The organism is Leclercia sp. 119287 (assembly GCF_009734485.1).
Taxonomy (GTDB): domain Bacteria; phylum Pseudomonadota; class Gammaproteobacteria; order Enterobacterales; family Enterobacteriaceae; genus Enterobacter; species Enterobacter adecarboxylatus_C.
In genome coordinates this window covers 1,552,273-1,667,615 of sequence record NZ_CP046445.1, presented here as the reverse complement: position 1 = coordinate 1,667,615, position 115,343 = coordinate 1,552,273, and the positions used below count along the sequence as shown (strand labels likewise).

The window sequence follows — 115,343 nt, the reverse complement described above, 5'->3', positions numbered from 1 at the left end:
CCGATGAAGATACCGAAGTCAGTGATAGACTTGATTTTACCTTCAACACGGTCGCCCTTGTTGTGGGTTTCCGCGAACTGCTGCCATGGGTTGTTTTTGCACTGCTTCAGGCCCAGGGAGATACGACGACGTTCTTCGTCGATATCCAGAACCATAACTTCCACTACATCACCAACGTTAACAACTTTGGATGGGTGGATGTTTTTGTTGGTCCAGTCCATTTCGGAAACGTGAACCAGGCCTTCAACGCCTTCTTCGATTTCAACGAAGCAGCCGTAGTCGGTCAGGTTGGTAACGCGACCAGTCAGTTTAGTACCTTCTGGGTAACGTTTAGCGATAGCAACCCATGGATCTTCGCCCAGCTGTTTCAGGCCGAGGGATACACGAGTACGCTCGCGGTCGAACTTCAGCACTTTAACAGTGATTTCGTCGCCCACGTTCACGATTTCGCTTGGGTGCTTAACGCGTTTCCACGCCATGTCGGTGATGTGCAGCAGGCCATCAACGCCGCCCAGGTCAACGAATGCGCCGTAGTCAGTGAGGTTCTTAACGATACCTTTGACTTCCATGCCTTCCTGCAGGTTTTCCAGCAGCTGATCGCGTTCTGCGCTGTTTTCGGATTCGATAACGGCACGACGGGAAACAACAACGTTGTTACGCTTCTGGTCAAGCTTGATTACTTTGAACTCAAGCTCTTTGCCTTCCAGGTGCAGGGTGTCACGAACTGGACGAACGTCTACCAGTGAACCTGGCAGGAACGCACGAATACCATTCAGCTCAACAGTGAAGCCGCCTTTAACTTTGCCGTTGATAACACCGACCACAGTTTCAGCTTCTTCGTAAGCTTTTTCCAGCGTGATCCAAGCTTCGTGACGTTTAGCTTTTTCACGGGACAGCAGGGTTTCACCGAAGCCGTCTTCCACTGCATCCAGAGCAACGTCAACTTCGTCACCAACCTGGATTTCCAGCTCGCCCTGGGCGTTTTTGAACTGCTCTGCCGGAATGGCAGACTCAGATTTCAGACCGGCGTCAACCAGTACGATATCTTTGTCGATAGCAACAACAACACCACGAACGATGGAACCCGGACGGGTTTCGATTTCTTTTAAGGATTCTTCAAACAGTTGAGCAAAAGATTCAGTCATGTTTAATCTTCAGGTTAATATTAACGTCCACCTGGCTCCGTGCCGGATGGGGTTGTTTCACATACCCGCCGTCAATCCATTGCAGCGGGGGTACTGCTAAATCGGTCGCGATTACGCGATTGCCAGTTTTTGGCGCGCATATTGTAGCGCTTTTTCAATCACTTGCTCAATAGTTAAACTGGTAGAATCCAGAACTAATGCATCATCTGCAGGAACAAGTGGTGCAACGGCGCGATTGCGGTCGCGATCGTCGCGCTCTTTTATCTCAGACAAAAGACGTTCAAAGTTAACACTAAAGCCCTTTTCCTGCAACTGCAGCATGCGGCGCTGCGCACGCTCTTCCGAGGAAGCGTCGAGGAAAATTTTGACCGGCGCATCAGGGAAAACCACGGTTCCCATGTCGCGTCCGTCGGCGATCAGGCCGGGAGCATCACGGAAGGCGCGCTGACGGCGTAAAAGCGCCTCGCGAACGCGCGGGAATGCAGCGACCTGAGAGGCGGCATTCGCTACGTCCTGGGTGCGGATCTCACCGCTCACGTCTTCCCCTTCCAGAATCACTTCCAGATTGCCGTTGGTGGAGACAAAACGCACGTCCAGATGGGCGGCCAGCGGCACCAGCGCCTCTTCAGAGGCCACATCAACATGGTGATGCAGAGCAGCCAGCGCCAGCACACGATAGATTGCGCCCGAATCTAAAAGATGCCATTGCAATGCTTCCGCCATCGCTTTGCACAGAGTACCTTTACCTGCGCCACTCGGCCCGTCAATGGTGATAACCGGGGCAATTGCCGTCATCTTTTTCTCCTTAAATTAGGCATACCGTTGTGTAAACGCCGCGCATTATACGCGTCAACGTGCACAACTGTTACCTTTGCGTGCAAATTACGGAATGATTGAAGCTGAGTGTAGAAGAATTGGACGATGACAGCGTCATGAAGTGTAAGTAATTAATTGCCGCACCGGGCGGTGCGGCAGAGAAGCGTCAGGCAAGCGTACTGATACGCGCCAGCTGGTCAAAATAGTCCGGGAAGGTTTTCGCGGTGCATTTCGGATCCAGAATGGTAACCGGCGTATCCGACAGCGCCACCAGCGAGAAGCACATCGCCATCCGGTGGTCGTTGTAGGTACCAATTTCCGCAGCCTGCAGCTGGGCCGGTGGCGTAACGCGGATGTAGTCCTCGCCCTCTTCCACCTCGGCACCTACTTTACGCAGCTCAGTGGCCATCGCAAACAGGCGATCGGTCTCTTTTACACGCCAGTTGTAGATGTTGCGCATTGTAGTCGTGCCTTTGGCGAACAGGGCCGCCGTGGCAATGGTCATCGCCGCATCGGGGATATGGTTCATGTCCATATCGATGGCGTTCAGTTCACCGCGCGTGCAGGAGATAAAGTCATCGCCCCAGGTGACCACCGCGCCCATCTTCTCCAGCACATCGGCAAAGCGAATGTCGCCCTGCACGCTGTTGCGGCCAATACCGGTCACTTTGACGGTGCCGCCTTTAATGGCGCCCGCAGCAAGGAAATAAGAGGCAGACGAGGCATCGCCTTCCACCAGGTAGTTACCCGGCGTCTGGTACTGCTGCCCACCGCGCACCACGAAACGCTGGTAGCTGTGGTTTTCAACCTCAACGCCAAAGGTCTTCATCAGGTGCAGGGTGATATCGATATAGGGTTTGGAAACCAGCTCACCTTTGATGGTGATAGTGGTGTTCTGTGGCGCCAGCGGTGCGGTCATCAGCAACGCGGTCAGGAACTGGCTGGAGACGCTGCCGTCCACCGCCACTTCGCCACCGGTAAAGCCCCCACGCAGACGCAGCGGCGGATAATTTTCCTGCTCCAGATAATCAATCTGCGCGCCGCCCTGACGCAGCGCATCCACCAGATGGCCAATCGGACGCTCTTTCATGCGCGGCTCGCCGGTCAGCACAATGTCGTTGCTGCCCAGGCACAGGGCCGCCGCCAGCGGGCGCATTGCCGTACCGGCATTGCCGAGGAACAGTTCCAGCGCGTCAGCAGAGTGCAACGCCCCGGCATTGCCCGTCACTTCGCAGCGGGTGCGATCGGCGGACAGGGTATAGTGGACTCCTAACGCTTTCAGCGCATTGAGCATATGGCGAACGTCATCGCTGTCCAGCAGGTTAGTAAGAACAGTGGTGCCGTTTGCCAGCGCTGCCAGCAGCAAAGCGCGGTTCGAGACACTTTTTGAACCAGGCAGATTAATGGTGCCATCTACCCGCGCGATAGGTTGTAACGTCAGGGATTCCATGAAACTTAACTCTCAATTCAACATAATAAAAACCCCGCAGCCAGGCCGCGGGGGAATAAACACGGGCGTGATTAACCGTGGCGACGTTCGAAGTCAGTCATGAAGTCGGTCAGTGCCTTAACGCCTTCGAGCGGCATAGCGTTATAAATAGACGCACGCATTCCGCCCACGACGCGGTGGCCTTTCAACGCGTGCAGACCTGCGGCGAAGGACTCTTCCAGGAACAGCTTATCGAGATTGCTGTCGGCCAGCTGGAACGGCACGTTCATGCGGGAACGGTTCGCTTTGGCAACGTCATTACGGTAGAAGTCGCTGCCGTCGATCACGCTGTACAGCAGCTCAGATTTCTGCTGATTGATCTTATCCATCTGCGCCACGCCGCCGTTGTTTCTCAGCCATTTAAAGACCAGGCCAGAGAGGTACCAGGCAAAGGTCGGCGGGGTGTTGAACATGGAGTCGTTGTCGTTCAGCACGGTGTAATCCAGAATCGACGGGCAGGATTTGTGGGCTTTACCCAGCAGATCTTCACGGACGATCACCAGGGTCAGACCGGCCGGGCCGATATTTTTCTGCGCGCCGGCGTAGATCACGCCATAGCGGCTGACATCCAGCGGCGCCGAGAGAATCGTGGAGGAGAAGTCCGCCGTAACGATCGCGTTCTCGCCAAAGTTCGGCTCTTCGTGAATGGCGATCCCGTCGATGGTCTCATTTGGGCAGTAGTGCAGGTAGGCCGCATCCGCGGAGAGCTGCCATTCGCTCATCGGCTTCACCGCGCGTAACCCGTCCACGGTGACTTTGGCATCAATCACGTTCGGGGAGCAGTATTTGTGCGCTTCTTTTACTGCGCTGGCCGCCCAGTAACCGGCATCAACGTAGTCCGCGGTGGTTTTGTCACCCAGCAGGTTCAGCGGGATGCCCGCGAACTGACCGCGTCCGCCGCCGTGGCAGAATAATACTTTGTAATTTGAGGGGATATTCAGCAGGAAACGAAAATCTGCTTCTGCCTCTTCTGCCACCTGAATAAACTCTTTACCACGGTGGCTGACTTCCATCACCGACGTGCCAAGACCGTTCCAGTCACACAGCTCCTGTTGAGCCTGTTTGAGCACATCCGCCGGTAACATTGCCGGACCTGAACTAAAATTAAAGACCTGAGCCATTTCCCCTCACCACGCTAAAAGCAATAAGTTATAACTGTGGATATCGGTTTTATCATTCAGTGACACGCGCCGCAATGTCTAAAACTTATGACCCGGAAAATGTGCCCGCCGTCACACAATACATTCTGCCAGCGGGCTGTCACAAAACCGACAAAATGGCTGTCAGGTGATGCGTTTGGCCCGGCTAACCTTCGTCCATTCCGGATTCGTGCAGCGTGGACATAATTGATGTGCCCCGGCCGATAGAGTCTCAACATGACCACAGCGTCGGCAGGCATACTCGCCGACTTCCGGTATGGTCATAAAACGTTCCACAAATTCATCCGGCAATATGCACAACCCGGGCTTAACCTGGTCGTCTTCGTAAAAGTAGACGCTTATCTGCCCGTTGGTCTCCATAATGGCAAGCTTAACCTGACCAAGCTGCTCGACGCTGCTCACCCGCAGCTCCATAAAGAACTCAAACTCGGTCATGTTGGCGCGCTGTACTTTTTCCCAGGCCAGCTTGCCCTCTTCGACAATGGCTACCGGTTTCCCCTCCAGCAGATCTTCCAGCTTTTCACTTTTCGACATCAGCCACATCACCAGCCGGTAGAGCAACGCCAGGGTGACAAACACGATAAAGACCGGGATCATCGGCACATCGTCATAAAACGCCACGTCACCCGCCGCCGACCCCAGCGTCAGAATGATTAACACTTCGAAGAGCGACATCTGGCGCACGCCGCGCCGCCCGGTAAGTTTAAGGAACAGGAAAACCAGCACAAAGGTATAGAGACTTCGCAGCGCGACCTCGCCTAAAAACTCAACGGGTACTTTATCAAAGGCCATTCGTTGAAGATCGAATGCTTCCATTTTTATATTCCTTTACAGTAGGTTACTCAATATAAGCATAGCCCAGCCTTTTATTTTCGCCGAAACCGCCGGGGAGATAGCGCCTGTCATGCAAAACCCGTATCATTGCGCGCTTTCCGTACGATATAAGTGATCGCCATGACTCAAACGTTTATCCCCGGCAAAGACGCCGCCCTGGAAGATTCCATCGCTCGCTTCCAGCAAAAACTGACCGACCTGGGTTTTAATATCGAAGAGGCCTCCTGGCTCAATCCGGTTCCCCACGTCTGGTCCGTGCATATTCGCGATAAAGAGTGCGCGCTGTGCTTTACCAATGGCAAAGGCGCGACCAAAAAAGCGGCGCTGGCCTCTGCGCTGGGTGAGTATTTTGAGCGTCTGTCCACCAACTATTTCTTTGCCGATTTCTGGCTGGGCGACACCGTGGCGAATGGCCCATTCGTTCACTACCCGAATGAAAAATGGTTCCCGCTGACCGACGATGACGAGCTGCCGGAAGGGATCCTCGACGATCGTCTGCGCGCGTTCTACGATCTGGAAAATCAGCTGACCGCCAGCATGCTGATCGATCTGCAATCAGGTAACGAGGATCGCGGTATCTGCGCCCTGCCGTTTACCCGTCAGTCTGACGAGCAAACCGTCTATATTCCGATGAACATCGTCGGCAACCTGTATGTCTCCAACGGCATGTCTGCAGGTAATACCCGCAACGAAGCGCGCGTTCAGGGCCTGTCCGAGGTGTTTGAGCGTCATATAAAGAACCGCATTATCGCGGAATCCATCAGCCTGCCGGAGATCCCGGCTGACGTGCTGGCCCGCTATCCGGGCGTGGTGGAGTCCATTGCCAAACTGGAAGCCGAAGGTTTCCCAATCTTTGCCTATGACGGCTCTCTGGGCGGCAAGTACCCGGTGATCTGCGTGGTGCTGTTCAACCCGGCGAACGGCACCTGCTTCGCCTCGTTCGGCGCGCACCCGGACTTCGGCGTGGCGCTGGAGCGTACCGTTACCGAGCTGCTGCAGGGTCGTAGCCTGAAAGATCTCGACGTGTTCACCCCGCCGACCTTCGATGACGAAGAAGTGGCTGAACACGCCAACCTGGAGACGCACTTCATCGACTCCAGCGGCTCTATCTCCTGGGATATGTTCAAGCAGGATGCGGATTATCCGTTCGTTGACTGGAGCTTCGCCGGCACCACGGAAGAAGAGTTTGCCACGCTGATGGCGATCTTCACTGCTGAAGACCAGGAAGTGTATATCGCCGATTACGAACACCTGGGCGTGTACGCCTGCCGTATTCTGGTTCCGGGCATGTCCGATATCTATCCGGTAGAAGATCTGTGGCTGGCGAACAACAGCATGGGTGCGCACCTGCGCGAAACCCTGCTGGCGCTGCCGGAGAGCGCGTGGGAGAAAGAGGACTACCTGAACCTCATCACCCAGCTGGACGACGAAGGCCACGACGACTTCACCCGCGTGCGCGAGCTGCTGGGCCTGGCGACGGGCAAAGACAACGGCTGGTACACCCTGCGTATCGGTGAGCTGAAGGCGATGCTGGCGCTGGCAGGCGGTGACCTGGAGCAGGCGCTGATCTGGACCGAGTGGACCATCGAGTTCAACGCCTCGGTCTTCAGCGCAGAGCGCGCGAACTACTACCGCTGCCTGCAGACGCTGCTGTTGCTGTCGCAGGAAGAGGATCGTGAGCCGCTGCAGTATCTTAACGCCTTTACCCGTATGTACGGCGCCGAAGCGGTAGAGAACGCCAGCGCAGCCCTGAGCGGCGAAGCGCCATTCCACGGCCTGCAGGCGGTGGACAGCGATCTGAAAGCCTTCCCTGCTCACCAGTCGTTGCTGAAGGCCTATGAGAAATTGCAGAAGGCCAAAAGCGCTTTCTGGGCTAAATAACGTTAAATAACATGACAAACAGTAGGCGTATACAATCGCCTACGTTATATTACGGGGCGATTTTTATTGCCCCGTTTTTTATTTCTGCGGCAATAAGTTTTAGTTGTAATAATAAAGTTAAATATTGGTAGCTATAATAATGGCGACCTGGCGGTTATTGTTACTTTTTATATGAAATACTCCATTCTAATTAACTGCCCGGGGGAAGGTCAGAAGAAAAAAATCAACTCATTTTGTAACTTTTAAAATTTATTTTTATACGGACAATCAAATACTTACACCGCATTCGCTGGAAAACCACGCGCTTTGCGGGCCTATAAGCCAGGCGAGATATGATCTACATCAATTTCTCTTCTATAATGCTTTGTTAGTATCTCGTCGCCGACTTAATAAAGAGAGAGTTAGTGTGAAAGCTGACAACCCTTTTGATCTTTTACTCCCAGCTGCAATGGCGAAAGTTGCCGAAGAAGCGGGTGTCTATAAAGCAACGAAACAACCGATGACGACGTTCTTCCTGGCCATCACTGCCGGGGTGTTCATCTCCATTGCCTTTGTTTTCTATATCACCGCCACCACCGGTACTGCCGGGATGCCTTTCGGTATCGCTAAGCTGATCGGCGGCATCTGTTTCTCACTGGGTCTGATCCTGTGCGTTATCTGCGGCGCTGACCTCTTTACCTCAACGGTTCTTATCGTCGTCGCGAAAGCCAGCGGTAAGATCACCTGGGGCCAACTGGCAAAAAACTGGCTCAACGTTTACGTTGGAAACCTGATTGGTTGCCTGCTGTTTGTCCTGTTGATGTGGTTGTCGGGTGAATATATGACCGCCAACGGCGCGTGGGGGCTTAACGTCCTGCAAACCGCCGACCACAAAGTACATCACACATTTATTGAAGCCGTTGCGCTTGGCATTCTCGCCAACCTGATGGTCTGCCTGGCCGTCTGGATGAGCTACTCCGGACGCAGCCTGATGGACAAAGCCATGATCATGGTTCTGCCAGTCGCCATGTTCGTTGCCAGCGGCTTTGAACACAGTATTGCAAACATGTTTATGATACCTCTGGGTATTGTAATCCGTGATTTTGCCAGCCCGGAGTTCTGGACCGCAGTAGGTTCCAGCCCGGAAAGTTTCTCTCATCTGACCGTTATGAACTTCATCACTGATAACCTGATCCCAGTCACAATCGGGAACATTATTGGCGGTGGTCTGTTGGTTGGGTTGACATACTGGGTCATTTACCTGCGTGGCGATAACCATCATTAATGGTTTTCTCAGGCAGTAAATAAAAAATCCACTTAAGAAGGTAGGTGTTACATGTCCGAACTTAATGAAAAGTTAGCCACAGCATGGGAAGGTTTTGCCAAAGGTGATTGGCAGAATGAAGTCAACGTTCGTGACTTCATCCAGAAAAACTACACCCCGTATGAAGGTGACGAATCCTTCCTGGCCGGTGCTACCGACGCAACCACTGCCCTGTGGGACAGCGTTATGGAAGGCGTTAAGCAGGAAAACCGCACTCACGCGCCTGTTGATTTCGACACCTCCGTTGCATCCACCATTACTTCTCACGATGCGGGTTATATCAATAAATCCCTCGAGAAGATTGTTGGTCTGCAAACTGAAGCACCACTGAAACGTGCGATTATCCCGTTCGGTGGTATCAAAATGGTTGAAGGCTCCTGCAAAGCGTACGATCGCGAGCTGGACCCAATGCTGAAGAAAATCTTCACCGAATACCGCAAAACCCACAACCAGGGCGTGTTTGACGTTTACACCAAAGACATCCTGAACTGCCGTAAATCAGGTGTTCTGACCGGTCTGCCAGATGCGTATGGCCGTGGCCGTATCATCGGTGACTACCGTCGCGTTGCCCTGTACGGTATCGACTTCCTGCTGAAAGACAAATACGCACAGTTCCTGTCCCTGCAATCCGATCTGGAAAACGGCGTAAACCTGGAAGCGACTATTCGTCTGCGTGAAGAGATCTCCGAACAGCACCGTGCGCTGGGTCAGATCAAAGAGATGGCCGCGAAATACGGTTGCGATATCTCCGGTCCTGCAACCAACGCTCAGGAAGCTATCCAGTGGACCTACTTCGGTTACCTGGCAGCGGTTAAATCTCAGAACGGCGCAGCAATGTCCTTCGGTCGTGTATCCACCTTCCTGGATGCTTACATCGAACGTGACCTGAAAGCAGGCAAAATCACCGAGCAAGACGCTCAGGAAATGATTGACCACCTGGTCATGAAACTGCGTATGGTTCGCTTCCTGCGTACCCCTGAGTATGATGAACTGTTCTCCGGTGACCCAATCTGGGCAACTGAATCTATCGCCGGTATGGGCGTGGATGGCCGTACTCTGGTCACCAAAAACAGCTTCCGCTTCCTGAACACCCTGTACACCATGGGGCCATCTCCGGAGCCGAACATCACCGTTCTGTGGTCTGAAAAACTGCCACTGAACTTCAAAAAATATGCCGCTAAAGTGTCCATCGACACCTCTTCTCTGCAGTATGAGAACGATGACCTGATGCGTCCTGACTTCAACAACGATGACTACGCGATCGCTTGCTGCGTAAGCCCAATGGTTGTTGGTAAGCAAATGCAGTTCTTCGGTGCGCGTGCTAACCTCGCGAAAACCATGCTGTATGCAATCAACGGCGGCGTTGATGAAAAACTGAAAATGCAGGTTGGTCCTAAGTCTGAGCCGATCAAAGGCGACGTCCTGAACTTCGACGAAGTCATGGATCGCATGGATCACTTCATGGACTGGCTGGCTAAACAGTACGTCACCGCGCTGAACATCATCCACTACATGCACGACAAGTACAGCTACGAAGCCTCTCTGATGGCGCTGCACGACCGTGACGTTGTTCGCACCATGGCATGTGGTATCGCAGGTCTGTCTGTTGCAGCTGACTCCCTGTCTGCTATCAAATATGCAAAAGTTAAACCGATTCGTGACGAAGACGGCCTGGCTGTAGACTTCGAAATCGAAGGTGAATACCCGCAGTTTGGTAACAACGACGCGCGCGTTGATGACATGGCGGTTGACCTGGTAGAACGTTTCATGAAGAAAATTCAGAAACTGACCACCTACCGTAACGCTATCCCGACTCAGTCTGTTCTGACCATCACCTCTAACGTGGTTTATGGTAAGAAAACCGGTAACACCCCAGACGGTCGTCGTGCTGGCGCGCCATTCGGACCAGGTGCTAACCCAATGCACGGCCGTGACCAGAAAGGTGCAGTTGCCTCTCTGACCTCCGTTGCGAAACTGCCGTTTGCTTACGCGAAAGATGGTATCTCTTACACCTTCTCTATCGTGCCAAATGCGCTGGGTAAAGACGACGAAGTACGTAAAACCAACCTCGCGGGTCTGATGGACGGTTACTTCCATCACGAAGCGTCCATCGAAGGTGGTCAGCACCTGAACGTGAACGTTATGAACCGTGAAATGCTGCTCGATGCGATGGAACATCCTGAGAAATATCCTCAGCTGACCATCCGCGTTTCTGGCTACGCAGTACGTTTCAACTCGCTGACTAAAGAACAGCAGAAAGACGTTATTACCCGTACTTTCACTCAGTCCATGTAAGTGGTTTTGACTGAAATCACGCCGTAAAACGCGTACAATAAAGGCTCCACGCAAGTGGGGCCTTTTTAACACCTCCCGCACCACAGTCTCTTTTGCCCGCTATCTATAATAAATGGATAACAGCCAAAACAGACTCGACACAGCCGCTTGAGTTGTGCGCATACACAGGCCCCGGACGGGCCGAATCTGGAGATATCACCGCAATGTCAACTATTGGTCGCATTCACTCCTTTGAGTCCTGTGGCACCGTCGATGGCCCAGGCATCCGCTTTATCACCTTCTTCCAGGGTTGCCTGATGCGCTGCCTGTACTGCCATAACCGTGATACCTGGGATACTCACGGCGGCAAAGAAGTCACCGTTGATGAATTAATGAAAGAGGTGGTGACCTATCGCCACTTTATGAACGCTTCCGGCGGCGGCGTGACCGCGTCCGGCGGGGAAGCGATCCTGCAGGCCGAGTTTGTCCGCGACTGGTTCCGCGCCTGCCATAAAGAGAGCATTCACACCTGTCTGGATACCAACGGCTTTGTCCGTCGTTACGATCCGGTGATTGATGAGCTGCTGGAAGTGACCGACCTGGTGATGCTGGATCTCAAGCAGATGAACGACGAAATCCACCAGAATCTGGTCGGCGTCTCTAACCATCGCACTTTAGAGTTCGCAAAATACATCTCAGCCAAAGGCATCAAAACCTGGATCCGTTATGTTGTGGTGCCGGGCTGGTCAGATGATGACGACTCTGCCCACCGTCTGGGTGAGTTCACGCGTGATATGGGCAACGTTGAGAAAATTGAGCTGCTGCCGTATCACGAGCTGGGCAAACATAAATGGGTGGCGATGGGTGAAGAGTACAAGCTGGATGGCGTTAAACCACCGAAAAAAGAGACCATGGAACGCGTAAAAGGCATTCTGGAGCAGTACGGTCACAAGGTCATGTATTAATAAAAAGCCCGGTTTTCACCGGGCTTTTTATTTATTAGTCAAAGACGCCATTAATAATGGTGGTCACAATCGCCGTACTCAACGCAATTAAGACCAGATCCCTCCCGACTACCCGCCATTCATAGCCAGGATAATAGGGTAATTGGCCTAACATTGACGCCGGTACGGTCTTTTTGGCGATACCCGGAGGCAGTGGTTTACCGCGCGCGAGGTTTTTCGCAATCCCCGGCGGCAGGGAATCATAACCCGTTAAACCATAATTCAACGCCAGATGCCGGGCATGGTCGTAACTGACGCGGGCATCGACGTCGTCTTTGACGCTTTTATTTGATTTGCCTTGATTCTGGTGACCGTTATTTTGTTTGTGGTCCTGGTTACCGGTATTCCCTTTACCGGAATTACCGTTGCCATGATTGCCGCTATTACCTTGCCCATTACCATGGCCATTTCCATTTCCATTTCCATTTCCATTTCCCGGATTGGCCATAGCAGGTGCAGTTGCAAAGGTTAAAGACAATACTACTGCCAGCGCTGTAGTGGTAAAACGACGAGTAGACATAATGGCTGCCTTTTAGTGGTAGAACGCCTCTGAATTATCGCCTCAGGCAATAAACAAACAATGCGTAAAACTCTTATATGTGACAGAGACAAAAAAGCCTGTCATCGACAGGCTTTTATTTACTCAGGCATGAGCCACCGGTGTAGGATGTTCGCCCGCTTTACGCAGCAGCATGAGCAGATAAATAAATGACACGCTGGCGATCATGATAAACAGCAGATTGTCGGAATAGTTCTGCATCAGCATGGCGGTAAAAGTCGGGCCCAGCAAACTGCCGATGGTATAGCTCAGCAGCAGCGCCTGGTTCATGGCCACCAGCTGATGATGTTCAACCTTCTCACAGGCCCAGGCCATCGCTACCGGATAGAGGGTGAAGCCCGCCGCGCCCAGAATAAACAGTGCCGGTGCCATAGCGGCATTACTCAGCATGGCAAGACAGCCCATGATCACCACAAAGACCTGAACGCGCAGCACCAGCAGGCGTCCAAAGCGGTCGGCAAGACGGCCAACCGGCCACTGCCCGATAATGCCGGCGCTGACCATCACCGCCATCCAGAAACCGATCCCGGAATCACTGACGCCCTGATGATTCAGATAGAGCGGCATCAGACCATACAGCGAGCCGAGCACAATCCCGGAGATAATGCAGCCGTTCACTCCGAGACGCGCATGACGCAGTCTCAGCATCGGCCAGATATGGGTCGCTTCCTGATGCTCACTGCTCTGGTTCACAATACGCGTAAAGAGCAGCGGCAGGATCGCGGCCAGCACCATGCCGGTTACCCACGGCAGGACGCTCATCAGGTCGGTTGGCAGTTTGCTGACCATCAGTTGCCCCAGCACGGTGCCGACATAATAGACCATCATATAGGCTGCCAGCAGACGGCCACGGTTGCGGGAAGTACCGCTGCACATCAGGGCGCTTTCCACTACCACCCAGATCATGGCGCAGCCGACGCCCGCAATAAAGCGCCAGACCATCCAGCTCCAGAAGCCGACCATCAGCCCTAACCCGGCACAGCCGACGGCAAAAATCAGCGACGCCAGATAATAGCTGCGGTTAAAACCAAAGCGTTTAATCAGGCTTCCCGTCATCAGGGTGCCCAGCAAATTACCGGTAAAAAAGGACGAGCTGACCATACCCACCTGCCAGGTCGGTAAGTTTTCATGGGCGAGCCACAGCGGGACGAGCGTGTTTAACACCGCGATCGCGAGGGTCAGCAAAAGCAGGCCACAGAGCAACAGGAGCACTGGCCGGGTATAGATCGACATGGATTAAAAACCGTGAGGAAGTTCAGATTTCGTGCGCATCATGCCACTGGCAAAAACAAAGTCAATCCACCCGATCGGGGCGCACGCACAATATGTTCTCTGTCGATTGAAAAAACTCATCCTGCTAATGCAAAGTCTGCTATCGATAATAATTATGTGTTTGTTTTTGTTTATTTAAGGCCAAAATTAAAACCAAACGACAGTTGAAAAATTTCATGATTGAAAAAAGAAAAGCCGGGCACTAAGTCCCGGCTTTATATAACAATAATCAGCGCTAACTGGCGATGGCCATTCCAACGGTCATATGCAGACCGTAAAACACTCCACGTCCAATCAATTCACCTGCCAGCAGCAGCACAAATGCCAGCGACAACAGCGGGAGCGCAGGCTGATAGCCTTTCAGCTGCGGCACGATCCAGCACACCAGCGCCGCCGCCAGCAGCACCACACGCCAGGCCATCAGCGAGCCGTAATCAGGCACCAGGGCCGAGGCCTGCTGAACGGCGCTGTGGATCGTCGCCAGCTCCGCGCCCTGCATCAGGGCCACCACCGTACTTACTGCCAGTGCCAGTAGCGACACGGCAGGCAGTAAACGCATCGCCCAGCCATCGACGCCCGACACCCGCAGGAGCAGGAAGCCCAGCAGCGGCCCGCCGATAAACATGGTCAGGAAGAAACTCATTGGCGTCCAGACGCTGTACCAGGTCGGCACCGTATCAATGGTGTTATAGACCCGCACCATCATCCAGACGAAGACCACGCCCAGCACCATAGTTGCGATCAGCCACAGATTGCGTAACGCTACCGGTAGTTTTTTCACGACTGCAAGCAGCCAGCCCAGCCCGCCGACAGCAAAGAAGAGCGCCCCGCTGGCGATCTCGTTGCTAAGTGAAGACGCGCCCACGCGGTTCAGGGAGTTGAACGCGCGCATGGGTGAACCGAGGTGCAGGGTGGAGGCGATAAACCCGATGCCCATCAGCACCCACAGACCAAACATACTCAGCACCAGCCGCTGCTGTTGCTCCCTGTTCAGATTGCCTTTTAACAACGCCAGGGCGAGGACGATAAAACCGCCCGCCACACACTGTCCGAAGACCGTAAAAATCATCAACGGCCATTCATGCCATCCGCTTCCCATCTCACACCTCCTTCGGATTGGCCAGGTAGCCGGTGGTATCACCCGTAGGTCGGCTGTTGGCATTGGGTTTTATGACGATACTCGGCTTCGTGAAGTGCGCCGACGGCAGCGGGGCAACGGCGGCCAGCTTGCCGTGTTTTTTGCGCAGCTCTTCTATCGGGCCAAAGTCCAGGGCCCGCAGCGGGCAGGATTCGACGCAGATCGGCTTGTGACCCTCCGCCACGCGCTCGTGGCAGCCGTCGCACTTGGTCATATGGCCTTTCGCGGCATTGTACTGCGGGGCGCCGTACGGGCAGGCCATATGGCAGTAGCGACACCCGATGCAGACATCTTCGTCCACCACCACAAAGCCGTCGTCGCGCTTGTGCATCGCCCCGCTGGGGCAGACTTTGGTGCAGGCCGGATCTTCGCAGTGGTTGCAGGCGATGGAGAGGTAGTAGGCAAACACGTTCTGATGCCAGACCCCGTTGTCCTCCTGCCAGTCGCCGCCCGCGTACTCGTAGATGCGGCGGAAGCTGACGTCCGGGGTCAGGTCCTTGTAATCCTTGCACGCCAGCTCACAGGTTTTGCACCCGGTGCAGCGGCTGGAATCAATAAAAAATCCATACTGAGTGGTCATCGGCTACTCCTTACGCCTTTTCAACCTGAACAAGGTTACTGTGAGACGGGTTGCCTTTCGCCAGCGGCGACGGGCGTTGGGTGGTCAGCACGTTAATGCAGCCCGCCTGATCGATACGGTTCGCATCGGGGTTGTACCAGGCTCCTTCGCCTAGCGCCACCACACCCGGCAGGATGCGCGGCGTGACTTTGGCTTCGATATGCACTTCACCGCGTCCGTTGAAGATCCGCACCCGGTCGCCGTTGGCAATTCCGCGCCGCTGTGCATCCAGCGGGTTGATCCAGATCTCCTGACGGCAGGCCGCTTTCAGGACATCAACGTTGCCGTAGGTGGAGTGCGTTCGCGCTTTGTAGTGGAAACCGGTCAGCTGCAGCGGGAAATCTTTGCTCTGCGGATCGTCGTAGTTCTCAAAGCCCGGGCTGTAAACCGGGAGCGGATGGATCACATCGCCCTGCTCCAGCTCCCAGGTCGCGGCAATCTGCGCCAGCTGGGCAGAGTAGATCTCGATTTTGCCTGACGGGGTAGTCAGCGGATTGGCGGCTGGATCGGCGCGGAAGGCTTTATAGGCCACGTGATGCCCTTCCGGGTCGCGCTGCTTGAACATGCCCTGCTGACGGAACGCATCAAACGGCGGCAACTCAGGAATGGCCTGGCGCGACTGCTCATACAGATGGCGCATCCACCCTTCCTGGGTGCGGCCTTCGGTGAACTGCTGCTCAACACCCATGCGTTTTGCCAGCGCGGTGGTCATCTCATAGATGGTTTTGCACTCAAAACGCGGTTTAATCGCCTGGTCGGCAAAAATCACGTACGACATGTTGCCGCATGAGGCATCCAGGGCGAAATCCATCTGCTCAGAGGCGGTGCAGTCAGGCAGCAGAATATCGGCGTACTTCGCCGACGAGGTCATATGACAATCCACCACCACAATCAGCTCGCATTTTTTGTCGTCCTGCAGAATGTCGTGGGTGCGGTTGATCTGGGAGTGCTGGTTGATCAGACAGTTGCCGGCATAGTTCCAGATCATCTTGATCGGCACGTCGAGCTTTTCTTTGCCGCGCACCCCGTCACGGGTGGCGGTCATCTCCGGGCCGCGCTCGATGGCGTCGGTCCACATAAACATCGAAATACTGGTCTGAACCGGATTTTCCAGGGTCGGCATGCGCACAAACGGCAGAGAGTACGAGCCTTCGCGCGCCCCGCTGTTGCCGCCATTGATACCCACGTTGCCGGTCAAAATCGCCAGCATGGCGATGGCACGGGATACCAGCTCGCCGTTGGCATGGCGCTGCGGGCCCCAGCCCTGGGAGATAAAGGCCGGTTTCGCCCCGGCGATTTCACGCGCCAGCTTAACAATACGCGCCTCGGGAATACCGGTAATGGCCGCAGCCCAGGCCGGAGTTTTGGCGATCCCGTCATTGCCCTGACCGAGAATATAAGCTTTATAGTGGCCGTTCGCCGGGGCGCCTTCCGGCAGCGTTTTTTCGTCGTAGCCAACGCAGTATTTATCGAGGAATGGCCGATCGACGAGGTCCTCGTTGATCATCACCCAGGCCAGGGCAGAGATCAGCGCCGCATCGGTTCCCGGGCGGATCGGGATCCACTCATCCTCGCGCCCTGCCCCGGTGTCGGTATAGCGTGGGTCGATGACGATCATCCGGGCGTTCGATTTTTGCCGCGCCTGTTCGATGTAGTAAGTCACCCCGCCGCCGCTCATGCGCGTTTCACCGGGGTTGTTGCCGAACAATACGACGAGCTGGCTGTTTTCGATATCCGACGGGCTGTTGCCATCGGCCCAGCCGCCGTAGGTGTAGTTGAGGCCTGCGGCAATCTGCGCGGTGGAGTAGTCACCGTAATGGTTGAGATAGCCTCCGCAGCAGTTCATCAGGCGGGCAATCAACGTTTTGCCCGGTGGCCAGGAGCGGGTCAGGGTCCCGCCGAGGGTGCCGGTGCCGTAGTTAAGGTAGATAGACTCGTTGCCGTAGTCTTTAATCAGGCGCTGCATATTACTGGCGATGGTGTCGAAGGCCTCGTCCCAGCTGATACGCTCGAATTTGCCTTCCCCGCGCTTGCCGACACGTTTCATCGGGTATTTCAGGCGGTCCGGGTTATAGACGCGGCGGCGCATGGAACGGCCACGCAGACAGGCGCGCACCTGGTGTAGCCCCTCGTAGTGATCATCCCCGGTATTGTCGGTCTCGACGTATTTGATCTCGCCGTCGATAACATGCATCCGCAGCGGACAGCGGCTACCGCAGTTCACCGTACAGGCGCTCCAGACCACCTTTTCATACGGCTTAACGGCGGCGATGGCTTCAGCCGCCGACGACAGGCGAGAAAAAGGCAAAGTAAAGGCGCTACTGGCAACCGCCAGGCCGCCAATCGCGGTGGTTTTCATCAGCCCGCGACGGCTCACCTCGGCAGCCAGTAAGGCATCAGGCGTTTTAATTTTCATAGACTCTCACTTTGATTGCTCACAAAGTTCCATGTGCGGCAGCACCGCTATATAGTTATTTATATAATGAGTGATTGCGTTAACAGAGGTTTATGCTAACTACCTGGAAAGTATTACTACTTTGGAAGGAGGGGATATTGCCTGATGTCAAAACCGGGGCATAAAAAAAGCGCCCGCAGGCGCTTTTTTACGTAAAAGCACATTAACCGATGTACTGCTGGCCTTTCATGTAAGGGCGCAGTACTTCAGGAATTTCGATACGTCCGTCAGCCTGCTGGTAGTTTTCCAGCACCGCCACCAGGGTACGACCCACTGCCAGGCCGGAGCCGTTCAGGGTGTGCACCAGACGGGTTTTCTTGTCGGATTTGCTGCGGCAGCGGGCCTGCATGCGACGAGCCTGGAAATCGCCAACGTTGGAGCAGGAGGAGATTTCGCGATAGGTACCCTGCGCTGGAACCCACACTTCCAGATCGAAGGTTTTGCAGGCGCCAAAGCCCATGTCACCGGTACAGAGCGCCATGCGACGGTACGGCAGACCTAACAGCTCGAGCACTTTTTCCGCGTGACCGGTCATCTCTTCCAGCGCATCCATGGACGTTTCCGGACGCACAATCTGCACCATCTCAACTTTGTCGAACTGGTGCATACGGATCAGACCACGGGTATCACGGCCATAAGAGCCTGCTTCAGAACGGAAGCACGGAGAGTGTGCAGTCAGTTTGATCGGCAGATCGTCTTCGTCGATGATCTCATCACGCACGAGGTTGGTCAGCGGCACTTCTGCGGTTGGGATCAGCGCGTAGTTGCTGCTGTCTGCTTCCTCATCCAGCGGACGGGTATGGAACAGATCGCCGGCAAATTTCGGCAGCTGGCCGGTACCGTACAGCGTATCGTGGTTGACCAGATACGGCACGTAGGTTTCGCTGTAGCCGTGCTGCTCGGTGTGCAGATCCAGCATGAACTGGGCCAAGGCACGGTGCAGATGGGCGATCTGGCCCTTCATGACCACGAATCGGGAACCGGTCAGCTTAACGGCAGCCGCAAAATCGAGCCCGGCGTGCATTTCGCCCAGCGTGACGTGATCGCGAACCTCGAAGTCAAACTCGCGTGGAGTGCCCCAGCGTTTTACTTCGACGTTGTCATTTTCGTCTTTACCGACAGGGACGCTGTCGTCAGGGGTGTTCGGGATCGCCAGGGCGATATCACGAATTTCGGCCTGAAGAACGTCCAGATCGGCTTTCGCCTGATCCAGCTCTTCACCGAGTTTGTTCACTTCCAGGCGTAATGGCTCAATATCTTCCCCGCGCGCTTTCGCCTGGCCGATGGATTTCGATCGAGAGTTACGCTCTGCCTGCAAGTTTTCGGTTTGTACCTGCAGAACTTTACGACGCTCTTCAAGAGCGCGCAGCTTATCTACATCCAGTTTAAAGCCCCGGCGTGCCAGTTTTTCAGCGACTGCGTCTGGCTCGTTACGCAGCAGATTGGGATCGAGCATGCTTATCCTGTGCTTATCGAATTAAAAAATAGGAGGAAATGACCGCAGCCTGCGGTCATCAGATACATTGCCAACATTACCGCAACGATAGCCCTAACGGTAGCGTTTTATAGGGCTATTTTGATCCTGTCCGGCAAGCCAGGTGAGCTTTTCGCCAATCTTGCCCTCAAGGCCTCTGTTTGTCGGGCGATAATAGCGAGTTTGTGCCATTTCCTGCGGGAAATACTCCTCCCCGGCGGCATAGGCGTTGGGCTCGTCGTGTGCGTAACGATATTGCTGACCATAGCCCATCTCTTTCATCAGCTTGGTCGGGGCATTACGTAAGTGGTCAGGAACATCGTAATCAGGGCGCTCACGGGCATCGGACATCGCCGCTTTAAATGCGGTATAGACCGCATTGCTTTTCGGGGCGCAGGCCAGATAGACAATCGCCTGGGCAATGGCGCGCTCGCCTTCGGCAGGCCCGACGCGGGTGAAGCAGTCCCAGGCGGAGATCGCCACCTGCATCGCGCGCGGATCGGCATTACCGACATCTTCAGAGGCAATCGCCAGACAGCGGCGAGCCACGTACAGCGGATCGCCCCCGGCGGTGATAATGCGCGCATACCAGTAGAGCGCGGCATCGGGCGCGCTGCCGCGCACCGATTTATGCAGCGCCGAGATCAGGTCGTAAAAGCGGTCGCCTTTGTTATCAAAGCGCGCGCTGCGTTCGCCGGCGATTTCGGTCAGCAGTGCCGGAAGCAGCACCCGCTTGCCGCTGTCGTGGGCTTCGGCCATATCGGCCATCATCTCCAGGGTATTCAGCGCCCGTCGCGCGTCCCCGTTAACCAGTTCTGCAATGGCTCGGCGGGTGTCGTCGGGCAGCACGATATCCTGGTTGCCGTAGCCGCGGGACTTATCGTTCATCGCCTGGGTCAGCACCAGCTCAATGTCTTCGGTGGTTAACGATTTCAGGAGATAGACGCGGGCGCGGGACAGCAGTGCGGAGTTGAGTTCAAACGAAGGGTTTTCAGTAGTGGCACCGATAAAGGTGATGGTGCCGTCTTCGATGTGCGGCAGAAAGGCATCCTGCTGGCTCTTGTTGAAACGGTGCACCTCATCGACGAACAGGATGGTGCGGCGACCGGCATTACGGTTCTGGCGGGCACGCTCGATGGCCTCACGGATCTCTTTCACTCCCGAGGTGACGGCGGAGATGCGCTCGACGTCGGCATCGGCGTAGCGGGCAATCACTTCCGCCAGCGTCGTTTTACCGGTGCCTGGCGGCCCCCACAGGATCATGGAGTGCAGATGCCCGGCCTCAATGGCGCGCGGCAAGGGTTTGCCCGCAGCCAGCAGATGCTGCTGGCCAATATACTGCGCTAAATTTTCTGGCCGCATACGGGCGGCCAGAGGTTGAAACGCATTATCTGAAAAATCGAGCGACAGGTTGCTCACGCACGCCTCTTACTTATTACGTTGGTCATCCACCGTCACGCCCTTCGGCGGGGTAAAGGTGAATTTCGATGCATCAACCGCCCCGTTCTGCTGGGATTTCAGCTGATAGCTGCTGCGCTGATCGTCCTGCTCAACAGCGCTGAACTGATTGATGGTACCGTTGCTGCTCACGTTAATGGTGAACTGCTTCAGGTTGCCGTTGCTGCCTTTCGGGGTCAGCACAAAATCATCGCCGTTCTGTTTAATGTTGTACTGCTGCCAGTCGCTGGTCTGGTTACGGGCGATCAGCATAAACGGCGTGTTGCTGGTGGCATCTTTCAGCCAGGTCGCCGTGGCCTGCTCAACAAACGGGTTGAAGAACCACAGGGTTTTCCCGTCGGAAACCAGGATGCTCTCATCCGGTTGCGTCATATGCCAGTTGAACAGATTTGGACGTTTCACCCACAGGTCACCCTGACCTTCCTGCACCGCATTGCCACTGCCGTCAGTCACTTTCTGGGTGAAGCTGGCGTGGAAACTGCTGACTTTGTCCAGACGGTTTTTGAGGTCGCCGGCGGCATCAGCCCAGACGCTGCTCGCTACAAAGCTGGTCAGTAATGCACAGGTGATTGCAATTTTTTTCATTGGTAGTCCTTACAAAGCGTCATCCCGAAATGGGGGTTTTCTGTCAACTATTCTGGACCTGCCCGCAGGCAGGCGACAGAAGAAAATGCTTAATTATTGCTGATTTACCCATCTTTGCAATCGAGGGGGGATCACTCAAACGGCGGCGGGGCAAGCACTTCACGGTTGCCGTTGTGCCCCTGCTCGCTGACGATGCCCTGCGCTTCCATCTGCTCGATGATACGCGCCGCGCGGTTATAGCCGATACGGAACTGGCGCTGAACCCCGGAGATGGAAGCTTTGCGTTTCTCGGTGACGAAGTTAACTGCCTGATCGAACAGCGGATCCAGCTCTTCGCCGCCATCTGCGCCGCCGCCACCGCCGCCTTCGCTTTCGCTGTCAGAGGTGATGCCTTCAACGTACTGCGGACGACCACGCGCCTTCCAGTCCTGCACCACGGCATGCACTTCCTGGTCACGCACAAAGGCACCATGGACACGCACCGGCGTGGTGGAGTTCGGGCCAGAGTAAAGCATATCCCCCATGCCCAGCAGCGATTCCGCGCCCCCCTGGTCGAGGATGGTGCGGGAGTCAATTTTGCTCGACACGGTAAAAGCGATACGGGTCGGGATGTTGGCTTTAATCAGGCCGGTGATCACATCCACCGACGGACGCTGGGTCGCCAGCACCAGGTGGATCCCCGCCGCACGCGCTTTTTGTGCCAGGCGGGCGATCAGCTCTTCCACCTTCTTACCGACGGTCATCATCAGGTCAGCAAACTCGTCCACCAACACCACGATGTACGGCAGTTTTTCCAGCACCGGATGCTCGGCATCCATGCTGTCGCCCGGTTTCCAGTACGGATCCGGGATCGGACGTCCCATCTTCGCCGCTTCGGCGATGATCTCGTTATAACCGGCAAGGTTACGTACCCCCAGCGCGGACATCAGCTTGTAGCGACGCTCCATCTCGTTGACGCTCCAGCGCAGGGCGTTGGCGGCATCTTTCATGTCGGTCACGACTTCGGTCAGCAGGTGCGGAATACCTTCGTATACCGACAGTTCCAGCATTTTCGGGTCGATCATGATGAAGCGCACATCTTCCGGCTGCGCCTTATACAGGATGCTGAGGATCATGGCGTTCACGCCGACAGACTTACCGGAACCCGTCGTACCCGCCACCAGTAGGTGCGGCATTTTCGCCAGATCGGCCACCACCGGCTCGCCAGCGATGTCTTTACCCAGCACCACGCTAAGCGGCGACGGGTTATCGCGGAATTTGGCGTTATCCAGCACTTCACGCAGGTAAACGGTCTGACGTTTTTTGTTCGGCAGCTCCAGGCCAACATAGGGTTTACCCGGAATAACCTCGACCACGCGCACGGCCACGGTAGAGAGGGAACGCGCCAGGTCGCGGGAGAGGTTGGAAATACGCGCGGCTTTCACACCCGGGGCCAGATTCAGCTCGAAACGGGTGATCACCGGACCAGGTGAATAATTCACCACATCCGCTTTAATCCGGAAGTCGGCCAGGCGGAGTTCAACCAGGCGCGCCATCTGATCGAGGGCGAAGGTATCAACCGGCTCGACTTCCGTTGGCGGCGGGGTTAACAGGTCAAATGACGGCAGCGGCGTGGTCGGTCTTTGCAGCGGGCGGCTGTCACCGTTACGCATCAGCAACGGATGGATCAGGCTCTGCTGAGCCGGTGGCTGCTGCGGCTGCGCAGGCTGTTGAGGCTGAGCGTACTGCTGAGCCTGTGCCGGTTGCTGAGGCTGAGCAAACTGCTGCGGCTGCGCAGGCTGCTGTGGCTGAGCATACTGCTGCGGCTGTACAGGCTGCTGAGGCTGGGCAAACTGTTGCGGCTGCGCAGGCTGCGGCGGCGTAAACGCCTGACGCGGCGGCTCGACCTCCGGCATCACACCCGGCGTGAACAGCGGTTCACTCGGCGTATCATCCACCAGATCTTTCATCGGTGAGAATTCAAAATCCGCCAGCGAGAACGGGTTCGCCCCTGTCGGCTGTTCACCAGCGTAACGCTGCTGCTGCGTGGCGGCAAACTGGCGAGCCAGCTCCGCTTCGGCGGCATCATCTTCGTCATCCTGGGTCTGATACTGCTGTGGCTCAGGCTGATATTCTTCGCCATAACGCTGCTGTTGCTGCTGGGCGAACTGGCGGGCCAGCTCGTCCTGCTGCATTTCGTCAGCGTCGTCTTCGTACTGGTCGTCATCGTACTGCTGACGCCCGGCTTTACGCGCTTCCTCTTCCGCCATTCGCTGCGAAGGCAGCTTGATGCCATACGAGGCCAGTTCACGGCGGGTAGGAACGCGCACGCGGTTCGGACGCGGCAGCTGCGGACCAATGCCCTCTTTCACCTGCGGACGCGGCGCGCCGCCGGTGGCCAGGCTGAATAACGGTGCAGCAGCGCCAGCCGCAGCGGTACCTGCGGCTGTTGCCTGCTGCACGCTCGCCGCAACCGGTGCCACGACGGAGGCAGGCTCAACGGCCGGAACCGGTACAGACGGGATTTCAGCTGCTTTTACCGGGGCAGGCTCTTGCACTGGCTCCGGTACAGGCTGATACCAGGCCGCGAGCTGTTCGCGCTCACGGGCACGTTTCTCTTCCACCTCTTCGAAGTAGTAAAGCGGCGGCCGGGACGGTTTCACCTCTTCAACCGGCGGCGCTTCGACGACCGGCGGAGTTACCACCGGCTCAGGCTGATACACGGCCTGCTGCGGTTCATACTGCTGCGGCTGCTCATACTGAGGTTGTTCGTACTGTGGCTGCTCGTACTGAGGTTGCTGATATTGCGGTTGTTCATACTGCGGCTGCGCGTATGCCGGTTCAGGCTGATAAGGCGGTTGCCACTGCTCCTGCGGCGCGGCGGCGGCATAAGGCTGTGGCTCTGGCGCATAGGCCGGTGCTGCTGGTGCAGTGGGTTCCCCATGCCATTCAACCGCAGGCGGCTGCAGATGGGTATCTGGCATCGAAGGAGTTGGCGGGATCACCGGATCGACAGGTGCAGCAAAGGCCTGAGTGGCGGTAGTCGCCGCGGCAGCGGCGGCAAGCGGCTCAGCCACCGAGTGGCCGTTGAGCAGCGGATCGTACTCATCATAGTCGGAGGCCAGCGCGCGATTGCCGGAGAACAGTACATCATCCGGATCGGCGGCTACGCCACGGGCGCTGTAAGCTACCTCTTCGTCGTCCATCCTTTTGCCAGAGAACAGGGCCGCATCCGTCTTGCGCCCCAACGGATTTGCGAACTTCTCTGCTACGCGCTTACGGCGCGCCAGCGCCCCGCGCATAATGCGCGCGCGGCGGGATTCACGACGCTCTACGGTCGGCTCAGCGTCATCGTAGTCGTCGTCTTCATACTCTTCATCGACCCAGGTATCATCGCGACGGGTACGGTTGCTGGCAAAGGTAAGAATGTTGAGGATCACGCTGCCGATTTTTTCAGCAATACTGACCCATGACCAGCCGGTAAAGAGCGTCAGCCCTGCGCCCCAGACGCAGAGCAGCGCAATGGTGCCGCCGCTACTGTGCAGCATCGGCTGCAGCGCGGTACTCAGCAGGCTGCCGATTACCCCACCGGAGGCAAAATACCAGATGTCATCGGCGTTAATCGCCGCCAGACCGCACGAGGTGAGGATCAGCGCCAGCGCACCAATCAGGCGCAGCGAGACGGCAAAATAGTCGATGTAATCATCGTTCTGACGATGACGCCAGGCAAACCAGCAGCCACCAATAATGATGACGGGAAGGGTGTAGGCCATCACGCCAAAGATAAAGAACAGCGTATCTGCCAGCCAGGCGCCCGGTACGCCGCCTAAATTATGAATAGGCTCGTGCCATGCGGTCTGTGACCAGCTGGGATCGGAGGGATTGAAACTGAGTAAGGCTGCCATCAACCAGACGACAAAAAGAGCAACAAGGATCAGTAACGCCTCAAGGAGTCGGCGCCCACTGCTGAGCTTGGTTAAATTGACTTCTTTGTCTTCGGTATATTCCTGGCTCAAAACAGGCTCTCCAGGTATCAGGCAATTCCTGCCCGAGTGCTAAACGGACAACAGTGCCGGGAGGCCCGACACTGTTGCTGTATGGATTACCAGGAGTGTAATCAAAGTACGCTGATAATGCACCTGTTCCGTGTTAGCGCGTCTTAATAACCAGACGATTGCTCTGTTTGACTTCTTCCATTACCACGTAGGTACGGGTGTCGTTCACACCAGGCAGTCGCAGCAGGGTTTCGCCCAGCAGCTTACGGTATGCAGACATATCAGGTACGCGGGTTTTCAACAGGTAGTCGAAATCACCGGAAACCAGATGACACTCTTGAATTTCTTCAAGTTTTTGCACGGCGGCATTGAACTGCTCAAACACATCCGGCGCACCACGATTCAGAGTAATCTCAACAAATACCAGAAGTGAGGCATCCAGGTAATGCGGGTTCAGCAGCGCTGTATAGCCCTGAATAAAACCCTGTCTTTCCAGTCGGCGCACACGCTCAAGGCATGGCGTCGGGGAAAGTCCCACACGTTTTGAAAGCTCGACGTTGGAAATACGCCCATCCTTTTGCAATTCATTAAGAATGTTACGATCGATACGGTCGAGATCTTTGCCAGGGCGCTTCTTGCTATCTACCATTATTATTGTCTCTCTGTATTCCTTCCCTAACTCCTGCCAGGACCCTGTGCACTTCACTGTTCAGAGTCTTTCCCCGCGGTTAATCGCATCGCCTGTTTTATAGTTTGCGCGATTCGATTGGGGTTATGTGGTATGAAGACCGTTGCCCAGAGGCGGCCATCAACATCACGAATGGCATCTGTCCACACCATGCGTAGATTTCGCTGACCCGGTAAAAATGGTGATTTTGTGCATGACTATGCGTTACACAAAGACCGTTTTTTTTCTTCCTTGAATGTTTTCGCAAAACAGCAGGGGATTGTCAAAGCAAAACATCGATTTTTAGTACAACATGCCGGATATTCATTACGACCGGCGATTAATCCTCATTTTATCGCCGTCGTTTCGAGCGATTTGCCATGATTATTGTTATAAAATCACCTTCCCTGCCCCGCCGTTGATTGGCGCTTTCTATTACACACATCGTTAACAAAATCGCTGCGCCCTTTTTTTACGGCAACAAATTCCCTACAATCCGGGGAAAATGTCTGCCAACAACAATGGGGATCTCATGGGCACGGCCAAACACAGTAAACTTCTCATCCTGGGTTCCGGACCTGCGGGATACACCGCAGCGGTCTACGCGGCACGCGCTAACCTGCAACCGGTACTGATTACGGGCATGGAAAAAGGCGGTCAGCTGACCACCACTACCGAAGTAGAAAACTGGCCAGGCGATCCTGAAGGCCTGACCGGGCCGCTGCTGATGGAGCGCATGCACGAGCATGCCGCCAAATTTGATACCGAAATCATTTTTGACCACATCAACAAGGTCGATCTGCAGAACCGTCCGTTCCGCCTGATCGGTGATAACGCAGAATACACCTGCGACGCGCTGATTATTGCAACCGGCGCTTCTGCCCGCTATCTGGGCCTGCCGTCTGAAGAAGCCTTTAAAGGCCGCGGCGTTTCCGCCTGCGCCACCTGCGACGGTTTCTTCTATCGCAACCAGAAGGTCGCGGTCATCGGCGGCGGCAACACCGCCGTGGAAGAAGCGCTGTACCTGGCGAACATCGCCTCTGAAGTGCATCTCATTCACCGCCGCGATACCTTCCGCGCGGAAAAAATCCTGATCAAGCGTCTGATGGACAAAGTGGCCAGCGGCAATATCGTGCTGCATACCCACCGCACGCTGGAAGAAGTGACTGGCGATCAGATGGGCGTGGCGGGCCTGCGCATCCGTGATACGCAGAACACCGACAACGTTGAAACGCTGGAAGTGGCGGGTCTGTTTGTTGCTATCGGCCACAGCCCGAACACCGCGATCTTCGACGGTCAGCTGGAGCTGGAGAACGGCTACATCAAAGTGCAGTCTGGGATCCATGGCAATGCCACCCAGACCAGCATCCCGGGCGTGTTCGCTGCGGGCGACGTGATGGACCACATTTATCGTCAGGCGATCACCTCTGCGGGCACCGGTTGTATGGCGGCGCTGGATGCAGAACGTTATCTCGACGGACTGGCCGATCAGAGTAAATAATTTTTACAAAACAGCAACAAACGTAAAAAAGGCGGCGATAAGTCGCCTTTATTGTCTCTGCGTTGTAACATTGCCGTGCCCAATACCTAATAACATCACCTGCAAAGCACGCAATGGAAAAAACCCGTCAACAAGAGTTAACACGCTGGCTTAAACAGCAAAGCGTACTTTCCCGCCGCTGGCTGAATATTTCCCGTCTTTTAGGGTTTATCAGCGGCGTGTTGATTGTAGGCCAGGCATGGCTGCTGGCCCGCATTCTTAACCATATGATCATGGAAAACATCCCACGCGAGGCCCTGTTACTGCCTTTCATTGTGTTGATTCTGGTCTTCATTCTGCGTGCCTGGGTGGTCTGGTTGCGTGAGCGCGTGGGTTTTCACGCCGGACAGAACATCCGCTACGAAATTCGCCGCCAGGTGCTCGACAGGCTACAGGAAGCCGGTCCCGCCTGGATCCAGGGCAAACCTGCCGGCAGTTGGGCGACGCTTATCCTCGAGCAAATCGACGATATGCATGACTACTACGCCCGCTATCTGCCGCAGATGGCGCTGGCCGTCTTCGTTCCCCTGCTGATTGTGCTGGCGATCTTCCCGTATAACTGGGTCGCGGCGCTGATCCTGCTGGGTACTGCCCCGCTGATCCCGCTGTTTATGGCGATGGTCGGCATGGGGGCCGCCGATGCCAACCGCCGCAACTTCCTCGCGCTGGGGCGCTTAAGCGGCCACTTCCTCGACCGCCTGCGCGGCATGGAGACGCTGCGCATTTTTGGTCGCGGTGAAGCCGAAACCGACAACATCCGCCACGCCTCCCAGGATTTCCGCCAGCGCACCATGGAGGTGTTACGCCTGGCGTTCTTATCCTCCGGGGTGCTGGAGTTCTTTACCTCCCTGTCGATTGCGCTGGTTGCCGTTTATTTTGGTTTCTCCTATCTGGGCGCCCTCGATTTTGGTCACTACGGCACCGCCGTGACCCTCTCGGCGGGCTTCCTGGCGCTGATTCTGGCCCCGGAGTTCTTCCAGCCGCTGCGCGATCTGGGCACCTTCTATCATGCTAAGGCCCAGGCCGTGGGCGCAGCCGACAGCCTGAAAACCTTCCTCGAAACGCCGCTGGCCCATCCGCAGCGCGGCGACGTGACCCTGAGCACCAGCAAACCGGTCAGCATTGAAGCAGAAAATTTCTGCGTGCTGTCGCCGGAGGGGAAAGTGCTGGCGGGGCCATTAAACTTCACCCTCGCTGCAGGTCAGCGCGTGGTGCTGGTCGGTACCAGCGGCTCGGGCAAAAGCTCGCTGCTAAATGCGTTATCCGGCTTTATGGCCTACAGCGGGTCGTTGCGCATCAACCAGGCCGAACTCTCTGCGCTCGATCCTGACGAATGGCGCACCCATTTAAGCTGGGTGGGTCAGAACCCACAGCTTCCGGCGGCCACGCTGCGTGAAAACGTGCTGCTGGCGCGCCCGGATGCCAGCGACGAAGAGCTGCAATCGGTGCTCGATCGCGCCTGGGTTAGCGAATTCCTGCCCCTGCTGCCGAACGGCGTGGATACGGTGGTGGGCGATCAGTCGGCGGGACTTTCCGTCGGACAGGCGCAGCGTATCGCCGTGGCCCGCGCCCTGCTTAACCCTTGCCAGCTTTTACTGCTGGATGAGCCCGCTGCCAGCCTGGATGCGCACAGCGAACAGCGCGTGATGATGGCCCTGGATGCCGCCTCGCAGCAGCAAACCACCCTGATGGTAACCCACCAGCTGGAGGGTATCTCCCAATGGGATCAGATCTGGGTCATGGACAACGGTCAGCTTGTTGAGCAGGGCGATTACGCCACGCTCGCAGCGGCGCAGGGGCCGTTCGCGGCTCTGCTGGCGAACCGTCAGGAGGACATCTGATGCGCGCTTTACTGCCTTATCTGGCGCTCTATATGCGCCACAAATGGATGCTGACCCTCGGCGTGGTGCTGGCAATCATCACCCTGCTGGCCAGTATCGGCCTGCTCACGCTTTCGGGCTGGTTCCTTTCGGCCTCTGCGGTGGCCGGGTTTGCCGGGCTGTACAGCTTCAACTATATGCTGCCTGCCGCAGGCGTACGTGGCACGGCTATTACCCGCACCGCCGGACGCTACTTCGAACGTCTGGTCAGCCATGACGCAACCTTCCGCGTGCTGCAACACCTGCGCGTCACTACCTTCAGCAAGCTGCTGCCCCTCTCCCCTGCCGGACTGGCGCGCTACCGCCAGGGTGAACTGCTGAACCGCGTTGTTGCGGATGTCGACACTCTCGACCACCTTTACCTTCGCGTCATCTCCCCGCTGGTGGGTGCGCTGGTGGTGATTGTGGTTGTTACCCTCGGGCTGTGCCTGCTGGACGTCAATATCGCGCTGGTCCTCGGCGGGATCATGCTCCTGACGCTGTTTTTACTGCCGCCGCTGTTTTACCGTGCCGGTAAACCCACCGGTGAAAATCTTACCCGTCTGCGCGGCGAGTATCGCCAGCAGCTGACGGGGTGGCTGCAGGGTCAGGCAGAGCTGACGATTTTTGGTGCCAGCCGTCGCTATCGCGCGCAGATGGAAAATACCGAGATGAACTGGCATGAAGCCCAGCGTAAACAGTCAGAGCTGACGGCCCTGTCTCAGGCGTTGATGCTGCTGATTGGCGGTATTGCCGTAATGACAATGCTGTGGCTGGCTTCCGGCGGCGTGGGCGGTAACACCCAGCCGGGGCCGCTCATTGCGCTGTTTGTCTTCTGTGCGCTGGCGGCGTTCGAGGCGCTGGCGCCGGTGACCGGGGCTTTCCAGCACCTGGGCCAGGTGGTGGCCTCCGCGCTGCGTATCACCCAGATCACCGGCCAGCAGCCGGAAGTACAGTTCAGTACCACCGCATCAGACGTGCCTGAGCAGCTGGCCCTCCGCCTGGCAGATGTCAGCTTTGCCTACGATGGCCAGGCACAACCGGCGCTGGACCATATAAACCTGACTATTCCTGCAGGCGCTCACGTTGCCGTGCTGGGTCGTACCGGCTGCGGGAAGTCGACGCTGCTGCAGCTGCTGACCCGGGCCTGGGATCCGGCCCAGGGCCTGATCCTCTTCAACGACACCCCTCTGACAGAGATGAGCGAACCTGCGCTGCGTAAAACGGTGAGCGTGGTGCCGCAGCGGGTTCATCTTTTCAGCGCTACCCTGCGGGATAACCTGCTGTTAGCCGTGCCTGGCGCCGCCGATGACGTGTTAAGCGCGATGCTGGAAAAGGTTGGTCTGCACAAGCTGCTGGAAGACGAAGGTCTGAACAGCTGGCTCGGTGAAGGGGGTCGTCAGCTTTCCGGCGGCGAGCTGCGTCGTCTGGCGATTGCGCGTGCGCTGCTGCACGATGCCCCGCTGATGCTGCTGGATGAACCTACCGAAGGGCTCGACGCAACCACAGAGCGGCAAATCCTTGATTTACTCGAAAAAGAGATGCAGGGCAAAACGGTGCTAATGGTGACGCACCGCCTGCGCGGGCTGGCGGATTTCGATCAAATTATTGTGATGGACAACGGACAAATTATTGAGCAAGGTAGTCACGCAGAGCTGTTAGCAAAACAGGGTCGCTACTACCAGTTTAAACAACGTCTGTAGTCTATATTTGAACCGATCCCCACTTCGCGTACTGGAGTTTTGTTGTCATGCGCCTGGTCCAGCTCTCTCGTCATTCTCTTGCGTTCCCTTCTCCGGAAGGGGCGCTGCGTGAACCTAATGGTTTGCTGGCCCTCGGCGGCGATCTGAGCCCGTCGCGTTTATTAATGGCGTACCAGCGCGGGATTTTTCCGTGGTTTTCCCCCGGCGATCCGATCTTATGGTGGTCGCCCGATCCTCGTGCCGTCCTGTGGCCCGCGCGGTTTCATATCAGCCGCAGCATGAAGCGCTTTCATAACCATTCCCCCTATCGCGTCACCCTTAATCACGCCTTTGGTCAGGTGATCGAGGGGTGCGCCAGCGATCGCTTTGAAGGAACCTGGATCACCCCGGAGGTGAGCGCTGCCTATCACCGCCTGCATGAGCTGGGTTACGCCCACTCGATTGAGGTGTGGGATAAGGACGAACTGGTGGGCGGGATGTACGGCGTGGCGCAGGGCACCTTGTTTTGCGGTGAGTCAATGTTCAGCCGGGCGGTGAATGCTTCCAAAACCGCCCTGCTGGTTTTCTGCGAACGCTTTACCCGCAGCGGCGGCCAGCTGATAGATTGCCAGGTGCTGAATGAGCATACCGCCTCGCTGGGTGCGGTTGAGATCTCCCGCCATGAATATCTGGATCAGCTGGCAACGCTGCGAATGCAGAAATTACCGCAGAATTTCTGGGTCCCCGGGACGTTATTTATGCCCCAAAGATAAATGTTTTCCGCATATTTTTCCTCAAGGTGCTATAATTCTGCCGCAGAGTAGGTTCTGCCTGTTGCCCCGCCGCCGTTTGGGAATAGTTCGCATCCGATAACGCCCTATCGTTTATCCTGCCACCTCCCCTTTACGTATGCGCTTTTCGTACGGTTCATCCGTGACGTCCGGGTAATACGCTGAAACTGCTTTGTTGCGTTTTAAACGCGCAAATCTTTACTTAATTGATGAATTTCGGCATTATCTTGCCGGTTCAAAACTTGGTAGTGATACCCCAGAGGATTAGATGGCCAAAGAAGACAATATTGAAATGCAGGGTACCGTTCTTGAAACGTTGCCTAACACCATGTTTCGCGTAGAACTGGAAAACGGTCACGTTGTTACCGCGCATATCTCCGGTAAAATGCGTAAGAACTATATCCGTATTCTGACGGGCGACAAAGTGACTGTTGAGCTGACCCCGTACGACCTGAGCAAAGGCCGCATTGTCTTCCGTAGTCGCTAAGAGTTTTTCGCCGCGAATGGCGTAGTGAGAATAATCAAGGCCGGGTAATCCCGGCCTTTTTGTTTTCTGTTACGCAGCGTTAAAACCAGATTTCGGTCTGCACGCCAAAGTTCCATGTCCCGCCCGCAGTGAACCCTGCACTGCCAAAGTCGTCGTTGATGGCATAGCGATCCAGCTCTCTGTCCCAGTTCATATAAGTGGCAAAAAGACGGATTTCCGGACGCGCTTTGATATCAAACACGTTGCCCACTTTGAACGTCGGGGCAAAGGTCAGCTTGTAAAAATCCCCTTTTACCGCCTGGTACTGGTTCATGTTACCGTCCGACCTGTAGGTGCGCCCGTTAGGATCCAGATCCATATACTGCCAGGATGCCTCATACAGCAGGGCAAAATGCGGAGTCAATGCCTGTGAGGCGCGAAGGTTAAAGGTCGCCCAGTCATAGCGGTCGCCGTCACGATAACGATCTTCGCTGTGCTGGGCGATCACCGACGGCGCAATTTCCCAGTTTTTCGCCACCGGCAAAATGCCGTAAGAGGCAAAGCGCAGAGAGGTGGCATTGTCCGTCAGATCGCCGTCGCTGCCCGGCTGACGCGCTTCGGCCCCCAGCCCGCCGCCAAATTGTAATGCGGTTTCCGATACTCCCTTCGTCAGGCCATAAAACTGCTGTTTATCATGATAAGCCAGCATCGCGTAGTAGCCGTTTTGCGCAGTGTTGTCGCTGCGCAGGGCATAGCTTCCGGTCGAGGAGGTATTGTCCTTAAGATCGTCATTGCCCTGGGCCGTCATCCCGGTCAGCATCAGCTGCCAGTTACCGTAGAAGTGGTTGGCGGTGAGCATCAGGTTCTGGATGTCGTTGTCTTCATAGTGCGAGCTGCCAAGATCGCCGAAATTGCGCCCATACAGGGAGTAGTCGCCTTTCAGGTTATTGGTCCACTGCACGTCGTAGATCCCGGCCCCGGTGCCGCCGAGGAACATGATGTCGCTGTCGGTAAAGTGAATATCAAAGTTATCGCGATCGAAACGTTTCCCGGCCCACAGATAAGCATTTTTCGCCGGGCCGGAAAACTCGGCGAAGTTGCCCATCTCGACGTACATCTGGCGCACGTTGATATGGTGGCTGTCGTTATCCTGCACCCAGGGATCGGGGTTGGTGGCGCCATCGGCAATCATGGTTTTGAAGTGCGCCCAGGAACCGTCATCGAAGGTCATGCGCTTGCCGAAGCTGAGCTCGATGTAGTTATCCTCTTCGTTACCCAGACGCCCGACGTGCGCGTCGCCATTCAGGGAACTGGCCGGTGAGACACCCGGACCGCCGCGCGCACCTTTGCCGTGGTTATTGATCAACAACCCTGAGCGAGCATAAGCATTAAATTCAAACCCGTCGCTGAGCGCGTTTTGCTTCTGCTTCTGGCTGACGGTCTCCACTTTCTTTTCGGTGGCCTGAGATTGCTGGCTCAGGGTGGCTAATTTTGCCTCCGCCTGCGAGGCGCGCCGTTCTGCCTCGGTAGTTCGTTGTTCCGCTGCGTTCAGCCGCTGCTCCAGCAGAGCCAGGCGTTGTTCCACGCTTTGCGCGTCGGCAAACACATATGAGGGCGAAAAAAGGGCGCAGCAAACCGCTGCGCTAATCACAGAGATACGCATAGATGTCCTGTTATCAGAAAGAGGTCAGATTAAATAGCGGCGGATTTTTTGAGTTCTGGTTGGTCGTCCGATGCGAAGATTCCGGCATCGAGATCGGCGCGGATCGCCCCGAAGCTGTCGTCGAGCCGGTAGAAGCGCCCGATCCAGATCATCGACGCCACGATTAACCCGGCGGGGATCCACAGGTAACAGGCCTGGATGGCCAGCAGGGCTGACGGGGTTTGCACCGCGTTTGCCACGTAACCGCCCGAGGAGAGCAGAAAACCGGTGATCGCCCCGGCCCCGGCCATTGCTACCTTACCGAGGAAACCGTTTATGGAGGTCAGAATACCTGCGGTATTAATCCCGGTTTTCCACACCCCGTAATCCACCGGATCGGCCTGCATCGAGAAGTAGATTGCGGTGCGCTGCCCCGCGCCAAGCGACAGAACAATTGCCCCGATGACCAGCCCCCAGTAGTTGACGCCGGCGACCATCATGATCCCCATGCCGGCAAGGTTAACCGTGCTGGCGACCAGGTAAACATGGCGTTTTTTCATTAAGCCCGCGAGGAACGGCACCGTCAGCGTCCCGAGCAGCGGCACAAAGGAGGAGATCCCGGCCACCAGGGCGGTCAGCTCGCTGCTGCCCACGTAATAGTGGAAGAAATAGACCAGCGCCCCCGTCTGGAAGAAGAAGGCCCCCCACATCAGGAAAATATTCAGTGCGAACACCTTCCACGGCGTGTTGGATTTCAGGCCGGTCCAGGCCCGTTTTAAGGTCATGCGCTCCTGAGTGATGCTGATTTTCTCCTCCACGTTGCGGAAGCTGATCAGCAGGAAGAAGGTGGCGATCACGCCGAACACCACCGCGGTATAGAGAAACCCCTGCGCCTGATTGCCCTGCCCTAACGCCCCCACCAGCGGCAGCGTGGCGACCGCCACAATGGTGGAGCCCAGCGAGCCGAGAAGAATGCGCACTGCGGATAAGGTGGTGCGCTCCTGGGAATCCGCCGTCAGGAACGGCAGCATCGCGCAGAAGGGAATATTGACGATGGTGTAGAGGAACGAGAGGCACAGGTAGGTGATAAAGGCATACACCAGCTTCCCGGTGGTGCCAAAATCGGGCACGTAAAACGCCAGTATACACATCAGACCGAAAGGTATCGCGCCAAACAGCAACCACGGACGGCATCGTCCCCAGCGGGTGGTCGTGTTGTCGATCATCAGTCCCATTAACACGTCCGCCACGCCGTCCACCAGCCGCGTGACCAGGAACATAATCCCCACCCAGTAGGCCGGGAGGTTCATCACATCGGTATAAAAGAACATCAGGTACAGCGAGATTAACTGCCAGACCAGGTTACAGGAGAGATCGGCAATCCCGTAACCTAACCGTTGCCGCCATAGGGTAAAGAAGGTTTTAGCCATTTTGTTCACTTTATTGTTGTGTTATCAGAGGCCGAACTGGCGGATAAACCAGGCCGGGGTACAGCTCCAGGCATGGCAGTAACTGTTGATGAGCTTACTGCCATACGGGGAGAAGTCAGGTCTTTGCGGATCAAATAGTTCCCAGAAGGTGTCCGCCCCGTCATCCACCATCGCTCCCCAGTAGGCTTTGATCTCGACCACGGCACGCTCGCGCAAGCCGCATTTCAGCAGCGCGGCGATAAAGTGGTGGCGCAGATAGGGAGTATTCATGCCGATGGACGGCGGCGACTGAAGTAAATTCGTCATGACCTGTTGCTGGTGTTCCGCATCGCCCACGTCGGCCAACACCAGCCAGATTTGCGAGGCGGCGCTGATCTGGCGCGCTGAGCCGCTGACGTAAAAGCCGCTCGCTTCATCCCAGAGCTGATGCGCGGCACGTTTTACCAGAACCCGCTTTTCGTTCAGGAATGCAATCTGTTCAGGAGCGCAGACTTCCGCCAGCCGCACGGCTTTGTCGATGCAGTAGATCAGCACGCCCTGGGAGGCCGCCTGCTTGTTGAGTTGATCGTGCCAGTCGATAAATGACCACCAGTCATCGCTGTCTGTGACCAGGCCAGCTTCACACCGCGCTAACGCCAGCTCGACCTGTCGGAAGGCAATCGGCCACAGCTCGCGAGCGGTGGTCCTGTCCCCGGTCGACTTCAGATAGTTGTGCAGCGTATCGACAAAAAAGAGCGAATAATCAAACAGGAAAGTGTCATCCGCCATCACCTCGGGGCGGACAAAGATATTGGCTGAGACCATTCCATCCTCCCGACGATGACCGGCGAACAGGTACAGACAGCGGCGCACCAGATCGTGATTCGCAAAGGTGACGTCATTCACCAGCGCCTGCAGCCGGAGGTCACCCAGCCATAACCGGCGATCCCGCTTCGGCCCGTCCTCAAACACCTCCTGCATGCAGTTGCGCAGGGTTCGGACCGCCACTTCATCAATCTTTCGCAGCTGCGGGTCGGTGGCGTTGCAGGGTGGATATTCGTCCGGCGCGGAACTGACGCTATTTAGCGTGATTTGCTTAAAGCGCAGCTGATATTTTGGCGAGAGCGCCACAACCCGTACCTTCAGATAACGAAAACAGTAGCGGCGAGCGAGGGTAATATCCGCAGGCAGGACGTCAATATACTCATGATGTTGTTGCAACCAACTGCTGCTTAACCATCCCTGATAATCGCTGAAAGGCTCTGCCATTTCGCACAACGTTTCGCCAAAAATAAACTCCAGATGAGCGGGGGCATCCGGCGGGCTGCCTGCGGCTTTGCAGCTAAAATTTAACCAGCCAACGCCGTGGGTGCCAAAGTCCAGAATAAATGAATCTCCCGGGGAGAAAGGTTGCTTGAGCCAGGCGCTGGCATCGGCCACCTTTTCCGCACGCCAGCCGTGCAGGGCGTGACTGTCGGGAACAGTATTGATCACGCTGACGGGAGAAATCGCCTGCGAATAGAGTGTTGGCATCAATGCGCTGGCGGTGGCCAGGAGATGCTCGTCGCGATACATGGTGAGATTGTGATGTTGCTGAAGTGCCTGAGACATACTGCGCCCTCTGTAAGATTTCAGGCAGAATAGAGCTGATGGGGAGTTGAGAGCCACTCTCAGATTGCCAACCCCCGACGCAGGTTGGCAGTGTCAGTGAGGTCGGCCTGAGGATGTTCACATTTTGAAAAACAGGGCTTCTTAAGCCGGGGTAAATCAATTATCGTGCTCGCAGCTTTTCACATTGCAGGATAATTTATGAACACCTTAACCGTTGCGCATTATTTCAAATCCACAGACGATAAACTCGCCCTTTATAAAAGCGACCCGGAAGATAACAGCTGCGAACATTGTCATGAATTTGATGAACTGGTTATTGTTGAGCAAGGTCATGGCCTGCACATTATTAACGGACGCCCTCTCTATATTCAGCAAGGGGATATTTTTTACGTCCAGCGTGGCGACCACCATTTTTATGATGAGCTGGGTACACTCAAGCTGATTAATATCCTGATAAATCCTGTGGCTGAATTTGTTTTTTTACAGCACACCGGCTCCCTGCTGCAACGCTTCTCGGTCCGGGATGCCAGCTGCTACACCTGGCTGGCACCGGAGATCCGCATGCAATGCAATTCCCTGATCGATAAAATATTCAGCGCCCAGCCGCTGCAGGTTGAACAACGGGAGTCGCTCTTTTTCCAACTGGTGAATACGTTGCTGCAGGCGCAGTCTGACGTGAACCACAACAATACCCGCTATAAGTTGCATAAGCTGCTCAATCATCTGCAGGAAAACTGTTTTGAAGAATAAGACTGGAACGATCTGGCTAAGCAGTTTCATTTAACCCCGCGCACGGCATTCCGCCATATTAAAGCCGCGACGGGCATGACGCCGGAAAATTATATTAAACACCTGCGGCTGGTCTCCGCCCGGGTTAAAGTCCGCGAAACCGATATGACTATTACCGAGATCGCCTTCCTGTGCGGTTTCGCCAACAGCAGCCATTTCAGTACCCTGTATAAAAAGGTCTTTTCAATTACCCCTAGCGAAGAGCGCAAACGGGCTGAAATGGCCGGTTAATGCGCCCGGATTCGCCAGGCGCAGGTGACGACTCAGTGAACATGCACCACGGTCAGATCGGCCAGCATCGCATGGCTGATCTCGTGCAGCAGACCGGTCAAATGCGGAAGCATATCGCGGTCAAAATGCGACACCAGCAGCACATGGTTTAACGCCCGGCAGTAATCGCACTGGGCTTCGGTGCTGTCCAGCAGCCACCCCTGTTTGTGTGCTGGCGGTATCTCATCCTCATCCAGCACGCGGAAATCGGTCATCGATTTTTCCAGCTCACTCCTGAATGCGTCCAGGTATGCAGCAAGACAGCGGCAGACGGGCTGCGTTTGCGGCAGCGAATTGCAATCGACCAGGATTTCGGTGAGCAGGTTGCAGCGCGCGGCAAGGGTGGAGAGATCGGGAGTGCTGAGTTCGAGTTCGCTATAAAGGTGAGCAATAGTTTGATTTTCCATATTCACAATTCCATATTAACACTGAAAAACTACCACCTGAAACGCCAACTTCGGGTGGCAGACTGAACCGGATTGGCGTACCGACAATATGGAAAATCGGCGCTTCAAAAGAAGCCCCGGTTCAGCCCACCATAATTGAAGAAGCCCATTATAATCGCTACTTACAAAAGTGTGAACGAAACCTGTGGTGCTGCCTTGGCAACATCATTTCCATATCTATGAGTCCAGGACGCCAATCCTGGCACCTGATTTTGCAGGTGCATCGCCATTTTATTACTGGGATTTTATCCAGCAATACCCTCGTTTAAATTCTGGATAACGCCTCGCAAAATTTTCATCTCCCCTACAGCAACACAAAAGTCAGAGGCAAACTTGCCACTCACAGCGGCACCCAGGTCCGGCTGAAAATCGCTGAGGCGTTGACCGCAGGCCGGGGCGAGGCGCATGGACGCGCCGAGAGGGCATAGCCTGCATGGATGCAGGCTGGTGCCCGACCCGAAAGCCGAAGGGAATAAGCCGAAGGGACCGCGAAGCGGCGATTTTCTTTGCCGGGAGCCGGGGTTGCCAGGGGGGAGGCGGCGAGCCCCCCTGGCACGTTCACGGGTGACGTGGTTTACAGAGAAGCAGCAAACGCAAGGTGAACGGAACCCCCACAGCCGCCACATGTTACCACCGTGCATTGCCCGGCGGCGCTGCGCTTGCACGGGCCTACAAAATGCACAATATAAAAGCCATAAAAAAACCGGGCTTTCGCCCGGTTTTTATCGTCACTCAACAAAACTAGTGAGCCGCTTCCGGCTTATGCTTCGCCGCACTCTGGAAGTCATACGTCAGCTCGTTCTTCGCCTGATCCAGCGCCACGGTGACCTGACCCCCATCCACCAGCGAACCAAACAGCAGTTCGTTAGCCAACGGTTTTTTCAGGTTGTCCTGGATGACACGCGCCATTGGACGCGCACCCATCGCACGGTCGTAGCCTTTCTCAGCCAGCCAGTCGCGGGCTTCCTGACTCACTTCCAGGGAAACCCCTTTCTGATCCAGCTGGACCTGCAGCTCGACGATGAACTTATCCACCACCTGATGAATCACCTCGGTAGACAGGTGATCGAACCAGATAATGTTGTCCAGACGGTTACGGAACTCCGGCGTAAAGACCTTCTTGATCTCTTCCATCGCATCGGTGCTGTTATCCTGGTGGATCAGGCCGATGGATTTACGCTCGGTCTCACGCACCCCGGCGTTGGTGGTCATCACCATCACCACGTTGCGGAAGTCCGCCTTGCGCCCGTTGTTGTCGGTCAGCGTCCCGTTATCCATTACCTGCAGCAGCAGGTTAAAGACGTCCGGATGCGCTTTCTCGATCTCATCGAGCAGAAGAACCGCGTGCGGATGCTTGATCACCGCGTCGGTGAGCAGGCCGCCCTGATCAAAGCCCACATAGCCCGGAGGCGCACCGATCAGTCGGCTGACGGTGTGACGCTCCATATACTCGGACATATCAAAGCGCAGCAGCTCAATACCCAGCGCTTTGGAGAGCTGAACCGTCACCTCGGTTTTCCCCACCCCGGTCGGGCCGGCGAACAGGAAGGAACCGACAGGCTTGTGCTCATGCCCCAGCCCGGCGCGGGCCATCTTGATGGCTTCGGTTAAGGCCTCAATGGCTTTATCCTGACCAAAGACCAGCATTTTCAGGCGATCGCCGAGGTTTTTCAGCGTATCGCGGTCGCTCTGAGAAACGCTCTTCTCAGGGATACGCGCGATGCGGGCCACCACGGATTCGATATCCGCCACGTTGACCGTTTTCTTGCGCTTGCTGACCGGCATCAGACGCGCACGCGCGCCCGCTTCGTCGATCACGTCAATCGCTTTATCCGGCAGATGACGGTCGTTGATGTATTTCACCGCCAGCTCCACCGCCGCACGCACCGCTTTGGCGGTATAACGCACGTCGTGGTGCGCCTCGTACTTCGGTTTCAGGCCGTTGATGATCTGCACCGTTTCTTCAACCGACGGTTCAGTAATGTCGATTTTCTGGAAGCGACGCGCCAGGGCGCGGTCTTTTTCGAAAATATTGCTGAATTCCTGGTAGGTGGTCGAGCCAATCACCCGGATTTTGCCGCTGGAGAGCAGCGGTTTAATCAGGTTGGCAGCATCCACCTGGCCACCCGATGCCGCACCGGCACCAATGATGGTATGGATCTCGTCGATAAACAGGATGCTGTTAGTATCCTGCTCCAGCTGTTTCAGCAGCGCTTTGAAACGTTTTTCAAAATCACCGCGGTATTTGGTCCCCGCCAGCAGGGAACCGATATCCAGCGAGTAGATGGTGCAATCGGCGATCACTTCCGGGACGTCGCCCTGCACAATGCGCCAGGCCAGCCCTTCGGCGATGGCGGTTTTACCGACGCCCGATTCCCCCACCAGCAGCGGGTTGTTCTTGCGGCGGCGGCACAGTACCTGAATCGCCCGTTCCAGCTCTTTTTCGCGGCCAATCAGCGGGTCAATACCGCCGACGCGGGCAAGCTGGTTAAGATTGGTGGTGAAGTTTTCCATACGTTCCTCCCCGCCTGCCTGCTCTTCGCTGTTGACCTGATGGCCGGAATCCGATGCCTGATTCGGCTCGTCTTTTCGCGTTCCGTGAGAGATGAAGTTCACCACATCAAGGCGGCTGACTTCGTGTTTGCGCAGCAGATAGGCGGCTTGCGACTCCTGCTCGCTGAAGATGGCAACCAGCACGTTGGCACCGGTGACTTCGCTACGTCCGGAGGACTGGACGTGAAATACCGCACGCTGGAGTACACGCTGGAAGCTGAGCGTCGGCTGCGTGTCGCGCTCCTCTTCACTGACGGGCAGTACAGGTGTGGTCTGTTCGATGAAGGCTTCAAGTTCCTGACGCAGCGCCACCAGGTCCACGGAGCAGGCTTCAAGCGCTTCGCGGGCGGATGGATTGCTGAGCAGTGCGAGCAGCAGGTGCTCGACCGTCATAAACTCATGTCGGTGCTCACGCGCTCTGGCGAAAGCCATGTTTAAACTGAGTTCCAGTTCTTGATTGAGCATAGGCACCTCCCCCAATTTTCATTGCCTTATTCAGGCTTTTTCCAGCGTACACAGCAACGGATGCTCGTTCTCCCTTGCATACTGGTTCACCATCGCCACCTTCGTCTCTGCGACTTCTGCAGTAAAAACACCGCAGATGGCTTTGCCATGATAGTGAACGGTAAGCATCAGTTGCGTTGCACGTTCTACATCATAAGAAAAGAACTTTTGTAGCACGTCAATAACAAATTCCATCGGCGTGTAGTCATCGTTCATTAACATAACTTTATACATAGATGGCGGTTTTAGCGCGTCGCGCACTTTATCTTCCGCCAGCTTGTCGAAATCGAGCCAGTCGTTCGTCTTACCCATTGTCTGTCGTCATCTTCGTTTACGGTCTCCGGTCGCGGTTCTGATGCTGACAGGAGGCTATACATAACCTGAATCTACCTCAGATGTCAGATAACTCACATCTATTATTGCCATCCGCGATGTCTGTCACAATACCCACCAATAGCGTTAACTGCTTCAAATTTTGACGCATTTTCCCCCTCCCATCCCCGGCAAATGCTTGACGCTGCCTTTGGTTTATCTAAATTGTACAGGCGTGAGTTGGCGAGGTTTTGAACAGCCCCCACTCCAGCACCGGTTCATTACATCTAACTCAATAAGATTTACGAAGGATGTCGAAGCATGGAAACGGGTACAGTTAAGTGGTTCAACAACGCCAAAGGGTTTGGTTTTATCTGCCCTGAAGGCGGCGGCGAAGACATCTTCGCGCATTACTCCACCATTCAGATGGATGGTTACAGAACGCTGAAGGCCGGACAAGCCGTCCGGTTCGATGTACACCTCGGGCCAAAAGGCAATCATGCCAGCGTTATTGTGCCCATCGAAGCAGAAGTGGTGGCATAGCCCTCTGTTTCATTGTGTACACCCCGCACTCAAAATGCCAGCCCGATGCGCTGGCATTTTTATTTGTGGGCTTCCGTGCGGTCTGGTGCCCGGCGGCGCTGCGCTTGCGCGGGCCTACGAATATTTGTAGGCCACCAGGCTCTACGAACTTTTGTAGGCCGGGTAAGGCGTAGCCGCCACCCGGCAACAGGCTCACTCCCGGGCTAGCGCATCCACCGGATCCAGCCGCGCCGCATTTCTTGCCGGCAGCCAGCCAAACAGCACCCCGGTAAAGGTAGAACAAAGAAAGGCCGTTAACAGCGCCATCGGTGAAAAACCAATTTCCCAGCCGGGTAAAAACAGCTGCAGCGTGAAGGCAATTAACAGGGAGAGCGAAATCCCCAGCGCGCCGCCTACCAGACAGACCAGCACCGCCTCAATTAAAAACTGCTGCAGCACATCGCTGGCCCGGGCGCCGACCGCCATGCGGATGCCGATTTCGCGCGTGCGCTCCGTCACCGACACCAGCATGATATTCATCACCCCAATTCCCCCGACCAGCAGAGAGATAATCGCCACCAGCGTGAGGAAGAGCTGAAGAGTACGTGTGGTCTTTTCCGCCGTTTTCAAGAGCCCGTCCATGTTCCAGGTGAAGAAATCCTTCTTCCCGTGGCGCAGGGTCAGCAGGCGCTCGAGCTGTTGTTCCGCCTGGGCGCTGTCGTAGCCCTCTTTCACCCGGACGGTGATCGAGTTCAGCCATGACTGTCCCATAATGCGTCCGGAGATGGTGGTATACGGCAGCCAGACGCGCAAAATCTTGCTGCTGCCAAACATCGACTGCTTCTCCTCCGCCACGCCGATCACCGTTGCAGGCATATTGCCCACCAGGATAATTTCGCCCACCACTTTCGCTTTATTGGGGAACAGCTGACGCCGGGAGTTGGCATCCAGCACCACCACCTGCGCCCGGCCCGCCAGCTGTTCCGCATTGAAGGTGCCCCCTTCGCTGAAGGTCATACCGTAGACGTTAAAGTAATCGCCGCTGACGCCGTTAGCGCTGGCGGCCACGTCGATGTTGGCGTAACGCAGACGCAGGTTCTGCGACACCGCCGGGGTGGCGGAGTTGACCCAGGGCTGCTTCTGGATAGCGGCCAGATCGTCATATTTCAGCGCCTGCTGATACTGCGGCTCATCGTCGCCAAAGTCTTTGCCGGGATAGACGTCGATGGTGTTGGTGCCGATGGAGCGTATGTCCGACAGCACCAGCTGTTTGGCGGCATCCCCCACTACCACAATCGATACCACCGAGGCGATACCGATAATGATCCCGAGCATGGTCAACAGGGTACGCATCTTGTTGGCGGCCATCGCCAGCCAGGCCATGGTCAGCGCTTCACGGAAACTGCTGGCAAACTGCCGCCAGCCGGACGGCGGCGGTAGCGCCACCTCCTGACGCCGGGTGGCGTTAAGGCCGGGCGGTGGATTGCTGACCAGCTCGCCGTCGTGGATCTCCACGATCCGCCCGGCCTGCGCGGCCACCTGCGGATCGTGGGTGACGATGATCACCGTATGCCCCTGATCCCGCAGCTGGTGCAGGATCGCCATGACCTCTTCCCCGGAGTGGCTGTCCAGCGCCCCGGTCGGTTCATCGGCAAGGATCACCTGCCCGCCGTTCATCAGCGCCCGGGCGATACTCACCCGCTGCTGCTGTCCCCCGGAGAGCTGCGAAGGCTGGTAATCGACCCGCTCCCCCAGCCCCAGCCGGGTAAGCAGCGCCTGCGCCCGCTCAAGCCGTTTTTTGCGCTCCACGCCGGCATAGACCGCCGGCACTTCGACGTTTTGCGCCGCGCTCAGGTGCGAGAGCAGGTGGTAACGCTGGAAGATAAAGCCGAAATGTTCCCGCCGCAGTTTGGCCAGCGCGTCGCTGTCGAGGGTGGCGACATCGGTCCCGGCCACCCGGTAGGTGCCGCTGGTGGGTTTATCCAGACAGCCAAGAATATTCATCAGGGTGGATTTACCGGAGCCCGAGGCCCCGACAATCGCTACCATCTCCCCGGCCTCGACCCGCAGGGTGATGCCTTTCAGCACCTCCACCGGCCCGTCGCCGGAGGGGTAGCTCCGGCGGATATCATTCAGCTCCAGCAGGGCCGTCATTTGGCCGCCCCAGGCTGGCTCTCGCTGATGACCACCTCTTCACCCTCTTCCAGCCCTTTCACCACCACCACGTCGGTGTCGTTGCGCGAGCCGAGGCTCACCTCACGCTCGCGCGTCTCGCCGCTACGCAGCACCTTCACGTTGTAGCGGTTGTCGCCTACGGGTTCACCCAGCGCCGCCAGCGGAATGGTCAGCACGTTTTTAACCCCGGCCAGCTGGATATGCACCTGAGCGGTCATGTCCAGACGCAGCACCCCCTGCGGATTAGGCACTTCAAAGCGGGCGTGATAGAAGATGGCGTCGTTGACCTTTTCCGGGGTCGGGAGAATGTCTTTCAGCACCCCTTCGTAGCGGGTTTGCGGATCTCCCAGCACGGTAAACCAGGCTTTTTGCCCTGGTTTAAGGTGAATGACATCCGCCTCGGAGACCTGGGCTTTCACCAGCATGGTGCCCATATCCGCCAGGGTCAGGATGTTCGGCGCCTGCTGGGCGGCAATCACCGTCTGCCCCTGCAGGGTGGTGATTTGCGTCACTTCCCCGGCCATCGGGGCGACAATACGGGTGTAATCAAGGTTGGTTTTGGCGCTGTCCAGTGAGGCCTGGTTGCGTTTGATCTGCGCATCGATGGTGCCAATCTGCGCCTGCTTGACCGCCAGCTCCGTAACCGAGGTATCCAGATCCTGCTGCGAGATCGCCTGGGTCGTAGCCAGCTGCCGCTGACGGTTCAGGGTCACCTGGGCCAGCTTACGCTCCGCTTCAGCCTGGCTGCGCTGGGCGCGCAGCTCCATCAGGGTCGCCTCCACCTCTTTAATCTGGTTTTCGGCCTGCTCCGGATCGATGACCCCCAGCAGCTGCCCTTTTTTTACTTTGTCGCCAATCTCCACCGACAGCGTTTTCAGCTGCCCGCTGACCTGCGCGCCCACGTCCACCTTGCGCAGCGCGTCCAGCTTGCCGGTGGCGAGCACGCTTTGCTGCAGCTCGCCCGGACGGACAATCAGCGTTTGATAGTGCGGCACCGGGGCGTTAAGCACCCGCCACAGCCAGAATCCAGCCACCAGTACAATCAGCACCAGCAGCAGAAACAGCTTCCTGCGTTTTCCCTTAAAGTTCATAAATATTCCAAATAGCTATTCTGGCTTACATAACTGTTGATTCTAACTAAACCGTTCCTCAACGAAACCCCTGCTTTCCAGGATGGTTGAAAATCGTTGAGGAGAGGTTGATAAAACCCCTGTTGAAATAAAGATCTGGCAACAAGACCGGAATTTATTATGTCATCCATCGCAGAGTCATCTTATACACACCAGCCACACCCCAAATCGGGCTGGCAACTGTTTCAACGTCTGGCATCCGGGACATTAACCCCCGGCCTTGCCTGGCGCAACCCGGCCTACCGCCGCAAGTTTATGCTGCGATCGCTGATGACGCCATTCAGCACCGCCCGCCTGCTGACTAACCTTGCAAAACAGCCGCAGTTACTGCAGCTGTTGCAGGTTCAGCCTGGGCTTCCCTGCCGCCTGCACCGCCCGTGGCTGTCCGTTGCCATCAACCGTCAGCAAACCCTGCAGGCGCTGAACTGGCACTATCAGACGATGCAGCGCCAGCTTCCGGCCGCGCTGATGAACGGCTATCTCTCCCGGGAAGGTGTGACGTTGCTGACCCTGACCGGCAAAGACGAGCAGCAGTTTACCCTGCGCCTGTGCGCCGATGCTTTTCTGGATAAAGAGGGCGAAGCCACGCTGGCGTTTTGCGACGCACAGCAGACGGTGCTGGCAGAGATGACCTTTACGCTGTGTCAGATTAACGGCACCGCGACGCTGTTTATCGGCGGGATGCAGGGGGCAAAAGCCTTTGTGCCGCACGAGGCGATCCAGAGCGCCACCAAAGCCTGTCACGGCCTGTTCCCGAAACGCCTGCTGGTGGAAGCCGCCATGACGCTGGGCAACGCCCTTGCCGTGGAGCAGATCGTTGCCGTCAGCAACAGCACCCATATTTACCGCAGCTGGCGCTATCGCAAGAAAAAAGAGGGCAAACTGCTGGCCGATTACGATAGCTTCTGGCTGTCGCTCGGTGGAGAGCGCGACGACGAGGGCAACTTCAGGCTGCCGCTCGCCATGCCGCGCAAACCGATGGAAGAGATTGCCAGCAAAAAGCGCGCCGAGTACCGCCGCCGCTTTGCCCTGCTGGACAGCCTGATCGATCAGGTCAACCAGGCAACCCGCCGTTAATCAGCTCTCCCGCGCGCCAGCCACAGCACGCGGGAGAACATTTTCCGCAACAGGGTTGGCACTGCCTCAACCCCGCGCCGCCCGGCCTCCATCGCCACTTCAATCGCCAGATCGGGTTTCGACGAACGGTGAATGGCCTTCACGATCACCCGCCGCATGTTCATCGGAACATCGTCGGGGATCATCGCCACCCGGTGAAAGACGTCCGAGAAGCCCTGGCGGTACATGAAGTGCTCCATGTCCATAGCGGGGAGCATCGTCAGGTGCTCCCGCTCCTCTTCCCGGTCGTTATTGATCAGCCCGCGCACGGTAGCGGCATATTTCTTACCCGCTTCGTCGCCGTCCACCAGCACGTGCCACTCGATGCCCATCCGCCGGGCAAATTTGATCAGGGGTTTTAAGCCCGACTGGGCAAACTCAATCACCTTGATCCCCTCGGCATCGAAGTGGTGGCCGCACTGGCGGGCAAGCTCGTTAATCACCCAGGTTTCCGTCTCCCCTTCCACCAGCAGCCAGCAGCGGGCGAACAGGGAGGAGGCGCGATTAAAGCGAATATGGAAGGCGATCCGCCGGTTGTCTTCGGCGTTCATCCCCCCGGGTCCCAGGCGGAAGGCGGAGACGCGCGACGATTCGCGTACCAGGCGACAGACGTGCTCGACCGGGGTTAACGACAGCAGCTCGCCGGAGTTGGTGGTGGTGATGCGCTGCAACGGCAGCAGGTTCAGCAGGTGCCACGCCACCGAGAGCATAATGGGGTGCAGGCGCGTTTCGGGATCTTCTACCAGCAGCAGCGGGCGGGCATCCCGGTCCAGCCGGACGGTGCCTTTGGCCTGCAATAGCGTCGAGAAGAGTCCCAGCAGGATCACCCGGTGCGAACGGCCGCCAGGCCTGTCAATCATCCGGTTGATGATATCGAGATAGCGCCAGCTACGCTGTTCGTCATGGGAGCGCCGCCGCATCAGCCGGTTGCGGACCGGCGAAGATCCCTGCTCGGAGAAGTAGTGCTCCAGCAGCTGCACCATCGCCGACAGCCCCTGACGGATCTGGCCATCGGTTAAATTTTGCGGGCGGGCCACCAGCTCCCGGGCCAGATAATCCAGCTCGCGAGCGGTCACTTCCACGTCGGGCATATTGGGCACTGCGCCGTTGCGGATCCGGCGCATAAAGCGGGCGTCCCGCAGGCGCAGCACCGGCATCAGACGCACCAGATGGCGCGCGAGCGCGTCGATATCCGCCAGCGGCAGAGCATTACCGTCGGTATCGAGAAAACCACGTAGGGTCAGCACGCTGTCGTCGTCCGCCAGCTCGCCCTCCAGACGGTAAAAAATGCGCTGATAGCCGTCCTCACAGGGCACCCAGCAGTCGGCAAGGGGGCGATAGCGACGGACGCGATGACGGCCCGGCTCGGATTCACGGAAGGTGAGAATGATATGCAGATGGTGTTCGCGCCCCAGCAGATCCCCGGGCGGGAACCAGAAGTCTTCCCGGACAAAATGGTACAGATCCGATTCCGGAGAGAGCAGCAGCGTCAGGGCATCCAGCAGGCTGGATTTACCCCAGGCGTTTTCCCCGATCAGCACGTTATTGTGCTCAAGCATCAACGACAATCTGTTGATGCCGCGAAACCCTACAATTTCCACACGTTCCAGCAACATATACCCTCCGGGAAATTCCTGGTTTTTCCTTTAAGTTATCCGGAGTATAGCTTTCTGGGTGCGCTGAGAATACGGGCAAACAAAAATGGGGGAGCATGCTCCCCCATTAAGACATTAGCGGTAATTAGCCGCGATGAAACAGAGAGTTGAAGATGCTGGAGATGGTATTCACGCCGGTTTCGATGATCATACCGATACCACGACCCAGGGTTTGAGCGGCTTCGCTTGGCTGCGTACCCACATCCACACCGATCAGGCCCAGACCCGTATCAACTACTTTACCAATACCCAGACCCAGCGCAGCGGCCGCATCTGCAATAAAACCGGCACCGGATACGTTTTCAATTTCCTGTTGGTTTAATTCACGCATTGCACAATCCTTATTTCAATGTTGTTTATGTCTACAGTTAAAATTCCCGTCGGTCATCAGTACGAATGTTGACCCGGTCATTTCAGGGGCGGATGCTAATTACCGATATAATTAATGTCAACGCATCAGATTTTATTCAGAAAAGAGCCCGGATAACCAATCACTGGACCAATATAAATAGCGTTATAACGGTTGACCTATTGAAATAAGGAATCACCTGTCATTGCTCTAAATCAAATTTTATAGATTTATTCTACTGGTGAAGGGCGTCATGCATTTCTAAAATAACAGCGCTTTTTATGTCGCGATTATTTTGTAGCGATAAGTACTGCGTACCGGATAGTCGCAGTTTTTTTATTTTTGAGGTGGATATGTTCAGAAAATTAGCAGCTGAATGTTTTGGTACATTCTGGTTAGTCTTTGGTGGTTGCGGCAGTGCGGTTCTGGCGGCAGGTTTCCCGGAATTAGGGATTGGTTTTGTCGGTGTTTCTCTGGCCTTCGGCTTAACGGTATTAACCATGGCGTATGCCGTAGGGCATATTTCCGGCGGGCATTTTAACCCGGCGGTGACATTAGGCCTGTGGGCGGGCGGCCGTTTTCCGGCGAAAGATATTCTCGGCTATATAATTGCCCAGGTGATTGGCGGGATTATTGCTGCCGCTATTCTGTATGTTATTGCCAGCGGTAAAGCCGGCTTTGACGCCGCGGCCAGCGGTTTTGCTTCGAACGGATTTGGCGAACACTCCCCGGGCAGCTTCTCCATGCTGTCTGCCATCGTAATTGAAATCGTGCTGACGGCCGGTTTCCTGCTGGTGATCCACGGCGCCACTGACAAACACGCTCCCGCCGGTTTTGCGCCGATTGCGATTGGTCTGGCGCTGACCCTGATCCACCTGATCAGTATTCCGGTTACCAACACCTCGGTTAACCCGGCGCGCAGCACCGCGGTCGCTATCTTCCAGGGCGGCTGGGCGCTGGAGCAGCTGTGGCTGTTCTGGGTGATGCCGATTGTCGGCGGTATTCTTGGCGGCGTGCTGTACCGCACCCTGCTGGAAAAACGCGATTAAGATTGTACGCGTTGCGGTGCCGGGTGGCGGCTTCGCCTTACCCGGCCTACGAAATGCCAAACCGTAGGCCGGGCAAGCGAAGCGCCGCCCGGCACTGTTTTCACCTTTACTGAACCGCCTTAATTGGGTAGTGTCACAGCGCCACTCATATAAAGGACCGGTTGTTCATGTTTTCAGGACTCTTAATCATTCTGATCCCGCTGATTGTGGGTTATCTCATTCCTCTTCGTCAGCTGTCAGCCTTAAAACTGATCAACCGTTTACTGAGCTGGATTGTCTACGTCATTCTGTTTTTTATGGGCATCAGTCTCGCCTTTCTCGATAATCTGGCGGCCAACCTGCTGTCGATCCTGCATTACTCCATCATTACGATGGCGGTTATTTTGCTGTGCAATATCGCAGCGCTGTTCTGGCTGGAACGGGTTATTCCCTGGAAAAACCACCATCATCAGGAAAAATTACCGTCGCGTATTGCCATGGCGCTGGAGTCATTAAAATTATGCGGCGTGGTGGTGCTCGGTTTTCTGCTGGGGCTGACGGGGCTCGACTTTTTACAGCACGCCACCGAAGCCAGTGAATATACCCTGATCTTCCTGCTGTTCCTGATTGGTATTCAGCTGCGAAATAACGGCATGACCTTAAAACAGATCGTGCTCAACCGCCGGGGTATGATGGTCGCCGTCATCGTGGTGGGCAGTTCTCTGGTGGGCGGGGTGATTAACGCCTTTATCCTTGGCCTGCCGCTTAATACCGCCCTGGCAATGGCCTCCGGTTTTGGCTGGTACTCCCTGTCCGGCATTTTGTTAACCGAATCCTTTGGCCCGGTGATTGGCAGCGCCGCCTTCTTTAACGACCTTGGCCGGGAGCTGATCGCCATTATGCTGATCCCGGGTCTGGTGCGTCGCAGCCGCTCTACGGCGCTGGGCCTGTGCGGCGCCACCTCGATGGACTTTACCCTGCCGGTTCTGCAACGCTCGGGCGGTCTGGAGATGGTGCCGGCCGCCATCGTACACGGCTTTATTTTAAGCCTGCTGGTGCCGATTATGATGGCGTTCTTCTCCGCCTGATACTTCTTTGGCGGTAGCCTGCTGCCGCCAAAATTGCGCTAAATCAATATCCCTCTACTTTGTAGCAGAAAGCCCTTCCCAGCGTATCGCCGCAAGCATAATCTTAAAGATGTATCTCAAATATAACTTTAACAGGTGTGATTATGTTTTGTGTGCAATGTGAACAAACTATCCGTACCCCAGCCGGCAACGGCTGCTCTTACGCACAGGGCATGTGCGGTAAAACCGCAGAAACCTCCGATCTGCAGGATCTGCTGATTGCCTCCCTGCAGGGTTTATCCGCCTGGGCAGTAAAAGCCCGGGAATATGGCATTATCGACCACTACGTGGATAACTTCGCCCCGCGCGCGTTTTTCTCTACCCTGACCAACGTCAACTTCGATTCGCCACGCATTGTGGGCTACGCCCGTGAAGCTATTGCCCTGCGTGACGCCCTGAAAGCCCAGTCCCTGAACGTTGATGCCAGTGCCCGCGTCGATAATCCCATGGCCGATCTGCAGCTGGTGAGCGACGATCTCGGCGACCTGCAGCGTCAGGCGGCTGAATTTACCCCGAACAAAGACAAAGCGGCGATTGGCGAGAATATCCTCGGCCTGCGTCTGCTGTGCCTGTACGGCCTGAAAGGTGCGGCGGCCTATATGGAACACGCGCACGTTCTGGACCAGTACGACAACGACATCTACGCCCAGTACCATAAAATCATGGCGTGGCTGGGGACCTGGCCTTCCGATATGAACGCCCTGCTGGAGTGTTCCATGGAAATCGGCCAGATGAACTTCAAAGTGATGAGCATTCTGGACGCCGGTGAAACCACTAAATATGGTCACCCGACCCCAACCCAGGTCAACGTTAAAGCGACCGAAGGCAAGTGCATCCTGATCTCCGGTCACGACCTGAAAGATCTCTACAACCTGCTGGAGCAGACCGACGGCACCGGGGTGAACGTTTACACCCACGGCGAGATGCTGCCTGCCCACGGCTACCCGGAGCTGCGCAAATTCAAACATCTGATCGGGAACTACGGCAGCGGCTGGCAGAACCAGCAGGTGGAGTTCGCCCGCTTCCCTGGCCCGATCGTGATGACCTCTAACTGCATCATCGACCCAACCGTAGGTGCCTACGACGATCGTATCTGGACCCGCAGCATCGTCGGCTGGCCGGGCGTGAGCCACCTCGAAGGTGATGATTTTGGCCCGGTGATTGCCCAGGCACAGCAGATGGCGGGCTTCCCGTACAGCGAAATCCCTCATTTGATCACCGTTGGTTTTGGCCGTCAGACCTTGCTGGGCGCGGCGGATTCCCTGATTGATCTGGTGAGCCGCGAAAAACTGCGTCACATCTTCCTGGTCGGCGGTTGCGACGGCGCACGTGGGGAACGTAACTACTTCACCGACTTCGCCACCAGCGTGCCGGACGACTGCCTGATCCTGACCCTGGCCTGCGGTAAATACCGTTTCAACAAGCTGGAGTTCGGTGATATTGAAGGCCTGCCGCGTCTGATCGATGCCGGTCAGTGTAACGATGCCTACTCGGCGATCATCCTGGCGGTAACCCTGGCAGAAAAACTGGGCTGTGGCGTGAACGACCTGCCGCTGTCGCTGGTGCTCTCCTGGTTCGAACAGAAAGCGATTGTGATCCTGCTGACCCTGCTGTCGCTGGGCGTGAAAAACATCGTCACCGGCCCGACCGCACCCGGCTTCTTTACGCCGGATCTGCTGGCCGTCCTCAACGAGAAGTTTGGTCTGCGTTCCGTGACCACCGTTGAAGAAGACATGAAGCAACTGCTGAGCGCGTAAGGAGTAAGTATGACAATGCCAACCCATCAGTGCCCATGGCGGATGCAGGTTCATCACATCCATCAGGAAACGCCGGATGTCTGGACGATATCGCTGCTGTGCCACGACTATTATCCATACCGTGCCGGACAGTATGCGCTGGTCAGCGTGCGTAATTCAGCGGAAACGCTGCGGGCGTACACGATCTCCTCAACGCCGGGTATCAGCGAGTACATCACGCTGACCATCCGCCGCATTGATGCGGGGGCAGGCTCTCAGTGGTTGACGCACGATGTGAAGCGCGGGGATTACATCTGGCTGTCGGACGCGCAGGGTGATTTTACCTGTGACGATAAGCCGGAAGATAAATTCCTGCTGCTGGCTGCCGGATGCGGCGTGACGCCGGTGATGTCGATGCGTCGCTGGCTGGCGAAGAACCGCCCGCAGGCCGACGTGGAGGTGATCTTCAGCGTGCGCTCGCCGCAGGATGTGATTTTCGCGGACGAATGGCGTAACTACCCGGTCACACTGGTGGCCGAAACCAACGCCACCGAGGGTTTTGTGGTCGGTCGTCTGACCCGCGAGCTGCTGCAGCGCGTGCCGGATCTCGCCTCACGCACCGTGATGACCTGCGGTCCGGCGCCGTATATGGACATTGTTGAAGAAGAGGTGAAAGCCCTGGGCGTGACCCGCTTCTTTAAAGAGCAGTTCTTTACCCCGGTCGCGGAAGCCGCCACCAGCGGACTGAAGTTCACCAAACTGCAGCCGGCACAGACCTTCTTTGGCCGCGTGGGCAGCACGCTGCTGGAGGCGCTGGAGAGCAATAACGTGCCGGTGGTGGCCGCCTGCCGTGCAGGCGTCTGCGGCTGCTGTAAAACGAAGGTGGTGGACGGGAACTATACCGTCTCCAGCACCATGACGCTGACGGATGCCGAAGTGGCGGAAGGCTACGTGCTGGCCTGCTCCTGTCATCCGCAGGGGGATTTGGTGCTGGCCTGATGAAAAGCCCGGTGTCGCATAGCGATCCGGGCCTACAAAGTCCATGCTCTAATGCCCGGTGGCGCTACGCTTACCGGGCCTACGAAAACCGTAGGCCGGGCAAACGCAGTGCCGCCCGGCGTTACTTCCAGACCGGATCGCTTACCACCGCGTACCGCCCCGCCCCTAAAAATGCCACGGCCAGCGCGCCAACGAAGAAGTAGACCAAACTCTCAATCGCCCACGCCCCCACCGCATCCAGCGCGAAGGTTTTACCGGTGCCCACCATCAGCCACGCCACGACCATAGTAAAGGCCAGTACCAGCGCCGCCGGACGGGTAAGAATACCGAGGATAATCAAGATCGGCGCCACCACTTCGCCAATCAGAACCCCATAGGCGATAAAGCCCGGCAGTCCTTTTGCCACCAGCATGCCTGCAATCCCCCCCACCCCGTCGAAAGCCTTATGCAGGCCATGAAACAGCATCAACCCCCCCACCGCCAGGCGCAGCAGCAGTCTGCCAAAATCTTCATGCGTTAGCGTTTTATTAACAGCCATTAACAATGATTTAACCATTTGAATTCACTCCGCTTTTTATGGGATACGCCACCACAATATGACGAAATGTTGCGCATTGAAAGCAACTATTAATCAGGGGGATTAAACAGGCATGGCGGTCAGTTTCATCTAAGCTTGAAAGCGTTATCACATTCAGGAGACGGACTACCATGAAACAAACCGTGGCGAACTACATTGCGAAAATGCTGGAACAGGCCGGAGTGAAGCGAATCTGGGGTGTCACCGGGGATTCCCTCAACGGCCTGAGCGACAGCCTGAACCGGATGGGCACCATCGAGTGGATGCCCACCCGTCATGAAGAGGTCGCCGCGTTCGCCGCCGGGGCCGAGGCCCAGCTCACCGGGGAGCTGGCGGTGTGCGCCGGTTCCTGCGGGCCGGGCAACCTGCACCTGATCAACGGCCTGTTTGATTGTCATCGTAACAACGTCCCGGTGCTGGCCATCGCGGCGCATATTCCGTCGAGTGAAATCGGCAGCGGCTATTTTCAGGAGACGCATCCCCAGGAGCTGTTCCGTGAATGCAGCCACTACTGTGAGCTGGTCTCCTCACCCGAGCAGATCCCGCAGGTGCTGGCCCTGGCCCTGCGCAACGCTATCTTAAAGCGTGGCGTCTCGGTAATTGTGCTGCCCGGCGACGTGGCGCTACAGGCGGCACCGGAAAGCGCCAGCAACCACTGGTATCCGGCCCCCCTGCCGGTGGTGACGCCCGCCCATGCCGAACTGAAAAAGCTGGCGCAGCTGCTGCGCTACTCCAGCAATATCGCCCTGATGTGCGGCAGCGGCTGCGCCGGGGCCCACGACGAGCTGGTGGAATTTGCCGGCATGCTCAAGGCACCGATTGTTCACGCCCTGCGCGGCAAAGAGCACGTAGAGTACGATAACCCCTTTGATGTAGGGATGACCGGGCTGATCGGCTTCTCGTCCGGGTTCCACACCATGATGAACGCCGATACCCTGGTGCTGCTCGGCACCCGCTTCCCCTATCGCGCCTTCTACCCTACCGATGCAAAAATCATTCAGATCGACATCAACCCGGCCAGCATCGGGGCCCACAGCAAGGTGGATATGGCGCTGGTGGGCGATATCAAGGCCACGCTTACCGCGCTGATGCCGCTGCTGGAGGAGAAAACCGATCGTAAATTCCTCGATAAAGCCCTCAGCGACTACCGTGATGCCCGCAAAGGGCTGGACGACCTGGCGAAGCCCAGCGACAAGGCGCTCCACCCGCAGTATCTGGCGCAGCAGATCAGCCATTACGCTGACGAAGATGCCATCTTTACCTGCGACGTGGGCACCCCGACCGTGTGGGCGGCGCGCTACCTGAAAATGAACGGCAAGCGCCGTCTGATTGGCTCGTTTAACCACGGCTCGATGGCTAACGCCATGCCGCAGGCGCTGGGGGCCAAAGCCACCGCGCCGGAGCGGCAGGTGGTGGCGATGTGCGGCGACGGCGGCTTCAGCATGCTGATGGGCGATTTTCTCTCGGTGGCGCAGATGAAGCTGCCGATCAAAATCATCGTCTTTAACAACAGCGTGCTGGGCTTTGTGGCGATGGAGATGAAGGCCGGGGGCTATCTCACCGACGGCACCGAGCTGCACGACACCAACTTCGCCGCTATCGCCGAAGCCTGCGGTATCACCGGCATCCGTGTGGAGAAAGCCTCCGAGGTGGACGATGCCCTACAGCGCGCCTTCGCCACCGAAGGCCCGGTGCTGGTGGACGTGGTGGTCGCCAAAGACGAACTGGCGATCCCGCCGCAGATCAAACTTGAGCAGGCGAAGGGCTTTAGCCTGTATATGCTGCGCGCCATCATCAGCGGCCGCGGTGACGAAGTTCTGGAGCTAGCCAAAACCAACTGGCTCAGGTAAAACAATCGGCATCGCCTTTAAAATAATAAGGAAATGCCATGATTGATTTACGCAGCGACACCGTCACAAGACCAACGCGAGCCATGCTGGAGGAGATGCTGGCCGCGCCGGTCGGGGACGACGTCTACGGCGACGACCCCACCGTTAACGAACTTCAGCGCTATGCCGCGGAGCTGAGCGGTCACGAGGCCGCCCTGTTCCTGCCGACCGGCACCCAGGCCAACCTGGTGGCCCTGCTCAGCCACTGCGAACGCGGCGAAGAGTATATCGTCGGTCAGGGGGCGCATAACTATCTCTACGAAGCCGGTGGCGCCGCGGTGCTCGGCAGCATTCAGCCGCAGCCGATCGATGCCGCCTCTGACGGCTCCCTGCCGCTGGACAAAGTTGCCGCCAAAATCAAAGCCGACGACATCCACTTCGCCCGCACTAAGCTGCTCAGCCTCGAAAATACCCATAACGGCAAAGTGCTCCCGCGCGAGTACCTGAAAGCGGCGTGGGAGTTTACCCGCGAGCGCAAGCTGGGGCTGCACGTCGACGGCGCACGCATCTTTAACGCCGTGGTGGAGTATGGCTGCGAGCTGAAAGAGATCACGCAATATTGCGACTCGTTCACCATTTGTCTCTCCAAAGGGCTGGGCACGCCGGTGGGCTCCCTGCTGGTGGGCAACGCCGACTACATCAGGCGCGCCAACCGCTGGCGTAAAATGACCGGCGGCGGCATGCGCCAGGCCGGGATCCTCGCCGCAGCGGGTCTGTACGCCCTGAAAAATAACGTTGCCCGCCTGAAGGACGATCACGACAATGCGACGTGGATGGCGACGCAGCTGCGCGAGATCGGCGCAGATGTGATGCGTCACGACACTAACATGCTGTTTATCCGCGTCGGAGAGGACAACGCGGCGGCGCTGGGTGAGTTTATGAAGGCGCGCGGCGTGCTGATCAACGCCTCGCCGGTGGTCCGTCTGGTAATGCATCTCGACGTCAACCGCGAGCAGCTTGCTGAAGTCGTTGCTCACTGGCAGGCGTTTTTGCAGCGCTAAGGAGCTAACGTGCCGCAACGTATTCTGGTCCTGGGCGCCAGCGGGTATATCGGTCAACATCTGGTGGCCGCCCTCAGCGCGCGCGGGCATCAGGTCCGGGCTGCGGCACGCAACGTTGAGCGCCTGCAAAAGCTGGGGCTGCCCAACGTCACCTGCCATGCTATCGATCTCAACTGGCCCCGGGATCTGGCGGCCCTGCTTGCGGGGGTGGATACCCTTTACTATCTGGTGCACAGCATGGGCGAAGGCGGGAACTTTATCGCCCACGAGCGTCAGGTAGCGATGAACGTCCGCGACCTGCTGCTGGAACATCCGGTTAAACAGATTATTTTCCTCAGTTCGTTGCAGGCACCGGAGCATGAGCAGTCCGACCACCTGCGCGCCCGGCAGCTGACCGCCAGGGTGCTGCGCAGCGCCGGGATCCCGCTCACCGAGCTGCGGGCCGGGATCATCGTCGGCGCAGGCTCTGCCGCTTTCGAGGTGATGCGCGACATGGTCTATAACCTGCCGGTGCTGACCCCGCCGCGCTGGGTGCGATCCCGCACCACGCCGATTGCCCTGGAGAATCTGCTGCACTATCTGGTTGAACTGCTCAATCACCCGGCCACAGCGCACAGGGTGCTGGAGGCCGCCGGGCCCGAGGTGCTGAGCTATCAGCAGCAGTTCGAACACTTTATGACGGTGAGCGGCCGCCGCCGGCCGCTGATCCCCATCCCCTTCCCGACCCGCTGGATCTCGGTGTGGTTTTTAAACGTCATCACCTCCGTGCCGCCGACCACCGCCAGGGCCTTAATTCAGGGGCTGAAACACGATCTGCTGGCGGACGACCGCGAGCTGCGGGCGCTGATCCCGCAGGAATTGATCCGCTTCGATGACGCGGTGCGTAACACGCTAAAAGAAGAGGAGAAGCTGGTGAACTCCAGCGACTGGGGCTACGACGCCCAGGCGTTCGCCCGCTGGCGGCCGGAGTACGGCTACTATCCAAAGCAGGCCGGGTATAGGGTGACAACCTCGGCCAGCCTGGCCAACCTGTGGCAGGTGGTGAATCAGCTCGGCGGCAAAGAGGGTTACTTCTTTGGCAACGCCCTGTGGCAGACCCGGGCGATGATGGACCTGCTGGTCGGGCATAAGCTGGCGAAAGGCCGTCCGGCGGCACCGTACCTGCAAACCGGTGATACGGTCGACAGCTGGAAGGTGATTATCGTCGAGCCAGAGAAACAGCTGGCGCTGCTGTTTGGCATGAAAGCCCCCGGTCTTGGGCGGTTGTGCTTTACCCTGAAGGACAAAGGCGATCGCCGGGAGCTGGACGTGCGCGCCTGGTGGCACCCGCACGGGATGCCGGGTCTGTTCTACTGGCTGCTGATGATCCCGGCGCACCTGTTTATCTTCCGGGGAATGGCCCGGCGTATTGCACATCTGGCAGAACAAAAGTCAGAAAAAGTCTGATTAAAACTCCGAATCTTTCACGTTTCCCATTGCATACAGGCGTAATTCACGGAAGAATGCGCACGAAATTCTTTTCAAAACAGTGGATCGATATGAAGGTACTGGTTACCGGCGCCACCAGCGGCTTAGGCCGCAATGCGGTGGAGTTTTTGCGCAATAAAGGCATCAGCGTCCGGGCCACCGGTCGCAATGAAGCGATGGGTAAATTGCTGCAAAAAATGGGCGCAGAGTTTGTCCATGCCGACCTGACGGAACTGGTCTCTTCCCAGGCAAAAGTGATGCTGGCCGGAATCGATACGCTGTGGCACTGCTCCAGCTTTACATCGCCCTGGGGTACCCAGGAAGCCTTCGATCTGGCGAACGTGCGCGCCACCCGCCGTCTGGGCGAGTGGGCCGTGGCCTGGGGGGTGCGCAACTTCGTGCATATCTCCTCCCCGTCGCTCTACTTCGATTACCACCATCATCGCGATGTTCAGGAAGATTTTCGTCCTGCGCGCTACGCCTGCGAATTTGCCCGCAGCAAAGCCGCCAGCGAAGAGGTAATCGATCTGCTGGCGCAGTCCAACCCGCATACCCGCTTTACCATCCTGCGTCCGCAGAGCCTGTTTGGCCCGCACGATAAAGTGTTTATTCCGCGCCTGGCGCAGATGATGCACCACTACGGCAGCGTGCTGTTGCCGCGCGGCGGGGATGCGCTGGTGGACATGACCTATTTCGACAACGCCATTCACGCCATGTGGCTGGCCAGCCAGATCGAATGCGACAATCTGCCGTCCGGGCGGGCGTATAACATCACCAACGGCGAACCGCGCACATTGCGCAGCATTGTGCAGAAGCTGATTGACGAGCTGAACATTCACTGCCGGATCCGCTCGGTGCCCTACCCGATGCTGGACATTATTGCCCGCAGCATGGAGCGGCTGGGAAATAAAGCCGCCAAAGAGCCCGCCCTGACCCACTACGGGGTGTCGAAACTGAACTTTGACTTTACCCTTGATACGCGACGCGCAGAGACCGAGCTCGGCTATACACCGCTGGTGACGCTGGATGAAGGCATTGAGAAGACGGCGGCCTGGCTGCGGGATCACGGGAAGCTGCATCGCTGACACGATAACGGCAACCCTGAGGTTGCCGTTTTGCTTTTACAGCGCTGTCCAGGCGTCTGCCCAGGCCAGGCCTGCGCCCGGTTCGTAGTACGCTGGCGCACTGTTACACCAGCCGCTGTTCGGGAAGGGTTTGCACTGGAACAGTTTACCCTTGTTGTTCACGATATCCCCGGCGTTGTACTTGCCGTTGGCGCTCCACGCAGCATAGGAACCAGAGCTGCCTTCATCCTGAGACGGGGTTGCCGCTTTCGCTTTCACGTTTAACAGGTAAGTGGTGGTCGCACTCAGTTCACCGTCGCTGACGGTCAGGCTGACTTCATACTGCTGCGCCGTTGTGGCTTCCGGCGCGGTAAATGTCACCACGGCTTTGTCTTCACCGCTGACGGTCTGGCCGTCCTGGGAGCGCCAGGTGTAGGTCAGTTTGTTGCCGTCTTCATCAGTAGAGCCTTCTGCGCTCAGGGAAACCTGGGCACCGGCTTCAACCGCACCGACTGGACCTGCGATATGCGCCACTGGCGCATGGTTAACCACCGCAGGGGTGTCATCCGGCGTCGGGATCGGGGTGACCGGCGTTTCATCTTCAGAAGGGGTTGGCGTAACCGGCGTTTCATCCGGCGTGATTGCAGACCCCTCATCATCCACGATGTTCACGTTATAAAACTTCTGAACACATTTGGTGTAGTCGCCCTCTTTAAAGGCGCTGAATGGCGTCTGGTAGCCGACCAGCTGGCAAGAGTAGGTCTTACCGTCTGGTGTATCTGCACTCCATCCCCAGTCCTGTTCCCAGTAGATTTTCAGAGAACCCGCGCCGCCCTCATCAAACTGTTTCATGTTGGCACAGCCCAGCACTTCGTCAGCCGGAACCGGCACTTTCAGGTAGTTAGCGAACTCTTTGTAGTACTTGATACGGTTTTGAGACTGCGCAATTTCAGTCGGGCCGCCGCACTCAACGCCGCCGTTGATGATCTGGGTGGTCACGCCGAAGCCCGGTACCAGACCGTTCGCTTTATCGTGTTCGTTTGGCTGCCAGGTTCCGTCGATAACCTGCAACATGCTCGGTTTCGGCGGCTGTGGATAGGCAAAGAAGAAGATGGCGCTTGCCAGGTTCAGCCAGGTGTCAGCCACCAGCTCGGGTTTTTCCAGCAGGACTTTCACATCGCCGTACATCGCTTCAGAGAACGGACCGTAGTTATAGTTGTAGGACAATTGCTTGGCACCGCGACCAAAGTAGCTCAGGAAATCGCCATCTTTGTCTTTACCGCATGGCCAGGTCTGCCCCTGCCATACATCAGGGTTACATTCGCCGTTATAACCGCCTTTCTGGCCTTCGCTCCAGCCCATTTCCCGGATGTAAACCAGCGCCTGGCGCCATTCGGCTTCAGGACGCCAGCTTTCATGGCCGCCGGTTTCCTGGGCGAAGTGCGCAAACATGGTCGCCATCTCTTTACGGCAGATCGCGTCGCTGTCACGGCCATCTTTATAGGTGTCGCACAGCGCCGGGAATTTACCCACGGCCTTGAGGAAGTTACTGTAGCTATAATCCTTCGCGCGCAGAGGGAAGAGATATTCCCAGTCGCTCTCTTTCAGGATACCTTCAACGCGCTTAACGTTATCCGGGTTGGACGCTTTGCCAGGTTCAATCTGTTCGACAACGCTGTTATCCAGGGTGCGAATAGTATCTTTTACCGATTTCATTAACGGGAAATCGGTCAGTTCTTTTTCCTTTTTAGCCAGATCGCTGGCTTTCATGGTGTAAGGTTCGCTGCTGGCCGCCTGTAACATTGCAGCCTGCGCCATAAAGGGAGCGACACATGCCCCCGCAACGAGAACGCTGAGTAATGTCCTTTTCGTCATTTCAAATAATCCTGTATATAAGCAACAATGGGTGATGCACTCCCGGCTTATGTATAACTCCCTTAATACATAAACCCCCTGGAGGCGTTTATTTTTCATTTTCTGAAGAACACCCTCGGGTACTCTTCAAAAAATAAAAATCAGTACCGGTAAGATTGTTTTGCTTTTATTTCCCTGTACTTCGCCCACACCTTATGGGCATACATCATACGTTGGGGATAATTTTCTTTTTTCGCTCCTGCGTTATAGGCCCCTACCGCTTCCCAGTTATAGCCATAAACTTTGACCATGCCTGATAATATGGATGCGCCCACCATTATTGAGGTACAAGGCTCAGTGATTAAGCGGGACTCATCAATACCGAGGCGTTGTAATTCACTAAAGTGAGAGCTATTAATTTGCATTAACCCCACATCGCGTGAACCATCGTGATTCCAGCCCACCGCATAGGGATTCATACCCGATTCCACTTTTGCAATTGCAAATAACAGCCAGGGATCGACATGATAATAATGCGCAGCGTTGTCCCAGCAGTTTGCCATGGTGCTTTGGCTTATCATTAACAACAAAAAGATTAGGCGTTTCATTTAATTGACCTGCTACAGGGATTTCCCATTTTCTCCTTGTGCACAGCTGTAATTTATTTTTTTGATGGTTGACCGCACCCGAAGCGCAGCGCGGTCAACCATGACGGACGACTATCACGCCCGTCATTAAAGGTTCAGAAGATTATTTGCAGTCTGCTGACGCGCCTTCTTTTACCCATACATCGCTGTTGCCTGGTTTGTCGCCCTTCGTCCACCATTTCGCGCGGTATACATTACCTTCGTAAGTGGTGGTGTCGCCGCCGTTATAAACCATTTCAGCATGCCAGTTGAATTTCACCTGGCTTACCAGCTCCCATGCACCCTCACCGAATGCCGGTTTGTTGCCCTGAGTCCAGTACTTCGCTTTCCACACCAGGTTATCGGAGCTAACAATGTCGCCGCCGTTGTAAATGGTGTTTGCACTCCACGCAGCATATTTGCTGGCGTTGGCATCAACAGGGGCATCACAACTACCGGTCGCACTCCCTTCGTCTGCCGGCGTGGTACCTTCATCAGATGGGGTCGTACCTTCGTCAGACGGGTTGGTCTCTTCGTCAACCGGAACAACTGCTTCTTTCGGGGTCACTGTCACTTCAACGTTAGACTGCACGCTGGTTTTACCGTCAGACACGATCACGCTCAGCGTATAGGTCGATGTATTGCTCACTTCTGGCGCGGTGATACGCACGTTCGCGGTATCGGTGCCGGTGGCATTCATGTCACCCGGTACGCTCCAGCTATAGGTCAGTGCATCGCCATCGGGATCGGACGCCTGTGCGTGCAGAGAAACCGCTTCACCGGATTCAACGGTGACCGCTTGCATCGCGTTGATCACTGGTGCCTGGTTGGCTTTAGGCGCTTTGTTAACAACCTGCACGTCAACTGAGTTGCTCAGACCTTTCGCGTCAGTAACGGTCAGACGGAAGACCAGCGTCTGGTTGCTCGCGACAGCAGGAACGTTAAAGCTTGCTTTCGCGCTGGTGCTGTTGGACAGCGTCACGGAGGTACCGGACACCTGCGTCCATTTGTAGGTCAGCGCATCGCCGTCCTGATCGCTGGAAGCAGATCCATCCAGCGTTACGGAAGCCGGGCCAGTCACGCTTACATCAGTCGCAGAAGCGACAGGGGCATGGTTGGTAACAACCGGTTCCACTGGTGTTGAGCTGCCGCCCGTCAGGCTTTCGTTCATCGCATTCAGAATGTCGCCGTTGTCAGATTCGATAGACCAGGCGAACAGACCGCCGAGATTTTTGTTCAGCACGTATTTGCCTTTCGCTTCGACAGAACGGGCGTTGTCATAACTGATCAGCTCACCGGTGGATTTGTTGAACAGGTACGGGGCTTCTGCCGCGGTATCGTACTTGTATTCCCAGCCTGGTTTACCCAGCATCTTGTTCACGATATCGCGATAATCAAGGATGCCTGCTTCCCATGACCCCGGGATGGCGCCGGTCGCGGTGCCGGTAAATGGATTGTCGCCGGTATAACCGTGAACGCCAGTCCAGCCGCGGCCGTACATTGCTGCGCCCACAACGACTTTACCCGGCTGTACGCCCTGATCGAGCATCGCTTTCACGGCGTTATCGGTGGTGTAGTTGGTGTCCGGTTTCCAGGAAGCACCGTACAGCGCGGCCTGGTGGCCCAGGTCAGTCTTGCTCCACGAACCGTAGTAGTCGTAGCTCATCAGGAAGATATGGTCGAGATACTGCTGCGCAGTGCCATAGTCCACGTCTTCAATCTTATCTCTGCCGGCACCAATCGCGGTGGTCAGCTCATAGGTACGGCCTGTTTCAGCTGACAGTTCGTTCAGCATTGCGCGCAGATCGTGCATCAGCGCGGTATAGGTGGCCTTATCAACAGCCGGGTTACCCAGTTTGGCGTTCTCGCCGCCGCCGCCAGGGAATTCCCAGTCGATATCCACGCCGTCAAACACTTTCCAGGTTTTCAGGAACTCTTTCACGGAGCCAACGAAGCGGTCACGCAGCACTTTATTGTCCATCTGGAAGAACGGGTCAGACAGCGTCCAGCCGCCAACAGAAGGCAGAATTTTGAGGTCCGGATGGGCTTTTTTCATCGCCATCAGCTGACCATAGTTACCTTTGTACGGGTCGTCCCAGTTGGAGACGCCGGACTGAGGTTTTTGCAGAGCAGCCCAGGGATCGTGGATTGCAACGGTGTAGTCCTGGCGGCCCGCACAGGCACGCTTCAGCGACTCCAGCGCGCCCGAGGATTTGGCGCTGTCGTTAATGCCATCACCGCCACAGATTGGAATGAAGCCATAAAGCAGGTGGTTCAGGTTAGCAACCGGGATCTTATCGGCAGAGAAGTTACGGTCATAGACGCCCCACTCAGGGAAGTAAGCCCCCACAACTTTGTCGGTGTGTTTGGCGAAGGATTTATTGTTCTCAAGCAGAGGGGTGTTCATCGGCAGCAGGTGGCTACCGTCCGTATCTGCAACGATAATCAGTTTGCTGGCACTTTTGGTGCAGCCGCTGTCGTTGCAAAGCTCAACCTGCTCCTGATAGCGACCCCCTTTCTTCACCTTGAAGGTCGCAGAGCCCGCAGCGCTGCCCGCCCCGGTCCAGACGGTCTGGCCATCCAGCAGTACTTTTGCCGACGTTGGCGCATCACCGCTCCAGACGTTCCACTCAACCTTCACATCCACACCATCGCTGTGAACTTTAACAAGATTGTTATAGTCCTGAGCCGACTGATCGACTTCTACCAAAGCAAATTTGTCATTGCCTGAAGTAATAGACGGCGTACCTGGCGCCGCTGCGAATGCTGAGCTTGTGGCAGCCGCAATGAAAAGCGCCAGATATTTAGGCTTCATAAAATTCATTTTTATATCCTGATAAATTTATACGTGAACGTTAATTACCCATGACTTCCCTGAGCTCATGGAATGAATTTACACACTTAGTTTTAGATAAATAAAAAATCCGTTGCCAAAAATATTGCGAAGCGTTGTATTCCTCCCTAAAAAGACACAAGCATAAATTCCCTCTGTCTTATGTCTTTTACGATACACCGTAGAAAAAACGTGTTCCCTCCCTTTCCTCGTCGAAAAAAAGCGATAAAAAACTTGACCAAAATATTCAGAGTGTGACAGCGAATGCCTGGGCAATAAAAACAGTGAGACCGGCAAAGGATAAATAGGGACCAAAAGAAATTGTTTGGCTATTTTTATGTGAATTGTTTAATGCGAAATAACCGACAATACCGCTAAGCGCAGCAATTAATACGACCGAAGGCAGTGCCTGCCAGCCACACCAGGCCCCCAGCGCCGCCAGCAGCTTGAAATCACCGTAACCTAGCCCTTCCCGGCCAGTCGTCAGGCGAAAGCCCCAGTAAATCAGCCAGAGCGACAGGTATCCCGCGACTGCGCCGAGCACAGCATCGCGAAGGGGCAATGCATGGCCCAGCGTATGTACGAGCAATCCGGTCCAGAGCAGCGGCTGCGTCAGGCAATCAGGCAGCAGCTGGTGTTGCCAGTCGATCAACGTCAGCGGCAGTAAAAACGACGCCAGCAGCCAGAGCGAGAACAGGGTTTGAATGCCCGGAACAGACCAGGCCGTTATGCCAAAAAATAGCGCGGTAAACAGCTCAATCAAAAGGATCTGTAGCGGAATAGCCGTTCGGCACTGGCTGCAGCGGCCTCGCAGTAACAGCCAGCTGAGCAGCGGAATATTTTCCCAGGCAGAGAGTGAATGCTGACACACCGGGCAGTGCGAGCCCGGAAACAGCAGGTTGCCGCACCCCTCCTCTTCCATCACCATAGGCGGGACGCGGTCTGCCACTACGCCGAGAAAACTGCCTGTTATTGCCCCTGACACCGCACTCATGAGGGAGAACCCGACCGGGTAAACCTCCCGTATCAGTGCGAAGGTATTCATGCCAGTTTCTTCCAGGTCAGCTGAATTTCGGCCTTTACATCGCTGATGTGGTCAACCGGGGTGAGGTTCATTTTTTGCAGGCGGACTCCGGAAGTCAGGTTGATTTCACGCAGCCAGTTTTTTAATTCGTAAATATTTACCCGTCCGACCACGAAGGAGAGTGTTTGCCCGTCCTGGCGAACATCCGTCAGCGATAAATTAATGGCGTGGGCGCTGTTCTCAATCACGCTGCGTGGATTATCAGTTTTAACCTGCAACATCTGAAGATGGTTTTTATCTATTTCCTGACGCATCCAGTTGAGCGTTTCAACCTGACGTGCAAGGGTCGTTTTGCTGCTTTGAATCATATTATCCAAGGGAATCACTCCTGCGTAATAAATTGCAGCGCAGCCGATTGCCGCTGCGCCTATTTTCAAAATGATTTTTTCCCTGACGTTGTAATTCTGATAACGCCTTTTCAGCTGCGCGATGCTCTCGTTCATTTATGTTTCCCTGTCACAATGGCGGTGTACGGTGCCTCTGCTGAAACAGGCTGTACTGAAAAATCAAAATTTGGGCTGGTCTGATTCACAAACGCCTGGAGCGCCTGCTGATTTTGGCCACTGACGCCCAGGGTCAGCGTCCCTTGTGCTGCATCGTATTCAAGCCGGGTAATTTCCATTGCCGGAACCGCTCGTCTGGCGGTTTCCAGCTCATCGATTTGCAGGAAAATCCCCTTAGGCTGTTTCTTTATATTCTGACCAAAGTGATATTTGATGTTGGTCTGCTGGCGCATACTCGGAAAATGGTGCTGGTAGACCTGCATGACCTCCTGCTGAACCTGGTTTTCCTCCTGAGCCAGCATCCAGGCTATCGCGGCACGGGGTCCTAACAGCAGGCCAAGCGACAGCAGCCCCGCAGCAGCCACGGCTAGCTTCATGCTTTTTGTCAGCCCCTTATTGCCGCTTCTGGCGCTGAACGCCCCGTGCAGCAGGTTCACGCGACACGCCTGCCACTGCGGCTGGATCAGCACCAGCGGATGCACCCAGGCCAACGCCTCGTCAACCACCACTCCCGGCGGAACGGCGCCGTAGCAGCACACTTCGCCCTCCCCTGTCTCCTGCAACACCAGAGGCAGCAGGGCGGTATCCACTTCACACGCCGACGCCGGTGACAAACGTAGCCAGTAGTTCTCGTCAAGAGAGACAAAGGTCGTGCCCCCGGCGGATACCGGCAGCAACCAGGCGTCCGGGATGGCCTGAATAACGGTCAAACCGGCAGCGGTGAAACGGTCAAGCCACTGGCGCAGGCGCCCGGCATCAATCGCCACCGCGTCAACGTCGCACCCTTTTTTATTGAGTACCGTCCAGTGAAGGTTGTCCACTTCCCCTATTAATGTCTCCTCCGCCATCCAGGAAAAGGCCGTGCTTTGGGCGGCCATTCCTTTTTTCGGTAACCTGAAGTGACGGAAGATCGTTTCACTGGCAGGCAGCAGCAGACAGACGCGTCCTGCCAGAGCATGTCCGGCGAGGATATCGAGCTCCGAGAGATTCTCCAGCGATTCAACCTGCTGACTACCGGACTCGCACCACCATAATTTCCCGTTCTCACGACTGTCGGGACGAACAAAAAGCACCTGTTTCATCGATATCAACTTCTGTTATTCAATCATTCGGTAACGACGCTGCCACGTCACAATCTCACCGGCGTCGTTATTAACCTGAAGCTGGCTAACCATGAGCAGCGTTAAATCATCCGTGTTGCCGGTATAGTCAACGCGGAAATATCGGCTGTTAATGGCCAGCTGTTCCGCCACCTGGGGTAAATCGTCTTTAAGCTGCGGGAAGGTTTGTTCCAGCACCTTGCTGAACGCATCCAGGCTTTCCCACCCCGCTTCAGGGCGAGCATCAATCAGGCGTCTGGCGTCATCTTCCGTCAGTTTTCCCGGGAACATCGCCGCCAGGACGCCTGCCTGTTCAGGTTTGAGGGTATTCACGTCAACCTTGCTGGCGGGATCCGGCAGGGCGCACAAGAGCTTGCTCACTGTCGGATACGCCTGTGCCGGGAACGCGGGCAGCAGTTTGATTTCCGCAATAGTGCGCATCATCTGGTTCGCGGGCTGGCGAGCCGGGACAGCCCCTGCCCACGCATCGCTCTCAGCCCCCTCTCTGGCAGTGGTGGCATCCCCGTCGAGGTAGTCCACCAGCTGGGAATATACCGCTTCGGCGGTGGCCTGGCTGACGCCGCTGTCGATCAGGAGCTGCTCGACGATTTGCTCTTTACGCGGTTTCCCTGCCGCGGCCGCGGCGTCCTGTACCTGAGGCGCTTTATCCGCTGCCAGCAGGTTGTGGACGTTAAAGCAGTCCTGCGCATCTTCTGTCTGGCTGACCAGGGTGTAGTCATCCCCCCGGGTTTCCAGCGGCTGATGCCAGTCACCGTCAGGCGCAAGGGCTCTGCTTTCGCCGCTGGCCTCGGTTTGCAGGATCGCTTTAACGGCTTTTTCCTGCGCCTGCATCGCCCAGCGCAGCTGCTGCTGGCTCACCTGGTAATGTGTTTTTTGCAGGTTGCGGCAAAACTGCTGGCTGATTCTGGCGGCCAGCGCCGACATCATCACCAGCAGGATCAGCACCACCAGCAGGGCGACGCCTTTCTGTTTGTCTGTTCGGCTCACGGCTGTACTCCTGACGCCGCTTGAGGCGCCTGCTCCGGCTGCAGAGCGGCCGCTTTTGTCTCCGGCGTCGGGGCAACCGTCACGGCAGGTATCTCCCCGGGGGTCGTAAACACCCAACGCCAGATATCCCCGTTTTCCATCGTCAGCGTCGCCTCTACGCCGTCGGGCTGGCGACTGCTGTCGGTCCAGTTTTTCTGCCAGCCCTGGCTGTAAAAGCGCCACGTCATCGATTTCACCTTCTTAACGATGGGCACTTCTTCGGGCTTCACGCTCGCCGGGCCATCAATCGCAGGCCAGATATCGCGATATAAACGCCCCTCTTCCAGCCGCCAACGCACGCGCTCCAGCTGGACGGTGCCGCTCACGCCGTTCAGCGTGGTTAGCTCAATGGCGTCATCGGTTTGCACAAACACGCCCGGTTCGTTACGCGGCGCACGCCCCTGAAGCTGAAAGAAATCACGCTCCATCAGGCTCCAGGCACGCTGCACCTGATTAAGCTTTGCCGCACTGGCATCGGTTGCAGAGCGGGTACGCATCGCCCCGTCGAGGATCTGCCAGGCCAGGGTGCTAATCACCGCAAAAATGGTCAGGGCGATCATGATCTCCAGCAGGGTAAAGCCACGCTGGCGTCGCGTTTTTTTCACTTGCTCACCTTCTCTGCCGGCGGAATGATGTGCAGGGCGATGGCCGGCTGGCTTTCATCCCCTTCCGCGTAGACGCGAACTTCACTGGCCCAGCCGTTGTTGGCGGTTTTGACGCGCTGCTTGTGCCAGTTCCAGCTACGCCCGCCCATGGTTTCTGTCCCCTGCTCATCGGCATCGGGGAAATCACTGTTGCTGAGCGTCGCTTCTGCAAGCACGTTTTCCGCGACCCAACTGGCCTGCACTGTTTCGCTCAGGCCGTGGGTAAAACGAACGTTCAGGGACACGGAGTTCATCAGCGCCAGCGCAGCGGTGGAGAAAATCACCAGCGCAACCATTACCTCCAGCAGCGTCATCCCCTTTTGCTTTGCCTTGCGTTTAGTCATCGTTCTCCACCGAAACGGGGGCCGTACCTTGCGACACCACCCGGAAATGGTGCTGTTTGTCGTAGCTTTGCAACCTCAGCGTGAAGCGACCTACCTCGCCATCCGGTAAAAAGATGATTTGCGGATCGGCATCCAGCGTGGCGGCCAGCCGCTGCGGAGATAGCGATACGTGCATCTCTTCAGGAAAATCGCCTTTCGTGGTAATTCGCCCTGCGGATAAGGGCACCCAGCGACGTTCACCTTTTACAACGTTCAACGACACAAGCTGATATTTATCCGTGGCGATCACTAACCCGACAATATTTCCGTCCATCACCGCACGGTCTGAACCATAATCCACAAGGGCTTTTAATTGCTGACCAAATATATCCGCGCCGCTGCGCGAGGGAATCGTTGAAACCACCATCATCGCGCAGCTGGCGAATATCACCAGCGCGAGGATAATTTCCAGCAAAGTAAAGCCGCGTTGCTTACTCATTATTTATTCGCGAGCGACCAGTTAGTAATATCGTCGGCGGTATTGGCTTCGCCATCGGGCCCCGCAGAAAAGACATCGACGGCACCGTGCTCGCCCGGGCTGACCATCAGGTAATCGCTGCCCCAGGGATCCTGCGGCAGGCGGCGGATATAGCCGTCGGCGCGGTAGCCGTTGGGGATTGGCGCGATTTCCGGTTTGCTGACCAGCGCCTGCAGGCCCTGCTCGGTGGTCGGGTAGCGGTGGTTATCGAGCTTGTACATATCCAGCGAACCTTCCAGCGCGACAATATCGCTGGTGGCCTTCTGACTGTCGGCTTTCTCTTTATTACCCATTAAATTCGGCACCACCATACTGGCCAGCACGCCGAGGATCACAATCACCACCATTAATTCGAGCAAAGTAAAGCCCGCCTGGGACGCCAGGTTTTTTCGTTTCATCGCCATATTTAACCTACCATGTTATTAAGTTGCAGAAGCGGCTGTAATATTGACATCACAATAAAGAGAACAATGGTCGCCATGGAGACCACCAGCGCCGGTTCAAATACCGACAGCGTTAAGGTAATACGATGCTGTAATCCCGATTCCTGATTTTCGGCGGCGCGATCCATTAAGTTGCCTAATTCACCGCTCTCTTCGCCGGAGGCAATCATATACAGCATGGTGGGGGGGAAGAGCTGCGCCTGCTCCAGGGCGGAACAGAGCGATGCCCCCTGGCGCACGGTATCCGCCGCCTGCTCCAGCACCTGGCGGGCATAGAGGTTTTCAATCCCGTCCATCGCGATATACATCCCCTCCAGAAGCGGAACGCTACTGGCCTGCAATATGCTCAGGGTGCGGATGTAACGCGCGCTGTTGATGGCGCGAACCAGCTTTTTAATCGGGGCATTTTTCACCAGCCAGCAGTGCCAGATGAAGCGATTGCGGGTTTTCTTCAGCCAGCCTTTAAAGCCGATCGCGCCCGCCGCCAGCCCTCCGCCAATGATCATGCCGTACGCCTGCAGGAAATCGCTGACCGCAATCAGCGTGCGGGTGGTCATCGGCAGCTGCTGTTTCATATGGGTAAACTGCTCGATCACCTGCGGCACCACCGCTACCAGCAAAATACTGATGACCGCAATGGCTACCACCGTCAGGGTGATCGGGTAGACAATCGCCTGGGTGAGCTTACTTTTCATCTTCTGGCGCTGTTCGTTGTACTCCGCCAGCTTCTCCAGTACATCGCCGAGGTGGCCGGTTTTTTCTCCGGCCATCACCAGGGTGCAGTAGAGCTTGTCGAAGGTGCGGGGAAACTGGCTGAAGGCGTCGAACAGCGTATGCCCTTCCACCACCTTGTCGCGAATGTCACTCACCATCGCCGCCAGCTTTTTATCCTCCGACTGCCGGGCAATGGCCTTCAGGGCGCTCTCCAGCGGCAGCGCGGCGTTCACCAGCGTCGACAGCTGGCGGGTAAACATCGACAGGTCCGGCGTTGAGAGCTTGATCCCTTTCTGTGCGCTGCCGGCAGCGGATTTTTCCCGGGTCAGGGTAATGGTCAGCGGCATCAGCTTTTGCTCGCGCAGCGCCTGACGCACCTGCTTTTGCCCCTCGGCCTGCAGGGTGCCGCGCCGGGTTTTACCCGCCGCGTCGGTCGCGGTCCACGCATACCATGCCATTATTCCTCACCCCCACGTTCGGCGGTGACGCGCATCACCTCTTCCAGCGAAGTGATGCCGGAGATCACCTTCAGCAGACCGTTTTCGCGCAGGCTGTGCGCCTGTTTGAAGAGCTGGGTTTCGATCGCCATTTCGTCTTTATCTTCATGGATCGCCCGGCGCATGGCGCTGTCGACCACCAGAAACTCATGGATCCCCGCACGTCCCTGATAGCCGCTCTGGCGGCAGTGCTCACAGCCCACCGCGCGCCAGATCGCCTTCGGGGTAATGGCCATAAAGCTGAACAGCGCTTTTTCATTGTCATCCAGCGGACTGGTGGTGCGGCAGTGGGTGCAGAGCCGACGCACCAGACGCTGGGCAATGACACCGAGCAACGATGATCCGATTAAAAAGGACTCCAGCCCCATATCGCGCAGACGGGTAATGGCCCCGGCGGCGCTGTTGGTGTGCAGGGTGGACATCACCAGGTGACCGGTCAGGGAGGCCTGCACCGCGATCTGCGCGGTTTCGCCGTCACGGATCTCGCCGATCATCACCACGTCCGGATCCTGGCGCAGGATGGCGCGCAGGCCGCGGGCAAAGGTCATGTCCACGCGCGGGTTAACCTGGGTCTGCCCTACCCCTTCCAGCTCGTACTCAATCGGATCTTCGACGGTCAGGACATTGCGTTCATGGCCGTTCAGCGCCGACAGGATGGCGTAAAGGGTGGTGCTTTTCCCGGAGCCGGTCGGCCCGGTGACCAGGATAATGCCGTGCGGACGGGCAATCAGCGCCTTGAGCTGGGCCAGCTCGTGATCGATCAGCCCCAGCTTATTAATGTCCGGCTGGAGGTTGCTTTTATCCAGCAGACGCATCACCACCCGCTCGCCATACTGCGACGGAATGGTGGAGACACGCACGTCGATGGCCTTGCGCCCGATCCGCAGCGAGATACGCCCATCCTGCGGCAGGCGTTTTTCGGCGATATCGAGCTTCGACATGACCTTAATGCGCGACACCAGCAGCGGCGCGAGCTTGCGCGCCGGTTGCAGCACCGGTCGCAGCACGCCGTCGACGCGAAAGCGGATGCTCAGGGTGCGCTCAAAGGTTTCAATATGAATATCTGACGCGCCGTCCTTCACCGCTTCGCCAAGAATGGCGTTGATCAGGCGGATCACCGGCGAGTTTTCGTCGTTATCCAGCAGATCTTCGTTGTCGGGGATCTCCTCGGTTAACGCCAGCAGGTCGATATCGGCATCCATGTCGTCCACCAGCTGCTGGGAGACACCGCTGTTCTGCTGCCAGACCTTCGCCAGCATTTCGTCGAAGGCGTCTGCCGTCAGAATGGTCGGGGAGAAGGATCGCCCCAGCACCCGGCGCATCTCCAGCAGGGCAAACGCCGGAGCGTCGTCGCGCATCCAGACCTGCCCCTGATAAAAGAGGATCCCGTGCTCCCGGGCGTAGTTACTACTGCAGAGATCGTGACTCAGTTGCATTTCGTCCATGTTGCGCCTCGTCCTTACTCTTTAAAGGGGTTGCGGTTTTTCACCGTCGCCGTGCCTGTCATCGCCGGGTAGTCGGGCAGAACGGCATTGCCTTCAGGGGCGACGATGCCGAACTTGCTCTCTTCCAGCCGCTGCTGCTGACGGGCGCGGATCTGGTCATATTTCTCTTTCGACGACGCGCTGTAGGTGTCGTCGTCGCGCAGAACGGTGGTATGAATAAAGACCATCAGGTTGCGCTTCGAGGTGTCCTGGGAGGTATAGCGGAACAGCTGCCCCACCAGCGGAATATCCCCCAGCAGCGGCACCTTCGAGACGTTCTGTTTGGTGACGTTCTCCATCAGCCCGCCGAGCACCACGGTCTGCCCGCTGTGGACCATCACTTCGTTATTGATGGTACGGGTGTTGAAGGTTGGGCCGAGGCTCGCATCTTCGGTGGCGCTGGCGTCAACGCTGGAGACTTCCTGCTCAATCTTGAGGTGAATGATGTCGCCGTCGTTAATCTGCGGCACAATCTTGAGCTTGGTGCCGACGGTTTTCCGCTCCACCGAGTTAAAGACGTTATCCCCGCTGGTGGTCTGCGAGCCGGAGAGTACCGGCACATCCTGACCGACGTTAAATGACGCCTCTTTGTTATCGAGGGTGACGACGCTGGGCGTCGACAGGATGTCGTTTTTACCGTCGGTGGAGAGCGCGGTCATCAGGGCGCCAAAATCGCCGTTAAAGAAGCCGGTCGCCATGCCGGTAAAGCTGGCGCCCTTCAGGGTACCTGCTTTTACCTGGCTTATCGGCAGACCGGTGGCGCCAAACTGCACCCCGCCGTGTTTGCCGGTCCACTGCACGCCGAGGTCGAGGCCGTTACCGTCCTGCACTTCAGCAATGATCGCCTCCACCAGCACCTGTGGGCGGCGGATATCGAGCTTGTCGATAACCTTTTCCAGCGAGTTCATGACGTTGGGCTGGGCGGTGATCACCAGCGAGTTGGTGGCTTCATCCGCGGTAATATTCAGCTCGCTGCTGGCGGACGGGGTTTTACTTTTCGCCGCGCCCGCTTTGTCTTTCAGCTGCTCACCAATCCCGGTCAGCACCGGCACCACTTTGCTGGCGCTGGCATACTTCAGGTAGAAGACCCGGGTATTGCCTTCGTTATTCTGTTCGCGATCGAGCTGGCCAATCAGCGACCGGGTACGCGCCCGGCCATCTTCCGGGCCGCTGATGATCAGGCTGTTGGTTTCATCATCGGCCACCACTTTGGTCGTCAGCTGCGGCGTGTTCTGCCCTTTCTGCTCTTCGTTGTTGAGGTTGTTCAACATGTCGCTGAGCGATTTCGCCGAGGCATAGCGCAGCGGCACGATTTCGCGGCGCTGCACGCCGGAGCGATCCACGCGCCCGACCAGATCCACCAGCCGGTTGACCACCGAGGCTTTACCGGTTAACAGCAGTACGTTGGACGGTTCAAAGTGCACGACGTTGCCGATACCGGAGGCGTCGTTCAGCTGGCGCAGCAGCGGGGCCAGTTCACGTACCGGTACGTTTTCCATCCGCACCACGCGGGTGATGATCTCGTCGCCCTTGCCGGGGTTTTTGCTGTCGGCCAGCGGTACGCCGGCGGTGCGCGCCACCGTGGAGCGCACCACCTTCACCATGCCGTTATCCATCGGGATCACCGACAGACCGTACAGATCCAGCACGCTAAGAAAGAACTGATAATATTCCTCTTCCGTCAGCACGTTATAGGTCTTAACCGATACGTTTCCCTGCACGGAGGGATCGACAAGAATGGTTTTATTCAGGTTGCGACTTACCGTATCAATAAATTCTCGGATATCGGTATTTTTAAAACTGGCGCTAAAGTTCGCCGCCATCACTGAATTTGAGATCAACGACGCGGCGGTCAGCGCGATACATGCCCAGGGAAATTTCTTCATCACATTACACTTGTTAATTGTTTAAAACATTAACCCGAATATTTTCAAGGTGAGCGTGGCGTCTGACTACGACTTCCGCTTCTCTCATTTTCGACCAGCTGGCAATAATACTTTTCGCCTGCTCCGCCCGCGTCATATCGACGGCGTTCACTTTCACTACCACATCCCCCTTTTCCAGCCCGCTATGGCTAAAAAAGGAGGAGGCATTTTTCGGCTTTATTTGATAGCCGCCGAGCTGGCCTTTATCCATATAAGGCTTCAGCACGAAATAGTCGTCGAGGTGTAAATTATCGCCCCCGGCATCGTTTTTCGGTTTTGGCACCGGAGAGGGATTTACCTCCCCTTTAAAATAGTCGGGACGCTTTAACGCCAGCACCTGACGATCCCCCTGATAATTCACCACCACATTGTCGGGATTGATCTCTTCAATCCACGCATCGCTGTAGCCCGGGAGACTCTCGCCTTCGCGGTAACTTTGCTGTCCGTTAGGCGTTTTGATCACCGCGAAGGAGAGCCAGGCTTCATCGCTGCTGATAATCCCGTCAACCTCAGCCGAAATTGACTTTTTCTCCGCCTGCTGCGGCGTGGTCTGATTAACCGCAGGCTGAAACAGGGCAAACGTCTGTCCCTGTTGACCTGTGCGGGGCTGCTCTGGCGCATTACCCGGGACGGGGTCCGTGCCTTTTTTATAAGCTTTAAAGACGACATATCCCTGATGACCGCTAAACAGCAGTAAGACAAACATCACGCAGGGCGCAATAAATCGGGAATAGAGCTGCATTTTCATTATTTAACGGGCCTTTTAGCAAATGCAGGAATTTGCAGCCTGGCGCTGCACCTGTAACACCCGAAAATAGTAATAATGCCGGCCTGATGGCTCCATCTGCTTTGCCATTAACTTTAATGCAGAAAAATATTGACCCTTAAAAACCCCGGTGTTAAGCGGTTATAAAAGGTTATTTTTCTCCTGCGGAAAAATTGACCCACTGCGTCGCCTCTCGTACTTTCCTGGCTGAATATCAGTGATATGAATTACCAGGGTGAAGCGTTATGTATCAGAGTCATTTTAAATTTGTCCGCCCGCCCTTCAGGAGTGCGACCCGCGCCTGTGGCGACTTCTTTGCGTCTTATCATCAGGATGTCTTCGGCATGCTGGCAGAGAAGTCGACCCTTGCCGGTATTGCGGCCCTGTTCAGCGATGACGAGACGCTACTGAACGCTTTCACCGGTCAATTACTGGTAACCTCTCCTGCGGGGGTGGCGATTAATGCCTTTCCGACCCTGAGCGCGAAAGCCCTGCTGTATAAACTCAGCGCCAGCGCAAAAGAGGCCAAAAGCAGGCTGCACGCCATTGATGCCGTGCTGCATCAGTGGCAGGAAAAATACCCCGCCTGCAAAACAACCGGCCTGGTGCTGACGATCGCCGCCGTTCAGGCGCTGCGGGATAATGGCTGGGACACGCTGGGGATGCTGCTTTCACGCGCGCAGGAGTGCGGGCTGCCGCTGACGCTGGTGTTGACCGGCACGCCCGACCAGGACGCGCGTCTGATGACCCGTTCCGGCCTGGCGTCCCGCGTGCATACCCGCCATACGCTGCGCCCGCTCACCTGCCGCGAAACATTGCGCTATGTTCAGGCGCAGACGCTGGAGCATGGTGCCGACACATCGCCCTTTAGCCCTGCCCGCGTGCGCCGCATGCATGCCCTGAGCCACGGCTCCGTCAGCAAGCTGAACGCGCTGGCGCACCTGTCGCTGCTGGCAGCCTGGACCGAACGTGCCGCCGCGGTAGGCTCACGTCATCTGCGCCTGGCGGCGGGTGAAGTGCTGCCGCGCCCCACTCATCGCAAAACGCTGGCAACGGTTGGTCTGTTTGCCAGCGTGCTGTTTGCCGCCTGCGGCTGGCATTTCTCCTCCACTCTCAGCGCCATGCTGCCCGTGCAGCCGCCGGTTCCTGCGAGCTGGAAGCGGTTGACTCACGCCCCGCAAGCCCCCGTACAGCCACAGATGGACAATGAGGTGGTCAACCTGCCGGACGCCATGCATCAGCTCTACGCCATGTGGGGCTATGATCCTTCCGCAGAAGAGGCGCTCTGTCAGAATGCCGCCCGGGTGAACCTCGCCTGTAAGCAGGGCAATGCGCCGCTCGCCACGCTGGAGAAAGGGGGCTATCCCTGGGTGAGCGAACTGAAAACCGGGGATCACCTGAATTATGCGGTGGTGGCGCGGGTGGGTGCAGATTCGCTCGATCTGCTGATGAATAACCGCACGTGGCAGGTGAAGCGCAGCTGGTTTACCACCCATGCGACAGGAAACTATACGTTATTGCACCGTCTTTCCCCGGCAGGGAAAACGGCAATCGGGGCGGCCAGCAGCAGCGAGGATGTGCGCTGGATCGATGCCCAACTCAGCCAGGCCCTGCACGAGCCGGAAACGCACGCGCAAACATGGACCCGGGCGCTGGTGAAGCGAACCCGCGAATTCCAGTCCAGCGCCCGGCTCAACGTCGACGGTATGCCCGGCGAAGAGACGCTAATGCAGCTGATGCGCATCAATAACACCACACCCGCGATTGTAACGCCGGTGACGGATACTCCCCCGCAAACGCTGGCGAAAGGAAAAGCCCAATAATGTCCACGATTTGTCTTGCTGCACAGCGCAGCTTCCAGACCGGTGAGGCGGTCTGGTTCTCTTATCGCCTTCCCTCACTGACCAGGATCGCCTTCACAAGCCTGATCAGCTTATGCTGCCTGGGCGCGATGCTGGTCGCCGGGCTGTACGCGCACCTTTACTGGCACCTGCGCCACCCGACGCCCACACCGCAGCCGGTAAGCGTCGCCCAGCCTGATACTCAGCTCTCCGATATGCATTATGTCTACATCTCCAGACCCTTCCCGGCGCCGCAACCTGAAGCCGCGGAAGTCAACGCCCCGCCGCTGCCAAAGAGCGATCCGCTGGTAATGGACGCTGGCGCCGACTGGCAGCAGCCCCCGGACAGCGATATCTCCAGCGAACCCTTGCCCGACACGCATGTCTCGCCGCCCGAAACCGGGTCAGGCTCGTTGAAAGCGCGGTTTATGCAGGCCCTGAAAGAGCAACAGGAGGATTATTCGCAGGGAAAAATGCCCGGGGATCCCGTTGACGAGACGCAATCCGGTACGCTGACGGGGGAGAGGCTTATCGATCGGACAACGACGTTAAGATCCGAGCGCATATCGGCGCAAGGGCCAACGACAGGGCAAAAAAAATCTCCATCGGCGTTAACCCATGGAGATCTGAAGCAGGATGTTCAGTAGCGTTCCGGCAGGCTGGTAATATTTTTCAGCTTACCTTTTTCCACCACAATATAGTGACCTTTTTTCAGGTCTGAGAGGATTTTAATAATCGTGCTACGGGCCAGGTTGGTATATTCCTGAATATAGTCATAAACATTGACGTCACGATTCTGGTAAATAATTAATTCATTAATTTCCAGCAAAAATTCACGCACCACAGAGTACGCGCTGCGGGCAACCAGAATATCATCACGCTTGCTGAGCAGGCCAATATACCAGACAAGGATTTGGCTGAACTGCGGCCAGAGATTTTTCTCACCGATCAGGCGCTCAAACTCATCTTTCCTGATGGTGCGAATAACCGTCGTATCGCGGGCAATACCATACATATACGACGCTTTATTGTAGATAGATGAGACACCCAGAAAACCCGCGCTGCGCATGGTAAACATACTTAACTCATCGGAGACACGACGAATTTCGACTTCGCCGCTAATGACGATATGGATGTAGTTCACATCCGCGGTAATGATTTTCTGCCATTTCTTTAGCGTTTTTTCTGGATATTCAGCGGTCGCCGCAATAATAGCGTCTATCGCTTCCTGCGGACGACAGTTTTTTCCATATATGCTTAACATTATTGTGCCTGTTATTAATTGTAGATAAAAGAGCCACTGCGAAAGTGATGTCGCAACGGATATACGAGACCGAGTCCAGATAAAATAAGAAGATATATTCAGATGAGAGTAAGTCTCAATCCATATTTATTTGCTGAATTGCTTAGCAAGCTATGGAGCTATCTTAAATGTGGGTACTTTTAAGTCAATTTACTAAAAGTTAATTTAAAATGAACTTAAGATTAATCTTAAGCCAATATGAGAAAAAAGCGCTAACCCACTGATTTTGAGGGCTAGCGCTGACCGTACTTTTCGAGTAAGGCTTCGGCAATAGCGACCGTTTCGACATCTGCCAGGCCATTCCAGACCTGCGGGCGGAAATGCATTTGAAACGCCATAATGACCCTTTTCTGCTGGGCCAAAGATATATTCTCCGGTACCTCGTAGCCGTACCGGGATAATAAATCGAGCAATACGGCCGGATCCGCAGGTTGATAACGTGGCTGTCCGTTCAGGTAAAACGCCACCCGGGCCGGATCCGGCCAGGCACCAATTCCCTGCTGCGCCAGCGCCTGCCAGGGAAACAGCGGCCCCGGATCGTCTTTGCGCTGCGGGGCGATATCTGCATGGGCCACCACGTTCTGCGGCTTGATGTCGTAACGCTGAATAATGTCCTTCGCCAGCGGGATCAGGGCGGCGATCTGCGCCGGCTCAAAGGGGACGAAGCGTTTCTGGCCGTCGCTTTTTTGCCAGCCACGGTTTTCCAGCTCAATACCAATTGAGGTGTCATTAATCCGGGTCGCGCCGCGCCAGAAGCTGACCCCGGCGTGCCAGGCCAGCTCGCGCTCCGGCACCAGCTGCCAGATCCGCGGCTTGCCGTTGTGCTGCGGCGGGACCGCCGGGATCAAATAGTGGGAGCTGACGTTTTTATCGGTCAGGGTCGCGAGGGAGCTGTCAAAGTCGTCGGCGGTGTAGTGGATCACCAGTACCTTAATACGGGGATAAGCCGCCTGGGCCTGACGCCGGGTATCCAGCTCATAGCCGCCTTTATCCACGACGCCTTTTTCAGTCGCACAGCCTGCCAGCAGCAGCGCCAGCAGGACGGGCACAAGGGCTGGCTTCATCGGCGCGTTTTCACCGCCGTACCGCTGACGCTGACCATCAGCATGCTGGCGTCTTTGCCGACGGTTTCGTAGTCGATATCGATACCCACCACGGCATCGGCGCCCAGCGCCTTCGCCTGCTCGCCCAGCTCTTTAAAGGCGATGTCACGGGCTTTGCGCAGCTCTTTCTCATAGGCGCCGGAGCGGCCGCCGACGATATCGCGGATACCGGCAAAAAAGTCGCGGAAGATATTGGCCCCGAGAATGGCTTCCCCGGTCACCACGCCGCAATATTCACTGATCGGCTGTCCTTCCAGAGTGGGGGTGGTTGAAAATTGCATATTTGTCTCCTTATTACATGCCGGGAACCAGGTCCTAAGCGTTTAAGAACAAAACCATTATCCGATCGTTACGCTATCATTTAAAGGTTAGTTAATTATTGCAGCCTAATAAGGAAATCAACATGCGCTATTCTGCTTTGACGCTTTTAGTGCCTTGCGCGCTGCTGCTCAGCGCCTGCACCACCCCGGTCACCCCGGCCTTTAAGGATATCGGAACCCGCAGCGGCAGCTGCATTACCGGCGGTCCGGATGCCGTGGCACAACAGTTCTATGACTACCGCATTTCGCACCGCAGCAACGATTTGACCGCGCTGCGTCCGTACCTGAGCGATAACCTGGCCCAGCTGCTGAGCGATGCCAGCCGCGATCCGCAGCATAAAAACCTGCTGAAAGACGATCCGTTCTCCAGCCGCACTATCGCGCCGCAAACGGCTGAAGTCGCCAGCGCCTCGACCATCCCCAATACCGATGCGCGCAATATTCCGCTGCGGGTGAAACTGACCCAGGGCAGCGAAAGCTGGCAGGATGAAGTGCTGATGATCCGTGAAGGCCAGTGCTGGGCCATTGATGACGTGCGCTACCTCGGCGGCAGCGTCCACGCCCCGGCCGGCACCCTGCGCCAGTCTATTGAGAACCGTTAAGCAGATAAAACCCCGCAAAATGTCTGGCATTTCGTGAGGAATGCCGACATTTATTCTCGTCGCCATCTCCGCTCGCTACTTTGTGCTATGTTTAGGGATAGATTCGGTTTATATTTAACTTTTAACGCATAAATATTGCATAACTATTCTGTCAACGGTACTATTTGCGGCCTCAATTGCTATAGATTGCCTGGATGAGTAAAGACTGCCCCGATGAGTATTCAACTAAACGGCATTAACTGCTTCTACGGCGCACACCAGGCGCTGTTCGACATCACACTGAATTGCCCTGAGGGCGAAACGCTGGTGCTGTTAGGCCCAAGCGGCGCGGGTAAAAGCTCGCTGCTTCGCGTCCTCAATCTGCTTGAAATGCCGCGCTCCGGTACCCTGGATATTGCCGGTAATCACTTTAATTTTGCCAAAGCGCCGTCTGAAAAAGCGATCCGCGATCTGCGTCAGAACGTCGGTATGGTCTTTCAGCAGTACAATCTCTGGCCGCACCTCACCGTTCAGCAGAACCTGATCGAAGCGCCGTGCCGCGTGCTGGGCCTCTCTAAAGAGCAGGCGCTGGCCCGTGCCGAGAAGCTGCTGGAACGTCTGCGCCTGAAGCCGTACAGCGACCGTTATCCGCTGCACCTCTCCGGCGGTCAGCAGCAGCGTGTGGCCATTGCCCGCGCCCTGATGATGGAGCCTGCCGTGCTGCTGTTTGATGAACCGACCGCCGCGCTGGACCCGGAAATCACCGCCCAGATCGTCAGCATCATCCGCGAGCTGGCGGAAACCAACATTACTCAGGTGATCGTGACTCACGAAGTGGAAGTGGCGCGTAAAACCGCCAGTCGTGTGGTCTATATGGAAAACGGTCATATCGTAGAGCAAGGTGATGCGAGCTGCTTTGCCCAGCCGCAGACCGACGCGTTCAGAAATTATCTGTCTCACTAATCGAATCGAGAGAACGACAATGAAAAAAATAGTGATTGCCGCCCTGCTTGCAAGCGTTAGCCTCTCTGCAACAGCCGCTGAGACCATTCGTTTCGCGACCGAAGCGTCCTACCCTCCGTTTGAGTCTATGGATGCCAACAACAAGATCGTCGGCTTCGATGTGGATCTGGCTAACGCCCTGTGTAAAGAGATCGACGCCACCTGTACCTTTGCGAACCAGTCTTTCGACAGCCTGATCCCAAGCCTGAAATTCCGCCGTATCGACGCGGTGATGGCCGGTATGGATATCACTCCGGAACGTGAAAAGCAGGTTCTGTTCAGTACTCCGTACTATGAGAACTCTGCCCTGTTCATCGGTCAGAAGGGTAAATACGCCTCTATCGAAGCGCTGAAAGGCAAGAAAGTGGGCGTGCAGAACGGCACCACCCACCAGAAATTCATTATGGATAAGCACCCGGAAATCACTACCGTGCCATACGACAGCTACCAGAATGCCCGTCTGGATCTGCAAAACGGCCGTATCGACGCGGTCTTTGGTGATAACGCGGTGGTGACCGAATGGCTGAAGGCCAACGACAAGCTGGCTGCGGTTGGCGATAAAGTGACGGATAAAGATTACTTCGGCACCGGCCTGGGCATTGCCGTGCGCCAGGGCAACACCGCGCTGCAGCAGAAATTCAACACCGCGCTGGAAAAAGTGAAGAAAGATGGCACGTACGATTCCATCTACAAAAAATGGTTCCAGAAGTAAGAACTGATGAACGAAATTTTTCCATTAGCAAGCGCCGCCGGGATGACCGTCGGCCTTGCCGTTTGTGCGCTGATCATCGGCCTGGTGCTGGCGATGATCTTTGCCGTGTGGGAGTCGGCTAAGTGGCGACCTGTCGCCTGGACCGGCTCTGCACTGGTGACCCTTCTTCGCGGCCTGCCGGAAATTCTGGTGGTGCTGTTTATCTATTTCGGCTCGTCACAGCTGCTGCTGATGCTGTCGGACGGCTTTACGCTCAATCTGGGCGTAGTGCAGATCCCGATTCAGATGCAGATCGAAAACTTCGACGTCAGCCCGTTCCTGTGCGGCGTGATCGCGCTCTCCCTGCTCTACTCCGCCTATGCCTCGCAGACGTTGCGCGGCGCGCTGAAAGCGGTGCCGGTGGGTCAATGGGAGTCCGGTCAGGCGCTGGGGCTGTCGAAAACGGCAATCTTCTTCCGTCTGGTGATGCCGCAGATGTGGCGTCATGCCCTGCCGGGGCTCGGCAACCAGTGGCTGGTGCTGCTGAAAGATACCGCGCTGGTGAGCTTAATCAGCGTTAACGACCTGATGCTGCAGACCAAAAGCATCGCCACCCGTACCCAGGAGCCTTTTACCTGGTACATCGTGGCGGCGGCTATCTACCTGGTGATCACGTTGCTCAGTCAGTACATTCTCAAGCGTATTGACCTGCGTGCGACGCGTTTTGAACGGAGACCAGGCTGATGCTGGATTACTTACCCGAACTGATGAAAGGGCTGCACACCAGCCTGACGCTGACCGTCGCCTCGATTATCGTGGCGCTGGTTCTGGCGTTGATTTTCACCATCATCCTGACGCTGAAAACGCCGGTGCTGGTGTGGATCGTGCGCGGCTACATCACCCTGTTTACCGGCACCCCGCTGCTGGTGCAGATCTTCCTGATTTACTACGGCCCGGGCCAGTTCCCGACGCTGCAGGAGTATCCGGTGCTGTGGCATCTGCTCTCCGAGCCGTGGCTCTGCGCCCTGCTGGCCCTGTCGCTGAACAGCGCCGCCTATACCACCCAGCTGTTCTATGGCGCCATCCGCGCCATCCCGGACGGGCAGTGGCAGTCGTGCGGTGCGCTGGGGATGAGCAAGAAAGATACGCTGGCGATCCTGCTGCCGTACGCCTTCAAGCGCGCCCTCTCCTCGTATTCCAACGAAGTGGTGCTGGTGTTCAAGAGTACGTCGCTGGCCTACACCATCACCCTGATGGAAGTGATGGGCCACGGACAGCTGCTGTACGGGCGCACCTACGATGTAATGGTGTTTGGTGCCGCAGGGTTAATTTACCTGGTGGTCAACGGCCTGCTGACCCTGCTGATGCGTCTGGTTGAGCGTAGAGCGCTGGCGTTCGAACGCCGCAACTAAAACTGCATACAATGTGATTAAAGAAGGCGGACAAGTCTAACCACTGTCCGCCTTTTTTTATATTTTAGTAATATTTAATCATTTTTATTGCATACAAATTCATTCAATGGCATTGTAACTCCCAGCCGCAGACACGGCATATAACGACAAGATTGACAGACGGGAGCTTCACAATGAAAAAGTTAGTTCTGGCCGCTTTACTGGCAACCTTCGCCGCGGGCGCTTCTGCCGCCGATAAAATCAACTTCGGTGTTTCTGCGACTTATCCACCGTTCGAATCGCTGGATGCCAGCAACCAGATCGTCGGGTTTGATATCGACCTGGCGAAAGCGCTCTGTACCCAGATGCAGGCCGAGTGCACCTTTACTAACCACGCCTTTGACAGCCTGATCCCGTCTCTGAAATTCAAAAAATATGACGCGGTGATCTCAGGTATGGACATCACCCCGGAGCGTAGCAAGCAGGTGACTTTCACCGACCCGTACTACGCCAACTCTGCGGTGGTGATTGCGAAGAAAGGCGCTTACAAATCCTTTGATGAGCTGAAAGGCAAACGCATCGGCATGGAAAACGGCACCACGCACCAGAAATACCTCCAGGATAAGCACCCGGAAGTGAAAACCGTAGCCTATGACAGCTACCAGAACGCGATTATCGACCTGAAGAATGGCCGTATCGATGGCGTGTTTGGCGACACGGCGGTGGTAAACGAGTGGCTGAAAACCAACCCGCAGCTGGGCACCGCTACCGATAAAGTGACCGACCCGCAGTATTTCGGCACCGGTCTGGGCATTGCAGTGCGTCCGGATAACAAAGCCCTGGTGGAGAAACTGAACGGCGCCCTGAAAGCGATTAAAGCGGACGGCACGTATCAGAAAATCAGCGACCAGTGGTTCCCGCAGTAAGTTTGTTGTGCCGGGTGGCGGCTTCGCCTTACCCGACCTACGGGCTGTGCGGTCTGATGCCCGGTGGCGGCTTCGCCTTACCGGGCCTACGGGCCCCAGGGTTTTTGTAGGCCGGGTAAGCGTTAGCGCCACCCGGCGTTTTTATAACGGCACATAAAAACGAAATATTGCGCCCTGACCCGCCTCCATTAACCTGATCCCGCCCCCGTGCAGCTCCAGCATTCGTTTCACAATCAATAACCCCAGACCGCCGCGATTATCCCGCGCCGCCTGCTGACTCAGCGCCGATGGCCGCATAAAAAGCCGATCGCGCAGATGTGCATCAACCCCCGGCCCGCTGTCATTCACCTCCACCTGCACCTGCTCGCCCTCCAGCCACACTTTCAGCCCGATCTCGCCGCCCGGTGGGGTATGGCGAATAGCGTTATCCAGCAAATTAGTCACTACCCGCTCGATCATCGACAGATCGGCATTGATCATCGGCAGCTGGCGCGGCACATCGATATGCAGCCGGAGCTGGCGGGTCTCCACCGCCAGGTCAAACTTTTGCGCTACGTCGGAGATCAGCTCTCCGATGGCAAAGCGCTCCCGCTGCGGCTTGATGCTGCCGTGCTCCAGGCGCGCCAGCTCAAACAGCTGCTGGGAAAGATGGCGAACTTTGTGCCCCTGACGCAGGGCGATAGAGAGATAGTGCTGGGTCTCCTGCGGTGAGAGCGTGCCGGCTTTCAGCGACAGGGTCTCCAGATACCCCAGCAGGGAGGTCAGCGGAGTGCGCAGATCGTGAGAGATATTGGCGATAAACTCCCGGCGCTGCCGGTCGCTGTCAGCCAGTTGATCCCACTGGCTGGCAATCTGCTGCGCCAGTTCGATAAAGGTGTTACGCAGCAGGGCCACTTCGTCCGACGGAGCGGCCTGCGGAGGCTGGGCGGCCAGCTGCTTGATGACGTGCATACTTTCGCGATCGAGGCCACTCACCTCGTCGGTTAACTGCTTCACCGGCCGGGTCACCCAGTACCAGACCAGGCCGCCCGCCAGCGCGCCGAAAAGGGCCACCAGCAGCAGCGACCAGAGCACCGTGCTCCATAGCGTTTTCTGCCACGCCCGCTCCGCCAGCGCGTTCAGCTCTTCCCCCTGCAAAATAATGTACAGATAGCCGCGCAGTACGCCGTCCTGATGCAGCGGCACGGCGCTGAAGACCTTCTCTCCCGTCAGGGTGCGGGGATCGTCCCCGTAGACCGGCATCATCCCGCCGCTGAGAAACTGCTGCACCGGCGCAACAGTGAGCTTTTGCCGCTTGATATGCCCCGGCGGCGCAGCATCGGCGAGGATCTCCCCGTCCGGGGAGAGGATGTAGAGCTCCACGCTGGGGTTAAAGGTCATCAGCCTGTCGAACAGCGGCTTGAGCCGGGTGCGATCGACCTGCCCGTTGGCATCCAGCAGGGTTTCACGCTGGGCGATGTGCTGCGCCAGCCCGCCGGAGAGACGCTGCACCATGGCATTCCCGTACTGCATGCTGGTCCAGAGCTGCACCGCGCAGGCCACTGCCGCACAGCCCGTCAGCAACAGGATAAACAGCAGGGTGAGACGACGCGTCATTCCGCCTCCCTGGCAAACCGGTAGCCTTTGCCCCAGACGGTGCGGATCACCTCCGGCTCGGCGGCGTCTTTCTCAATTTTTACCCGCAGGCGGTTGATGTGGGTATTGACGGTGTGTTCGTAGCCTTCGTGCTGATATCCCCACACCTGTTCAAGCAGGGCCAGGCGGGAGAAGACCTCCCCGGGATGACGGGCGAAAAAGTAGAGTAGATCGAATTCACGCGGGGTGAGATCCACCCCCTCGCCGTGCAGCAGGACGCTGCGAGCCAGCGGGTCGATGGTCAGACCGTGGGCGGTAATAAGCCCGGAGGACTGCTGGCCCATCGCCTGCTGACGGCGGAACAGCGCCCGGATCCGCGCCACCAGCTCCTGCACCGAGAAGGGTTTAGCGAGGTAGTCATCAGCCCCGGTTTCAAGGCCCAGAATGCGCTCGGTTTCGCTGCTGCGGGCGCTGATGATAATCACCGGCAGGTAGTGGTCGCGCTGGCGGATAGCCCGGCAGAGGGTCAGCCCGTCAACGTTGGGCAGCATCAGGTCGAGGATCACCGCATCCCAGTGGGCTTGCCCGAGCAGGTGCAGCGCCCTGCCCCCGTCCGCCTCGTGGGTAATTACGTAACCTTCGTCTTCTAAATTGAGGCGCAGTAACGCGGCGATATCGCCATCGTCCTCCACCAGCAGGATCTGCTTCATCGGTCAGCCTTATTAAATCTTAACAGGTAAAGCTTACCCGATTTCCGCGGCGGGAAACGTTCACATTTTGTTTAAGATTGCGCGGGCCGACAAAACCCGTAGGCCCGCGCAAGCGCAGCGCCGCCGGGCAGTGGCTCAGGACTTAACTAACAGGGTCAGCACTTCATAGTGCGCGGTATGGGGGAACATATCGAACAGCTGCACGCGCGCAAGGCGATAGCCCGGAAGTTCGCGGAGATCTTTCGCCATCGTCTGGGCATTGCAGCTGGAGTAGATAATAAAATCCGGGGCCATCTGGCTCAGGTAGTCGCACAGCGCCTTGCCGATGCCGCGGCGCGGCGGGTTAACCAGCACCAGGTCCGGCACGTTGCCCTGGCCGGTAGCGAACTGCGTCGAATCGAGTGCCTGGAAATGCAGATTCGTTAACCCCAGTTCGGTAGCCGACTGGGTCGCGCAGGCGATCGCCTCGGCGGAAATCTCAATCCCGGTCAGCTTCATCTCCGGGGTGGCGCAGTGCAGGCCAAAGCCGCCGACGCCGCAAAACAGATCCCACATATGATTCACCGGAAGCCCACGCACCCAGTCGCGGGCGGTGGCGTACAGCTGGCTGGCGACGGTCGGGTTGGTCTGGAAGAAGCTCTTCGGGCGGATCCACAGCGGCACGTCGTTGAAACGTTCTGCCAGCGCCTGGGGTTCAGTGAAGAAGATCTCTTCGTCGCCCTCCATGATCGCCATATGTACCGGCTGAATGTTGGCGGTGATCACCTTCAGCTGCGGCAGCTGTTCCTGGAGCCACGGCAGCGCCGCGCGCAGCTGAGGCAGCTTGGCGTCCGAGCGCAGCACGAAGCGTAGCATCATCACGCCATCAAGCTGGCTTTCGGTGAGCAGAATGTACTTCAGCTCGCCGCGCTTGCGCTCCACGTTGTAGGGCGTGAGACCCGCGCGGGCAATAAAGGGTTTCAGGGCGGCAAAGACCGGGACAAACGAGGCTGGATAGAGCGGGCAGTCGGTCAGATCGACAGGGGTGCCGTCCCGGTGGAGCATTCCGAGCAGCGGTTTTTCGACGCTGCCGCTGACCACCATTTTGGCTTTATTGCGAAATGCCTGTTCCGGCCCGCTGACCGGCGCGCACCACTCCGCCACCGGCAGGTCAGACAGCAAGGTCTGCAGGTCGGCCATTTTGGCGGAAAGTTGAGAAGAGACCGGCTGTTCTATCCACTGGCAGGAGCGGCAGCGACCGGCGTCATAGAGTGCGCACTGCATAACGAAACCTTAATACGTCTGGGGGCAGCGATTATACACGTTATTGCAGACGGAAAAACCGTCGGCTGGCCGCGGGCACAAACAGCAGGCCGAGCACCAGGATATCGGGGAGCTTTTGCATCACCAGGGTATGGAAGATCTCGCGTTTTGACTCGCCGGGGATGCTGAACAGTTCCGGATAACCGTAACCCAGCGACGCGGCCCACAGATAGCCGGTGGCGACCACCTGGGTCAGCAGGTAGATGAGCCGCGCCCAGTTACGCCCTTTCACCAGCGAAAAGGCGCAGTAAATTTCGATAAACACCAGCATCAGGCTGGCGAAAAAGACCAGCGTCAGGTTCCATGTCTGGACGCTGCGGTGAATGAACTCGCCCATGCCGCGCACGCCCAGAGTATTGAAAATCATAAATACATCGAGGCAGCGGATCATAATAATGGCGAGCGCCGCCACCTGCACCAGAGCAGGAACATTCAGACGGGCATGTGACTGACTTGTTTTGCTGAAAAATCCCAACGTGATGTCTTCCATGAAACGATGCCGCGATAACGCGGCATCTCAATTACGCTTCTTTGCAGATTTTAGGAGCTTCAGCCGCGTCTTGCACGCTGGATATCGCGCTGGCGCTGTTTTTCAGACCGCGCCATCAGATACCAGGCAATCAGGCCGATAATGCCGACCACGCCCAGGATCAGCGTTGCCAGGGCGTTAATCTCCGGGTTGACCCCCATGCGCACGCTGGAGAAGACCAGCATCGGCAGCGTGGTCGCCCCCGGGCCGGAGACAAAGCTGGCGATCACCAGGTCGTCGAGCGACAGGGTAAAGGCCAGCAGCCAGCCGGAGACCACCGCCGGCATGATCATCGGCAGGGTGATGATGAAGAACACCTTCAGCGGCGTCGCCCCGAGATCCATCGCCGCCTCTTCAATGGAGTGATCCAGCTCGCGCAGCCGCGAGGAGATCACCACCGCCACATAGGCGGTGCAGAAGGTGACGTGGGCCAGCCAGATGGTCAGCATGCCGCGATCCGACGGCCAACCAATGGCGTGCCCCATCGCCACAAACAGCAGCAGCAGCGACAGGCCGGTGATCACGTCGGGCATCACCAGCGGGGCGGTGATCATAAAGGCAAAACCGTTGGCGCCGCGGAAACGGCCAAAGCGCACCATCACCACCGCGGCGATAGTGCCGAGGATCGCCGCCATCGTCGCCGCGCAGGCGGCAATGGTCAGGCTTAACCCCACGGCGCTCATCATCGCCTCGTCGCGGAACAGCTCCCCGTACCAGCGCGTGGACCAGCCTGCCCACACCGTCACTAATTTGGAGCTGTTGAAGGAGTAGATCACCAGCATCAGCATCGGGGCATACAGGAACGTAAAGCCAATCACCAGGATCAGGATCCGCCACGGCGAGCGTACTACCGGTAAGTTGTTCATCCGTGATCTCCCATCTGTTTCTGCTGGTACTTGTGGAACCACATGATCGGCACGATCAGCAGGAGCAACATCACGATCGCCACCGCCGAGGCCACCGGCCAGTCGCGGTTGTTAAAGAACTCCTGCCATAGCACGCGGCCAATCATAATGCTGTCCGGGCCGCCGAGCAGTTCCGGGATCACGAACTCCCCCACCGCCGGAATAAACACCAGCATCGACCCGGCGATAATCCCGCCTTTGGTCAGGGGCACGATGACGCTGAAGAAGGTTTTCATCGGACGGGCACCGAGATCCAGCGCCGCTTCTACCAGCGAGTAGTCGATGCGCGTCAGGGCGGTGTAAATCGGCAGAACCATAAACGGCAGATAGGCGTACACAATGCCGATATAGACCGCCAGATTGGTGTGCAGAATGGTCAGCGGCTGATCGATAACCCCCAGCCACAGCAGAAAGTTGTTCAGCACGCCGTTGTTCTTCAGGATCCCCATCCAGGCATAAACGCGGATCAGGAACGAGGTCCACGAGGGTAAAATCACCAGCAGCAGCAGGATATTACGCGTCGAGGGCTTGCTGTGGGCCACCGCCCAGGCCAGCGGGTAGGCCAGTAGCAGACAGCAGATCGTCGAGACAGCCGCCACCTGCAGGGACTGCAGATAGGCCTCAAAATAGAGCGGATCGTCGGTCAGCTGCAGGAAGTTGCCCAGGTTGAGCATGATCGACAGCTGGCTGTCGTCCCACTCCACCAGGTCGCTGTAGGGCGGGATCGCGCGTGCCATCTCGGCCAGGCTGATTTTAAACACAATCAGGAACGGCAGCAGGAACAGCAGGATCAGCCACACGTAAGGGAGGGCGATCACCAGCTTGCGCCCGTGGGCCATCTGCATCCGCGTCAGCCAGCTGGTATCAATGCCCGCAGCGGGGCGGGTCACAGGTTCAGGTTTGTTCATCGCCGTTCCTTATACCGTCAGCACAACGCAGCTGTCCGCTTCCCAGCAGAGACGCACTTCGTCGCCCCAGGTCGGCAGCCCTTTACGGTAGCGGTAAGTGTTCTGCAGCTGGGCGCTGATCATCTGTCCGCTCTTCAGACGGACATGATAGATGGAGAGATCGCCCAGATAGGCAATATGCACCACCTCCCCCACCGCAAAGTTATAGCCATCGGCAGGCGGCGCGTCGCAGAGTGTGATTTTCTCCGGGCGCAGCGCTACGTACACCGGCACGTTGTCCACCACCGAGTTGTCGGCGGCGACCTTCAGCGGGTGGATAAGGCCCGGCGAGTCGATCACCAGCCCGTCCTCTTCACGCGTTTTCAGCAGCCCTTCGAAGACGTTCATGGAGCCGATAAATTCGGCGCTGTAGCGGGTGGTCGGGTGCTCGTAGATCTCTTCCGGCTCGCCAATCTGCACGAACTTGCCGCGGTTCATGATCGCAATGCGTCCGGCCATGGTCATCGCCTCTTCCTGGTCGTGAGTCACCATCACGCAGGTCGCGCCGACGCGCTCCAGAATATCCACCACTTCCAGCTGCATGCGGTCGCGCAGTTTTTTATCCAGCGCCCCCATCGGCTCATCCAGCAGCAGCAGTTTTGGCCGTTTCGCCAGGCTTCGGGCCAGGGCCACGCGCTGACGCTGCCCGCCCGAGAGCTGGTGCGGCTTACGCTTCGCAAACTCCTGCATATGCACCAGGCTCAGCATTTCGGCCACGCGGCCGGCGATCTCGGCTTTCGGCATTTTGTCCTGCTTCAGGCCAAAGGCGATGTTCTGCTCCACGGTCATGTGCGGGAACAGCGCATAAGACTGGAACATCATATTGATGGGACGCTGATACGGCGGTACCTGCGAGAGGTCAACGCCGTCGAGCATAATCTGCCCGGCGCTGGGCTGTTCGAACCCGGCCAGCATGCGCAGCAACGTCGATTTCCCGCAGCCAGATGCACCCAGCAGGGCAAAAATTTCGCCTTTGTAGATAGTCAGGCTGACATCATCCACGGCATTCTGACCATCAAAAGATTTGGTCAGGTTACGGATTTCCAGCAGCGGGGTCAGCGCTTTACGGGTTTTCGCCTGCGGGCGGGGGATCGCGTCGTTCACGGGGTGCTCTCCGGCATCAATCAAATTGGTGCAGGCGCACCAGAACGGTGCGCCTGTTGCCGGGGGCGCTACGCTTGCCCGGCCTACGAGGAGCGGTTATTTACCGCTTTTCACTTTCGTCCACGCACGGGTACGGACGCGGTCGATTTTCGGCTCCTGGACGCTCAGGGTGAACATCTTGGCGCGCACGTCTGCCGGCGGGTAGATACCCGGGTTGTCACGTACTTCGGCGCTGACCAGTGAGGTGGCCTCTTTGTTACCGTTGGCGTAGAAGACGTGGTCAGAGATGTGGGCAATAACGTCCGGACGCAGCAGATAGTTCAGGAACTGATAGGCTTCGTCTTTGTTTTTTGCATCAGCAGGCATCGCGAAGACGTCGAAGAAGGCCATCGCCCCCTCTTTCGGGATCGAATAAGCGATATTCACGCCATTTTTTGCCTCTTTGGCGCGGTTAGCCGCCTGCCAGACGTCACCTGCCCAGCCGATAGCCACGCAGATATCGCCGTTCGCCAGATCGTTAATGTACTGGGACGAGTGGAAGTAACGGATGTTAGGACGCAGCTTCAGCAGCAGGTCTGTGGCCGGGCCGGTGTAGTCATCCGCTTTGGTGCTGTTTGGATCTTTGCCGAGGTAGTTCAGGACGGTGGCAAACACCTCTTCCGGAGCATCGAGGAAGGAGACACCGCAGCTTTTCAGTTTCTCGAGGTTCTCTGGCTTCAGCACCAGATCCCAGCTGTTCACCGGCGCATCGGCACCCAGCACCTGTTTCACTTTTTCGACGTTATAGCCGATGCCGGTGGTCGCCCACATGTACGGCATGGCGTACTTGTTGTCCGGATCGTGTTTGGCGATGAGCTTCAGCAGCTCGGGGTCGAGGTTTTTCCAGCCCGGCAGTTTGCTTTTATCCAGCGGCTGGAACACGCCGGCAGAGAGCTGACGCTCAAGGAAGCTGGCTGACGGCACGACCAGATCGAAGCCGGTGCTGCCCGCCATCAGTTTGCCTTCCAGCACTTCGTTGGAATCGAAGACGTCATAGACGACTTTAATGCCGGTCTCTTTTTCAAAATTCGCCACCGTGTCCGGGGCAATATAATCAGACCAGTTATAGATATGCAGCGTTTTTTGTTCCGCAGCAAGCGTGCCGGCAGAGACAGCCATCAGAGCACCTGCAACCAGACCCGATAACCATTTTTTATTTAAAGCGATCATAGCGGTAATCCTTCTGAAAGCGCGTTAACAAACGCGCTAAAAATGAACACTCTTAGCCTATGCAAGAAACGTGCATAATTTATCACTCTGCCTGCAGCAGAAGATGTTACTCAGGTGGCAGTATCTGCTCGCATTTAACAGCATCGCAAGAATAAACTGTAGCTTGTCTCCGTAGCTATAGCTCAGATTAAAAAACGCCTTTTAACAATTTTTTATGCAGTAAATGTCTATGTGATAAGCCGAATTGGCGGGATGGCGGTGAATAATTCTTTAAAGAAAGGTTAAATCCAGCAGAAAAGAGGGTGTTATGCAGCCGCCACGACAGCGACTGCCTAAAAGTCAGACAGCTTTAGTGCAGAAAATTGCCCGACGTTTCAGGTTGCTCAGCGCCCTCTTCGGCGTTGTACAACAGATGATGGGCGCTGGCTTCAAGCATCACCATGGAGATCTGCTCTTCGCTCTGCTGAATGAAGGCCGCGAACTGCGGGAAAGTCAGCCCGACGGCTGCGTTGAAAGACTGGCAAACCACCAGTTTTGGCAGATTATCGTCCTGTATATCGAGAAATGCTTTCACCGTCAAAGAACTGGCATTGATGGCGGATAAATCCGATGCTAAGGCCAGCAATGCCGAGGGTTTAACCTCCGCCAGCGCGGAAAAAAGAATGACGTCGTTAATCAGATCGAGCTTGGCATCAAACACGCCGTCAAAGTTTTGCATGTGCGGCAGGTGCAGCGCCTGGCAGGTGTCGCATTCAAAAAAGCTAACGCCCATGTTGTCGAGCCAGTGGCGCAAGGTATCAAGTGTCGGTACTACGAGTGAATCCATAACGGTGGAACCTCTTAAAAAATAACAGTGCGTGGCAGGTCAGTTATCCGCCCGTTTTCAGACAAAACTCCGGCGTGGCCTGGCGCTCTATCCAGCCGATCATCTTCCCGGCGATATCAATACCGGTGGTTTTCTCAATGCCTTCCAGCCCCGGTGAGGCGTTAACCTCCATCACCAGCGGCCCGCGATCGGCACGTAAGATATCGACCCCGGCAATATCGAGCCCCAGCGTCTGGGCGGCAAGCAGTGCGATCTCCCGCTCGCGCGCGGTGATCTCCACCATCCGGGCAACGCCCCCCCGGTGCAGGTTGGAGCGAAAATCGCCCTCTTTGGCCTGACGTTCGATGGCCGCAACCACTTCATCGCCCACCACCAGACAGCGAATGTCCCGCCCTTTCGCCTCCTGAATGTACTCCTGCACCAGAATGTGCGCGTTCAGGCCGCGAAAGGCATCGATCACGCTCTCTGCTGCCTGACGGGTTTCGGCCAGCACCACGCCAATCCCCTGGGTGCCCTCCACCAGCTTGACCACCAGCGGCGCACCGCCCACCATCTCGATCAGATCGCTGGTGTCGTCGGGCGAGTGGGCAATGCCGGTAATGGGCAGGTCGATCCCCTGACGGGCCAGCAGCTGCAAAGAGCGGAGTTTGTCGCGCGCCCGGGTAATGGCCACGGATTCATTCAGCGGATAACTGCCGAGCAGCTCAAACTGGCGCAGGGCGGCGGTGCCATAGAAGGTGATTGCCGAGCCAATACGCGGGATAACCGCGTCAAAGTGCGGCAGCTGACGCCCTTTATAGTGAATGGAGGAGGCCGCCGGGCTGATATTCATATAGCAGGACAGCGGGTCGAGGATTTCTACCTGATGGCCGCGCTGCTCCGCCGCTTCACGCAGGCGTTTACAGGAAAAGAGCGTTCCATCCCGGGACAATATGGCAATTTTCACCCTGCACCTCTCAGACATAATCCGGTAAAAGCCTGCGTATCATACACGCAGGCAGGCGCAGGATGAATGGACTTATCGCGTCGCCCAGCCCTGTTTATGCAAATAGTCGAGAATAAACGGACGGTTTTCCTTGATGATGGTGCGCCTGATATGGTCGCTCCCGGTATCACGACGATTATTGGTCGCGCGGCTGAGGTAGTAATTCGCCAGCTCTTCGTCGTACTGCGCCAGCACCTCTTGATCGACCGGCTGATAGTGGTTTTCATGCACCACCATCGCCGCAGGCAGGCGCGGCTTGACGTCCGGGTTATCCGCCGGCCAGCCGAGGCACAGGCCAAACAGCGGCAGAACGTGCTTCGGCAGCTGCAGCAGTTCGGTCACCGCCTCAATGCTGTTACGGATGCCGCCGATGTAGACGCCACCCAGTCCCAGCGACTCCGCCGCCGTCATCGCGTTTTGCGCCAGCATTGCGGTATCCACCACCCCGAGCAGCAGCTGCTCCGCCAGGCCAAGCTGCGCTTCAGGGCAGATTTGCAGATGGCGGTTAAAGTCGGCGCAGAAGACCCAGAACTCCGCTGCCTGGGCGACATGCTGTTGTCCGCCGGTGAGGGTCACCAGCTGTTCGCGCATCGCGGGGTCGGTGATGCGGATAATGGAGCTGCACTGCAGGAAGCTGGAGCTGGACGTGCCTTGCGCACCGGCAATAATGGCCTCGCGCTGCGCGTCGCTGATGGGTTCCTGAGTAAAATGGCGGATGGAGCGGTGGGAACGTAGCAGATCAATTACTGGCGTCATCTTGTCTCTCTTTACGGGCGTTACTGACATTTCGCCAGTATAGGCAAAGAAAAGGAGGCTGTAATTGGCCAAACATAGCCTGAAGATATCAATGCAACAGGCAGAACCTGCTTTCCATTACCGATAGTTATCGGCAATATAGCGTTATTCGCCGTCTGGCTTAGTTTCAGGAGAGAGAACATGTTTGCAGTGATTTTTGGACGTCCGGGTTGCCCTTACTGTGTGCGCGCAAAAGATCTGGCAGAAAAACTGACCGCTGAGCGTGAAGATTTTAACTACCGCTACGTGGACATTCATGCCGAAGGCATCACCAAGGCCGATCTGGAAAAAACCGTCGGTAAGCCGGTTGAAACTGTTCCGCAGATTTTCCTCGACCAGACCCACATCGGCGGCTTTACCGATTTTGAAGCCTACGCCAAAGAGCACCTGGGGCTGTTTGCTGCCCAGTAAGCCTTTCACGCCCTCACTCTGAGGGCGTTTTTATTCTCTCGCGGCGGTTCTTCAGCGCCCGGCGCACAAACAGAAAGAACAGCGCACCTAACGCACACCAGAAAACGCCACTCAGCAGCCAGGCCAGCTCCTGCACCATCGTGCGTGACGGGATAAACATCATCCGCATCACCACCAGACAGACCGGCGCGGCCAGTATCGCCCCAATCAGCGGCCTGATCACCTCTCCGCCACGGGAGAAGAAGCTGGCAGCGATACCCGGCAAGGTGAAGAAGAGTAATCCCAGTCCAGGGTAGCCTGCGGACATAAACGCCCCCCTCACCCTGAACGTCAGACAGACGCACACCGCGGTGAACAGTAAAAAGCGGTGATGCTGCCAACTTACTGATTTAGTGTATGATGGTGTTTTTGAGGTGCTCCAGTGGCTTCTGTTTCTATCAGCTGTCCCTCCTGTTCAGCTACTGACGGGGTGGTGCGTAACGGCAAAAGCACCGCCGGACATCAGCGCTATCTCTGCTCTCACTGCCGTAAAACATGGCAGCTACAGTTCACTTACACCGCCTCTCAACCCGGTACGCACCAGAAAATCATTGATATGGCCATGAATGGCGTTGGATGCCGGGCAACCGCCCGCATTATGGGCGTTGGCCTCAACACGATTTTACGTCACTTAAAAAACTCAGGCCGCAGTCGGTAACCTCGCGCATACAGCCGGGCAGTGACATCATCGTCTGCGCGGAAATGGACGAACAGTGGGGCTACGTCGGGGCTAAATCGCGCCAGCGCTGGCTGTTTTACGCGTATGACAGGCTCCGGAAGACGGTTGTTGCGCACGTATTCGGTGAACGCACTATGGCGACGCTGGGGCGTCTTATGAGCCTGCTGTCACCCTTTGACGTGGTGATATGGATGACGGATGGCTGGCCGCTGTATGAATCCCGCCTGAAGGGAAAGCTGCACGTAATCAGCAAGCGATATACGCAGCGAATTGAGCGGCATAACCTGAATCTGAGGCAGCACCTGGCACGGCTGGGACGGAAGTCGCTGTCGTTCTCAAAATCGGTGGAGCTGCATGACAAAGTCATCGGGCATTATCTGAACATAAAACACTATCAATACGTTGGAGTCATTACCTAAAAAGCAGCAAGCCACGCCAAACCAGTTACGTTTAATATTCACTCTATCCCCCTGCCAGTGCGGACAAATACTTTTTTCGCCCCGTGGACGCCAATTAGTTGAGTCACCCGGCATTCCTTGCCAAAATCAGCACGCCATTACATCATCGCTATCAAAGGGTGATATTTGTTAAAAATTAACTAATAGTTTGATATTACTTTGTGGGATATATTATAATGCGCGATCGGGAGCGTTACTCCTTCTCTTACAGTGCAAAACAGTAGCCTAAATATCCCACCCCTTCAACCACTTACTGGTAAACGAAAAGTTATCCTCCGTGAACATAAACGTCGCAGAATTGTTAAACGGGAATTACATCCTGTTATTATTTGTGGTACTGGCTCTGGGTCTTTGCCTGGGTAAATTACGTCTCGGGTCGATCCAACTCGGTAATTCTATTGGCGTTTTAGTCGTTTCGTTATTATTAGGCCAGCAGCATTTCAGTATTAACACCGATGCCCTGAATCTGGGCTTTATGTTGTTTATTTTTTGTGTCGGCGTCGAAGCCGGGCCCAACTTTTTTTCTATTTTCTTCCGCGACGGCAAAAATTACCTGATGCTGGCGCTGGTGATGGTCGGCAGCGCCCTGCTCATCGCGCTGGGTTTAGGCAAACTGTTTGGCTGGGATATCGGCCTGACGGCGGGCATGCTGGCCGGGTCGATGACCTCCACGCCGGTGCTGGTGGGTGCCGGAGATACGCTGCGCCATCTCGGGCTGGATAACGCCCAGCTGTCGCTGGCGCTGGATCACCTCAGCCTCGGCTATGCCCTGACCTATCTGATTGGTCTGGTGAGTTTGATTGTCGGCGCACGCTATCTGCCGAAACTGCAGCATCAGGATCTGCAGACCAGCGCCCAGCAGATCGCCCGCGAGCGCGGTCTGGACACTGACACCAAACGCAAAGTCTATCTGCCGGTGATCCGCGCCTACCGCGTCGGCCCGGAGCTGGTGGCCTGGGCCGACGGTAAAAATCTGCGCGAGCTGGGCATTTATCGCCAGACCGGCTGCTATATCGAACGTATTCGCCGTAACGGCATTCTGGCTAACCCGGACGGCGACGCGGTGTTGCAGATGGGCGATGATATCGCGCTGGTGGGTTATCCGGATGCGCACGCCCGTCTCGATCCGAGCTTCCGTAACGGCAAAGAGGTGTTCGACCGCGACCTGCTCGACATGCGCATCGTCACCGAAGAGATCGTGGTCAAGAACCACAACGCCGTGGGCCGCCGCCTGGCCCAGCTCAAGCTGACCGACCACGGTTGCTTCCTCAACCGGGTGATCCGCAGCCAGATTGAGATGCCTATCGACGACAACATCGTCCTGAACAAGGGTGATGTGTTGCAGGTGAGCGGCGACACGCGCCGCGTGAAAACCGTCGCCGACCGCATCGGCTTTATCTCCATTCACAGCCAGGTGACCGACCTGCTGGCGTTCTGCGCCTTCTTTATTGTCGGCCTGATGATCGGGATGATCACCTTCCAGTTCAGCAACTTTAGCTTCGGCATCGGCAACGCCGCAGGCCTGCTGTTCGCCGGGATCATGCTCGGCTTCCTGCGTGCCAACCATCCAACCTTCGGCTATATCCCTCAGGGCGCGCTGAACATGGTGAAAGAGTTTGGCCTGATGGTATTTATGGCGGGCGTCGGCCTGAGCGCGGGCAGCGGTATCAGCCACAGCCTGGGCGCAGTGGGCTGGCAGATGCTGGTTGCCGGGTTAATCGTCAGCCTGGTGCCGGTGGTGATCTGTTTCCTATTCGGCGCCTACGTGCTGCGCATGAACCGCGCCATGCTGTTTGGCGCGATGATGGGCGCCCGTACCTGCGCCCCTGCAATGGAAATTATCAGTGATACCGCCCGCAGCAACATCCCGGCGCTGGGCTATGCCGGTACCTACGCCATCGCTAACGTGCTGTTAACCCTTGCGGGGACCTTGATCATCATCATCTGGCCGGGGCTGGGATAAGAGAGAAATTTGCGCAATGGCGAAAAAATTTTCGTGATGCGCAGAACTTTTCTGTCATCCGTCAGTCATAACTATTGCCACTGCTTTTCTTTGATGTCCCCAATTTGTGGAGCCCATCAACCCCGCCGTTTTGGTTCAAGGTTGATGGGTTTTTTGTTGCCTGTGATTTACACTCATGTGTCGACAAAATGGCGACTGCATTAAAAACTGTTGTTGAAATCTGTTATCCTCCCCCCAGATTTTTCGCTCTCATCACTTCTGAAAACCATCGATTCCTGACAGCTAACGATTATAATCATAAGGAAAAATCAGCCAGGATAGCCGCATGAAAGAATATGAATGTTCACTGAGTTGCTGTCGAAGCACCCTGGGAACTCGAAGACGCGCTGCTCGCATCAATTCCACTTCCGTAAAACAACCAGAGGAACGTTCGTGACTTTAGAAGGACGCTTTCAGAAATGCGTCGTCAGGCTGCGATAGAGACATGATTGAAAGAGATTGCAGATGGAGCGGTTTCAGAAGAAGTTTGGCAGCGTAGTGACATTTTGGCTTAGAATGAAGAAACGATGGGTATCACCTTCAAATGCTATGATAGCATCAGAAAAAAAATCACCTGAACATGACTATGAACATCAGAAATGACCTTCACGGACTAACAATATTCCGTTTTATAACTGCTTTTTATGTATTTTTATTTCATTGTAATCTGAGATATAAGGCTGAAGTCTCCGAGTGGCTGCAATCTGTGATTGGAAATGGCGCTATTGGAATGTCTTTCTTTTTTGTCCTTTCTGGTTTTGTCATGGCATGGGCTTCAAGAAAGGGAATTAAAGAAAACTACTATCGTTCCCGAGTCGCCAGAATATTCCCTGCCTATTTTATTATGGGTTTGATTTCGATTCCTTTCCTTTTCGAATACAACTTAAAACAGGCCATAACCTATATTATATTATTTTTAACTACTGCTCAGTCGTGGTTTCCTGACAGTTTTAGTCAATGGAACTTTGGTGGTTCATGGTCTGTTTCAACGGAAATGTTTTTTTATCTCGTTTTCCCATTCCTTTTGCCGCTAATTAAAAAAAGACCGATACTTTCATTAAGCATTGCGATCATAATATCCTCAATAATCATACCAATATCTATGATATTAACTAATAGTGCGGATTTCCCACGTTATTATGTCAGTCCTGTCCACCGCTTACCGGAGTTTGTAGCAGGTGTAGCGATTGGATGTATTTTTGCGCAAGGTTTCCGTTTCACTCGTTTTAACAAAAGTTTTCTTATTCTCGCTATAGCATCACTACTTTTCATTTCTCCAACGAGCAATATTGGCTGGATGCAAAACAACTATATAACACTACCTGCTACTTGCATTATTGTTTATTACCTTGCAAGTGCAGCTATCAATAAAAATATAATCACACTCCCTTTGATATATTTAGGAAAGATAAGTTACTCATTTTACTTGATGCAGTTGCCTATCATGATTTATATAACAAAATATCATGACACTCTGGCATCATTTCCAACATGGTTTATATGGACACTTTTAGCATTAATTAACATAGTGATGGCTTCGGCTTGCTACCATTTCGTTGAAGATAATAAGACTATAAAATCTTTCATTCTTAACTGGAAGCGCAAACCAAATTCATCATTGGAATTAAGTTAGTTTAGGTTTTTAGGCCAGGAAGCTTATGATGCTGCAAATGTTTCACTGGCCTGCACCTTTAGTGTAGTGCATCCTTATCATTGGTTTAACTTTATCCTTGCCGAGGATGAGGCGAGGTTACAACTTATTCTTCTATAAATTATAGCTAATGATACTTTGCGCGTGAGCAGCGTTGGAGATTTCATCTTTGCGGCGACTATCCCGGCTTTCGTCTTTTTTATTCATCCGGCCCCTCTCATTACCATCCCAGATGTCATTTCATAAACTTTCTCGCACCAGGGAGCTTCAATATATCCCCAGAAAAGATCTGTTGTTTTCAGGCAATAAATCGCACCCGCCAGCCCCATCTATCCACCCATCCCCCATTTAAGTGTTACGCTTAATAAGTCACCTAAATTTTCCCCCGAGCCCAAGGAGTACCAATGCTCGCGCTATACAACACAGCGATCGTGCTTTTAACCGTTGCCGCCATGGAACTCATCGCCGCTCTTGCACACAAGTACATCATGCACGGCTGGGGTTGGGGATGGCATGAGTCGCATCACGAGCCGCGCACCAGCTGGTTTGAGGTCAACGACCTGTACGCGGTGGTGTTCGCCGTGCTGGCGATTGTGCTGATTGCGCTGGGGACCTGGAGGATATGGCCGCTACAGTGGATTGGCGCCGGGATGACGCTCTATGGCGCGCTCTATTTTATGGTGCATGATGGGCTGGTGCATCAGCGCTGGCCGTTTCGCTATATCCCGCGCCGGGGTTACCTCAAGCGCCTCTATCTGGCGCACCGTCTGCACCACGCAGTACGGGGCAAAGAGGACTGCGTCTCCTTTGGTTTTCTCTATGCCCCGCCGATTGAAAAATTGCAGGCCACCTTACGCCAGCGCAAGGCCCGCCGTGGGGCTAGCGCGGGCGCTGCCAGAGCTGAGGCGGGCGCGGTGACGGCGTCGCAAAACGAGAAGTGAGCGAAAGCAAAGCCCCTTTTAGCAGTAATCCCGACTTCTCCAGACCGCTGGTCCCCTGCCGTGTATCCCAGGCCCGGGGCCCCGCCGCGCCGACCTTCACGCCAATCTCACGATATACCCCGTGCGCCGAGGCAATGGCCCAGGCGGATCGCAGCGGCAGCCCGGCCAGACCTTCCCGGGCAGAGGCATAGTAAGGCTCGGCTTCTGCCACCAGCCGTCGGGCGATATCCGCGAGGGGCGCGCGCATTTTGGGCTGTGCTATCGCCCCCGGGGGGATGTCCGCTTCTGCCAGCCACTGGGCGGGGAGATAACAGCGGCCCACCCGGGCATCCTCGACAATATCCCTGGCGATATTGGTCAACTGAAAGGCGAGGCCTAAATCACAGGCTCGATCGAGCACGGCTTCATCGCGTACCCCCATCACCCTCGCCATCATTAACCCCACCACCCCCGCCACGCGATAGCAGTATTGCAGGGTGTCATCGAAAGTCTCGTAATGCGTCTCGCGTACGTCCATGGCAAAACCGTCAAGGTGGTCGTAAGCCAGCTGGAGCGGGATGTTGTGGCCCAGCGCCACCTCCTGAAAGGCGGCAAAGGCGGGCTCACGCATCTCTCCCCCTTCCCACGCGCGCAGAGTCTGGCGTTTGAGCATCTCCAGACGCTGCTCTGCCTGGGCGCTGTCCACGGGACTGGCGTTAAATCCCAGCTCCTGGCCGTCGATAACGTCATCGCAGTAGCGGCACCAGGCGTAGAGCATCAGCACGCTACGCCGGGTGGCCGGATCGAAGAGTTTCGCAGCGGTGGCAAAGCTTTTCGAGCCCACGGCTATGGTGTCGGTCGCGTGATCCATCAGGGTGGTGTTCATCGGGAAAGCGCCTCCAGCATCAGCCCTGCCGTGGCTTTGGCCGAACCGATCACCCCGGGAATACCGGCGCCCGGATGGGTGCCCGCCCCGACCAGGTAAAGATTGGGGATTCGGCTGTCGCGATTGTGCGGCCGGAACCAGGCGCTCTGGCGCAGGATCGGTTCGACCGAAAAGGCGGAGCCCAGATGAGCGCCAAGCTGGTCGCGAAAATCGAAGGGAGTGAACATGCGGTGGGTCACCAGCTGGCTGCGCAGCCCCGGCATGTAGTGGGCTTCAAGATAATCGAAAATCCTGTCGCGCAGGCGCGGCCCTTCCACAACCCAGTCGAGATCCGCGGTGCCTAAGTGGGGCACCGGGGCTAACACGTAATAACTGCCGCAGCCCGGCGGCGCGAGGGAGGGATCGGTGACGCAGGGGGCGTGCAGGTAGAGGGAGAAATCCTCCGCCAGCGCGTTTTTATTAAAGATATCGTCGATCAGCTCTTTATAGCGCGGCCCGAAACACACCGTGTGGTGGGCAAGATCGTGCTGCTTGTTAAGGCCAAAATAGAGCACAAACAGGGAATTACTCATGCGTTTGCGCTTGAGCGATGTCGCGCGCGCCGCCCCCGCCGGATGATGCCCCAGCAGCTTTTCATAGGTATGCACCACATCGGCATTGGAGGCCACCGCCGCGGTCGGGATCGTCTGGCCGTCTTTCAGCTCCACGGCGCGAATGCGATCGCCGTCGGCCACCAGCCGGGTCACCTCCGCATTCAGCTGCAACTCCCCGCCGAGATCCTGATAAAGCTTCACCAGCCCCTGCACCAGCGCCCCGGTGCCGCCGCGGGCAAACCAGACGCCCCACTCACGCTCCAGGGCGTGGATCAGGGTATAAATGGACGAGGTGGCAAACGGGTTGCCCCCCACCAGCAGGGAATGAAACGAGAACGCCTGACGCAGCTGTTCATTCTCGATAAAGCGCGAAACCATGCCGTAGACGCTGCGCCAGGCCTGCAAGCGGGCAAGCTGCGGCCCGGCGCGGAGCATATCGCGAAAAGAGAGGAACGGCACCGTGCCGAGCTTGAGATACCCCTCGTTAAACACCGCCCGCGAGTAGGCGTGAAATTTGCGGTAACCCTCCACGTCACGGGGGTTAAAACGTCTTATCTGTTCTTCCAGCCGGGCCTGCACATTGTCGTAATCAAAGACCTCTCCCGTCTCCCAGCACAGGCGATAGAAAGGAGTGACTGGCAGGAGATCGACATAATCCGCCATCCGTTTTCCGGCCAGGGTGAACAGCTCTTCGATGGCGCTGGGATCGGTTATCACCGTCGGCCCGGCGTCAAAGGTGAACCCTTGATCGTGATAAACGTACGCGCGCCCACCGGGCTTATCCCGCTGCTCCAGCAGGAGTGTGGCAATGCCCTGGGCCTGTAGCCGAATGGCCAGCGCTAATCCGCCAAACCCGGCACCAATAATGACTGTTTTATTCATGGTGAAACGCTCGCATCCGGGGAGTGAGTTTCAGTATGGCGAGCATCGCTTCGCCGACGGGAACCGGGGGCTTACCTGCCAGGATCCGCGCTTTATCGGCCAGGGTCAGTTGCCCGGCGTAAAAGCGGGCAATCAGCCCTTCGTTAAGAGAGTAAAAACGTTGCATCACCTGCCAGCGTTTATCGGCATTCCCCGCCAGAAAAAGCATGCGGTTGAGAGTGCGGAAAAAACGCTGCTCCTGCCACTGGCGCAGGGCATAGCGATGAATCACGGAAAAGATCGTGGCCGCGCTGATATCCGCAGTGCCGACGATAGCCTCGGCCAGCGCCACCGCGTGTGGCAACGAATAGCCGGTGGTGGCATGAAACAGCCCGGCGCGCAGGCCGCTGCACGGCTGTTTATCCCGCGCCTGCCAGTAGGCAGGGAAATCACCCGCCAGCATAATCGGCAGATGGCCCCGCTCTTCGCGGATCAGGCGGTCCAGGCACCAGCCCTGCTGGCGGGCGTAGTCAGCAATGTTTTGCCGCGCGGCGCTGAGGTGCAGCCGGGCGGCGTCAATGTAGTGGGTATCTTCGATCAGCAGTTCGGTGGCGGAAAGCGGCAGGGTATAGACAAAACGATACCCGCCCTGCTGGTTGACCGTGGCGTCCATCAGTATCGGCCGGGTCAGGCCGTGCGGCTGGCGGAGATGCCACTCCTGGCCAAGAAATGACTGGCTGCCGGTGTTGAGGTGCCTGTCCGGCGTGTAGCCCCGGCCATCGATCACCGCGCGGGCCCGGAGCGTGGTGCCGTCGGCGAGCGTCACCGTCTGCGGAGTGAGCGCGGTGACGGCGGCGTCAGTTTGCAGGCTCTCGCCACAGGCGTCGGCCAGCACGGCGGCAAAACGCGCGGAGGTGATGCTGAGGTAGTCCCCGGTAAGGGTCCGGTTCAGGCCGGGAAAGCGGACGTCGTATCCCTGCCAGCGATGTGCCACCAGGGGTGCAATCCACCGGTGCTGCCCGGGGGTAATGTCGCCTTCATGAAACGACCAGGTGTGATTCCCCCCCGGCTGGCTATCGGCTTCGAGAAGCAACACGCGCAGCCCGGGGCGCTGTTGACGCAACCGTAACGCGATCAGCCCGTTCGCCAGCCCACCGCCCGCCAGGATGATGTCCCACTCGTGCGCCATTACGTCTGCGCCACCAGCGTGGCCTGACGCAGCTGGGCCAGGTTGGCGCTCCCGGTGCAGAAACAGGCGACGCGCAGCTGGTCGATGATCACCTGAAAATGGTCAATGACCGCCTCGCTGGAGAGTAACGCGCTTTGCAGCACCCCGGCCGCCTGCCCCACCAGGCTTGCGCCCAGGCGGATCGCTTTTGCCACCTCGATGCCGTTGACAATCCCGCCCGAGGCCACAAGCGGCATGTCGGGCAGCGCCTGATGCAGATCCTGTAATGCCGTCGCGGTCGGGATCCCCCAGTCGGCAAAGGCCATCGCCACCGCCCGGCCATGAGCGGTGACGGCGCGTTCGCCCTCAACCGCCGCCCAGCTGGTACCACCGGCTCCGGCGACATCCAGCATCGCCACGCCCGCCGCAGCCAGCTGACGGGCAACCGGTACCGAAAGCCCGCTGCCCACCTCTTTGACCACCACCGGCACATGCAGCGCCTCGACGGTCTGATGAATGGCGTCGATAACCCCGCACCAGTTGCGATCCCCGCCGTGCTGCAGCGCCTCCTGAAGCGGGTTGAGGTGGATAATCAGCGCATCAGCCGCGAGGGCCTCTACGGCGCGTCTGGCATAGTCGATGCCCTGTCGGCCCGCGATTTGCGCGGCACCGAGGTTGGCCATCAGCACCACGTCCGGGGCAAAGGCGCGCAGTTCACGCGTCAGGCCGTAGTTAGCCTCGCTCTCCAGCGCCACGCGCTGGGAGCCAACCCCCATCGCCAGCCCCAGGGCCTGCGCGGCAAGGGCAAGATGTTGATTGATCTGGCTCGCCCGACGGGTACCCCCGGTCATAGAACTGATCAGCAGCGGCGCCTTCAGGGCGCGGCCAAACAGCGAGGTCGAGAGATCAATATCATCAAGATGCAGTTCAGGCAGTGCACAGTGCCCGAACCGCCATTTTTCAAAGCCGCTGGTACACTTTTTTACCCCGGGCGTGCTGTTCAGTACGATATCGAGATGATCGCTTTTACGTTGCGACAGGTTGCTCATTGACACTCCGACAGGGATAACGACAGGCTCTGACTGATAAGCGTCAGCTGTTTTTCAAACCAGACGTGAACATAGTGCCGGGCGGTAGTTCCCGGCTGACAGGCGGTAGCAATATGCTGGTCGGCGCTGCGCACGTGCTCACGCAGGCGCAGGAAAACGCTCTCTGTCCCGAGCACGGCGACCAGCGTCGATTTATCTTTATCCTGATGGGGATCTTTGCCGGTGGCGTGTGAGCCGTCCGTCAGGTCATCTATCAGCTGGAAAGCCTGACCGAGATCGCGGGCGAAAAAGCGCAGACGTTCGCTGACCTGAGGCGGAGCTTCGGCCGCTATGGCCGCCAGTTGCAGGGTGGCATTGAACAGGCTGCTGGTTTTCAACTCATTGGTCAGCTGTATTTCATCCGCATTACGGCTCTGCCGGGCCTCGTTCAGATCGCGAAATTGCCCCTGTACCAGCCCCATATGCCCCACCGATGCTGAAAGCTCAGCAATCGCCCGCGCTTTGGCCTCGTGCGTCAGCGAAGGCGCGCGTGAGATGACGCAAAATGCATGACTCAGCAGCGCCACTGCCGCCAGTATCGCGACGCTTTCGCCATACTGACAGTGAACCGTCGGCCGCCCGCGTCTGAGCATGGCATTGTCCATGCAGGGCATGTCATCCAGAATCAGGGAGGCCACGTGAACCATTTCAATGGCGCAGGCCAGATCCAGAAGGCCTGTCCGCTCAGCTTTGTAGCCCATGTCGGTCGCCGCCAGCAGCAGCAACAGAGGGCGCATGCGCTTGCCGGCGACAAGCGTTGCTTCGCGCATGGCCGCGTAGACCTGGCCCTCCTGCTCTCCCGCAGGCAGCAGTTGTTCCAGACGTTGTTCAAACGCAGACAGCAGCATTTTTACATCATCTTCATGACTAAGGGTCATAGGGGCTTCCCCGGTATATGGTGGCGACTTCCGCAGAAGAGGTAAAAACGCTTGCCGCAGGATGATTTACAAAGCGTAGCGTATCCTTCTGCGTTTTGTTGCCCGCCGGGGTAAGAGAAAACGAAAATAGTTATTAATTATATTAAAATAAATAACTTAAAATTATAGACATGAAGTAAGTTGCACAAAAATTTACATTTGTAGAGATATTAGACCCCCCTTCCCGTCACCCCTGCTGGTGATCCTCTTCTTTGCCAAACGCCAGCCGTAACGCGTACTGGCGAATATCCTGCGGCCAGTTTTTGATACCCGCGGTAAACGCGACCTCATCGTCAGCAAAGAGCGCACGCAGGCTGGCTTCGTAATCAGGCAGATCCCCGGCTATCTCATACATAAAGTGGTAGGCGCGGTCGTGTCGCTGGCGCTTGCTATCCGCCGCGTCACTGGATTTTCGCGCCTGATCGATAAGCCTGCGCAAGGTAGCGGAAGCCCCGCCGGGCTGGGAGGCTAGCCACTCCCAGTGACGCGGCAGCAGCGTCACCTCTTTTGCCGAGACGCCAAGCTTTGGCCTGCCCCGGGTTCTGACGACGCTGCTTTCTGCCAGCTCCGGGTACACCGCCAGAGTGCTGGCAATATCCCCGTGAAGGTGAATATCGAGACGCTTGCCGCTACGATCGTTAAAAATGAAAACGGTTTCATCCTGAATATTAGCGGACTGGATCTGCTGGATAAGCGCGCTCAGCGTACCGTGCGCAATCTGTTGCTGTCGCCAGAAGGCGGTAAGGGTGATGTTCGCCATGCTGCTACCTTTTCTATCCGGGTAAAAATAGCAACGTACGCGCAGGCGCGCGCCCTGTCAATTATACCCGGGTAAAAACAAGGGTCTGTGGCCTCTGCTGAAACGGGTAAATTTGACGCGCTGGGGGCAAGAATAACGGCGGCAGATATCTGTACGGCTTAAAAATAATTGGCAGATAAAAGAGTAGATCATTTTTCTGTTAAAAATGGACTCTGACCGCATATATCTTCTCGCGGCGGAAAAATTAACTCCCTGCGGTATTTCACTGCCTGCTCTGCTGTATCCCCTTTCGAAGAACTACCAGAAATGGAGATTGACTGATTATTTCAACATGTTAAATTTTTTGAGATTTTTCTCATGGATGAGCATCACGCTTTCTCAAGAGCAGTGGACATATAAATTTTTCCTCCATCAGAATTTGTTTTCGTGGTTTATCGGGCCTTAAGTCAAATTTATAAGCAATCGCGGAAATCCTCCTCATCAATTATCAATGGCAACATTGATAACGTTGCGCATTGATAAAATAACGTACCAAAACGGAATTAACAGATGACTATGTCACGACACAACTTAACCTTACGTAGCTTACTGGTTCTGGCGTTAATTCTTGGGTTAAGTGGCTGCTCTGTTCGTTACGATAAAAACGGCAAAATTCTGTTTAATACCGATCTGGCGAGCGTTCTGGGGAACGAAGTCGGACAGTTCACGCTGGCGGATGGCTCGACAGGGGCATTAAGGGAGCTGAATGGTCGTTATAGCCTGAAGTGGAGCAATCTGATGATTGAGCGCCCGCTGGAGGGCATCAGCTGGGCGAGGATCATCAATCAGTATCACATCGAAGGACATACGTTACTGCTGCTGAAAGTGGCGACGCCGTCCTGCCCGGCACAGTATCGCCTGGTCGATCTGCAAAATACGCGATCCCAGGAGTGGGCCTTCACCGGCGTATGCGATACAGGGCCTGAGATCAACGCCAGCGCGGACAAGCTGCAACTGAATTTCACCACCGACAATCGGGTGGAGCAGTTCAACTGGCAGCATGGCGAGGTTTACCACAGTCGATTCCCCGTTCAGAAACAAAAAACGGTCGTCAGCAACAGCCCTGATAACGTGAGATCGTCCCGTAAAACCAAAGCGCAGCCCGTAGCGAAGCCGGTTAAACGCACGCCGACCAAAACCGTGGAGTCACTGCCGCCTAAAGTTGCCCAACCGGAGCTGAACAATTCAGTGCCTACCGAGATCTATGCCCCAACCAGGACCCGTCAGACCAGCCTGGAGCTTAAGTCATGACCGAGCAGGTTCAGGAAAAGCACTGGCCTCAGGACGTGATCAAGCGTTCGGTCCTCCCCGCCTGGCAAAACTGGCTGGTAACGGGCATTACCCTCACCTATCTCATTTGTGAGCTGGCGTTCAACTCCCGCCTGCTGGACCTGGTCGGCAGCGTCTCGACCGCCGATGAAGTTCACAATATGGAGCGCTACGGCCGGACATTAACCGCCATCGCGGCGGCGCTGCTGGCGTTACAGTTCTCGCTGATGGGTATTGTCCGGCTGAAGAAAAAAGGCGTCTGGCTGACGGCGAAAGCCAGCACGGCGCTGGTGCTGTTGATCTGCCTGATCACCGGCACCTTAACCTGGCATGCGGTGGAATGGGTGATTGAACGTCAGGTGACGAAGAGCACGGGTGAATTTCGTCAGATGTCCCTGCTGGCACAGCTCTATCAGCATGCATTAATTGAAGGACAGCAGACGCTGGAAGGCATCCCGCTGGATAGCGGCGGTGGACAGGCACAGACGTGGAACAGTCCCTCAGGGAAGGCGTTTCTGGCAACCTTACCGGTGCTGCTAAGTTCGTCCGATCGCTACCGTAAATTACTGGAACGCGATGCGGAACAGAATTTACGCGACAACATCAGCGCACAAGAAGGCGGCGTTCGCGGCTACTACGAGGCCTGGATCCAGGCGCGTGGCGAGGTGCATAAACAATTTGTTGCCTATTACAACGATGACATGGATATCAGCGAAACGGTGCGGCTTGAGCAGGCCAGGGCCTGGCAACGGTACGAACGCTCCTTAGAGGCGAAACGCCTGAAAACCTGGAACGTCCCGAGACGTTATTACGCCACCGTAAGAAATCAGGTTCGCGGGCAAGGCGTTCCCATCGCCAATGACTGGTCGCCGTCAGATCGCACCGGGTTTAATGCCGCGGTGGCGAAAGCCGCCAGGCAGAAATATCTTGCCCAGCGAACCGTGGTCTACAAGGGCGTGACCATCCCTAAACGGCTCGACTGGGGCGTCTTTTTCCGCCTTGACGTAGTGCAGAAATCGTTACGCGAAAAGCTGCTTCTCCCGGCGAATACGCTTGTTCGTGAGGAGTATCCGCTGAACGATAAGCTGAAGCAGTTCGCCCTTGAGCTTCACATGCCACATCTTAACGAGGCGGTAAAGCAACAATTACCTGAACTGCGCGCGGCAGTATCGAGCTATAGCGCGGGAGGGGTTAATGAAAAGCTGGGTGAAGATGCCGCGCGTGCCGTTATTGTGCCGCCCATTGCGCTGATTTTCTCTCTGGTGGGTGCACTTACGCACCTGGCAAAACTGCTCTATTTAGTGCTCGTTCCCCTGACGGCGACGCTATTAACCCGCCGTTCCTGGCGCCCGGTGCGGTTCCTGAATCGCCATCCTTTAGCCTTCCCGGTCGCGTTAATTGCCGTTCTGGTGGTCACGTTCAGCCTTATCAATAACAGCATCACTGAATCAGTGGCCTATAAAAATCTGAAAGATGGGCTGGCGGGCGCGAAAATTACCATCACCGATGAACCCTTACCGCTGAGCGGGGGAGCGGTATTGCGTGTGATGCATGCCGTCAGTATCGGCCAAAGCTACAGCTACCCGATCAATCAATATTTGCGTGAACATGTGCTGCAGGGCTTTGATTTCGGGTATGTCACGCGCGAAGAGTGATTCCCGACTGGGAATAAATAATCAATATAAACAAGGTATAATATGAAAAAGTTCATTTTTGTCGCACTTGCCATTCTTCCTCTTGCAAGCTGTACGGTGTATGGCAATAAATCCATCAAAGAGGAAAGCCAGCAAACGGTGGCGGCCAATATCATTAAAGGCAAAACCACCCAGCAAGAAATTATTAACAAATATGGTGAGCCGCAGACACGTGCAATGATTGATGGCAAAGAGACGTGGAGCTACTCGGTAACATCAGGAAAAAGCAGCATCACCAGTTATATCCCGATTGTCTCCATGTTTACCAATGGCGCAACGGCGAACATTAAATCCATGGATATCTGGTTTAAAGGTAACGTGGTCGAAGGCTATAACTTCGTCCAGACCTCCAGCACCGCGTCTACCGGCTTACTGGATTAACCAGCCGAAAGACATGAAGGCCAGCGCAAGCTGGCCTGTTGGTTGATGTTATACCCCCGCAATCCGCCCCACCATAACCCTTAACGCCTCCCGCGATAGCGGCTGTCTGTCAGTGACAAAATGCAGCGTCATCCCTTCAATAAACGCGTCCAGGGCACGGGCGGTGACCGGATCAAACCACTGCTCCAGCGTCGTCTGGCTGGTTTTCATCCAGTCCTGCATCACGGTTTTTAACGATGCGCTGCGGTTCATAAAGGCATAAAGCTGGTACATCAGCTCCATATTGTGCGGCGTGGTGACCTGGGAGCTGTAAATCAGGGTGACGATCGACTCGCAGGCCATCTCCGGCCCCGTCACCCCGGCAAAGAACTCGCGATACTGCACCGACATCTGCTGCGTAAACCAGGTGAAGGCCTCCTCAAGCAGCGCATCCATCCCGGCAAAATAGTAGGTCATCGACCCCAGCGGCACCCCGGCGCAGCTGGCGATTTTGCGATGAGTGACGGCGTTCAGACCATGCTCTGCGATGGTGTCCAGGGTGGCCTGCAATATCCGTTCCCGCCGTTGCGGATCGTTGGGTCGTCTGTTCATTTTTACCTCAGCGCATTTATGTACAAATGTACACAAACTTGCTAGTGTTGTCTTCTATGTTGTCCTTCTGGTACAGAAACCATGACCGTCATCTCATCGCGCAAAATTCTGCAAAGACGCCTGTGGGCGCTGTTTATGTTCTTCTTTATTCCCGGCCTGTTAATGGCCTCCTGGGCCACGCGCACCCCCGCTATCCGCGACATTCTGTCGGTCTCGACGGCGGAAATGGGCATCGTGTTATTTGGCCTGTCGATAGGCTCGATGAGCGGCATTCTCTGTTCCGCCTGGCTGGTTAAGCGGTTCGGCACGCGGACAGTGATCCGCACCACTATGTGCTGCGCGATTGTGGGTATGATGATGCTCAGCGTTGCGCTGTGGTTCGCCTCCCCGCTGGCGTTTGCCATCGGGCTGACCGTGTTTGGCGGCAGTTTTGGCGCGGCGGAAGTGGCGATTAACGTCGAAGGCGCAACCATCGAGCAGGAGATGAACAAAACCGTACTGCCGATGATGCACGGATTTTACAGCCTTGGCACGTTGGCAGGCGCCGGTATCGGCATGGCCCTGACCGCCTCCGGCATTGCCGCTACGACACATACTCTGCTGGCCGCGCTGGTCTGTATCGCCCCGGTTCTGCTGGGGATCACCGCCATCCCGGATGGCAACGGCAGGAACGTCGCGGGTGAAACTAAAACGGGTGAAAAAGGGCTGCCCTTCTATCGCGATATGCAGCTGATGCTGATTGGCGTGGTGGTGCTGGCGATGGCCTTTGCCGAAGGCTCCGCGAACGACTGGTTGCCGCTGCTGATGGTGGACGGTCACGGATTCAGCCCGACCTCCGGCTCGCTGATTTACGCCGGGTTTACGCTGGGCATGACCGTCGGTCGCTTTACCGGCGGCTGGTTTATTGACCGCTACAGCCGGGTGACGGTGGTCCGTGCCAGCGCCCTGCTGGGTGGTCTGGGCATTGCGTTGATTATTTTTGTCGATGTCGACTGGGTGGCCGGCGTGTCGGTGGTGCTGTGGGGACTTGGTGCTTCGCTTGGCTTCCCGTTGACCATTTCGGCGGCCAGCGACACCGGCCCGGATGCGCCGACCCGCGTCAGCGTGGTCGCCACCACCGGCTATCTCGCCTTCCTGGTGGGCCCGCCGCTGCTGGGCTTCCTCGGGGAGCATTACGGCTTACGCAGCGCCATGCTGGTGGTATTAGGATTAGTGATGATTGCCGCCCTGGTTGCCAGGGCGGTCGCCAAACCGGATTCGCAGGCTAAATCTGCCATGGAGAATGGATATGAGCGTTAAACTGATTGCAGTTGATATGGATGGCACCTTCCTGAACGATGCGAAGCAGTACAATCGCGCGCGTTTTCTGCGCCAGTACGCGCAGATGAAGGAACAGGGCATACGGTTTGTGGTCGCCAGCGGCAACCAGTACTACCAGCTGATCTCCTTCTTCCCTGAGATCGCCGATGAGATCGCGTTTGTGGCGGAGAACGGCGGCTGGGTGGTGAATGCCGGGCAGGATGTTTACAACGGCGAGCTGACGCAGGCCCAGTTCGCCACCGTGGCGGAGTTTCTCTGCGCCATTCCGGAAGTGGAGGTGATCGCCTGCGGCAAAGGCAGCGCCTATACCCTGAAACACTATGGTGAAACCTTCCATGACCTTGCCGCCAAATATTATCACCGGCTGGAAAAGGTGGATAATTTCGACAACTTCAACGATATCTTCTTTAAGTTTGGGCTGAACGTGCCGGACGATGAGATCCCGCGCATTCAGGCGATGATCCACCAGCAGCTGAGCGACATTATGGTGCCGGTCACCACCGGCCACGGCAGTATTGACCTGATCCTGCCGGGGATCCACAAAGCCAATGGCCTGCGCCTGCTGCAGGAGCTGTGGGGCATCGACAACAGCGAAGTGGTCGCCTTTGGCGACAGCGGGAATGACGTGGAGATGCTCACCCAGTCCGGGTACAGCTTTGCGATGGCAAACGCCCGGGATCACATCAAGGCGGTTGCCCGCTATGAAGCGCCGCACAATAACGACGAAGGGGTGCTGGAAGTGATCGACCGCGTCCTGAACCGGGAAGCCCCGTTCAACTAAGCAATGCCCGGCGGCGCGTTGCTTGCACGGGCCTACGGGTTTCGTAGGCCGGGTAAGGCGTAGCCGCCACCCGGCTTGATTGTTTACTCCGGCTGTAACGAACTACCCACCCGCTTGTCTTTCAGGAACACAAACATCAGCCCCAGCCACAGGATGCCGTTCGCCAGGTTGAACAGGCTGAACAGCCCGTTCCCCCCGCTGCTGAAGGCATGTTTGCTGACCTCAATCCCGACGGTAAAGATCAGCATCTGCAACATCCCCATCGCCGCCGACACCGTGCCTTTACTCATCTCGCTGGCAAACAGCGTCAGGCGCACCAGCCCGGCATTCGCCAGCCCAATACCAAACGCATAGATGCTCAGCCCGGCGGTCATCCACAGATAAGCATGGGAGGAAACCACCGTCGCCACCGCGGCCACCACCAGCCCAATCACGATGGGCCAGCCGCCCATGATGATTAACGAACGCACGGTGCGGCGTGACGTCAGGCGTGCCAGGACCAGGTTACCCACAATCAGCGCGCCAAAAATCGGCACCTGCAGCAGGCCATACTCGTAGCTGCTGAGCTTTTCGCCGCTGATGATGATCACCGG

At 56.6% G+C, this 115,343-nt stretch carries 101 protein-coding genes and 2 pseudogenes (2 of these 103 only partly in view); 39 read left to right on the top strand and 64 right to left on the bottom strand.

Annotated elements, in window-relative coordinates:
* From rpsA to GNG27_RS08020, 5 genes are all read right to left on the bottom strand, one after another.
* Positions 1-1,145 carry the 5' portion of a 30S ribosomal protein S1 gene (gene rpsA / locus GNG27_RS08040; RefSeq protein WP_032617357.1) on the bottom strand. 529 nt of this gene lie to the left of the window's left edge, so only the first 1,145 of its 1,674 coding nucleotides appear in the window; its start codon is at positions 1,143-1,145; its stop codon lies off the left edge, out of view.
* A 111-nt stretch (positions 1,146-1,256) separates the two neighbouring features.
* Positions 1,257-1,940: a (d)CMP kinase gene (cmk, locus tag GNG27_RS08035; protein ID WP_032617356.1), complete on the bottom strand. Its 684-nt coding sequence runs from the start codon at positions 1,938-1,940 to the stop codon at positions 1,257-1,259.
* 187 nt (positions 1,941-2,127) lie between these two features.
* On the bottom strand, positions 2,128-3,411 hold the full coding sequence (gene aroA / locus GNG27_RS08030) for a 3-phosphoshikimate 1-carboxyvinyltransferase (RefSeq protein ID WP_156263338.1): 1,284 nt from the start codon (positions 3,409-3,411) through the stop codon (positions 2,128-2,130).
* Between the two features lie 71 nt (positions 3,412-3,482).
* Positions 3,483-4,571 (bottom strand): 3-phosphoserine/phosphohydroxythreonine transaminase, encoded by a 1,089-nt coding sequence (serC, locus tag GNG27_RS08025; RefSeq protein ID WP_142488917.1) that lies wholly within the window; start codon positions 4,569-4,571, stop codon positions 3,483-3,485.
* Between the two features lie 162 nt (positions 4,572-4,733).
* Entirely contained in the window at positions 4,734-5,426 is a 693-nt protein-coding gene (locus GNG27_RS08020) for a DUF421 domain-containing protein (protein WP_142488916.1), read from the bottom strand.
* Between the two features lie 138 nt (positions 5,427-5,564).
* Here GNG27_RS08020 and ycaO point away from each other — a divergent pair, with 138 nt between their 5' ends.
* From ycaO to pflA, 4 genes are all read left to right on the top strand, one after another.
* Positions 5,565-7,325: a 30S ribosomal protein S12 methylthiotransferase accessory factor YcaO gene (gene ycaO, locus GNG27_RS08015; RefSeq protein WP_142488915.1), complete on the top strand. Its 1,761-nt coding sequence runs from the start codon at positions 5,565-5,567 to the stop codon at positions 7,323-7,325.
* 406 nt (positions 7,326-7,731) lie between these two features.
* Complete coding sequence (gene focA / locus GNG27_RS08010) at positions 7,732-8,589, top strand: formate transporter FocA (RefSeq protein ID WP_142488914.1); 858 nt, start codon at positions 7,732-7,734, stop codon at positions 8,587-8,589.
* A 51-nt stretch (positions 8,590-8,640) separates the two neighbouring features.
* Positions 8,641-10,923: a formate C-acetyltransferase gene (gene pflB, locus GNG27_RS08005; protein WP_142488913.1), complete on the top strand. Its 2,283-nt coding sequence runs from the start codon at positions 8,641-8,643 to the stop codon at positions 10,921-10,923.
* A 203-nt stretch (positions 10,924-11,126) separates the two neighbouring features.
* Positions 11,127-11,867, top strand: coding sequence for a pyruvate formate lyase 1-activating protein (pflA, locus tag GNG27_RS08000; RefSeq protein ID WP_142488912.1), 741 nt, complete (start codon positions 11,127-11,129; stop codon positions 11,865-11,867).
* A gap of 34 nt (positions 11,868-11,901) precedes the next feature.
* Here the strand turns inward: pflA and GNG27_RS07995 are convergent, their stop codons facing one another.
* From GNG27_RS07995 to lrp, 10 genes are all read right to left on the bottom strand, one after another.
* On the bottom strand, positions 11,902-12,426 hold the full coding sequence (locus tag GNG27_RS07995; protein ID WP_156263337.1) for an anti-virulence regulator CigR family protein: 525 nt from the start codon (positions 12,424-12,426) through the stop codon (positions 11,902-11,904).
* A gap of 123 nt (positions 12,427-12,549) precedes the next feature.
* The gene (locus GNG27_RS07990) at positions 12,550-13,698 is read right to left on the bottom strand and encodes an MFS transporter (RefSeq protein ID WP_142488910.1); all 1,149 of its coding nucleotides are present in this window, start codon (positions 13,696-13,698) and stop codon (positions 12,550-12,552) included.
* A gap of 274 nt (positions 13,699-13,972) precedes the next feature.
* A complete protein-coding gene (locus GNG27_RS07985; RefSeq protein ID WP_156263336.1) occupies positions 13,973-14,836 on the bottom strand; it encodes a dimethyl sulfoxide reductase anchor subunit family protein in 864 nt (287 codons plus the stop codon).
* A gap of 1 nt (position 14,837) precedes the next feature.
* Positions 14,838-15,455 (bottom strand): DMSO/selenate family reductase complex B subunit, encoded by a 618-nt coding sequence (locus GNG27_RS07980; protein WP_156263335.1) that lies wholly within the window; start codon positions 15,453-15,455, stop codon positions 14,838-14,840.
* 10 nt (positions 15,456-15,465) lie between these two features.
* Entirely contained in the window at positions 15,466-17,910 is a 2,445-nt protein-coding gene (dmsA, locus tag GNG27_RS07975) for a dimethylsulfoxide reductase subunit A (protein WP_156263334.1), read from the bottom strand.
* A 202-nt stretch (positions 17,911-18,112) separates the two neighbouring features.
* Entirely contained in the window at positions 18,113-19,405 is a 1,293-nt protein-coding gene (gene serS / locus GNG27_RS07970; protein WP_142488906.1) for a serine--tRNA ligase, read from the bottom strand.
* Between the two features lie 93 nt (positions 19,406-19,498).
* Positions 19,499-20,842, bottom strand: coding sequence for a replication-associated recombination protein RarA (rarA, locus tag GNG27_RS07965; RefSeq protein ID WP_156263333.1), 1,344 nt, complete (start codon positions 20,840-20,842; stop codon positions 19,499-19,501).
* Between the two features lie 9 nt (positions 20,843-20,851).
* The gene (gene lolA, locus GNG27_RS07960; protein ID WP_142488904.1) at positions 20,852-21,466 is read right to left on the bottom strand and encodes an outer membrane lipoprotein chaperone LolA; all 615 of its coding nucleotides are present in this window, start codon (positions 21,464-21,466) and stop codon (positions 20,852-20,854) included.
* Positions 21,467-21,597: 131 nt separating this feature from the next.
* Complete coding sequence (gene ftsK / locus GNG27_RS07955) at positions 21,598-25,461, bottom strand: DNA translocase FtsK (protein WP_156263332.1); 3,864 nt, start codon at positions 25,459-25,461, stop codon at positions 21,598-21,600.
* A 133-nt stretch (positions 25,462-25,594) separates the two neighbouring features.
* Positions 25,595-26,089, bottom strand: a complete 495-nt coding sequence (lrp, locus tag GNG27_RS07950; protein WP_000228469.1) for a leucine-responsive transcriptional regulator Lrp — start codon at positions 26,087-26,089, stop codon at positions 25,595-25,597.
* Positions 26,090-26,639: 550 nt separating this feature from the next.
* Between lrp and trxB the strand changes: the two genes are divergently transcribed.
* The 6 genes and pseudogenes from trxB (at position 26,640) to infA (ending at position 32,466) form a co-directional block, all read left to right on the top strand.
* Positions 26,640-27,608, top strand: coding sequence for a thioredoxin-disulfide reductase (gene trxB, locus GNG27_RS07945; protein ID WP_197090569.1), 969 nt, complete (start codon positions 26,640-26,642; stop codon positions 27,606-27,608).
* A 113-nt stretch (positions 27,609-27,721) separates the two neighbouring features.
* Entirely contained in the window at positions 27,722-29,488 is a 1,767-nt protein-coding gene (gene cydD, locus GNG27_RS07940; RefSeq protein WP_156263330.1) for a cysteine/glutathione ABC transporter permease/ATP-binding protein CydD, read from the top strand.
* Positions 29,488-31,209 carry a cysteine/glutathione ABC transporter ATP-binding protein/permease CydC gene (gene cydC / locus GNG27_RS07935; protein ID WP_156263329.1) on the top strand — a complete coding sequence of 574 codons (1,722 nt, stop codon included), beginning with the start codon at positions 29,488-29,490 and terminating at the stop codon, positions 31,207-31,209. The genes cydD and cydC overlap by 1 nt, the downstream gene beginning before the upstream one ends.
* Before the next feature lie 47 nt (positions 31,210-31,256).
* Positions 31,257-31,961 (top strand): leucyl/phenylalanyl-tRNA--protein transferase, encoded by a 705-nt coding sequence (gene aat, locus GNG27_RS07930; RefSeq protein WP_156263328.1) that lies wholly within the window; start codon positions 31,257-31,259, stop codon positions 31,959-31,961.
* 173 nt (positions 31,962-32,134) lie between these two features.
* A pseudogene (locus tag GNG27_RS07925) lies at positions 32,135-32,320 on the top strand (hypothetical protein); the annotation flags it as partial.
* Positions 32,248-32,466: a translation initiation factor IF-1 gene (infA, locus tag GNG27_RS07920; protein WP_001040187.1), complete on the top strand. Its 219-nt coding sequence runs from the start codon at positions 32,248-32,250 to the stop codon at positions 32,464-32,466. The pseudogene GNG27_RS07925 and the gene infA, both read left to right, overlap by 73 nt.
* 79 nt (positions 32,467-32,545) lie before the next feature.
* Here the strand turns inward: infA and GNG27_RS07915 are convergent, their stop codons facing one another.
* From GNG27_RS07915 to GNG27_RS07905, 3 genes are read right to left on the bottom strand one after another with little or no spacing between them, the layout of a single operon-like run.
* Positions 32,546-34,108, bottom strand: a complete 1,563-nt coding sequence (locus GNG27_RS07915) for a carbohydrate porin (protein WP_142488898.1) — start codon at positions 34,106-34,108, stop codon at positions 32,546-32,548.
* A 29-nt stretch (positions 34,109-34,137) separates the two neighbouring features.
* Complete coding sequence (locus GNG27_RS07910; protein ID WP_156263327.1) at positions 34,138-35,517, bottom strand: glycoside-pentoside-hexuronide (GPH):cation symporter; 1,380 nt, start codon at positions 35,515-35,517, stop codon at positions 34,138-34,140.
* Between the two features lie 24 nt (positions 35,518-35,541).
* Positions 35,542-37,107, bottom strand: coding sequence for a family 78 glycoside hydrolase catalytic domain (locus GNG27_RS07905; RefSeq protein ID WP_142488896.1), 1,566 nt, complete (start codon positions 37,105-37,107; stop codon positions 35,542-35,544).
* A 198-nt stretch (positions 37,108-37,305) separates the two neighbouring features.
* On the opposite strand from GNG27_RS07905, the pseudogene GNG27_RS07900 reads away from it, so the two are divergent.
* A pseudogene (locus GNG27_RS07900) lies at positions 37,306-38,127 on the top strand (helix-turn-helix domain-containing protein).
* Positions 38,128-38,159: 32 nt separating this feature from the next.
* Here GNG27_RS07900 and GNG27_RS07895 read toward each other — a convergent pair.
* The 3 genes from GNG27_RS07895 to clpS all read right to left on the bottom strand — a co-directional run bounded on the left by GNG27_RS07895 (position 38,160) and on the right by clpS (position 41,981).
* Positions 38,160-38,573, bottom strand: a complete 414-nt coding sequence (locus GNG27_RS07895; RefSeq protein WP_142488894.1) for a hypothetical protein — start codon at positions 38,571-38,573, stop codon at positions 38,160-38,162.
* A gap of 780 nt (positions 38,574-39,353) precedes the next feature.
* Positions 39,354-41,630, bottom strand: coding sequence for an ATP-dependent Clp protease ATP-binding subunit ClpA (clpA, locus tag GNG27_RS07890; protein ID WP_032617326.1), 2,277 nt, complete (start codon positions 41,628-41,630; stop codon positions 39,354-39,356).
* A gap of 30 nt (positions 41,631-41,660) precedes the next feature.
* Entirely contained in the window at positions 41,661-41,981 is a 321-nt protein-coding gene (gene clpS / locus GNG27_RS07885) for an ATP-dependent Clp protease adapter ClpS (RefSeq protein WP_032617325.1), read from the bottom strand.
* Positions 41,982-42,302: 321 nt separating this feature from the next.
* Here clpS and cspD point away from each other — a divergent pair, with 321 nt between their 5' ends.
* The gene (gene cspD, locus GNG27_RS07880) at positions 42,303-42,524 is read left to right on the top strand and encodes a cold shock-like protein CspD (RefSeq protein WP_032617324.1); all 222 of its coding nucleotides are present in this window, start codon (positions 42,303-42,305) and stop codon (positions 42,522-42,524) included.
* A 192-nt stretch (positions 42,525-42,716) separates the two neighbouring features.
* Here cspD and macB read toward each other — a convergent pair whose 3' ends face one another.
* Positions 42,717-44,657, bottom strand: a complete 1,941-nt coding sequence (macB, locus tag GNG27_RS07875) for a macrolide ABC transporter ATP-binding protein/permease MacB (protein ID WP_142488893.1) — start codon at positions 44,655-44,657, stop codon at positions 42,717-42,719.
* A complete protein-coding gene (gene macA / locus GNG27_RS07870; protein WP_156263326.1) occupies positions 44,654-45,769 on the bottom strand; it encodes a macrolide transporter subunit MacA in 1,116 nt (371 codons plus the stop codon). Before macA ends, macB begins: the two co-directional genes overlap by 4 nt.
* Before the next feature lie 159 nt (positions 45,770-45,928).
* On the opposite strand from macA, the gene GNG27_RS07865 reads away from it, so the two are divergent.
* Positions 45,929-46,885: a VirK/YbjX family protein gene (locus GNG27_RS07865; RefSeq protein WP_156263325.1), complete on the top strand. Its 957-nt coding sequence runs from the start codon at positions 45,929-45,931 to the stop codon at positions 46,883-46,885.
* On the opposite strand, the gene GNG27_RS07860 is transcribed toward GNG27_RS07865, so the two are convergent.
* Positions 46,882-48,540, bottom strand: a complete 1,659-nt coding sequence (locus GNG27_RS07860) for an ATP-dependent endonuclease (protein ID WP_142488890.1) — start codon at positions 48,538-48,540, stop codon at positions 46,882-46,884. The two genes, GNG27_RS07865 and GNG27_RS07860, sit on opposite strands and share 4 nt — an antisense overlap.
* A 124-nt stretch (positions 48,541-48,664) precedes the next feature.
* Positions 48,665-48,910, bottom strand: a complete 246-nt coding sequence (locus GNG27_RS07855; RefSeq protein ID WP_156263324.1) for a hypothetical protein — start codon at positions 48,908-48,910, stop codon at positions 48,665-48,667.
* A 371-nt stretch (positions 48,911-49,281) separates the two neighbouring features.
* Here GNG27_RS07855 and aqpZ point away from each other — a divergent pair, with 371 nt between their 5' ends.
* The 4 genes from aqpZ to hcr all read left to right on the top strand — a co-directional run bounded on the left by aqpZ (position 49,282) and on the right by hcr (position 53,818).
* Complete coding sequence (aqpZ, locus tag GNG27_RS07850; protein ID WP_156263323.1) at positions 49,282-49,977, top strand: aquaporin Z; 696 nt, start codon at positions 49,282-49,284, stop codon at positions 49,975-49,977.
* 167 nt (positions 49,978-50,144) lie between these two features.
* Positions 50,145-51,044, top strand: coding sequence for a lysine exporter LysO family protein (locus GNG27_RS07845; protein ID WP_156263322.1), 900 nt, complete (start codon positions 50,145-50,147; stop codon positions 51,042-51,044).
* Positions 51,045-51,187: 143 nt separating this feature from the next.
* The gene (gene hcp / locus GNG27_RS07840) at positions 51,188-52,840 is read left to right on the top strand and encodes a hydroxylamine reductase (RefSeq protein WP_156263321.1); all 1,653 of its coding nucleotides are present in this window, start codon (positions 51,188-51,190) and stop codon (positions 52,838-52,840) included.
* A gap of 9 nt (positions 52,841-52,849) precedes the next feature.
* Positions 52,850-53,818, top strand: a complete 969-nt coding sequence (gene hcr, locus GNG27_RS07835; RefSeq protein WP_142488885.1) for an NADH oxidoreductase — start codon at positions 52,850-52,852, stop codon at positions 53,816-53,818.
* Between the two features lie 121 nt (positions 53,819-53,939).
* Here the strand turns inward: hcr and GNG27_RS07830 are convergent, their stop codons facing one another.
* The gene (locus GNG27_RS07830) at positions 53,940-54,374 is read right to left on the bottom strand and encodes a DoxX family protein (protein ID WP_156263320.1); all 435 of its coding nucleotides are present in this window, start codon (positions 54,372-54,374) and stop codon (positions 53,940-53,942) included.
* Positions 54,375-54,526: 152 nt separating this feature from the next.
* On the opposite strand from GNG27_RS07830, the gene poxB reads away from it, so the two are divergent.
* The 4 genes from poxB (at position 54,527) to GNG27_RS07810 (ending at position 59,837) form a co-directional block, all read left to right on the top strand.
* Positions 54,527-56,245, top strand: a complete 1,719-nt coding sequence (gene poxB, locus GNG27_RS07825) for a ubiquinone-dependent pyruvate dehydrogenase (protein ID WP_142488883.1) — start codon at positions 54,527-54,529, stop codon at positions 56,243-56,245.
* A 38-nt stretch (positions 56,246-56,283) separates the two neighbouring features.
* A complete protein-coding gene (gene ltaE, locus GNG27_RS07820) occupies positions 56,284-57,285 on the top strand; it encodes a low-specificity L-threonine aldolase (RefSeq protein WP_156263319.1) in 1,002 nt (333 codons plus the stop codon).
* 9 nt (positions 57,286-57,294) lie between these two features.
* A complete protein-coding gene (locus GNG27_RS07815) occupies positions 57,295-58,731 on the top strand; it encodes an SDR family oxidoreductase (protein ID WP_156263318.1) in 1,437 nt (478 codons plus the stop codon).
* Between the two features lie 92 nt (positions 58,732-58,823).
* Positions 58,824-59,837 carry an NAD(P)-dependent oxidoreductase gene (locus tag GNG27_RS07810; RefSeq protein WP_142488880.1) on the top strand — a complete coding sequence of 338 codons (1,014 nt, stop codon included), beginning with the start codon at positions 58,824-58,826 and terminating at the stop codon, positions 59,835-59,837.
* 36 nt (positions 59,838-59,873) lie between these two features.
* On the opposite strand, the gene GNG27_RS07805 is transcribed toward GNG27_RS07810, so the two are convergent.
* From GNG27_RS07805 to gspC, 15 genes are all read right to left on the bottom strand, one after another.
* The gene (locus GNG27_RS07805) at positions 59,874-61,691 is read right to left on the bottom strand and encodes a chitinase (RefSeq protein WP_142488879.1); all 1,818 of its coding nucleotides are present in this window, start codon (positions 61,689-61,691) and stop codon (positions 59,874-59,876) included.
* A gap of 140 nt (positions 61,692-61,831) precedes the next feature.
* On the bottom strand, positions 61,832-62,278 hold the full coding sequence (gene iagB / locus GNG27_RS07800; protein ID WP_156263317.1) for a type III secretion system invasion protein IagB: 447 nt from the start codon (positions 62,276-62,278) through the stop codon (positions 61,832-61,834).
* Between the two features lie 142 nt (positions 62,279-62,420).
* Positions 62,421-65,120: a glycosyl hydrolase family 18 protein gene (locus GNG27_RS07795; RefSeq protein WP_156263316.1), complete on the bottom strand. Its 2,700-nt coding sequence runs from the start codon at positions 65,118-65,120 to the stop codon at positions 62,421-62,423.
* Positions 65,121-65,376: 256 nt separating this feature from the next.
* Positions 65,377-66,174: an A24 family peptidase gene (locus GNG27_RS07790; protein WP_156263315.1), complete on the bottom strand. Its 798-nt coding sequence runs from the start codon at positions 66,172-66,174 to the stop codon at positions 65,377-65,379.
* A complete protein-coding gene (gene gspM / locus GNG27_RS07785; RefSeq protein WP_156263314.1) occupies positions 66,171-66,656 on the bottom strand; it encodes a type II secretion system protein GspM in 486 nt (161 codons plus the stop codon). Before gspM ends, GNG27_RS07790 begins: the two co-directional genes overlap by 4 nt.
* The gene (gspL, locus tag GNG27_RS07780) at positions 66,653-67,798 is read right to left on the bottom strand and encodes a type II secretion system protein GspL (protein ID WP_156263313.1); all 1,146 of its coding nucleotides are present in this window, start codon (positions 67,796-67,798) and stop codon (positions 66,653-66,655) included. Before gspL ends, gspM begins: the two co-directional genes overlap by 4 nt.
* Positions 67,799-67,813: 15 nt before the next feature.
* On the bottom strand, positions 67,814-68,824 hold the full coding sequence (gene gspK / locus GNG27_RS07775) for a type II secretion system minor pseudopilin GspK (RefSeq protein WP_156263312.1): 1,011 nt from the start codon (positions 68,822-68,824) through the stop codon (positions 67,814-67,816).
* Positions 68,821-69,468, bottom strand: a complete 648-nt coding sequence (gspJ, locus tag GNG27_RS07770; RefSeq protein WP_156263311.1) for a type II secretion system minor pseudopilin GspJ — start codon at positions 69,466-69,468, stop codon at positions 68,821-68,823. The genes gspK and gspJ overlap by 4 nt, the downstream gene beginning before the upstream one ends.
* Positions 69,465-69,851, bottom strand: coding sequence for a type II secretion system minor pseudopilin GspI (gspI, locus tag GNG27_RS07765; protein WP_156263310.1), 387 nt, complete (start codon positions 69,849-69,851; stop codon positions 69,465-69,467). The genes gspJ and gspI overlap by 4 nt, the downstream gene beginning before the upstream one ends.
* On the bottom strand, positions 69,844-70,329 hold the full coding sequence (gene gspH / locus GNG27_RS07760) for a type II secretion system minor pseudopilin GspH (protein ID WP_156263309.1): 486 nt from the start codon (positions 70,327-70,329) through the stop codon (positions 69,844-69,846). The genes gspI and gspH overlap by 8 nt, the downstream gene beginning before the upstream one ends.
* Complete coding sequence (gene gspG / locus GNG27_RS07755; protein WP_285110699.1) at positions 70,329-70,772, bottom strand: type II secretion system major pseudopilin GspG; 444 nt, start codon at positions 70,770-70,772, stop codon at positions 70,329-70,331. Before gspG ends, gspH begins: the two co-directional genes overlap by 1 nt.
* Positions 70,773-70,774: 2 nt before the next feature.
* Complete coding sequence (gene gspF / locus GNG27_RS07750; protein WP_156263308.1) at positions 70,775-71,983, bottom strand: type II secretion system inner membrane protein GspF; 1,209 nt, start codon at positions 71,981-71,983, stop codon at positions 70,775-70,777.
* A complete protein-coding gene (gene gspE, locus GNG27_RS07745) occupies positions 71,983-73,458 on the bottom strand; it encodes a type II secretion system ATPase GspE (RefSeq protein ID WP_370462894.1) in 1,476 nt (491 codons plus the stop codon). The genes gspF and gspE overlap by 1 nt, the downstream gene beginning before the upstream one ends.
* Positions 73,459-73,481: 23 nt before the next feature.
* A complete protein-coding gene (gspD, locus tag GNG27_RS07740) occupies positions 73,482-75,392 on the bottom strand; it encodes a type II secretion system secretin GspD (RefSeq protein ID WP_156263307.1) in 1,911 nt (636 codons plus the stop codon).
* Between the two features lie 13 nt (positions 75,393-75,405).
* Entirely contained in the window at positions 75,406-76,179 is a 774-nt protein-coding gene (gspC, locus tag GNG27_RS07735; RefSeq protein WP_370462888.1) for a type II secretion system protein GspC, read from the bottom strand.
* Positions 76,180-76,442: 263 nt separating this feature from the next.
* Between gspC and GNG27_RS07730 the strand changes: the two genes are divergently transcribed.
* Complete coding sequence (locus GNG27_RS07730) at positions 76,443-78,020, top strand: ExeA family protein (protein WP_156263306.1); 1,578 nt, start codon at positions 76,443-76,445, stop codon at positions 78,018-78,020.
* The gene (locus tag GNG27_RS07725) at positions 78,020-78,685 is read left to right on the top strand and encodes a hypothetical protein (protein WP_197090568.1); all 666 of its coding nucleotides are present in this window, start codon (positions 78,020-78,022) and stop codon (positions 78,683-78,685) included. The genes GNG27_RS07730 and GNG27_RS07725 overlap by 1 nt, the downstream gene beginning before the upstream one ends.
* On the opposite strand, the gene GNG27_RS07720 is transcribed toward GNG27_RS07725, so the two are convergent.
* From GNG27_RS07720 to GNG27_RS07710, 3 genes are all read right to left on the bottom strand, one after another.
* The gene (locus tag GNG27_RS07720) at positions 78,679-79,302 is read right to left on the bottom strand and encodes a helix-turn-helix domain-containing protein (protein WP_142488865.1); all 624 of its coding nucleotides are present in this window, start codon (positions 79,300-79,302) and stop codon (positions 78,679-78,681) included. The two genes, GNG27_RS07725 and GNG27_RS07720, sit on opposite strands and share 7 nt — an antisense overlap.
* A gap of 272 nt (positions 79,303-79,574) precedes the next feature.
* Positions 79,575-80,405 carry an N-acetylmuramoyl-L-alanine amidase gene (locus tag GNG27_RS07715; protein ID WP_142488864.1) on the bottom strand — a complete coding sequence of 277 codons (831 nt, stop codon included), beginning with the start codon at positions 80,403-80,405 and terminating at the stop codon, positions 79,575-79,577.
* Positions 80,402-80,725, bottom strand: a complete 324-nt coding sequence (locus tag GNG27_RS07710; RefSeq protein ID WP_032617291.1) for a heavy metal-binding domain-containing protein — start codon at positions 80,723-80,725, stop codon at positions 80,402-80,404. Before GNG27_RS07710 ends, GNG27_RS07715 begins: the two co-directional genes overlap by 4 nt.
* 122 nt (positions 80,726-80,847) lie before the next feature.
* Between GNG27_RS07710 and GNG27_RS07705 the strand changes: the two genes are divergently transcribed.
* From GNG27_RS07705 to artJ, 6 genes are all read left to right on the top strand, one after another.
* Positions 80,848-81,366, top strand: a complete 519-nt coding sequence (locus tag GNG27_RS07705) for a lipoprotein (protein ID WP_142488863.1) — start codon at positions 80,848-80,850, stop codon at positions 81,364-81,366.
* A gap of 213 nt (positions 81,367-81,579) precedes the next feature.
* Positions 81,580-82,308, top strand: a complete 729-nt coding sequence (gene artP / locus GNG27_RS07700; RefSeq protein WP_059308406.1) for an arginine ABC transporter ATP-binding protein ArtP — start codon at positions 81,580-81,582, stop codon at positions 82,306-82,308.
* A gap of 19 nt (positions 82,309-82,327) precedes the next feature.
* Entirely contained in the window at positions 82,328-83,059 is a 732-nt protein-coding gene (artI, locus tag GNG27_RS07695; protein WP_142488862.1) for an arginine ABC transporter substrate-binding protein ArtI, read from the top strand.
* A gap of 6 nt (positions 83,060-83,065) precedes the next feature.
* Positions 83,066-83,782 (top strand): arginine ABC transporter permease ArtQ, encoded by a 717-nt coding sequence (gene artQ / locus GNG27_RS07690; RefSeq protein ID WP_032617286.1) that lies wholly within the window; start codon positions 83,066-83,068, stop codon positions 83,780-83,782.
* Positions 83,782-84,450, top strand: a complete 669-nt coding sequence (artM, locus tag GNG27_RS07685; protein ID WP_142488861.1) for an arginine ABC transporter permease ArtM — start codon at positions 83,782-83,784, stop codon at positions 84,448-84,450. Before artQ ends, artM begins: the two co-directional genes overlap by 1 nt.
* Before the next feature lie 173 nt (positions 84,451-84,623).
* Entirely contained in the window at positions 84,624-85,355 is a 732-nt protein-coding gene (artJ, locus tag GNG27_RS07680; RefSeq protein ID WP_142488860.1) for an arginine ABC transporter substrate-binding protein ArtJ, read from the top strand.
* A gap of 141 nt (positions 85,356-85,496) precedes the next feature.
* Here the strand turns inward: artJ and GNG27_RS07675 are convergent, their stop codons facing one another.
* The 11 genes from GNG27_RS07675 to nfsA form a co-directional block, all read right to left on the bottom strand.
* Positions 85,497-86,951 carry a sensor histidine kinase KdpD gene (locus GNG27_RS07675; RefSeq protein WP_156263305.1) on the bottom strand — a complete coding sequence of 485 codons (1,455 nt, stop codon included), beginning with the start codon at positions 86,949-86,951 and terminating at the stop codon, positions 85,497-85,499.
* Positions 86,948-87,640 carry a response regulator transcription factor gene (locus GNG27_RS07670; RefSeq protein ID WP_142488858.1) on the bottom strand — a complete coding sequence of 231 codons (693 nt, stop codon included), beginning with the start codon at positions 87,638-87,640 and terminating at the stop codon, positions 86,948-86,950. The genes GNG27_RS07675 and GNG27_RS07670 overlap by 4 nt, the downstream gene beginning before the upstream one ends.
* 135 nt (positions 87,641-87,775) lie before the next feature.
* Positions 87,776-88,903 (bottom strand): 23S rRNA (uracil(747)-C(5))-methyltransferase RlmC, encoded by a 1,128-nt coding sequence (gene rlmC / locus GNG27_RS07665; RefSeq protein WP_156263304.1) that lies wholly within the window; start codon positions 88,901-88,903, stop codon positions 87,776-87,778.
* Positions 88,904-88,943: 40 nt separating this feature from the next.
* Entirely contained in the window at positions 88,944-89,432 is a 489-nt protein-coding gene (locus GNG27_RS07660; RefSeq protein ID WP_142488856.1) for a YbjO family protein, read from the bottom strand.
* 59 nt (positions 89,433-89,491) lie between these two features.
* On the bottom strand, positions 89,492-90,337 hold the full coding sequence (gene potI, locus GNG27_RS07655; protein ID WP_156263303.1) for a putrescine ABC transporter permease PotI: 846 nt from the start codon (positions 90,335-90,337) through the stop codon (positions 89,492-89,494).
* A complete protein-coding gene (gene potH, locus GNG27_RS07650; protein WP_156263302.1) occupies positions 90,334-91,284 on the bottom strand; it encodes a putrescine ABC transporter permease PotH in 951 nt (316 codons plus the stop codon). Before potH ends, potI begins: the two co-directional genes overlap by 4 nt.
* 9 nt (positions 91,285-91,293) lie before the next feature.
* A complete protein-coding gene (potG, locus tag GNG27_RS07645; RefSeq protein ID WP_156263301.1) occupies positions 91,294-92,427 on the bottom strand; it encodes a putrescine ABC transporter ATP-binding subunit PotG in 1,134 nt (377 codons plus the stop codon).
* A 96-nt stretch (positions 92,428-92,523) separates the two neighbouring features.
* Entirely contained in the window at positions 92,524-93,636 is a 1,113-nt protein-coding gene (gene potF, locus GNG27_RS07640) for a spermidine/putrescine ABC transporter substrate-binding protein PotF (protein ID WP_142488853.1), read from the bottom strand.
* 349 nt (positions 93,637-93,985) lie between these two features.
* Positions 93,986-94,462, bottom strand: a complete 477-nt coding sequence (locus tag GNG27_RS07635; RefSeq protein WP_156263300.1) for a YbjN domain-containing protein — start codon at positions 94,460-94,462, stop codon at positions 93,986-93,988.
* A gap of 43 nt (positions 94,463-94,505) precedes the next feature.
* On the bottom strand, positions 94,506-95,408 hold the full coding sequence (gene rimK, locus GNG27_RS07630; protein ID WP_142488851.1) for a 30S ribosomal protein S6--L-glutamate ligase: 903 nt from the start codon (positions 95,406-95,408) through the stop codon (positions 94,506-94,508).
* A 72-nt stretch (positions 95,409-95,480) separates the two neighbouring features.
* The gene (gene nfsA / locus GNG27_RS07625; protein ID WP_156263299.1) at positions 95,481-96,203 is read right to left on the bottom strand and encodes an oxygen-insensitive NADPH nitroreductase; all 723 of its coding nucleotides are present in this window, start codon (positions 96,201-96,203) and stop codon (positions 95,481-95,483) included.
* A gap of 180 nt (positions 96,204-96,383) precedes the next feature.
* Between nfsA and GNG27_RS07620 the strand changes: the two genes are divergently transcribed.
* Positions 96,384-96,653 carry a GrxA family glutaredoxin gene (locus GNG27_RS07620; protein ID WP_142488849.1) on the top strand — a complete coding sequence of 90 codons (270 nt, stop codon included), beginning with the start codon at positions 96,384-96,386 and terminating at the stop codon, positions 96,651-96,653.
* 13 nt (positions 96,654-96,666) lie between these two features.
* Here GNG27_RS07620 and ybjM read toward each other — a convergent pair whose 3' ends face one another.
* Positions 96,667-97,011 carry an inner membrane protein YbjM gene (ybjM, locus tag GNG27_RS07615; protein WP_156263298.1) on the bottom strand — a complete coding sequence of 115 codons (345 nt, stop codon included), beginning with the start codon at positions 97,009-97,011 and terminating at the stop codon, positions 96,667-96,669.
* Positions 97,012-97,074: 63 nt separating this feature from the next.
* Here ybjM and GNG27_RS07610 point away from each other — a divergent pair.
* The 4 genes from GNG27_RS07610 to GNG27_RS07595 all read left to right on the top strand — a co-directional run bounded on the left by GNG27_RS07610 (position 97,075) and on the right by GNG27_RS07595 (position 102,423).
* Positions 97,075-97,790, top strand: a protein-coding gene (locus tag GNG27_RS07610; protein ID WP_231600435.1) for an IS1-like element IS1A family transposase whose coding sequence is annotated in 2 segments (ribosomal slippage) — positions 97,075-97,324 and positions 97,324-97,790 — 717 coding nt in all. Because the reading frame shifts where the segments join, the coding sequence is not laid out codon by codon here.
* 316 nt (positions 97,791-98,106) lie between these two features.
* Positions 98,107-99,792, top strand: coding sequence for an aspartate:alanine antiporter (locus tag GNG27_RS07605; RefSeq protein WP_142488847.1), 1,686 nt, complete (start codon positions 98,107-98,109; stop codon positions 99,790-99,792).
* A 625-nt stretch (positions 99,793-100,417) separates the two neighbouring features.
* Positions 100,418-101,464, top strand: coding sequence for an acyltransferase (locus tag GNG27_RS07600; RefSeq protein ID WP_231600434.1), 1,047 nt, complete (start codon positions 100,418-100,420; stop codon positions 101,462-101,464).
* 422 nt (positions 101,465-101,886) lie between these two features.
* Entirely contained in the window at positions 101,887-102,423 is a 537-nt protein-coding gene (locus GNG27_RS07595; protein WP_156263296.1) for a sterol desaturase family protein, read from the top strand.
* On the opposite strand, the gene crtB is transcribed toward GNG27_RS07595, so the two are convergent.
* The 6 genes from crtB to GNG27_RS07565 form a co-directional block, all read right to left on the bottom strand.
* Entirely contained in the window at positions 102,362-103,288 is a 927-nt protein-coding gene (crtB, locus tag GNG27_RS07590; RefSeq protein WP_156263295.1) for a 15-cis-phytoene synthase CrtB, read from the bottom strand. The two genes, GNG27_RS07595 and crtB, sit on opposite strands and share 62 nt — an antisense overlap.
* Positions 103,285-104,763 (bottom strand): phytoene desaturase, encoded by a 1,479-nt coding sequence (locus GNG27_RS07585; protein WP_142488843.1) that lies wholly within the window; start codon positions 104,761-104,763, stop codon positions 103,285-103,287. Before GNG27_RS07585 ends, crtB begins: the two co-directional genes overlap by 4 nt.
* Positions 104,756-105,931 carry a lycopene beta-cyclase CrtY gene (gene crtY, locus GNG27_RS07580; RefSeq protein ID WP_156263294.1) on the bottom strand — a complete coding sequence of 392 codons (1,176 nt, stop codon included), beginning with the start codon at positions 105,929-105,931 and terminating at the stop codon, positions 104,756-104,758. Before crtY ends, GNG27_RS07585 begins: the two co-directional genes overlap by 8 nt.
* A complete protein-coding gene (fni, locus tag GNG27_RS07575) occupies positions 105,931-106,959 on the bottom strand; it encodes a type 2 isopentenyl-diphosphate Delta-isomerase (protein ID WP_156263293.1) in 1,029 nt (342 codons plus the stop codon). Before fni ends, crtY begins: the two co-directional genes overlap by 1 nt.
* Complete coding sequence (locus tag GNG27_RS07570) at positions 106,956-107,876, bottom strand: polyprenyl synthetase family protein (RefSeq protein ID WP_156263292.1); 921 nt, start codon at positions 107,874-107,876, stop codon at positions 106,956-106,958. The genes fni and GNG27_RS07570 overlap by 4 nt, the downstream gene beginning before the upstream one ends.
* A gap of 226 nt (positions 107,877-108,102) precedes the next feature.
* Entirely contained in the window at positions 108,103-108,675 is a 573-nt protein-coding gene (locus GNG27_RS07565; protein ID WP_156263291.1) for a DUF2239 family protein, read from the bottom strand.
* 549 nt (positions 108,676-109,224) lie between these two features.
* Between GNG27_RS07565 and GNG27_RS07560 the strand changes: the two genes are divergently transcribed.
* Genes GNG27_RS07560 through GNG27_RS07550 form a run of 3 tightly spaced genes read left to right on the top strand, consistent with a single transcriptional unit; the run spans position 109,225 to position 112,058 of the window.
* Positions 109,225-109,965, top strand: coding sequence for a hypothetical protein (locus GNG27_RS07560; protein WP_156263290.1), 741 nt, complete (start codon positions 109,225-109,227; stop codon positions 109,963-109,965).
* Positions 109,962-111,638: a hypothetical protein gene (locus GNG27_RS07555; RefSeq protein ID WP_156263289.1), complete on the top strand. Its 1,677-nt coding sequence runs from the start codon at positions 109,962-109,964 to the stop codon at positions 111,636-111,638. The genes GNG27_RS07560 and GNG27_RS07555 overlap by 4 nt, the downstream gene beginning before the upstream one ends.
* Positions 111,639-111,680: 42 nt before the next feature.
* Positions 111,681-112,058, top strand: a complete 378-nt coding sequence (locus GNG27_RS07550) for a hypothetical protein (RefSeq protein ID WP_142488836.1) — start codon at positions 111,681-111,683, stop codon at positions 112,056-112,058.
* A 48-nt stretch (positions 112,059-112,106) separates the two neighbouring features.
* Here the strand turns inward: GNG27_RS07550 and GNG27_RS07545 are convergent, their stop codons facing one another.
* Positions 112,107-112,649, bottom strand: coding sequence for a TetR/AcrR family transcriptional regulator (locus tag GNG27_RS07545; RefSeq protein ID WP_142488835.1), 543 nt, complete (start codon positions 112,647-112,649; stop codon positions 112,107-112,109).
* 81 nt (positions 112,650-112,730) lie between these two features.
* Between GNG27_RS07545 and GNG27_RS07540 the strand changes: the two genes are divergently transcribed.
* On the top strand, positions 112,731-113,948 hold the full coding sequence (locus GNG27_RS07540; RefSeq protein ID WP_142488834.1) for an MFS transporter: 1,218 nt from the start codon (positions 112,731-112,733) through the stop codon (positions 113,946-113,948).
* Positions 113,938-114,750, top strand: coding sequence for a Cof-type HAD-IIB family hydrolase (locus tag GNG27_RS07535; protein WP_156263288.1), 813 nt, complete (start codon positions 113,938-113,940; stop codon positions 114,748-114,750). Before GNG27_RS07540 ends, GNG27_RS07535 begins: the two co-directional genes overlap by 11 nt.
* A gap of 83 nt (positions 114,751-114,833) precedes the next feature.
* Here GNG27_RS07535 and GNG27_RS07530 read toward each other — a convergent pair whose 3' ends face one another.
* A protein-coding gene (locus GNG27_RS07530; RefSeq protein WP_142488832.1) for an MFS transporter crosses the window boundary here: on the bottom strand, positions 114,834-115,343 show its 3' portion. The gene runs 726 nt beyond the window's last position; only the last 510 of its 1,236 coding nucleotides appear in the window; the start codon falls outside the window, past its right edge; the stop codon is at positions 114,834-114,836.

What these genes read in the sequence shown, in the direction of transcription:
- ycaO (WP_142488915.1), top strand. Translation starts at nt 5,565, where the DNA reads ATGACTCAAACGTTTATCCCCGGCAAAGACGCCGCCCTGGAAGATTCC.
- GNG27_RS07585 (WP_142488843.1), bottom strand. Translation starts at nt 104,763, where the DNA reads ATGAATAAAACAGTCATTATTGGTGCCGGGTTTGGCGGATTAGCGCTG.
- GNG27_RS07560 (WP_156263290.1), top strand. Translation starts at nt 109,225, where the DNA reads ATGACTATGTCACGACACAACTTAACCTTACGTAGCTTACTGGTTCTG.
- trxB (WP_197090569.1), top strand. Translation starts at nt 26,640, where the DNA reads ATGGGCACGGCCAAACACAGTAAACTTCTCATCCTGGGTTCCGGACCT.
- GNG27_RS07805 (WP_142488879.1), bottom strand. Translation starts at nt 61,691, where the DNA reads ATGACGAAAAGGACATTACTCAGCGTTCTCGTTGCGGGGGCATGTGTC.
- artQ (WP_032617286.1), top strand. Translation starts at nt 83,066, where the DNA reads ATGAACGAAATTTTTCCATTAGCAAGCGCCGCCGGGATGACCGTCGGC.
- macA (WP_156263326.1), bottom strand. Translation starts at nt 45,769, where the DNA reads ATGAACTTTAAGGGAAAACGCAGGAAGCTGTTTCTGCTGCTGGTGCTG.
- GNG27_RS07730 (WP_156263306.1), top strand. Translation starts at nt 76,443, where the DNA reads ATGTATCAGAGTCATTTTAAATTTGTCCGCCCGCCCTTCAGGAGTGCG.
- GNG27_RS07675 (WP_156263305.1), bottom strand. Translation starts at nt 86,951, where the DNA reads ATGACGCGTCGTCTCACCCTGCTGTTTATCCTGTTGCTGACGGGCTGT.
- GNG27_RS07705 (WP_142488863.1), top strand. Translation starts at nt 80,848, where the DNA reads ATGCGCTATTCTGCTTTGACGCTTTTAGTGCCTTGCGCGCTGCTGCTC.
- artM (WP_142488861.1), top strand. Translation starts at nt 83,782, where the DNA reads ATGCTGGATTACTTACCCGAACTGATGAAAGGGCTGCACACCAGCCTG.
- cydD (WP_156263330.1), top strand. Translation starts at nt 27,722, where the DNA reads ATGGAAAAAACCCGTCAACAAGAGTTAACACGCTGGCTTAAACAGCAA.
- aqpZ (WP_156263323.1), top strand. Translation starts at nt 49,282, where the DNA reads ATGTTCAGAAAATTAGCAGCTGAATGTTTTGGTACATTCTGGTTAGTC.
- serS (WP_142488906.1), bottom strand. Translation starts at nt 19,405, where the DNA reads ATGCTCGATCCCAATCTGCTGCGTAACGAGCCAGACGCAGTCGCTGAA.
- clpA (WP_032617326.1), bottom strand. Translation starts at nt 41,630, where the DNA reads ATGCTCAATCAAGAACTGGAACTCAGTTTAAACATGGCTTTCGCCAGA.
- pflB (WP_142488913.1), top strand. Translation starts at nt 8,641, where the DNA reads ATGTCCGAACTTAATGAAAAGTTAGCCACAGCATGGGAAGGTTTTGCC.
- artP (WP_059308406.1), top strand. Translation starts at nt 81,580, where the DNA reads ATGAGTATTCAACTAAACGGCATTAACTGCTTCTACGGCGCACACCAG.
- ltaE (WP_156263319.1), top strand. Translation starts at nt 56,284, where the DNA reads ATGATTGATTTACGCAGCGACACCGTCACAAGACCAACGCGAGCCATG.
- GNG27_RS07660 (WP_142488856.1), bottom strand. Translation starts at nt 89,432, where the DNA reads ATGGAAGACATCACGTTGGGATTTTTCAGCAAAACAAGTCAGTCACAT.
- artI (WP_142488862.1), top strand. Translation starts at nt 82,328, where the DNA reads ATGAAAAAAATAGTGATTGCCGCCCTGCTTGCAAGCGTTAGCCTCTCT.
- GNG27_RS07915 (WP_142488898.1), bottom strand. Translation starts at nt 34,108, where the DNA reads ATGCGTATCTCTGTGATTAGCGCAGCGGTTTGCTGCGCCCTTTTTTCG.
- hcr (WP_142488885.1), top strand. Translation starts at nt 52,850, where the DNA reads ATGACAATGCCAACCCATCAGTGCCCATGGCGGATGCAGGTTCATCAC.
- GNG27_RS07995 (WP_156263337.1), bottom strand. Translation starts at nt 12,426, where the DNA reads ATGTCTACTCGTCGTTTTACCACTACAGCGCTGGCAGTAGTATTGTCT.
- GNG27_RS07985 (WP_156263336.1), bottom strand. Translation starts at nt 14,836, where the DNA reads ATGGGAAGCGGATGGCATGAATGGCCGTTGATGATTTTTACGGTCTTC.
- gspC (WP_370462888.1), bottom strand. Translation starts at nt 76,179, where the DNA reads ATGAAAATGCAGCTCTATTCCCGATTTATTGCGCCCTGCGTGATGTTT.
- gspD (WP_156263307.1), bottom strand. Translation starts at nt 75,392, where the DNA reads ATGAAGAAATTTCCCTGGGCATGTATCGCGCTGACCGCCGCGTCGTTG.
- GNG27_RS07600 (WP_231600434.1), top strand. Translation starts at nt 100,418, where the DNA reads ATGAACATCAGAAATGACCTTCACGGACTAACAATATTCCGTTTTATA.
- GNG27_RS07860 (WP_142488890.1), bottom strand. Translation starts at nt 48,540, where the DNA reads ATGTTGCTGGAACGTGTGGAAATTGTAGGGTTTCGCGGCATCAACAGA.
- pflA (WP_142488912.1), top strand. Translation starts at nt 11,127, where the DNA reads ATGTCAACTATTGGTCGCATTCACTCCTTTGAGTCCTGTGGCACCGTC.
- serC (WP_142488917.1), bottom strand. Translation starts at nt 4,571, where the DNA reads ATGGCTCAGGTCTTTAATTTTAGTTCAGGTCCGGCAATGTTACCGGCG.
- lolA (WP_142488904.1), bottom strand. Translation starts at nt 21,466, where the DNA reads ATGAAAAAAATTGCAATCACCTGTGCATTACTGACCAGCTTTGTAGCG.
- GNG27_RS07540 (WP_142488834.1), top strand. Translation starts at nt 112,731, where the DNA reads ATGACCGTCATCTCATCGCGCAAAATTCTGCAAAGACGCCTGTGGGCG.
- lrp (WP_000228469.1), bottom strand. Translation starts at nt 26,089, where the DNA reads ATGGTAGATAGCAAGAAGCGCCCTGGCAAAGATCTCGACCGTATCGAT.
- GNG27_RS07865 (WP_156263325.1), top strand. Translation starts at nt 45,929, where the DNA reads ATGTCATCCATCGCAGAGTCATCTTATACACACCAGCCACACCCCAAA.
- GNG27_RS07545 (WP_142488835.1), bottom strand. Translation starts at nt 112,649, where the DNA reads ATGAACAGACGACCCAACGATCCGCAACGGCGGGAACGGATATTGCAG.
- potI (WP_156263303.1), bottom strand. Translation starts at nt 90,337, where the DNA reads ATGAACAACTTACCGGTAGTACGCTCGCCGTGGCGGATCCTGATCCTG.
- cmk (WP_032617356.1), bottom strand. Translation starts at nt 1,940, where the DNA reads ATGACGGCAATTGCCCCGGTTATCACCATTGACGGGCCGAGTGGCGCA.
- rlmC (WP_156263304.1), bottom strand. Translation starts at nt 88,903, where the DNA reads ATGCAGTGCGCACTCTATGACGCCGGTCGCTGCCGCTCCTGCCAGTGG.
- cydC (WP_156263329.1), top strand. Translation starts at nt 29,488, where the DNA reads ATGCGCGCTTTACTGCCTTATCTGGCGCTCTATATGCGCCACAAATGG.
- macB (WP_142488893.1), bottom strand. Translation starts at nt 44,657, where the DNA reads ATGACGGCCCTGCTGGAGCTGAATGATATCCGCCGGAGCTACCCCTCC.
- gspE (WP_370462894.1), bottom strand. Translation starts at nt 73,458, where the DNA reads ATGCAACTGAGTCACGATCTCTGCAGTAGTAACTACGCCCGGGAGCAC.
- GNG27_RS07715 (WP_142488864.1), bottom strand. Translation starts at nt 80,405, where the DNA reads ATGAAGCCAGCCCTTGTGCCCGTCCTGCTGGCGCTGCTGCTGGCAGGC.
- infA (WP_001040187.1), top strand. Translation starts at nt 32,248, where the DNA reads ATGGCCAAAGAAGACAATATTGAAATGCAGGGTACCGTTCTTGAAACG.
- GNG27_RS07795 (WP_156263316.1), bottom strand. Translation starts at nt 65,120, where the DNA reads ATGAATTTTATGAAGCCTAAATATCTGGCGCTTTTCATTGCGGCTGCC.
- GNG27_RS08020 (WP_142488916.1), bottom strand. Translation starts at nt 5,426, where the DNA reads ATGGAAGCATTCGATCTTCAACGAATGGCCTTTGATAAAGTACCCGTT.
- GNG27_RS07895 (WP_142488894.1), bottom strand. Translation starts at nt 38,573, where the DNA reads ATGGAAAATCAAACTATTGCTCACCTTTATAGCGAACTCGAACTCAGC.
- aat (WP_156263328.1), top strand. Translation starts at nt 31,257, where the DNA reads ATGCGCCTGGTCCAGCTCTCTCGTCATTCTCTTGCGTTCCCTTCTCCG.
- poxB (WP_142488883.1), top strand. Translation starts at nt 54,527, where the DNA reads ATGAAACAAACCGTGGCGAACTACATTGCGAAAATGCTGGAACAGGCC.
- GNG27_RS07905 (WP_142488896.1), bottom strand. Translation starts at nt 37,107, where the DNA reads ATGTCTCAGGCACTTCAGCAACATCACAATCTCACCATGTATCGCGAC.
- gspI (WP_156263310.1), bottom strand. Translation starts at nt 69,851, where the DNA reads ATGACTAAACGCAAGGCAAAGCAAAAGGGGATGACGCTGCTGGAGGTA.
- GNG27_RS07670 (WP_142488858.1), bottom strand. Translation starts at nt 87,640, where the DNA reads ATGAAGCAGATCCTGCTGGTGGAGGACGATGGCGATATCGCCGCGTTA.
- GNG27_RS07720 (WP_142488865.1), bottom strand. Translation starts at nt 79,302, where the DNA reads ATGTTAAGCATATATGGAAAAAACTGTCGTCCGCAGGAAGCGATAGAC.
- gspF (WP_156263308.1), bottom strand. Translation starts at nt 71,983, where the DNA reads ATGGCATGGTATGCGTGGACCGCGACCGACGCGGCGGGTAAAACCCGG.
- nfsA (WP_156263299.1), bottom strand. Translation starts at nt 96,203, where the DNA reads ATGACGCCAGTAATTGATCTGCTACGTTCCCACCGCTCCATCCGCCAT.
- GNG27_RS07710 (WP_032617291.1), bottom strand. Translation starts at nt 80,725, where the DNA reads ATGCAATTTTCAACCACCCCCACTCTGGAAGGACAGCCGATCAGTGAA.
- crtB (WP_156263295.1), bottom strand. Translation starts at nt 103,288, where the DNA reads ATGAACACCACCCTGATGGATCACGCGACCGACACCATAGCCGTGGGC.
- GNG27_RS07910 (WP_156263327.1), bottom strand. Translation starts at nt 35,517, where the DNA reads ATGGCTAAAACCTTCTTTACCCTATGGCGGCAACGGTTAGGTTACGGG.
- GNG27_RS07855 (WP_156263324.1), bottom strand. Translation starts at nt 48,910, where the DNA reads ATGCGTGAATTAAACCAACAGGAAATTGAAAACGTATCCGGTGCCGGT.
- GNG27_RS07810 (WP_142488880.1), top strand. Translation starts at nt 58,824, where the DNA reads ATGAAGGTACTGGTTACCGGCGCCACCAGCGGCTTAGGCCGCAATGCG.
- GNG27_RS07635 (WP_156263300.1), bottom strand. Translation starts at nt 94,462, where the DNA reads ATGGATTCACTCGTAGTACCGACACTTGATACCTTGCGCCACTGGCTC.
- potF (WP_142488853.1), bottom strand. Translation starts at nt 93,636, where the DNA reads ATGATCGCTTTAAATAAAAAATGGTTATCGGGTCTGGTTGCAGGTGCT.
- potH (WP_156263302.1), bottom strand. Translation starts at nt 91,284, where the DNA reads ATGAACAAACCTGAACCTGTGACCCGCCCCGCTGCGGGCATTGATACC.
- GNG27_RS07980 (WP_156263335.1), bottom strand. Translation starts at nt 15,455, where the DNA reads ATGACCACTCAGTATGGATTTTTTATTGATTCCAGCCGCTGCACCGGG.
- GNG27_RS07595 (WP_156263296.1), top strand. Translation starts at nt 101,887, where the DNA reads ATGCTCGCGCTATACAACACAGCGATCGTGCTTTTAACCGTTGCCGCC.
- fni (WP_156263293.1), bottom strand. Translation starts at nt 106,959, where the DNA reads ATGAGCAACCTGTCGCAACGTAAAAGCGATCATCTCGATATCGTACTG.
- crtY (WP_156263294.1), bottom strand. Translation starts at nt 105,931, where the DNA reads ATGGCGCACGAGTGGGACATCATCCTGGCGGGCGGTGGGCTGGCGAAC.
- GNG27_RS07725 (WP_197090568.1), top strand. Translation starts at nt 78,020, where the DNA reads ATGTCCACGATTTGTCTTGCTGCACAGCGCAGCTTCCAGACCGGTGAG.
- GNG27_RS07535 (WP_156263288.1), top strand. Translation starts at nt 113,938, where the DNA reads ATGAGCGTTAAACTGATTGCAGTTGATATGGATGGCACCTTCCTGAAC.
- GNG27_RS07570 (WP_156263292.1), bottom strand. Translation starts at nt 107,876, where the DNA reads ATGACCCTTAGTCATGAAGATGATGTAAAAATGCTGCTGTCTGCGTTT.
- gspL (WP_156263313.1), bottom strand. Translation starts at nt 67,798, where the DNA reads ATGAAACAGGTGCTTTTTGTTCGTCCCGACAGTCGTGAGAACGGGAAA.
- gspH (WP_156263309.1), bottom strand. Translation starts at nt 70,329, where the DNA reads ATGAGTAAGCAACGCGGCTTTACTTTGCTGGAAATTATCCTCGCGCTG.
- GNG27_RS07550 (WP_142488836.1), top strand. Translation starts at nt 111,681, where the DNA reads ATGAAAAAGTTCATTTTTGTCGCACTTGCCATTCTTCCTCTTGCAAGC.
- GNG27_RS07555 (WP_156263289.1), top strand. Translation starts at nt 109,962, where the DNA reads ATGACCGAGCAGGTTCAGGAAAAGCACTGGCCTCAGGACGTGATCAAG.
- GNG27_RS07790 (WP_156263315.1), bottom strand. Translation starts at nt 66,174, where the DNA reads ATGAATACCTTCGCACTGATACGGGAGGTTTACCCGGTCGGGTTCTCC.
- dmsA (WP_156263334.1), bottom strand. Translation starts at nt 17,910, where the DNA reads ATGAAAATTAAAACGCCTGATGCCTTACTGGCTGCCGAGGTGAGCCGT.
- gspM (WP_156263314.1), bottom strand. Translation starts at nt 66,656, where the DNA reads ATGAACGAGAGCATCGCGCAGCTGAAAAGGCGTTATCAGAATTACAAC.
- artJ (WP_142488860.1), top strand. Translation starts at nt 84,624, where the DNA reads ATGAAAAAGTTAGTTCTGGCCGCTTTACTGGCAACCTTCGCCGCGGGC.
- cspD (WP_032617324.1), top strand. Translation starts at nt 42,303, where the DNA reads ATGGAAACGGGTACAGTTAAGTGGTTCAACAACGCCAAAGGGTTTGGT.
- GNG27_RS07845 (WP_156263322.1), top strand. Translation starts at nt 50,145, where the DNA reads ATGTTTTCAGGACTCTTAATCATTCTGATCCCGCTGATTGTGGGTTAT.
- aroA (WP_156263338.1), bottom strand. Translation starts at nt 3,411, where the DNA reads ATGGAATCCCTGACGTTACAACCTATCGCGCGGGTAGATGGCACCATT.
- GNG27_RS07565 (WP_156263291.1), bottom strand. Translation starts at nt 108,675, where the DNA reads ATGGCGAACATCACCCTTACCGCCTTCTGGCGACAGCAACAGATTGCG.
- iagB (WP_156263317.1), bottom strand. Translation starts at nt 62,278, where the DNA reads ATGAAACGCCTAATCTTTTTGTTGTTAATGATAAGCCAAAGCACCATG.
- gspG (WP_285110699.1), bottom strand. Translation starts at nt 70,772, where the DNA reads ATGGCGATGAAACGAAAAAACCTGGCGTCCCAGGCGGGCTTTACTTTG.
- hcp (WP_156263321.1), top strand. Translation starts at nt 51,188, where the DNA reads ATGTTTTGTGTGCAATGTGAACAAACTATCCGTACCCCAGCCGGCAAC.
- GNG27_RS07990 (WP_142488910.1), bottom strand. Translation starts at nt 13,698, where the DNA reads ATGTCGATCTATACCCGGCCAGTGCTCCTGTTGCTCTGTGGCCTGCTT.
- clpS (WP_032617325.1), bottom strand. Translation starts at nt 41,981, where the DNA reads ATGGGTAAGACGAACGACTGGCTCGATTTCGACAAGCTGGCGGAAGAT.
- GNG27_RS07830 (WP_156263320.1), bottom strand. Translation starts at nt 54,374, where the DNA reads ATGGTTAAATCATTGTTAATGGCTGTTAATAAAACGCTAACGCATGAA.
- GNG27_RS07620 (WP_142488849.1), top strand. Translation starts at nt 96,384, where the DNA reads ATGTTTGCAGTGATTTTTGGACGTCCGGGTTGCCCTTACTGTGTGCGC.